Below are 111,495 nucleotides of genomic sequence, written 5' to 3'. Positions count from 1 at the left end.
CACCTTCGCCTCCGGCCAACTCGGCTGTGAAGTAGATGAGTTGACGATGGACGGCGACGCCTGGACCGTGCGCCGGGGCACGGAAGCACCCGTCCCGCTCGCCGGCCTCATCGCCCGCGAATTCGGGCCCACCGGTTACGAGTTCACCGGCGAGGGGAGCTTCAAGGTGCCGGTCTCGCACGAGGCGCCGCTGGAGGCGCCGTGCCTGTTCTGGGAGATCGGCTGGGCCGGTGCCGAGGTCGAGGTCGATCCCGACACCGGCCGGGTCACCCTCCTCCAGCTCGTGGCCAGCGGTGACGTCGGGCGTGCGGTCAACCCGCTGCTCTGCCGCGGCCAGGACGAGGGCGCCGCCGTCATGGGCATGGCGCAGGCGCTGTTCGAGGAGATGCGGTACGAGGACGGCGTACTGCTCAACGGCGAGGCGCTGGACTACCGCGTCCCGATGACCGAGGACCTCCCCCGCCGCTTCGTCTCGCTCACCCAGGAGCAGGGCCACGGCCCCGGCCCGTTCGGCGCGAAGGGCGCGGGCGAGGGCGCCATGGTCCCGGTCGCCGCGGCCATCGCCAACGCCGTCTAGGACGCCACGGGCGCCCGCGTGACCCGGCTGCCGCTCAGCCCGGAGCGGGTGTTCCTGGCGACGGCGGCCGCCCGCGAGGGCCGCGCGCAGTAAGCGCGGGGCGGGTCAGCCCGACGCGCGGACGACCAGCCGGGGAGCGAGCCGGATCGCGCGGCTCGGGGCCGCGCCACCGGACGGGATCCGGTCCTCCGACCGCTCGGCCAGCAACCGCGCGGCCTCCGCCGCCAGTTCGGTGACCGGCTGCCGGACCGTGGTGAGCGCCGGGTCGGCCAGGCCCGCGAACGGCACGTCGTCGAAGCCGGTGACCGCGACCTCGCCGGGCACGTCGGCGCCCAGCTGGCGGAGCCGCTGGAGGGCGCCGACGGCGATGAGGTCGTTGGCGCAGACGATGGCGTCCGGGCGGGACGGCCAGATGCGGTCGACGGCCGCGCGCCCCCAGGCCACGGAGAAGTCGCCCAGCTCGACCCGATCGGGGGCCGGCGGATCCAGCACCGCTGCGCCCGCCTCGTACGCGGCACGCCGCTCGGCAGCCGTCGTGGTCGTACCGGCCGCGCCCACGAACCACGGGCGGCGCCGGCCGGCGGCCGCCAGGTGGTCGAGCACCAGCGCCATCCCGGCGGCGTTGTCCACCGCGACCGAGTCGGCGACGCCCGGGCCGCAGCCGCGGTCCAGCAGCACCACCGGCACCCGCCGTGCCGCGTCCGCCACCGCGTCCCGGCTGCGCCGCTCGTCGACCGGTATCAGCAGCAGCGCGTCCACCTGCCGGTCCAGGAACTCCGCGATCCGGGCCGCCTCGGTCGCCGGGTCGTCGTCGCAGTCGGCCAGGAGCACGGCCCGCCCCTCGGCGTGCAGCGCGTGCTCCAGCTCCCGCACGAGCTCGGGGAAGAAGGGGTTGGTGATCTGCGGGAGGACCAGGCCGACGGTGCCGGTGGCGCGGCGGCGCAGCGCACGGGCGACGTGGTTGGGCCGGTAGCCGAGGCGGGCGGCGGCCTCGCGCACGGTGCGGGCGGTCTCGGCGCCGACGGGGCGGGTGCCGGCGAGCACACGGGAGACCGTGGCGATGGAGCAGCCCGAGGCACGGGCGACATCCTTGAGGGTGACTTCGGCCACGGTCGTGCCCTTCGCTCGGCTCGGCTGGGCCGCCCGCACCGGCGTACGCTGCGGAAACGGCGGGCAAACGTTATCACCGGGTCCCCGCCGGGATCTGTGGGATGAATCATTGACAACTGCCCCGGTATGCGGGTGAACTCTTCGCGGCACTTCGGAGAACGATTTCCCATCACCTCCTCCGAGGGTCACCGCACCACCGTTCAACAGGGCAAAGGGGCTCTTCCGTTGGCCAGAAAGATCATCCTCGACTGCGACCCGGGGCACGACGACGCGATCGCCATGCTCCTGGCCCACGGCAACCCCGACGTCGAGCTCGTCGCCGTGACGACCGTGGTCGGCAACCAGACGCTGGAGAAGGTCACCCGCAACGCGCTGTCCGTGGCGCGCATCGCGGGCATCACCGACGTACCGTTCGCCGCCGGCTGCCCGCGTCCCCTCGTACGGAACATCGAGACCGCGCCGGACATCCACGGCGAGACCGGCCTGGACGGGCCCGTGCTGCCCGACCCGACGTGCGTGCTGGACGAGCGGCACGCCGTCGACCTGATCATCGACACCGTGATGTCCCACGAGCCGGGCGAGATCACCATCGTGCCGACCGCGGGCCTCACCAACATCGCGCTGGCCGCCCGCAAGGAGCCGCGCATCGTCGAGCGGGTCCGTGAGGTCGTCCTGATGGGCGGCGGCTACCACGAGGGCAACTGGAGCGCGGTCGCCGAGTTCAACATCATCATCGACCCCGAGGCCGCGCACATCGTCTTCAACGCGGGCTGGCCGGTCACGATGGTGGGCCTGGACCTCACCCACCAGGCGCTCGCGACGCCCGAGGTCGCCGAGCGGATCACCGCGCTGGGCACCAAGCCCGCCAAGTTCGTCGAGGAGCTGCTGGAGTTCTTCGGCACCACCTACCGCGACCACCAGGGCTTCGAGTCGCCGCCGGTGCACGACCCGTGCGCCGTCGCGTACGTGATCGACCCGGACGTGATGACGGTGCGCCGGGCCCCGGTGGACATCGAGCTGACCGGCACCCTGACCAAGGGCATGACCGTGGCGGACTTCCGCGCCCCCGCGCCTGCCGACTGCAGGACCCAGGTCGCGGTGAAGCTGGACCACGGCCGCTTCTGGGACCTCGTCGTGGACGCGCTGGAGCGGATCGGCGATCCGGAGCTGATCGGCGAGAACCCGCAGCAGCCCGGGGACGTACTGGCATGAACGCGTCCACCACGGCGGCGCCGCCCCCCGGCGGCCTGACGGAGCGGCCCGGCGTCCGGGTCGGCGTCCTGGTCACCGCGCTGCTGGCGGCGTGCTTCGCCTTCCAGCTCAACGCGTCCATGCTCAGCCCCGCGCTGAAGAGCATCGAGGACAGCCTGCACGCCACCTCGGCGGAGATCGGCCTCACCCAGACCGCCTTCTTCACCTCGGCGGCGCTCTTCTCCCTCTTCCTGCCGCGGCTGGGCGACGTCATCGGCCGCCGCAAGGTACTGGCCGGGATGATGGCCCTGATGGTGCTCGGCTGCGTCATCGCGGCGCTCGCGACGAGCGTGCCGATGCTCTTCGTCGGCCGGATCATCCAGGGCGTGAGCGGCCCGACCGTGCCGCTGTGCCTGATCATGCTGCGGGTGGAGGTGACCGAGCCGAAGAAGTACGGCACCCTGCTCGGCGTGATCACCGCGGTCAACGGCGGCATCGCGGGCGTGGACTCGCTCGCCGGCGGCTACCTCGCCGACCACTACGGCTTCGGCGCGGTCTTCTGGGCCATGGCCGTCGTCGCGGCGGTCGCCGCCGCCCTGGTCGCCACCCTGACCCGGGAGTCCACCGCGCCCGTCAAGAGCCGGATGGACTGGCCCGGCGTCGTCCTCCTCGTCATCTCGGTCGGCACGCTGCTGACCGCGTTCAACGAGGCGGGCAAGCTGGCCGCCGCGAACTGGCCGCTGATCGGCGTGCTCGTCGTGATCGCGGCACTCGCCTTCGCGCTGTTCTGGCGTACGGAGAGCCGCAGCGGTCACCCGCTGGTCGCCACCCACCACCTCAAGCAGCGCTCGACCTGGGCCCTGCTGCTGACCACGGTCCTCACCATGACCGGCGTCTTCGCCGTCATGAACGGGCTGATCCCGGCCTTCGCGCAGGACGCCCGGGCGGGCCTGGGCATGTCGGCCGAGGCGTCGGCGTGGTGGACGCTGACCCCGTACGCGCTCGCCGGGCTGGCGATGGGCCCGGTGGCGGGCCGGCTCTCCGCCACCTTCGGGTACGGCCGCATCCTGCGCTTCGGGCTCGTCGGCACGGTGGCGACGATCGTGCTGCTCGTCGTCACCAGCGGCGGCCACTCGCGGGTGCTGCTCCTGGCGCTGTCCGTCATGGTCGGCATCGCCTACGCGGGCGTGGCCAACATCGTGCTCAACGGGCTCGGGATCGTCCTCTCCCCGCGCGAGAACCCGGGCTTCCTGCCGGGTCTGAACGCGGGCGCGTTCAACCTGGGCGCCGGCCTGAGCTTCGCGGTGCTGTACGCGGTCAAGACGGCCGTGGTGCCCTCGGATCCGGCGTCCACGTCGGGCTACACGGCCGCGATGATCGCGGGTGTCGTCATCATCGCGGCGGCGTTCCTGACGTCGTTCCTGATCCCCAAGCCGGTGTCCGCTGAAGCGGACGGGTAGCCGACGGACCGACGGTCGGGGTGCGTGACGGTTGTTCCCTCACGCACCCACCGTCGTGGCTGGTCGCGCAGTTCCCCGCGCCCCTAGGGGCGCAGGTAGGCGCCCAGGCGTTCGATTGCCGACGGGTTGCGGGGGCTTTCCACCAGATCCGCGTAGTCCAGCGTGATGATGCGCTTGTGCTTGATCGCGGAGACGTTCGCCAGCGGCTTGTACTGCAGCAGGAACTCCTTCTTCCGCTCGGCTGTCGTGTCCCCGTAGTCGTTGATGACGATCACGTCGGGGTTCCGCTCGACGACGGTCTCCCAGCCGACCGTCGTCCAGGAGTCCGCGAGGTCGTGGGTGATGCTGCGGCCGCCCGCCTTGTCGATGATCTGCTCCGGTGCCGCGTACCGCCCCGCCGTGAACGGCTTGTCCTGGCCGCTGTCGTACAGGAACACGCTCGGCCGCGCGTCCCCCTTCGGCGCCTTCTTCCGTACGTCCGCCACCCGCTCCTTGAAGTCCGCGATCAGCTTCCGCGCCCGGTCCTGAACGCCGAACAGCTTCCCCAGCTGGGTGAGGTCGGTGTAGAGGGCGTCCAGCGGCGGCATGACACCGCGTGCCGAGCCGTGGCCGTTCCGGCAGGACTCGGTGAGGACGTACGAGTCGATGCCGAGCTTCTTCAGGGACGCCGGGGTGATCCCGTTCTCGCCGAAGCCGTAGCCGTAGCCCGCGAACACCAGGTCGGCGTGGGCGTCGACGGCCATCTCCTTGGTGATCGCCTGCTTCGACAGCCACGTCGTCTTCTTGTACGCGCCCTTCCACGGCACGTGGTCCAGGTCGCCCTTGTCGTCCGGCATCACGTAGCCGGCCATCCGGTCCTCAAGGCCCAGCGCGAACATGATCTCGGTGATGCCCACGTCGTTGGTGACCACCCGCTCGGGCACCCTGTCGAAGGTGACCTTCTTCCCGCAGTTCTCGATGGTCACGGGCCGCTGCCCGGCGGCCTTGCCGTCCCCGGACGGGGACGCCACGCGCGCGCCGCATCCGGTGAGCGCGAGGGCGAGGCAGAGGGCGCCGGCGAGGGCCGCCGCCGGGCGGATACGGGTCACGGTCATGCGGGCTCCTGGTCGGGGAGTTCGGTGGGGTCGATACGGTCGAAGAGCAGCTGGAGGGCGCCGGTCACGGGGTGGGTGACGCGGTGCGCCCGTACGCCGAACACCTCGGCCAGCAGCTCCGGCCGGAGGACGTCGTACGGTGGGCCGGCCGCGACGACGCGGCCGCCGTCGAGCACGTACAGCAGGTCGCAGTGGGACGCGGCGAGGTTCAGGTCGTGCAGTGCGGCGAGCACCGTGAGGCCGCTGCGTCGCACCAGGGACAGCACGTCCAGCTGGTGGGAGATGTCCAGGTGGTTGGTGGGTTCGTCGAGGACCAGGACCCGCGGCTGCTGGGCGAGGGCGCGGGCGATCAGTACGCGCTGCTTCTCGCCGCCGGAGAGCGAGCGGAAGCCGCGCCCGGCGAGGTGGCCCGCGCCGACCCGGTCGAGTGCGGCACCGCACAGCGCGGCGTCATCGGCTGACCGCCCGCCGAACGGGGAACCCCGGTGGTGCGGGAGCCGGCCCATCGCCACCACCTCGGCCGCGGTGAAGTCGAATTCGGCGGCGGACTCCTGGGGCAGCGCGGCCAGCCGGCGCGCGCCTGCCCGCGCGTCCATCGCGTGCAGGTCGTCGCCGTCCAGCCGGACCGTGCCCGCGGCGGGCCGCAACGCCCGGTACACGCACCGCAGCAGTGTGGACTTGCCGCTGCCGTTCGGCCCGACCACCCCGACGACCTGCCCGGCGTCGGCGCGCACGGTGATGTCCTCGACGATGCGGCTGCCCGCGAGCTCGACCGTCACCCCTTCGACGTCGACGCGCATCAGCGGCCACCCCCGAACGCATAGCCGCCGCGCCGCATCAGCAGCAGGAAGCAGGGCACGCCGAGCACGGCGGTGACCACCCCGACCGGGATCTCGGCGGGCGCCAGCAGCAGCCGGGAGACGATGTCCGCCCAGACCAGCAGCACGGCCCCGGCGAGCGGCGCGAGGACCAGCACCCGCCGGTGGTCGGCGCCGACCAGCATCCGTACGACGTGCGGCACCATCAAGCCGACGAACCCGATGGCGCCGGACACGGCGACGACCGCCGCGGTGACGGCGGCGGTGACCACGAACAGCTCGGTGCGCAGCCGGCCCGCACGCACGCCGAGCGCCGCCGCGGTCTCGTCGCCCATGGCGAGTGCGTTCAGCTGCCCGGCGCGGGCGCCGAGGTACAGCGTCCCGGCGAGCACGGTGACGGCGGCGACCGGCACCGAGCCCCAGGTCGCGCCGCCCAGGCTGCCGAGCAGCCACATCATCGCGGACCTGGCCGCCTCGCCCCGCTCGGCCCGGAAGACCATCAGGGTGGTGAGCGCGGAGAAGCCGTACGACAGGGCGGTACCGGACAGGACGAGCCGCAGCGGCGTCAGCCCGTAGGCGGTACGCGCCGCCGCGTAGACGAGCGCCATCGCCGCGAGTGCGGACAGGAACGCGGACACCGACAGCGCCCACACGCCCAGCGCGGCGAACGCGCCCAGCAGGAGTACGGCGTTGGCGCCGACCGCGGCGCCGGAGGAGACGCCGAGCACGAAGGGGTCGGCGAGCGCGTTGCGCACCATGGCCTGCACGGCCACGCCGACCGACGCGAGCCCCGCGCCGACCACGGCCGCGAGCACGGCCCGGGGCAGCCGGATCTCCCAGACGATGGTGTACCCGCCGGTCTCGTCGGCCCCGATCGTCCCGCCGGTCAGCCCGGCCGTCAGAAAGTGCAGCGTCTCGCCCCACGACACCCCGGCCGAGCCGAGTCCGACGCCGCACACGAGGGAGACGAGCAGCAGGACGCCGAGCACGGCGGCCGAGGCGGGGACCGGCGGGCGCCGGAGCGCGGGCGGTCCGGCCGCGGCGGGTGCCGGGGCGGTGGATGTGGCGGGCACGGGCGGGCGTCCTTCGCCTCGGGCCGCGTCCGTACGCACAAGGGGCGGCGCACCCGGCACCGGCCGGTCGTCCGTGCGTCATCCCTCTCGCAGTCCGCGGCGAGCAGTCGGGAGATGTGCCACCCCGCGGGTCATCGGACTCACGCGAACACCACGTACGGATCCCGCCGACGGGTCCGTGCCACGCGCTCGCGCACACCGTTGCGGGTCAGCGCCGGACTCTCACCGGACTTCCCCCACGGGGCACCCCAGCAGCCTAACAGCGCCCCAAACCCCCAGATCACGGGCTCACCGGACACGGACCACAGCCCCGGTCACTCCCCCTACGGCGCGAAAGCCCGCGCCACCGCCATGCTGTCCTCGTACACGTGGTGCCGGGTGATGAGCCCGTTCTCGACGGTGAGGTGAAGGGCGAAGCGGGGTAGGGGCGGTGCGTCGCGCGGGCGGTCCGGCGGATCTCGCCGGTCACGACGGCGTCCGGGCCGTCGACGAGGATGCGCTCGATCTCCGTGCCGACGGCCTCGGGTACGTGGTGCTCGGCGAGTTCCCGGTAGTGCGCGGCGGCGTCGGCGCGGGTGGTGCGGTGGCGGATCCAGGGGGTGGCGGCGCGGCCGTGCTCGTCCTCGGGCCAGTCCAGCTTCCAGTCGGCGTTGTCCGCGTACAGCTCGGCGATGCGCTCGGGGTCCCCCTCGCCGATGCGGCGCAGCAGTTCCGTCACGACGTCGCGGGTGGTCCCGGTCATGGTGTCTCCCCCTCCGGTCGCCGTCCGCGCGGGCACGCGGGCGGGCCGCCCATCCTGGCAGGGTGGGCGGCCCGCTGCGATCTTTTATGGCGTCGGGCGGCGGGGCCGCCGGGGGTTACTTCATCGGCTTCAGTGCGCCGCCGTGGTAGCGCACCGCCGGGTTCCAGAGGAGGAAGGAGTGGATGCCGTCGTCCTCGGCGGCGCGGATCTGGGCGGCCACTTCGGCGTCGCCGTAGGAGACGCCGAGGGAGAAGTCCTGGAGCCAGGGGACGATCTGGGCGTCGGTGTGGCGGGTCTTCTTCACGAAGTCGGCGAGGGACTTCTTGGTGATGGGGTACGGGTGGGAGTTCGGGTCGGAGACGCCGTACTCCCCCTCGGCCCAGTGCGAGGGGTAGACCATCGGCGCGATGTAGTCGCACTGCTTGGCGAACTTGCCGATGTCCTGGGCGATCTCCTTCGGGCGGGTGACCGCGACGCCGAAGACCGAGACGCCGAGGAAGGCGCCGTGTTCGCGGGCGACCGCGCGGGTCCGCGCGACCAGGCCGGCGATGGAGTCCTCCGGCGAGGTCTTGCCGAGGCCGGGGAAGGACATGCTGCTGAGCTTGCCGTCGGGGCGGCGGATGTAGTCGTAGAGGATGTCGTCGAAGCCGAGCTTCGCGGCCTCGGCGGCGAGGTCGAGGTGGTACTGGCGGACGTCCTTGTTCGCGAAGTTGGTGAAGGAGAGGGAACCGTACTTGGAGCCGGCGCCGTACGGGCCGCCGTCGGGGGTGCGGACCACCCGGTCGCGGTGGCCGTCCTTCCAGGAGGCCGAGGCCAGGACCGGGTCGCGGAAGGCGACGATGCGGCCGACGACCGCGCCGCCCGCCGCGTGGATCTCCTTGATGGCCTTCTTCGCGTCGTAGTAGCCCTTGGCCGCGCCTATCTTCTTGGCGAGCGGCACCTTCGAGTCGTAGCTGATCTCGCCCAGTTCATCCTTGATGTCGAGCTGGACGGCGTTGATCCGGTGCTCCTTCAGCAGCTTCAGCACGGGCTTCCGCAGCTGGTCGGAGGCCCAGGCCTGGCCGCTGACGTGCACCGCGCGCAGGGTCGGCCGGCGAACGGTGATCACCGCGTCCTCCCGTGCGGTGTTCCCGGCCTTGTCGGTGGCGACCGCGGTGGCCTTGGCCGGCGGCCGCGGCAGGGTCACGGAGAACGCACCGTCCTTGCCCACGCGCGCCTTCCGGCCCGCGACGGTCACCTCGGCGGCGTCCTGCGCGCGGCCCTTGACCGTGACCGGCCCGCGCAGGCTGCGGCCTTCGGTGTCGGCGACCGCGAGCTTCGGCGGCGTGGTGTCGACCTTCAGCTCGCGGGTGAGTTCGGAGCCGCCGAGCATGGAACCCTCGGTGGCGACCTTCAGTTCGTGCGTGCCGTCCCGCAGGCCGTCCAGACCCACCGTCAGGTGACGCCCAGTCGTCCGCACCGGAACCCGCTTGCCGTCCACGGTGACCTCGGCGCCGTGCAGCCCCTCCCCCTCCGGGGCGGTCACCTCCACCCCGCCCTTGCCGACGGCGGAGGCGTTCACCACCCCGCCGGCGGACGCTCCCGCCAGCCGGAAATCGGCGCCGCTGTGCTGCCCTACGAGGAGCACGCCGCCGACGACCAGGGCCATGGCCAGTACCCCGGCCAGAAGAATGACCAGCGGTCTGCGCGGGGAACGGTTACTGGAGGAATCAGCAGCATCGGTCGAGGAGTCGGACGCACCTGAGGCGTCCGAGGTGTTGAGAAAGAGCTTCTTCCAGTCGAGCCGCACAGGCACGCCCCTTCCAGGAGGTTTCGTGCATCTCCGTCGCCGTCGTCCCGTTCCCCTGCGCCGTCAGGGTCTCGTCCTCCTGTCCCTGCTCACCCTGGCGGCCTCGGCCGTCTCCTGCGCCGAGTCCCGTGGCGGTGCGCCACCGCCGGAACCCTCGGCTCCGAAAACTACCGGTGGTCGGCAGGATTCCCCCTCGGCCCGGCCCGAACACCCGCCACGTGCGAAGTCCCCGGCATCGGTGCACGCAAATGAGCTAGGAGCGGTGCCGGTTCTGATGTACCACCAGATCGTCAAGGACCCGCGCAGCGACTACGACCGCAAGCCGGCGGAGTTCCGCGCCGAACTGGAACGGCTCGCGAAGGAGGACTACGTACCCGTCACCGCGGGCGCCTACAGCAAGGGGAAGATCGACATACCGGCCGGGAAGCACCCCGTCGTCCTCACCTTCGACGACTCCACCGACAGCCAGTTCGCGCTCGGCGACGACGGCCGGCCGGACCCGGACTCCGCGATCGGCATCCTGCTCGACGTGGCCGAGCGGCACCGGGGGTTCACCCCGGCGGCCACCCTCTTCGTGAACGGTGACGCCTTCCCCGGCACGGGCACGAAGAAGGCCCTGCGGTGGCTGCACGCGCACGACTTCGAGATCGGCAACCACACGCTGGACCACGCCAACCTGCGCGATGTCTCCGCCGGGGAGGCGCAGCACCAGATAGCCGCCGGCCAGCGGGTCATCACCAAGAGCGCGCCGGGCGCGAAGGTGACCTCGATGGCCCTGCCGTTCGGCGTCCAGCCGAACCCCGCGGAGCTGGACATCAAGGGCGCGGCGGACGGCGAGCGGTACGCGTACGAGGGCGCCTACCTCGTGGGCGCGGGGCCGGCCCCCTCGCCGTACGCCACCGCCTTCGACCCGGTCGGCATCCCGCGGATCAGGTCGGCGGGCGCGCACGACAAGGACGCCCAATTCGGTTCCGCGCACTGGCTGGACGAGCTGCGGGACGGCGGGGTGAAGCGGTACACCTCGGACGGCGACCCGGGCCGCGTCTCCTACCCGAAGTCGTCCTCGGACCGGCCCGCGAAGGAGTTCAAGGACCGGACCCGGCCGTACTGAGCCCGCGCCACTGGCGCATCGCCGCACATCGGGGCGCGCACGACATCGTGCGCGCCCCGAGTGGTGTCCTTACGCCTCGGCCGTGGACACCAGCGGAAACGGCTCCCGGCTCACCCGCTGCGCGTCCTCCAGCGCCCGCCGGGCCTGGGCGTTCCGCGGCGCGATGACGTGGAAGGCGGTGCCCAGCGCCCGGGCCCGCCGGAAGACCCGGACCAGCGCCGGCACCCCGCAGCAGGCACACACCAGGGAGCAGGCACCGAGATCCACCAGGAGGCTCGCCGCGCCCCGGTTGAGGAGGATGAGCATCTCCTCACGGGTCTGGGTGACGCGGGCGCAGTCGAACTCCGGCGGGCGGAGCACCACGGCGCCGCCACCCGACTGAGTGCACCAGGAAGACCGGGGAGGACTCGTCATCACTGCTCCTGAACGGCCGGGCCGGCGCGCCGCACCGGCAGGGAATGCATCTGCCCACACGTGGTCCGCAGCATTGACGTGCCGTTCGGAAATCCGGTCACTCGTGCTCGGGGGAATTCCACGGTAGGGCGGCGGGCCGATACCCCGCCACCGCAGGGCCCGCCGCCACACGGCATTCGACGCGGATTCGCCCCGCGGGTTTACTTCCCGGTGGTCTGCCGGTTCAGTCCTTCAGCTGCGGCAATACCTTTGTGCGATAGAAGTCGAAGAATCCGCGCTGGTCCTGCCCGATCTGGTTCACATGGACGGTGTCGAATCCGGCGTTCGCGTACTCACTGAGCGCCGCGACATGCGCGTCCACGTCGTCGCCGCAGGTCACGGCGGATGCCACCTGATCTCGGGTGACCAGTGTCGAGGCCTGCTCGAAATGGCGCGGGGTCGGCAGTACCTGTCCCAGTTCGCCCGGCAGTTGTTGGTTGGGCCACAGCCGGTGTGCGGTGCTGATGGCTTCTTCCTTGTCCGTTCCCCAGCAGACCTTGAGGCCGCCGTGCACCGGTTTGCCACCGCCGCCGCCCCGCCGGAACCGCTCGATGGCGTCCGCGTCCGGCGCGACGGTGATGAATCCGTCGCCGATCCGGGCGGCCAGTTCCGTGGCGGTCGGGCCGAAGCCGGAGACATCGATCCGTACCGGTTCCTCGGGCACGGTGTAGAGCCGCGCGTTCTGCACGGTGTAGTGCTTTCCGTGGTGGCTGACTTCCTTGCCCTCGAAGAGCGACCGCATCACCTGTATCGCTTCTTCCAGCATTTCCAGCCGGACGGAGGTCTGCGGCCATTCGCCGCCCACGACTTGTTCGTTGAGCGCTTCGCCGCTGCCCACGCCGAGCCGGAACCGACCGTCCAGCAGAACCGCGCTGGTGGCCGCGGCCTGGGCCGTGATCACCGGGTGCAGCCGCTTGGTCGGGCAGGTCACGGCGGTCTCGATCGGCAAGGACGTGGCCTCGGCGAGCGCGCCGATCACCGACCAGACGAAAGGCGACTGCCCTTGTTCGTCATTCCAGGGGTGGAAATGGTCCGAGATCCACAACGAGGTGAATCCGGCCTGCTCCGCCATACGCGCCTGTTCCACCAGATCGCGCGGGTCGTGCTCCTCGCAGGACAGGAAATAGCCGTATTCCGTCATCACAAGCTCCTCGGATTCCTGGTCCGCCAAGCGACCCCGGCGGCGGCCCGGTGGATCGGCGGGACCGGCTGCGGACGGCGCGGCAGCCGGGAGAGCGGCCAGGAGAACTGCTGGGTAGGGAGGGCGTGCAGCCGGACGCCCGTACTCCGTACGCGGAAGGCCCCGGCGAGGGCGCGGTCGGCCCGGGCATCGATGGACCCGTACTCCGTCCTCGCCGGGGCCGGCGCACGGGCGTCAGCCCGCCGGCCCGGACTCCTCGGGGGTGTGCGGGGGCGGCAGCGGGTCGGGGGCGGGCCCGGGCTGCGGGCCCGGCGTCGGGGGCGCCGGGTTCGGCGGTACCGGATCCGGCTCGGGGCCGGGGGACGGCGCCGGGGGCACCGGGTCGGGGCCGGGTGCGGGCACCGGCCCGGGGGCGGGGCCGGGCTCGGGTCCGGGCGATCCCGGTCCCGGGCCCGGCGTCGGAGGCACCGGGTCGGGCGTGGTGGGGCCGGGGCGTCCCGGCGGCTGTGGCGTGGTCACGGATCCTCCAGCGAGTGCGGGCGGCCGTCGCGCCAGGGCGGGGGCGGGGGCAGTACGCCTGCCCGCCGACCCGCCGGCGTCCCACGGGTGCCCGCGGGGCTCCGCCCCTAACGCCCGGCCGCGGAACCGGTTCGGTCAGTGCGTCACCGGAGTGGACCAGCGCAGCAGCGCGCCGAGCCCGCCGGGCGGCATCTCATCGGTGTGGTGCAGCATCACGGCCTGCGCGCCACCGGCCACGGCGGACCGCAGCAGCGCGTCGTCGGCACGGGCCGGGGCCGGATGCACCTCGCCCAGGTACTGCATCTCCGAGCCTCGCGCGGCCAGCTGGTCGGGGTCGGGGCCGACCCAGACCTGGCGGCCGGCGTCACCGCCGTCGGGGCTGATGAGCAGCGTGTCGATGCGGTGCTCGCGGGCGGCCTCGATCAGCTGGGGCACACCGGCGGTGACGTCGGACTCGCCGTTGCTGCGGCCGCTCCCGGCCTGGAAGCGCTGGATGACGTCCTCGGTGTGGTCGAGTTCGAGGCCGGCGCGGACATGGGCGATGTCGCGTTCCAGCCGGGTGCTGTCGGCGCCCCGGGCCCGGCCGCCGTGCTCGCTCTCGTACGCCACGGCGCGCAGTTGCTCGGGCAGCCGGTCGCGTACGGAGCGGCGCTCGCGGGCGTCCCCGGCCAGCAGGATCAGGTCGGCGCCGGAGTGCTCGAAGGCCTGGACCGCGGCGTCGGCGATGTCACCGGCGTTCTGTTCCCAGGTGTTCTCGACCTTGAGCTGGAAGTGGCGTTCGGACCAGTCACCGCTCGCGGTCCGGTGGATCGGGTAGTCGTCGCCGCTGACCTTTCCCGCGCTGTCCCGCGCCGTGTCGCTACACAGCTCGAAGTCGGCGCCGGTCCGGTCCACGTACACCACGAGGCACACCGGGTTCTCGCCCAGCGCGTCCACCAGCGGGGCCAGCCGGGGCACCGGCGACCAGGTGGCGCCGCGGGTGACGGGCGGCCCGGCCAGCGGGGTGTCCAGGACGACCTCGCCGCCGGTGGCGAAGACCGCGCGGCCCGAGTGGGCCAGCGACCGGCCGGGGCGGTCGAGTGTGGTCAGGCAGTCGTACACGGCACGGCAGGTGGGCTCGTCGGCGCCGAGCGCCGACAGCTGGTCGGCCGCGTTGCGCGCCGACAGCTCCTGCTGCTTGGCCGCGTCCTCCGTGCCATGGCTGACATCGGCGTAGACGGACGCCCACGGGCCGGGGCGTTCGACGATCGGTTGCAGGAGCGAGAGTCGCATGGCGCATCCTCCTCGGAATGGGGCGTTCACCAGGTACGGGTCCGCGAAGGCGGGCTTCGGGGGCCGTGGGCTTCCGCTCTCCGAAGGCATCGTCGCTGTGGTGAGTGCATCACTCTCCGGGGTGCCCTGTATGCCACTGTTCATGCAGTTCGTCTTCACTGCAGCTCTCCTGCGGTTCTGCTGTCTCACGAGCACCTCCGGTCACGCCAGGGGCCCGGAATCGCACAGGTTGCGGCGCTCCCCCTTCTGGTCCAGTGAGGTTTCTCCGCTTCGGATAACGGTTACCTGGCGAGCCGAGACACATGCCCAGAAGCCCTCGTCGGCGACTCCAGCACGGCGCGGAGCGGGAAGGAGCCTTCAGAGATGGCGGACAAGAAGCAGGAGCAACGGGAGCGGTACTACGCGCACGACCCGAGCGACGGCCCGCTGACCACCGACCAGGGCGTGCCCGTCGACCACACCGATGACTCCCTCCAGGCGGGCGAGCGCGGCCCCACGCTGATGGAGGACTTCCACTTCCGCGAGAAGATCACCCGCTTCGACCACGAACGGATCCCGGAGCGCGTGGTCCACGCGCGCGGCTCGGGCGCGTACGGCTACTTCCAGCCGTACGAGTCGTGCGCGGAGTTCACCAGTGCCGCGTTCCTGCAGGACCCGAGCGTCCGGACGCCGGTGTTCGTCCGCTTCTCCACCGTCCAGGGACCCCGCGGCTCCGCCGACACGGTGCGCGACGTCCGTGGCTTCGCGACCAAGTTCTACACCTCCGAAGGCAATTACGACCTGGTCGGCAACAACTTCCCGGTCTTCTTCATCCAGGACGGCATCAAGTTCCCCGACTTCGTGCACGCGGTGAAGATGGAGCCGCACAACGAGATCCCGACCGGCGCGTCGGCCCACGACACGCTGTGGGACTTCGTCTCGCTGCAGCCCGAGACGCTGCACACGATCATGTGGCTGATGTCGGACCGCGCGATCCCCCGCAGCTACCGCATGATGCAGGGCTTCGGCGTGCACACCTTCCGCTTCGTGGACGCGCAGGGCCGCGGCACCTTCGTGAAGTTCCACTGGAAACCCAAACTCGGCGTGCACTCCCTGGTGTGGGACGAGGCGCAGGAGACGATGGGCCGCGACCCGGACTTCAACCGCCGCGACCTGTGGGACTGCATCGAGGCCGGCGACTACCCGGAGTACGAGCTGGGCGTGCAGCTGGTCCCGGAGGAGGACGAGCACAACTTCGACTTCGACCTGCTCGACGCCACGAAGATCATTCCCGAGGAGCAGGTGCCGGTCCGGCCGATCGGGCGGATGGTCCTCGACCGCAACCCCGACAATTTCTTCGCCGAGACCGAGCAGGTCGCCTTCCACACGGCGAACGTGGTCCCCGGTATCGACTTCACCAACGACCCGCTGCTCCAGGCCCGTAACTTCTCCTACCTGGACACCCAGCTGCTCCGCCTCGGCGGCCCGAACTTCGCGCAGATCCCGGTCAACCGGCCGGTCTCGCCGGTCCGCAACAACCAGCGCGACGGGTTCCACCAGGGCGAGATCCACCGCGGTACCACCAGCTACACCAAGAACTCCCTGGCCGGCGGCTGCCCGGCGGTGGCCGGCGCCGACGAGTCCGCCTTCCGGCACCTGACCGAGAAGGTCGCCGGACACAAGATCCGCCGGCGCAGCGACAGCTTCCAGAACCACTACAGCCAGGCCGCGATGTTCTGGAAGTCCATGGCCGAGTGGGAGCAGCAGCACATCATCGAGGCGTTCCGCTTCGAGCTGGGCAAGGTGAACACCAAGGAGATCCGCGAGCGGACCGTCGCCCAGCTGGCCCGGGTCGACCACACGCTCGCCGTCGCGGTCGCCGAGGGGATCGGCGTGGCCCCGCCCGAGCGCCAGGAGACCCCGGACGTCACGCCGTCCCCCGCGCTCAGCTTCGAGAACAACCGTGGTGACGGCTCGATCGCGACCCGCCAGATCGCCGTGCTCGTCTCGGACGGCGTGGACGCCGACCAGGTCGACACGATCCGCTCCGCGCTCACCGCGCAGGGCGCCAACGTCGAGGTGCTCGCGCCGCACGACGGCGAGTTCACCGGCTCCGACGGCGTGACCCACCCGGTGGACCGCGCGCTGCCCACCGTCGCCTCGGTCCTCTACGACGCGGTGGTGCTCCCCGGTGACCCGTCCTCCGTGCCCCGTACGGCGCAGGACCCGGCGGTGCTGAAGTTCGTCCGGGACTCCTACCGGCACGGCAAGGCCATCGCCGCGCTGGGCACCGGCATCGACCTGCTGAAGATGCTGGAGCCGGCCCGGCTGCGGACCGCGGACGAGCACGAGCACACCGTGTCCGACGAGGGTGTCGTCACGCACCACCCGGTCGGCCCGGCCAGTGAGCAGTTCGCGCAGGCCTTCATCGAGGCGGTCGCCGCCCACCGGCACCGCAACCGCCCGCCGCTGGGCCGCTGAGCGCGCCACGGGGCATGAGAAAGGGCGGGCGGTCCGAGGACCGCCCGCCCTTCTCTCTTCTGTCGCTCGGACGGTCCGCTAGCCGTCGCGCTTGCGCCGCCGGTGGCTGGTGTCGCACCACGGGTACCGGCGGCTGCGGCGGCATCTGCACAGGGCCACGCAGAAGCGATCGGAGGCGACCACGCCGCCGCCCTCCAGCCGCACCTCGACCGGGCCCTCCACCAGCATCGGGCCGTCCTTCTCCAAGGTGACGCGGCGGACGTCCCCGGCCGCGGCCGGGCCGGGCGCCCGCACCCGGGAGGCGGGCGCTGCACTCCGTGCCCCGGAGTCAGGACCTTCGCTCGGCACGGATCACCACCAGCTCTTCCTTCTCCTCGTCCGGTGCCACCAGGCCCTGGCTGTGCAGCCAGGGCTGCCGGGACCGCAGGACGGGCCCGAAGGGCACGCAGCGGTGCTCGACCACCACGGCGTCCAGCCCCGCGGCGCGCAGCGTCCGCAGCGTCGGATCGGTGCCGCTGAGCGCCGAGTGCACCATGAGCAGCACTCCGCCCGGCGCGAGCAGGCCCGGCGCGTCCCGGCAGATCCGGTCCAGCAGCAGCCGGCCGTCGTGCCCGGCGTCCCAGGCCCGCGCGCTGCCGCGGCGGGGCAGCACCGCGGCGGGCGCCGGGACGTACGGCGGGTTGGTGAGGATCAGCCGGTAGGAGCGGCCCGCCACGGGGGCGAGGAGGTTGCCGCGCACCACGCGTACGGGCAGGCCCGCGAGGCGGGCGTTGAGGCGGGCCGCGAAGACCGCGCGCCGGGAGATGTCGACGGCGGTGACTTCACCGCCCCGCCGGGCGGCCGCGAGCGCCAGGGCGCCGGTGCCGGTGCCGATGTCCAGCACCCGCGCGCCCGGCTCCAGCGGCTCCTGGCGCAGGGCGTCGGCCAGCAGGGCCGTGTCGTCCTGCGGGGCATAGACCCCGGGAAGCGTTATCAAAGGCACAAATCAGGAGTACCCGGATAGTTCCCTTTCACCGGCTCGGACCGGGGCGGCGTCACGGTACGTGGACGAGGTCCGGTTCGATGGGCACCCGCAGTGACGACTCCCCCGCCCGCCAGGCGCTCAGGAGCCGCTCGCCGAAGCGGTCGTCCAGGAAGCCGGTGGCGTCGATGCCGAAGGCGATGTCCCGGTCCAGGTGCGGCTCGGCCGCCAGCAGGCCGTCGACGACCTCGTGCCGGACGACCTGCTCGTGGACGGCGTCGGCCTCGACGTGCTCGGTGTAGAAGAACTCGGCCGCCGGACCCGCGCCGGCCCGCCGCATCGCCCCGGCCAGCCGGCGGGAGGCAGGCGAGGAGGTCACCTCCACCGCGGCGAAGTGCCCGACCAGGGCCCCGCGCAGCGCCCGGTGCAGCCCGAAGAGGGACATCAGGTTGACCACGGCCAGCATCTCCGCGCCGGCCGCGTCGAGGTAGCGCCCGTACGCGGTGTCCAGGCCGAGGTCCGTCATCAGGTCGGCGAAGAGCCGGGCGTGCACCCGCTCGGGCCGCCCGCCGCCGAACTCGTCGAACTCCACCGCCGCCATGCCCGCCTTCGCCCGGCCCCACAGCCGCGGCAGCACCCAGGCGTGCGGGTCGGCCTCCTTGAGGTGGTACAGGCTCCGCTGGGCGGCGTATTCGCGCAGCTGGGAGCGGGTGCCGGAGCGCTCCAGCAGGTGGGGGACGCCGTCCCCGCCGACCGGTTCGACGAGCAGCTCGTCCAGGGCGTCCGCCGCGCTCGTGTGCTCGGTGGCGTCGGCCCGCAGCGCGTCGAGGAAGCGGCGCTCCAGCACGGCCCGGAACCGCAGCAGCTCCGGGTCCCATTCACGGTCGGGGTCGACGCCCGCGAAGCCGCGGTAGTGCAGCTCGTACGCCACGTACAGCGCCAGCTGCAGGTCGTCGCCGTACGGATCCGCCGCGGCGGCCGCGGCGGCCGCGCCCGGCGGGCCGCCGTCGCGCAGCGCGCCGGTCATGGCTGCCGAGACCGGCCCCCGCTCCTGCGGCAGTCCGGGCCCGGTCGGCTCGTCTCTCATCGCTGTTCTCCACCCCTGGACATGGCCGGTGACGCGCACCGCCGCCGAGTGCCCCTCAGGCGCGCGGTGTCACCTCGACCCGCACCAGACGGCAGCAGCGCTGGAGGATGCGGGAGACGTGCATCTGCGAGATACCGACCTCCTCGGCGATCTGGCTCTGTGTCATGTCACGGAAGAACCGCAGGTAGAGGATGATCCGCTCGCGCTGCGGCAGGGCCCGCAGGACGGGCGCGGCGCACAGCCGCTCCTCGACCAGCTCCAGCTCCGGGTCCTCGTCCCCCAGGAAGTCGGCGAGGTGGAAGGAGTGGCCCGCGTCCGTGCTCATGGGGCACTCCAGCGACAGCGCGGTGTACGCGCCCTGGGCCTCCAGCCCGAGCACCACGTCCTCCTTGGAGAGTCCGGTGTGCTCGGCCAGGTCGCCGATGGTGAGGGTGGCGGAACCGTTGCGGAATTCCAGCTGCTCGCGCGCCTGGTGGACGGTGGCCCGCAGCTCCTGGGTCCGGCGGGGCACGTGGACTGCCCACAGGTCGTCCCGGAAGTGCCGCCGCAGCTCACCGAGGATGGTGGGGATGGCGTACGCCGGGAAGGGCGTGCCCGAGGCGGCGTCGAACCGGTCGACGGCCTTGAGCAGGCCGACCGCGGCGACCTGCCGCAGGTCCTCCTCGGTCTCGCCGCGGCCGCTGTAGCGGCGGGCGAGCCGGTTGGCCATCGGCAGCCAGCCGCAGACGATCTCCTCGCGCAGCCGCTTCCTCACGGGGCCGTCCGGAAGCGTGGCCATTCGGGCGAATGCGGCGTCGGTGTCCGGGGTATCCGGATGGCGGCGGAGCGCGGTGGAGGCAGCCATGGCTCTTCCCTTCCGGTCGGGATTCCGGCACCGGCGGAATCGCCATGAACGAACGTGCATGACCGCCCGTGCCCCGACCGCCGGAGAGTTTTTACTTTCCGACTGAAACACTCGTTTCCGAAACCATCGGCCAGGTACCCGAACAGGCCGGGACCGCCCGGCGGCGAACCCTCGGTTCGCTGCCCACATTTTCTCACTTCGCCGCCCGGCGCACGCGGACACGGCTTTGCGCACCGCTCGTCCTACTGCCTCGACGGGGGTCACTCCGGTATCACCCGGCGTACCTCCGGTCCGGGCCCCGGAATTCCGCGCTGGTCCAAATGTGTGACACGTGTCGATTCCGGTTCCCGCGGGTACCCGGCGGACATGACCAGCTACGAGTCCTTGGCGGCTCCCAACCGAGACCTGCTCGTCGGCATCGGTCCGTTCGTTGTGGGCCTCGTCGTCGTGCTCCTGCTCATCGGCGCCGTGGGATACGGCCTGCGGCGCAAGCGCCGGCGTTCTCAGCCGGCCCCGAATCAGCCCGTCGCGCCTACGGCAGGCGGGTACGAAACGGGAATGCGTACGGGTGACGAAGTCACCGCCGACGGTCACCGTCGAATGCCGTACGAGTTCGACCAGACCCGCGGCACCCGCCCCTCCGACGGCGAACCGCCGAAATGGCAGGAAGGCCACAGCGGCTCCTTCGGTAACGGCTGACATCACGGGGCGCGGTGTCGCCACCCGCCCCTGAGCGGTCGCTCACGGAGAACGTGAGAGGCCGCTCTCGGCCATGCCCACTCATTCCGCCGGCCGGGTGAATACGGCGGTCGGCCCATTTCCCCGTGGGCACTCACCTGAATTTCCTCCTCCGGCAAAGCGTCGGTCCCGGGACGGCCCTCGCTCAGCGGCCGTCGTCCGCCGGCACATCCGGCCACGTGGCAGCGTCCGGCACCCGTCCGTCGCCCCCGGCGAGCACGGGCCGTTCGGCCCACGGTCAGGTCATCGGCATCTCTTCGTCACGCAATGATCGTGAGACGGGGTTTCGCTGCGTCCTCGTACGCCGCGAGAATTGCCCTGCGCACCATGCGCCTCGTCCACCCCCCACCGACGAAGAGGTCACCCGCCCATGCCGCATCTGGACCGCCGCCGCTTCCTGCAACTCGCCGGAGGCACCGCCGCCTTCACCGCGCTGTCCGGCTCCCTCGCCCGCGCCGCCGCGATCCCGGCCCAGCACCGCTCGGGCACCATCGAGGACGTCGAGCACATCGTCGTACTGATGCAGGAAAATCGGTCCTTCGACCACTACTTCGGCTCGCTCCGCGGCGTACGCGGCTTCGGCGACCCGCGCCCGGTGAACCTGCCCAGCGGCAAACCGGTGTGGCACCAGTCGGACGGCACGAAGGAGGTTCTGCCGTTCCGGCCGGAGGCCGACAACCTGGGCCTGCAGTTCATCCAGGACCTCAACCACGACTGGGCCGGCAGCCACAAGGCATGGAACAACGGCAAGTACGACCAGTGGATACCCGCCAAGTCGGCGACCACGATGGCGTACCTGACGCGCGAGGACATCCCGTTCCACTACGCGCTCGCCGACACCTTCACCGTCTGCGACGCCTACCACTGCTCGCTGATCGGCTCCACCGACCCCAACCGCTACTACCTGTGGAGCGGTTACACCGGCAACGACGGCACCGGCGGCGGCCCGGTCCTCGGCAACGAGGAGGCCGGGTACGGCTGGACCACCTACCCCGAGCGGCTGGAGAAGGCCGGCGTCTCCTGGAAGATCTACCAGGACATCGGCGACGGCCTCGACGCGGACGGCAAGTGGGGCTGGATCGACGACGCGTACCGGGGCACGTACGGCGACAACTCGCTGCTGTACTTCAACCAGTACCGCAACGCGAAGCCCGGCGACCCGCTGTACGACAAGGCCCGCACGGGTACGGACATCAAGCAGGGCGACGGCATGTTCGACCAGCTCAAGGCCGACGTCACGGGCGGAAAGCTGCCGAAGATCTCCTGGATCGTGGCGCCCGAGGCGTTCACCGAGCACCCCAACTGGCCCGCGAACTACGGCGCCTGGTACGTCTCCCAGGTCCTGGACGCGCTCACCTCCGACCCGGAGGTGTGGAGCAGGACGGCGCTGTTCCTCACCTACGACGAGAACGACGGCTTCTTCGACCACGTCGTGCCGCCGTACCCGCCGTCCTCCGCCTCCCAGGGCCTCTCCACCGTGGACGTCGGCCCCGACCTCTACAAGGGCGGCAAGGGCTACGCCGCGGGCCCGTACGGTCTGGGCCAGCGCGTGCCGATGCTGGTCCTCTCGCCCTGGAGCAAGGGCGGCTACGTCTGCTCGGAGACCTTCGACCACACCTCCGTCATCCGCTTCATGGAGCGCCGCTTCGGCGTCCACGAGCCCAACATCTCGCCCTGGCGGCGCGCCGTCTGCGGCGACCTGACCTCGGCCTTCGACTTCGCCAACCCCGACGCGCGGCCGGCCGAGCTGCCGGACACCGAGGGCTACCGCCCGCCGGACGGCGACCGGCACGACGACTACGTGCCCAAGCCGCCCGCCGACCCGTCCCTGCCCCGCCAGGAGAAGGGCTCCCGCCCGTCCCGGGCCCTGCCCTACGCCCCGTACGCCGACGGCAGGGCCGACGCCGCGGCCGGAAAGTACACCCTCACCCTCAGCGGGGGCGACAAGGCCGGCGCCGCCTTCTACGTCTCCGCCGCGAACCGCGGCGACGGCCCCTGGACGTACACCGCCGCCGCGGGCAAGCCGGTCTCCGACACCTGGAACACCGACTGGTCCAAGGACGTGTACGACCTCTCGGTCTTCGGCCCGAACGGGTTCCTGCGCGTCTTCAAGGGCCCGGGGAAGACCGCGGGCCCGGAGGTGACCGCACGCCACGACGCCACCACCGGCAACGTGACGCTGACGTTCACCAACCCGGGCCGCACCGACGCGGACCTCACCCTGGCCGACACGTACGGCAGCCCCGCGCAGACCTTCAAGGTCCGGGCGGGCGCCACCGTCACGCACACCGTCGACCTGCGCCCCTCCAAGCGCTGGTACGACCTGACGGTGACATCCGAGGCCGACACCGCCTTCCTCCGCCGGTTCGCCGGCCATGTGGAGACCGGCGAGGCGGGCGTGAGCGACCCGGCGATCCGCACCGTCTGACGGGCCCCTCCGACGCCCGGCCGGCCGCCCTCGGGGCGGGCGGCCGGGCCTCGGACGCTCCACCGGCCCGGCGCGATCTCGGCTTCGGTTCGGTAACGGTGGAGGATATGTGTTGGTTCGACTGTGCAAATGTTGCTTAAAGTAACTTTGGCGGCGGCCCCGGGTGATACCGATCCCCGCGGCCGCCCCCACGGGAGAGGACTGACGACCAGGAGCGGATGCGCGTGGAGCGAACTGCGGAGCGGAACGAGCGGTGAGCGGGCGCGTACATCCCGCCACGGCGGCCCTCGGCGCCCTCCCCTATGCGGTGATGGCCCTGGTCGCACTGGTGGACCTCACGGCCGGACCGGACGCCGGCTTCCTCCCGCTGGTCTCCCTGGGACCGGCCTTCGCCGGGCTGACCGGCAGCTGGCGGCGGACCGCCCTGATCGGCGTGGTCTCCTTCGTCCTCTGCCTCGTCCTCGGGGTGTACGACGGACTGTTCGCCGGGCAGCGCGGCTACACCGCGCTCCTCTCGGTCGCCGGGGTCACGGTCGCGGGCGTGGCGGCCGCGGTGATGCGGCGGCGCCGGGAGGCGGAGCTGGCGAACGTCCGCTCCATCGCCGAGGTCGCGCAGCGCGTCCTGCTGCGCCCCGTGCCGCGCGGCGCGGGACGGCTGAGCGTGGCCGTCTCCTACACCTCGGCGGTCGCCGAGGCCCGGATCGGCGGGGACCTCTACGAGGTCGTGGCCTCGCCGTACGGCGTGCGGGCGCTCATCGGGGACGTACAGGGCAAGGGCCTGGAGGCGGTGGAGACGGCCGCGGTGGTCGTCGGCGCCTTCCGCGAAGCCGCGTACGACGAGCCGGACCTCGCCGCCGTCGGCGCCCGGCTCGAACGCGCCCTGGAACGGGACCTGCCGGACGAGAAGTTCGTGACCGCCGTGCTCGCCGAGACGGGCGCGGGCCCCACGATGACGCTGCTGAACTATGGCCACCCCGCGCCCCTGGTCGCCCGCCCGGAGGGGACCGTGGCGTACCTGACGCCGCCGCGCCGGGCCCTCCCCCTCGGCCTCACCGCGCACGGGGAGGGCGGCCCGGAGCCGTACGACGTCGGCTTCGCCCCCGGCGACCAGGTGCTCTTCTACACCGACGGGGTCACCGAGGCGCGGGACGGCGACGGACACTTCTACCCGCTGGACGAGCGGGCCGGACTGCTCAAGGAGCCGGACCCGCAGGCCGCGGTGGACGCCATCCGCGCGGACCTGGTGGAACACACCGGCGGCCCGCTGCACGACGACGCCGCAATGCTCCTGGTCCGCTACCGCACCGCCTGACACGCCCGCCCCTCGATCGCGGGCGGGCCGCACCGCCCCTCCCTCGTGGTCATGAGCGCAGTCTGGCACCCGTCACTGACAACGCGGTCGGCGTGCGGTCCGGCCGGGGGCGGCAGCAGGCGGTCAGAGCTCCAGGCGGTCCTCTATCGCGCGCAGCCAGCCGCGGGCGACCTCGGGGTCCGTCAGGGAGCGGTCCAGTACCAGGTAGAGGAAGACGCCTTCGTACCGGCGGCGCACGAGCGGGCGGATGAGGTGGTACTCGCTGTCCAGGGTGACGAGGATGTCCTCTATGCGTTCCTGGCGGTAGCCGAGGAGTTCGAGGGTGAAGAGCTTGGCGCGTACGACGTCGGTGTCGCCCACCGCGGCCAGCTCCAGGTCGGGCCCCGCCTTGCCCACGGCGCCCAGCGTCAGCCTGCTGAAGTAGTCCACGACGGCGGCGCCCAGCACTCCGTCGATGCGCACGATGTCCCGCAGAGTCTCTTCAATGTCTGCCATTGGCCCACCCGCCCCGTACTGGTAACGGCATCCTGCCACGTGGTCGTCACACGCCGTGGCCGACCACGGAAAGGGGCATGTGCCGCTGCCGTACTCACCACGAACCGCCGGTGACCCGGCATCAAGAACGCATAAAGATTGCCGGGTTCCGGCAATGATTTGTTCGATGGACATCTGACAAGATGCAGCTGACCAGGGAGAGAGTGCGCAACGGGGGAGGTATTCCGATGGCCTGGTTTCTCGGTCTCGGCATCGCGGGGATTGTGGTGCTGGCCCTCTCGCTCGTCCTCGACGGCGTACTGGAAGGGCTCTTCGACGGCCTCGGCGTGCTCGACGGGGTGTTGTCGCTGCCGGTGATCGCCGGCTTCGTGTCCATGCTCGGCTTCGTGGGCGCGCTCGTCCTCGGCACCACCGGCCTCGGCGCCGGGGCCGCCGCGGCGGCCGGAACGCTCGCCGGACTCGCGGCCGGATGGCTCACCTGGCGGTTGTGCCGTGCGCTGACGCACGGACAGACCGCGGCGACCCCGCAGGGGGACGATCTGCTCGGCACGGCCGGCTCGGTGGTCACCGCCATCCCGGCCGACGGCTACGGCGAGGTGCTGCTGCGGCTCGCGGGCCAGCCCGTGAAGCTGGCGGCCAAGGGCGAAGTGCCCCTGGAACGCGGCACCGAGGTATGGGTGGCGGCCACGCTCTCCCCCACCTCGGTCGCGGTACGCCCCGTCGAGCGCTGACCCGCGCTCCCGCGCGCCGCCCTCGCTCCCACTTCACCAGTCTCTTTCACTTCACCAACCGAACCGATCTGCCGTCCGTCCCACGGGGGCAGGGGGGAATGCACATGAGTCCAGTCCTGACAGCGGTGGCCGGCATCGTCGTCCTGATCGTCCTCCTCGCGCTGGTCGTGATCACGCGCTACAAGGTCGCCGGGCCCAGCGAGGCGTTCATCGTCACCGGCCGGCGCGGCAAGAAGGCCACCGACCCCGAGACGGGCCGGGTGTTCACCGACAACAGCGGCCAGAAGGTCGTGGTCGGCGGCGGCGTATTCGTCGTGCCGTTCGTCCAGCAGAAGTTCACCCTGGCACTCTCCAGCCGGCAGATCCCCGTGGCCGTGCGCGGCGCGGTGACCCTGCGCGGTGTGAAGGCGAACCTCGAGGGCGTCGCGATCGTCAAGGTCGGCGGTACCGAGGACTGCATCCGGGCGGCGGCCCAACGCTTCCTGCAGCAGCAGGACGAGATCGTCGGGTTCACGCAGGAGGTGCTCTCCGGCGCGCTGCGGGCCATCGTCGGCCGGATGTCGGTCGAGGACGTGATCCGGGACCGGGCCGCGTTCGCCGGGCAGGTCGCCGAGGAGGCCGAAGCCAGCCTCTCGGGCCAGGGCCTGGTGCTGGACGCCTTCCAGATCCACGACATCACCACCGAGGGCTCGTACCTGGAGGACCTCGGCCGGCCCGAGGCCGCCCGCGCCAGGCAGGAGGCCGACATCGCCGAGGCCGTGGCCCGGCGCGCCGCCGAACAGGCCCGGCTGAAGGCCGAGGAGGAGATCGCCGTCGCCCAGCGGACGTTCGCGCTGCGGCAGGCGGAGATCAAGGCCGAGACGGACGAGGCCGCGGCGCGTGCCGGCGCGGCCGGGCCGCTGGCCGAGGCCGCGCGGCGGCAGGAAGTCCTCGCCGAGCAGGAGAAGGTGGCGCAGCGCCAGGCCGCGCTGACCGACCGCGAGCTGGACACGAAGGTGCGCAAGCCGGCCGACGCGGCCCGCTACCAGGCCGAGCAGGAGGCCGAGGCCCGGCGGATCGGGCTGGTCAAGGAGGCCGAGGCGGCGGCCGAGCGGGCGCGGCTCACCGGTGAGGGCGAGAAGGCGCAGCGTGCGGCGCTCGCCGAGGCGGTGCGCATCGAGGGCGAGGCGGAGGCCGCCGCGATCGGCGCGAAGGGTTCCGCCGAGGCCGAAGCGATGCGCAAGAAGGCGGACGCGTTCGCGCAGTACGGGGACGCCGCGGTGCTGCAGATGCTGGTGCAGGTGCTGCCGGACGTCGTCGGCAAGGCGTCCGAGCCGCTGAGCGCCGTGGACAAGCTGACCGTGATCTCCACGGACGGCGCGGGGCGGCTGCCGCGGGCGGTCGCCGACAATGTCGCGCAGGGCGTCGAACTGCTCGGCTCCACCACCGGCGTCGACCTCGCGGGTCTCCTGAGGGGGATCACGGAGCGGCAGGGTGCCCCGGTGCCCGCGCCGGCCGCCGCGGACCCCGCCGCCTCCAACGGGAAGATCGACATCACCGAGTGAGTCCCGCTTCCGAGGGGCGGCCGGCGGTCGCCCCTCGGAGGGCTATCCCCAGACGGCCCGGGCGACGGCCGCCCCCGCGAAGGCGGCGCCCAGTCCGGCCACCACGCTCCCCACCGCGTTGGCCGCGGCGAAGAGGCGGGCCCCGCCCTCGGTCAGCCGCAGCGTCTCGTACGAGAACGTCGAGTAGGTCGTCAGCGCACCGCACAGGCCGGTGCCGGCCAGCAGCTGCACCTGCGAGGAGGCGGCGCCCGCGGCGACCGCGCCGGTCAGCAGTCCCAGGAGCAGGGAGCCGACGGCGTTGACGGTGAAGGTGCCCCAGGGGAAGACGGTGTCGTGCCGGGCCTGGACCGCGCGGTCGGTGAGGTAGCGCAGCGGGGCCCCGACCATGGCCCCGGCGATCACGAGCAGCCAGTTCACCGCGTGCGGCCCCCTTCGTCGCCCCGGCCGCCCTCGGGAGCGTCGTCGGCCGTCCCCCGCGAGGTCCCCGGGAGCACGATCTCGCACGGGTCGACGACGACCAGCCCCTCGCTCACCAGCTCCGCCAGCTCCTCCAGGAACGCCCGGATCCGGTCCTCGGCGTCGATGATCACCACGGCCACCGGCAGGTCCTCGCTCAACGACAGCAGCCGGCTCGTGTGGATCACCGAGGAGGCACCGAACCCCTCGATGCCGCGGAAGACCGAGGCGCCGGCGAGGCCCGCGCGGTGGGCCCGGTGCACGACCTCGGAGTACAGCGGACGGTGGTGCCAGGTGTGGTTCTCGCCGACGAACACGGTGAGGCGGAGGGCGGAGCGGGTGGTGGTCACCGCTGCCTCCGGGACAGGACGCGCCGGGTGGCGACGGCCGCTGCCCACACCGCGGCCAGCGCCGTGAGCAGGGTCAGCGCCAGGTACGCGAGGCCGGTGCCGGTCTCGCCGTGCCCGGCCAGGCGCTGGATGTCCACGGCGTACGTGGAGAAGGTCGTGAAGCCGCCGAGGACGCCGGTGCCGAGGAACGGCCGGACGAGCCGGTGCGCCGACGGGGCCTCGGCGAGCACCGCCATGAGGGCGCCGATGGCGGCGCAGCCCAGCGCGTTGACGAGCAGCGTCGTCCAGGGAAAGGCGCCGGGCGGCGTGGGCCACAGGAGCGAGGCGCCGTAGCGTGCGACGGCCCCGGCGGCACCGCCGAGCGCGACGACGGCCACGACGGGGCCCTGCCGGTTCCCGCGTACGGCGGGCCGCGCCGGGGTGCGCGGGCCGGTGCCGGGACCGGCCGGTGCGTTCAGCGTGGTGGGGTGGGGCTCTGACACGTGCTGTCTCCTACTCGCCGGGGGCGTCGGCGGCCGCGCGTGCCACAGGCACGCGGCGCGCCGGCGCGCGTCGCAAGCAGGGACCGTTGGCGGCGTCGCTGCCGCGGTTCGGGTACGGCGGGCCCCACCGCCGCGCGGGATCCGGAGATCGCCGCTCCCCCAGCCTACCGGCTCCCGTCCGCCGTCTCGCGCGCCCGTCCGCGGCCGGCCGGCCCCGCTCACGCACGCGTCCGCCCTCCGCTGAAGGGAGGGCGGACGCGACCGCACGAGGTCACGACGTCCGTACGCGGGTCACTGCATCGGGAAGATGTCCCCGCTGCCCATGCTCGACTCCTGCTCCGCCTGGCTCTCCAGCTTGCGGGCCTTCTCCTGGAGCCGCTTGCGGTCCTGCGGATCGCCGGTCCGCTCCGCGGCCTCCGACAGCTCCTTCGCCTTGTCCCGCATCTGCCGGATCCGGCCGCCGACCTCACCGTCCATACCCATGATCACTCCTTGCCCGTCCGAGACACCACGTCCGAGACGCCCGCGCCCGGGAGGACGCGGGCCCTTTCAGCGAATCAGCTCCGCGGCCGCCCCGCATCCGGGAGGCCCGGCCGTCAGCCGGGCCAGGTGCCGGTCAGTCGGCGGGTGGCGGTGGCGCCGCTGCGGTCCATGGCGGCCTTGACCGTGGCGAAGATGGCCCCTTGCAGCGCGGCTGCCAGCAGCACTTCCTTCCAGGTCCGCTCCTCGTCTCTGGCGCTCGGGGTGTCCCCCTCGTGCCCGAGGCGCTTCCACGTCTGCTTGAACAGCGCGCCCGCGACCATGCCGCTGCAGGCTCCCAGTGCCACGCCGACCGGCGTGTACACGACCTTCGCTGCGTTCATCGGAACCTCCTGGTGCGGCTGCCGCAGCGGCGGGACCCGACGAGGCCGCGCGGGCGGCCGCTGCGGACGGCGACGGTCCGGGCGCGGGCGCCGGCCTTGTGGCCGCGGCCGTGCCGGCGGACCTGCAGCCAGATGAGGACGGCCGCGGCGGCGCTCATGGCCAGCGCCGGGACGGGGCCGCGCTCAGCGGCGTGGGCCGAGCCGTCCTGGGCCCGCGCGCGCGAATGGCCGACGGCTCCCCGGACCTTGGCCTTGGCGTCGCCGGCCCTGCCCCGCACCTTCGCCCTGGCTTCCCCGGCCTTCTCCTTCGCCCGCGTCTTCACGTCCGCCTTGGCGGCCAGCTCCTCCACGGTCCGGCCCAGCTCCTCGCGGGTGTGCTCCACGCGCTCCCGCAGCTGTTCCGGCGTGAGGGACGCGGACTCTTTCCTGCCCTGGGATTCGGTCATCGGTGCGCCTTCTCCTTCACCTCGGCGACATCGGCCTTGATGCCGGCGATCGCCTCCTGTGGCGTCGGCGGCGTCGCCCGGCCGATCTCCTTCTTGCCGACCAGCGCCAGGATCCCGGCCAGCACGAGGAGCGCGCCGGTGATGATCAGGGCCGACGCCCAGACCGGCAGTACCAGCGCGAGGGCCGCGATCGCGGTCACCACCAGCGCCTCCAGCGCGAGGAATCCGACCACGCCCGCGCCGCCGAACAGCCCGCCGCCGATGCCGAATCGTTTGCCCTTCCGCACCATCTCCGCCTGTGCCAACTGCATCTCCTCGCGCACCAGCTGGGAGAGCTGGTGCGAGGCGCGGGAGACCAGTTCGCCCACCGACTCCTCGGTGTGCTGTGGTCGCGGGGGCGTGTCCGGATACGTACCGGGACGTACCGCCCGGTCCTCAGAAGTACTCATCACCGATCAACTGCCTTTCCTGGCCGCGTCCTGTGCGGATCGGGCTTCGCCCGGGTTCTCGGCCCGTTCGCGTTCCTCCTCACTCCACGCGGTGGTGTCGCGCGGCTCGACGTACGGCTCGTCGCCGTCGGGATGGCCACCGGCGACGGCCCGCTCGCGTGCCATCTCGGCGTCGAATTCCAGGCCGAGCAGGATGGCCAGATTGGTGATCCACAGCCAGACGAGGAAGATGATGACGCCGGCGAGGGTCCCGTAGGTCTTGTTGTAGGAGGAGAAGTTCCCCACGTACACGGCGAATCCGCCGGAGGCCACCATCCAGATGACCAGGGCGAGGAAGCTGCCCGGGGTGACCCACCGCAGGCCGCGCCCCTTCACGTTGGGCGCGCCCCAGTAGAGGAACGCGATCATCGTCGTGACCAGTATCAGCAGCACCGGCCACTTGGCGATCGACCACACCGTCAGCGCGATGGCTCCCACGCCCAGCGCGTCGCCGACCTGCCGCGCGATTCCGCCGGTGAACACCACGATGAGCGCGCTGAGGAGGGCCAGCAACATCAGTACCACCGTAAGGCCCAGTCGCCCCAGCAGCACCTTCCACATCGGGCGGCCCTCGGCCATGTCGTACACGACATTGGAGCTGCGCATGAACGCCGCCACATAGCCGGAGGCCGTCCAGACACCGCCCAGCAGGCCGACCACCGCGATCAGCGAGCCGACCCCGGCGTTCCCCTGCAACTGCTGCACGGCGTCGCCGATGATCTGCCGCACGGAGTCGGGTGCCAGTTGCTGGAGCGTGGTCACCACCTTCCGGCTGGCCGACTCCCCCACCAGACCCAGCAGGGAGACCAGGACGAGCAGCGCGGGGAACAAGGACAGCACCCCGTAGTACGTCAGCGCCGCGGCCCGGTCGGTCAGCTCATCGCCCTTGACCTCTTTGACCGTGCCGCGCAGCACGGCCCACCAGGACTTCTTCGGCAGGGCGGTCAGCTCGTCCGGCTCCCTCCGCTTCACCAGCGGGTCGGGGCCCGGAGACGGGGCCGCGCCTGCCTCCTGCCGCGCCGCGGGCACCCGGGCCGTCGGCTCCCCGGGACCGTCGTCGGCGCGATGAGTGGGGCCCTCCCGGCCCCCCGGTCGCGATATCGGTGCCATACGTCGTGGGTTACCGCCCGCCCCGAACCGAAACGGGTCCGGTGCGTACGGCCTCGGCGATGCCCACTCGTTCGCGCAGGGAAACCCCGCTGCCGCGGCTCCACCGAACGGGTGACGGGAGGCCGGTACGCGGCCTTTGCGTGCTGTTTCGCGACGCCGGCCCTCGCCACGGGCGGACGGGCTGGTCAGGGCAGCCCTGTGGGCACCTCGCCGGCCACCTCGCCCCCGAAGATCACATGTCCGTCCGAGGCGGCTCCGGAGAGCGCCCACAGTCCGGCCGCGCAGGCGAGGACGGCGAGCAGCAGCACGACCGCGGCCAGGACGGCGCGGCGCCGCCACTCCCTGCGCCGCCAGTGCCGCCGGGCGTGGCGGTAGGCGTCGGGAGACTGCTGGACGGTCTCGGCGACGCCCAGGAGCGCGGAGCGCAGCCGCTCTTCGGCGGAGGGCGGGGTCCGGTTCATCCGGCGGCTCCCTTCATGATCCGGCTCATCCTCGCCATCCCCCTGGAGGCGTGGGCCTTCACCGCCCCCGTCGAGATGCCCAGGGTCCGGGCGATCTCCGCCTCTTTGAGGTTGAGCCAGTACCGCAGGACGAGCACCTGGTGCTGACGGCCCGGCAGGGACCGTAACGCCTCGTTCACCAGCCGGTGTTCGTCCCGCACGAGGACCTGGCTCTCGGCGGACGGCACCACCCTCTCGACGTGCCGCTGGGCGTACCGCCTGACGACGCGCAGATGCCGCAGCCGCATGCGGGAGAGGTTGCACACGGTCGATCTGAGGTAGCCGAGCGCGGCCTGCGGTGTCCGCAGCCGGTGCCAGCGGCGGTGCAGCTGGTAGTAGGCCTCGGCCACCACGTCCTCGGCCTCGGCCGCGGAGCCGAGCAGGACCGCCAGCCTGAGCAGGCCCTGGTAGTGCGCCTCGAAGAGGTGGGCGATGGCGGCGTCCCGGTCCGCTTCGGTCAGGTCGAGCGGTTCCGGGGAGGACGGCCGGTCCGGCTCCGGCGGCCCGTCGTCCACCGCGGTGCAGCCGTTCACAGGGGAGTTCCCGGCGGACGGGCCACCGTGCTTCTCATGGGTGAGGGAGTGCATCCTGTGCTCCTGTTCAGTCGACCCGTACGGCGAACCGGGAGCCCTTGCGTTGCCGGCCGCCGGGCTCGGTCAGGGCGTCGCTCCTGCGCGGCACACCGAACCGGTCGAACAGCACGGTCAGGGCCACGGCCACGAGCAGGTTCACCACGAGCGCCGTGACGGCGACGTACACGGGAAGGCCGACCGGGCCGATCCCGACGTAGGTCACGGACGCGAAGCCGCCGCGCACGGTCATCCCCGTCCCCACCGCCATGCCCACGGCCCAGCCCACGAGCAGCGCCCGGTGGTGGAACCAGCGGGTGAACGGCGCGAGGCCGACGGCGGGCGCGGTCTGGACGATCCAGACCCCGCCCAGCAGATGGAGGTTGATCGCGTCCTGCGGAGGGAGGGACAGCGCGAAGGCGAGCGCGCCGGCGGTGAGCACGGCGGCGGCGAACCGGGCCGCGCGCACCTCGTGCTTCGGGGTCGCCGTCGGATTGAAGAACTCGCTGTAGATGTTGCGCGCCACCAGGGTCGCCATGCCGATGGAGATCACCGCGGCCGGCACGAGGGCGGCGACGGCGAGGGCTCCCAGCAGGAGTCCGGCCGGCCAGTGCGGGACGAGCCGGGTGAGGAGCGCCGGCACCGCCAGCTCCGCATGGCCCGCCGGGGTCCTCACCCCCAGCGCGAGCGCCACGAAGCCGAGATAGGCGAAGAGGCCGAGCGAGCCGGTCCACAGCGGCAGCGCCAGGGTCGCGCGGCGGACGGTGTCGGCGCTGCGCGCGGCCAGCGCCACGGTGAGCAGGTGCGGGTACATCAGCTGCGCCAGGACGGAGCCGAGGGCGAGCGTGACGTACGCGGGGTACGAGCTCGGCGGCGTGACCAGGGAGAGGTGGTCGGCGGCCAGCCGCCGGGCGGACTCGGCGAACACCTGTCGCGGGCCGGCCGTGTGCCCGCCGACCAGGAACAGCGCCGCCGCCAGTGTTCCCAGGAGCAACGCGGCCTTGAAGCAGGCGAAGACGACGCCGGGCCGCAGTCCGCCGGGGAGCAGCACGGCGGAGAAGGCGGCGAACACCACCACGATGGACAGCACGCCGGTCGCGCCCGTGGGGCTGATGCCCATGGCGCGCAGCGCGGCTTCGAGGCCGACGGCCTGGAGGGCGAGGTAGGGCATCGCGGCCACCACTCCGGTGACCGCGACCGCCAGCGCGAGTGCGTGCGACCCGTGCCGCGCGAGCGCCAGGTCCGCGGTGGTGACCAGGCCGTGGCGGCTCGCCAGGTCGCGGAACCGGGGCAGCACGACCAGCGCCGCCGGCGTGAGGAGCAGCGTGTACGTCAGGGCGTAGAGCCCGAACCCGCCCGTGGTGTAGGTGAGTCCGGGCACGGCGACGACCGTGTAGGCCGTGTAGACGGTGCCGCCGAGCAGGACGGCGACGCGGCCGGTGCCCAGCTCGCGCCCGGCGAGGGCCCAGCCGGCGGGGTGCGGCAGTTCGGTGGGGGCCGACCGGTGGGCCAGCAGCCCCGCGGCTCCGGCGACACCTGCCACGAGCAGGGTGAAGGCGACGAACGCACTGTTCAAGGACATCCGCCACCTCTGCCGTCCGACCCGCCGCGCGGGCTCCCCGATGCAGGACGGTAGACGCACTGACCGGCCCGTGCAACACATTTCGGAATACAGATTCCGCAATGCAGAAGCTCCAGGCCGGTCCCCTGACCGGCGCGCGGTGCGCCCGCCCCGCGGCGGGGCGCGTCAGGCGGCGGGCTCGGCGGGGGTGCGGACGAACCGCCAGGTGAGCAGCGCGGAGAGGGCGTACGCGAGGCCGATGACGAGGAAGGAGGCGGCGGCACCGCGGTGGACCGAGTCGAGCCCGTCGAGCAGGACGGCCATGACGGCGATGCCCACGAGCGCGCCGATCTGCCGGTTGGCGTTGAGCGCGGCGCCCGCGATGTTGGCCTGCTGCGGCCCGGCCGCCTCCATCATCGACGCGGTCAGGGCCGGAACGATCATCCCGACGCAGAAGTTCGCGATCACCATGAGGCCGGCGAGCAGCCAGTACGGCGTGGCGGCGGAGACGGTGACCAGCGCGAACGCGCAGCCGGCCGCCACGGCGAAGCCGGCGATCAGCAGGCCCCTCGCGCTGTACTTCTGGGAGAGCCTGGAGAAGGTCAGGTTGCCCACCAGGATCACCGCCATGACCGGCAGCAGTTGCAGGCCCGCGGCGAACGGTGCCGCGCCGCGCCCCTGCTGGAGGTAGAGGCTCAGCATGAACGAGCCGCCGAACAGCCCGACGTTGAGCAGGAACCCGATGGCGTTGGCGGCCGAGAAGCGGCGGTCGCCGTAGAGCACGCGCGGGATGACGGGGGTGCCGGCGCGCCGTTCGTGCACGACGAAGAGCGCACCGCAGAGCACGGCCGCCGCGCCCGCCGCGAGGATGACCGCCGAAGTCCAGCCGTAGGACCCGCCCTCGATGAGCGCGAAGCACGCCGCGGCGAGGGTCGCGAAGCTGAGCAGATGGCCGGTGACGGCGGAGGTGCCCGGCGCCGGGTCCGGTGCGGGGACGAGGCGCGCGGTGAGGACGAGGCCGATCAGCCCGAGGGGCAGGTTGAGCAGGAAGATGCTGCGCCAGCCCAGGAGCTCCACCAGCACACCGCCCACCACCGGGCCGAGCCCCGTCGCGGTGGAGACGATCGCCGTCCAGATGCCGAGCATCCGGGCCCGTTCGGCCTTGTCCGGGAAGGAGAGCACGAGCAGCGTGAGGGAGCTGGGCATGAACAGCGCGGCTCCGACGCCCTGCACCAGCCGGGCCGCGATCAGCACCTCGGCGGAGGGGGCCAGGCCGCAGGCCAGCGAGGCCAGGACGAACAGCCCCATGCCCCACGAGTAGGCCTTCTTGGCGCCCACCCGGTTGGCCAGCGAACCGCCGAGGAGCAGGAAGGCGGCGAAGGTGAGGACGTAGCCGTCGACCACCCAGGCGAGCTGGGACAGGCTCGCGTCGAGCCGGTCCTTGATGCTCACGCCCGCCACGTTGACGACGGTGGCGTCCAGCGTGGCCATGACGAAGCCCATGGCCAGCGCCACGAGCCTGGCCGTTGCCGCGCCCGGACGGGCGGATGGTGCCTCGGCGGGCGAGCCGGTGCTCGCCGTCTGCGTCGTGGTCATGGCTCCTCACATCTCGTTGCCCCACGCGCGTGGGGGTAAGTACCCTGTCCAGAACCCGAATTCCGGATCCGATGAGAACTTACCCGAACCGGAGTTCCGGTTCCGTAGGTACGGATGGAAGTGAGGAGCGTCACATGTCGGCCGCAGAGGCGAAGGCGACCAAAGTGCTGCGCGCGGACGCCCGGCGCAACCAGGACCGGATCGTCGAGATCGCGGAGGAGCTGTTCACCCGGCACGGCAAGGACGTGCAGATGAAGCAGATCGCCGAGCGCGCCGGCGTCGGCGTGGCCACGGTCTACCGGGTCTTCGCCTCGAAGGACGCCATGGTCGGGGCCATCGCCGCACGCCGCTTCGAGCGGTGCCTCGCGGCTGCCGAGGAGGCCCTGGAGAAGGACGGCGCGGCGGCGGCACTCCGGGAGTTCCTCCGCCGTCTGGCCGCCGTGTTCCAGGGCAGCGGCGCCGAACTCCGCTCCCTGCTCTCCGAACTCCCCGCCGACCAGCGGCCCACCAAGCAGAGCGACCTGGTGCCGCGCCTCGTCGCCCTGCACGGCACCTGGATCACGGACGGGGCGCTGCGCCCGGCCCTCACCGTCGAGGACCTGCGCGCCGTCATCTGCGGGCTCACCACCTCCGTCGCCTGCGGCCTGGACGCGGACCTGGCGACCGACGTCTTCCGGGCTGGCATCAGCGCCTGACGCGCCTCACCCCGCGAGGAGTTGCACGGATTGCCCGCCGCTGAGTTCCGGATTCTGTCCCAGAATCTTGGTCTCCATGATGCGCAGCGGGAGTGAGGGCTCAATGCCGAGTTCGTCCGCGAAACGCCTCTTGAGTTCGCGGTACGCCTGGAGCGCCTCGACCTGCCGGCCCGCCCGGTAGAGCGCCAGCATCAAATGGGAATGCAGCTGCTCCCGGAATGGATGAGCGGCCGCGCAGGACATCAGTTCCGGAATGACCGGATGATGCCTGCCCAGCTGGATTTCCAGGTCGAAGTACCGTTCCAGCGCGGCCACGCGTTCTTCGTCGAGCTGTGCGGCGGCGGCCCGTACGGCCGGACTCTCCAGGCCGTCGGCGGCGGGCCCCCGCCACAGCGCCAGCCCCTCGCGCAGCAGCGCGGCGGCGTCCGCGCGACGCCCGCCCGACTCCGCGTCCGCGGCCTCGCGCAGCAGCCCGCCGAACCGCTGGACGTCCACGCACCCCTCGGGCACCTGCAGGCGATATCCGCCGGTCTCGGTGCTGATGGAGCCCGGAAGACCGCTCGCGGCGAGCAGCTTGCGCAACCGGGAGACGCAGATGCGCAGTTGCGCCGCCGCCGTCTCCGGCGGGCGTTCGCCCCAGATGCCGTCAATGAGCCGGGCGGCGGTCATGGTCCGGCCGGATTCGAGCAGCAGCAGGCACAGCAGCGCCCGCTGCCGGGCCCCCGGAACGGGCACCGGTCTGCCCGAAACGTGGAATTCAATAGGCCCGAGAATTCGAAAATCAAACACCTTCTCTTGCGCAGCTGAATGCACAGTATCCCCCGTTCTGGACAGCCGAGTTCGGCAGCCGAAAGCGTACTGCTTACCGGCAGGTAACTCTCGTGACGAGGGTCACAGAAAGATCTTTACCGCCCAGGTAAACCCTTTTACGGGGTCGCGCAACAATACGAAACAAGGGCGCCGGAAAAGGCTTTCAGGAAGGCCCCGGAGACCGCCCTGACCACCCCTGCGGCAGCCGCGGTACGCCCGTGATGCACGGCGGATACAGCCCGGATAGGCGGCTTCCGCACAGTGGTTCCGCCACGAGGGCTGCTCGCTCCCGGGGCCTTCCGATTTCGTCCGCCCTTTTCCGAAAGGCATTCGTCATGCGTGCCCTGATGCCCGCCCCCGACGCCCCCGCCGGCCTGGCCCTCGCCACCGTCGACGCGCCCGAGCCCCGGCCCGACCAGGTGCTCGTCGAGGTCCGCCACCTCTCCCTCAACTACGGCGAGCTGCACTTCCTCTCGCGCTTCCCCGCGGGTGCCGTCCCGGGCTGGGACGCGGCCGGCGTCGTGGTCGCCGCGGCGGCGAACGGGACGGGCCCCGCCGTGGGCACCCGGGTGCTCACCTACGGGATGGGCGGCGCGTGGGCCGAGCTGCGCGCGGTGGATCTGGACGAACTCGCCGTGGTCCCGGACTCCGTCGACCTCGCCCGCGCCGTGACCCTGCCCGTGGCGGGCGTGACCGCGCTGCGGGCGCTGCGCGCCGCCGGACCGCTGCTGGGCCGCCGGGTACTGATCACCGGCGCTTCGGGCGGTGTCGGCCGGTTCGCGGTACAGCTCGCGGCACTGTCCGGAGCGCACGTCATCGCGAGTGTCGGTGCCGAACAGCGCGGGCGCGGGCTCGTGGTGCTGGGCGCCGACCGGGTGACCGTCGGCCTCGACGGCATCACCGAGCCCGTCGACGTGGTGCTCGACACCGTGGGCGGCCCGCAGCTGGTCGCGGCGTACGGACTCCTCGCCCCCGAGGGCACGGTGCTGAGCATCGGCTGCGCGTCCGGCGAGGCCGCCGTCTTCCCGCCGTACTCGACCGTCGGCCCCGGCCGGTCCCTGGTCTCCTTCCGCATCGGCGACCGGCTCGGCGCCGACATGGCGGTCCTGCTCCACCTCCTCGAACAGGGCCGGCTGAGCCCGGAGGTGGCCCACCACGCGCCGTGGGAGAAGGCGGCCGACGCGGTGGACGCCCTGTTCGGCAGGCAGCTGCGCGGCAAGGCCGTGCTCGACGTGAGCGCGGCCTGAGCGCCGGTGCGCAGCCACCGGACCTCCGTCCGCCCCCGGCGGACCCCCGTTCGTCCGCAGGAACTCAGCTGTTCAGGAAAGGAATCACCGCGACATGTCCGTGCAGGCGCAGACACGGCCCCGAGGGGTGGACGACCTTCTCGGGCCGGGTGAGAGCCGGTTCTTCGGCGCGGGCTTCCGCCGCATCCGGCACACGCTCACCGCTCTCACGGCCGACGTGCCGGCCCCCGGTACCGGCACGCTGCGGGCCACGGTCGGCCTCCACTACCCGGGCGACTGGTCCTCGAAGCCGGGCCAGGAAGCGCTCCGCCCGCATCTGAGCAGCGTCGACGCGTTGGTGATCGGCGTCCAGCTCTGCGAGGTGCTGCTCGGGCACGCCTACGGCCTCACCGCCGAGGAGCGCCGGGCGACCTGGCTGCGCGGCTTCGAGATGCGCTCCGGGGCCAACCCGCAGGAGGAGCTGGCCGACTTCGCCGTCTCGGCCGAGCTGGTCACCACGGAACCGGTCACCGATCCGCTGTCCCGGGCCGCCGTCTCGACGCTTCGGTGCCGGGTCGGTTCGATCAAGGTGCGGTACGAGATCGCGCACCCGCCCGGGGACCACCGGACGGGCCCGGCGACGTACGCCGATGCCGCAGAGGCGCTCGGGCCGGCGGAACACCGCTTCTACGGGGAGCGGTACAAGCGGCGCCTGCACCGGATCGAGGACATCGCGACGGCCGGCGGCATGCCCGCGCTGACCGCGCTGGTCGCCGTGCGCGACGAGGACGCGGGGACGGTGGCCGACCCGGGCCTGGGCGGCGCCTTCCCGCAGGCGGTGTCCATGGTGGACAGCACCATCGTGCTGGCGCAGATGGCGCAGGTGCTGCTCTACGAACTGGACGGCATCGGCCGCGCGGAGAGCGACACGCTCTGGATGCGCCGCATCCACATGACGGCCCGGAGCCCCCTGCAGCCCATGCTCCACCCCTTCGTCGCGGCGACCTCCATCGTGCGGCACAAGACGCTGCCGATGGGCGGTGACACCTGGCGCACCGCGGACTTCGCCGGTGACGTGCAGGGCATCCACGCCGAGTACGCCCTCGCGCACCGCCTGCCCCGGTCCGCCGCGCGACCCCACTGACCACGGCCGGCCCGCCGCCGGTCCCCCGCCCGGCGGCGCCATGCCCGCCGCCGCCCACCGAATCCGAGGCACACATGAAGATCGCCGTATCCGGCACGTACTCGTCCGGGAAGACGACCACGTCGCTCGCCCTGGCACACCTCACCGGCATCCCCAGGACGCACGCCAAGACGATGCGGGAGATCCTGCCGGAGGCCCTGCCCGGCAAGCGCCTGGAGGACTGCACGGCGCCCGAGCTCTTCCAGCTGGGCATCCGCCGGTACGCGGAACGCGCCGTCCACGAGAGCCACTTGACGGACGGCTTCATCTCCGACGGCTCCTCGATACACGAATGGGTCTACGGAAAGGTCCGCGTGCTCGTCGGGATCCACCCCGACGACTCCGTCGAGGCGCCCGGCGAACGCACGGCGGAGACGGCCTTCTACGAGGAGGTCATCGACAACATGGGCGCGGTGATGAAGCAGCACGCCCGGCGCACGTACGACGTGTTCGTGCATCTCCCCGTGGAGTTCCCGCTGGTGGCCGACGGGCACCGGCCGGTCTCCGAGCGGTTCCGGAAGCTCTCCGAGGAGCTGCTGCTCCACACCCTCGACGAGTACGCCATTCCGTACCACGTCGTGGGCGGCAGCATCCCCGCACGCCTCGAAAAGATCGTCGAGCTGCTCCGGCTGCCCGTCCGCATGCCCGTCGAGGACGCGGTGCTGCGCGCCGAGAAGGAGATGGCCCTGATGGACACCGCGCCGGAGACCGAGCGCGCGCCGGCCGCCGCCTCCTGACCCCGCCGGGCGACCGGCCGCGTCCCGGCCTCTCCGCGCGGCCGGTCCCACGCCCCGCCCTCGCACCCCCTTCTCCCCTCCACCGATCGGAAGCATCACCATGACCTCCGCCCCCGCCCGCGACGTCCACCCCTCCGTACAGCCGCTCTTCGAGCCGCTCGCCCTGGGCGGCATCACCCTCGACAACCGCTTCGTGATGGCCCCCATGACCCGCAGCGCCTCGCCGGGCGGCGTACCCGGGGAGGACGTGGCCGCGTACTACGCCCGGCGCGCGGCCGGGGGTGTCGGCCTCGTCATCACCGAAGGCGTCACCGTCGACCACCCCGCCGCCTCCAACGGCACCGCCGTCCCCCGCTTCCACGGCGAGGACGCGCTCAGCGGCTGGTCGCACGTGGTCGAGGAGGTGCACCGGGCCGGCGGGAAGATCTTTCCGCAGCTGTGGCACGTCGGAGCCGACCGGCACGGCGCCGACCTGCCGCACCCCGACGCCACCCCGGTCAGCCCGTCCGGGCTGCTCAACCTGCAGACGCCCAACGGCGAGCCGCTGACGCAGCGGGGCATCGACGAGCTGGTCGCGGCGTTCGCGCGGGCCGCCGCCGACGCGCGCCGTACCGGTTTCGACGGCATCGAACTGCACGGCGCGCACGGCTACTTGATCGACCAGTTCCTCTGGCAGGGCACCAACCGGCGCTCCGACCTCTACGGCGGCAGCCTCCGGAAGCGGGCCCGCTTCGCCGCCGAGGTGGTGGCGGCCTGCCGGGACGCGGTGGGCAGCGGCTTCCCGATCGTCTTCCGGCTTTCGCAGTGGAAGATCACCGACTTCTCCGCGCAGCTGGCGGCCACCCCGCAGGAGCTCGAAGAGCTGCTCGCGCCGCTGGCCGAGGCCGGTGTCGACGCGTTCCACTGCTCCACCCGCCGGTTCTGGGTCCCGGAGTTCGGTGACTCCGGCCCGGGTCTCGCCGGCTGGGTGAAGAAGGTCAGCGGCCTGCCGACCATCACGGTGGGCTCGGTGGGGCTGGACAACAGTGAGTTCCAGACCGCGCTCCTGGAGGGCAGGGGCGCGGCGAACGCGCCGCTCGACCCGCTGGTCGAGCGCTTCCTGGCGGGCGAGTTCGACCTGGTGGCCGTGGGCCGCGCGCTGCTCGGCGACCCGGAGTGGGTGGCCAAGGTCCGCGAGGCCCGTACGGACGAGCTGAAGCCGTTCGACGCCACTGCGCTGCAGGGCCTGCACTGAACCCGAGGGGCGGGGCCCCGCCCCGCCCCGAGCACGTGAGCGATCTGGAGACCGACACACATGGCAGCCGCGACACCCGCCCCCGGGGCGGGGCATCGGCCCACCCCGCCCACCGTCCTGTGCGCGGGAGTTCTGATCATCTTCGAGGGCGCCGCCCGGATCCGCTGGGCGGTCGACGGGACGGGCGACTGGACACCCGTGGCGCTCTGGCCCGGCGCGCGGGAGGCCGACGAGGTCGCGGAGCGCCTGGAACGGCGGCAGCCGCTCCTCGTGGTCCTGGACGAACTCGACACGCCTGACGGGACCGGCGCGCGTGCCGGGGACGACGGGCTCGGTGCCACCGTGCCCGTGTGGCGCGCCGAGCTGGACCGGGCGCCGGCGGATCTCGCTGCCCTGGCCACCGGCGACGGTGACCTCCTCGACCTGCGGGTGCCGGCGCTGACCTGGCTGCCGCCGGAACTGCGGCAGCGCGGTACGGAGTTCTGGCGGGCGGCCGGGGCCCGTAGGGCCGACGTGCCCCCGGCCCTCCTGCCGCCGCTGCTGCTCGACGGGGCCGGCGAGGCCGCCGACGGCCCCCGCGGCGGCCACCCGCACGTGCGGTTCGCCCGCCGCTCCCGTACCTCCGCCCTCACCCCGCGGCACCTCGCGGCCGCGGCCGCCCACGCCTTCCCGCACCAGGAGACCCCCTGTGTCTGATCCGCTCTCCCTCGACGGCCGGGTCGTCGCCCTCACCGGCGCCGGCCGCGGCCTGGGCCTCCGCACGACGCGGACGCTCCTCGAACGCGGCGCCCACGTCATCGCCAACGTACGGACGCCCACCGACGAGCTGACGATGCTCGGCGACGCGCACGCGGGCCGGCTGCACGTCTGCCGGGGCGACATCGGCGAGGAGTCCACGGCCGAGGAGATCGTGCGGTGTGCCGCCGGGCTCGGCCGGCTCGACGCCCTCGTCCACAACGCCGGCATCGCCAAGGACCAGCCGCTGGTGCGGATGCCGGCCGAGGACTGGGACGCGGTGCAGCGCGTCAATCTGCGCGGCGCCTTCCTCGCCACGAAGCACGCGCTGCGGCCGATGATGCGGGCCCGCTCGGGGCGCCTCGTCTACGTCTCTTCGGTCGTCGCGCAGACCGGCAACGCGGGCCAGGCGAGCTACGCGGCGAGCAAGGCCGCACTGCACGGCCTGTCGCTCAGCGTCGCCCAGGAGTACGCCCGGTACGGCATCCGCAGCGTGGTCGTCTCCCCCGGCCTGCTCGACACGGGGCTGGCCGGGGCGCTGCCGGAGAAGGTCTTCGAGCAGAAGGCGGCGCGCTCGCTGACCGGCGTGGTCCCGGCGGAGCGGGTCGCGGCCGCCATCGCGTACCTGCTGCACCCGGACTCCGCCGACATCAACGCCACGGTCCTCCGCATCGACGGCGGCATCGCGTACTGACGTACGCCGCGACACACCACGACAGAAACGGAGCACGGCCCCATGCCTTTGGACCCCGAGGTGCGGCGCGTCGTCGGCACCCTGCCGGCGGTGGACTGGGAGTCGGGCCCCGACCCGGCGGCACTGCGCGCCGCGCGCCGCCGCCTGCCGGGCCCCGTCCCGCCCGGCCTGGAGATGCACACGGTCGAGGACCGCACGGTACGGGCGGAGCCCGGCAGCGGCGACGGGCACGCGGTACGGGTGCGCTGCTACCGGCCGTCGGCCCGGCGCGGCCTGCCCCTGGTGCTGTTCTTCCACGGCGGCGGCTTCGTCCTCGGCGATCTGGACACCCAGGACGCCCTGGCGCGCCGTATCGCCCGGGAGGCCGAGGCCGTCGTCGTCTCGGTCGACTACCGGCTGGCGCCCGAACACCCGTGCCCCGCGGCCCCCGACGACGCGTTCACCGCCTACCGCTGGGCGTTGCGCCGTGCCGCCGCGGAGCTGGGCGCCGATCCCGGCCGGATCGCCGTCTGCGGGGAGAGCGCGGGCGGGAACCTGGCGGCGGGCCTGTGCCTACGGGCCCGGGACGCGGGCCTGGCGCTGCCGGTCCTGCAACTGCTGTGGTACCCGAGCACCGACTTCCGTGACACGCCCTCCCGGCACGAGAACGCGCACGCCCCGCTGCTCACCCGGGCGGCCCTGCGCTGGCTGGACGCCCAGTACCTGCCGCCGGCGCTGCGGGACGGACCGCCCGCGTGGGCCGCGCCGGCCCGCGCCGCCTCCCTGCACGGCCTGCCCGCCGCGTACGTCCTCGTCGCGGAGTACGACCCGCTGCGCGACGAAGGAGCCGTCTACGCCCGGAGGCTGCGGGACGCCGGGGTCCCCGTCCGGTTCGACCCGTGCCCCACGATGCCGCACGGCTTCCTGAGCCTGATCGGCTCGGTGCCGTCCTGCGCCGCGGCGGCCGCGGACTCCTTCGCCGCGCTGCGGCAGGCGCTGTGGCCGCACACCCCCGCGGCCGGCGACCTGCCGCCCGCCCCGCCCACCGCCCGACGGAGCCAGTCGTGACCCATAGCGCCCTTCCCGCCCCGGCCAGGACCGCCCACCCCGGCATCCTGGGCGTCGGCGGCTACCGACCGCACCGCGTCGTCCCCAACGAGGAGATCTGCCGGCACATCGACTCATCCGACGAGTGGATCAGGACCCGCAGCGGCATCCGCACCCGGCACTGGGCGTCCGCCGAGGAGACGCTCGTCGCGATGGGCGCCCACGCCGCCGGCAAGGCGCTCGCCCAGGCCGGCGTCCGGGCCGACCAGGTCGACTGCGTGATCGTCGCCACCTTCACGCACATGCAGCAGACCCCGGCCGCGGCTCCCCGGATCGCCGACCGCGTCCAGATACGCGGCGCCGCCGCCTTCGACGTGTCGGCGGGCTGCGCTGGCTTCGTCCACGCCCTCGCCCTCGCCGCCGACGCGATCCGGGCGGGCACCTCGCGGTACGTCCTGGTCGTCGGCGCGGAACGGATGACCGACCTGCTGGACGTGACGGACCGGTCCACCGCTTTCCTCTTCGGCGACGGCGCCGGAGCCGTCGTCCTGGGCCCCGTGAACGCCAACGCCGTCGGCCCCGTCGTCTGGGGCGCGGACGGCGCCCAGGCCGACGCCATCGCCCAGACCACGCCCTGGAACGAGTGGCACGGGACGACCGGGGAGCACGCCGCCCGCCGTCCCGCGCTGCGCCAGGACGGCCAGCGCGTCTACCGCTGGGCCGCCTTCGAGATGGCGCGGGTGGCCCGGCAGGCCCTCGACGCGGCCGGCCTGGCACCCGCCCACCTCGACGCGTTCGTCCCGCACCAGGCCAACGTCCGCATCATCGACCACCTCGCCGACCGGCTGCGCCTGCCCTCCCACGTCGCGGTGGCCCGGGACGTCGAGACCACGGGCAACACCTCCGGCGCCTCCATCCCCCTGGCCCTCGACCGCCTCCTCCAGGAGGGCACCCTCGTCCCCGGCGCCCGCGCCCTCCTCCTCGGCTACGGCGCGGGCCTCTCGTACGCGGCGACGGTGGTCACGTTGCCGTGAGGCCGTCGGCGGACCGGACGGGTCACGTCTCGCAGGAATGCGGGGAGCGGGCGGCGGCGCCGGACCGGCTCGGCAAGGACGCCGCAAAGGCACGGACGGCCGGCGACCGGTAGGCCTCCGCGACCCGGAGCAGGTGACTGGCCTCGTCGGCGAGATCGTTGGTGCCGGGGCTCACCAGAGTGGACAGCTGGGCCTGCGGGTGCTGGCCGTCGTGCTTGGCGTGCAGGGCTGTGGCGAGCCAGTAGGCGGTGGTGTGCGCGCTGATCAGGTGCTCGGGAACGTGTTGCGCGGCGACCTGGCGGCGGACCGCTTCGATGGCCGTCGGAGCAACATAGTTGCGCAGCACGATCATGGAATCCCGGATCTCGATGATCCTCCGGTACCGCCGCAGTTGCAATGGGACGGCCACCGAGCTGAGCCGGCCGCCCGGGTCGAGGATCACGTCGGGCGTGGCGGCGGTGAGGTCGTGCCAGAGCGGGGCGAGCGCCCGGTACGTCCTGCGGCAGCGCCGTCGCTCGCGGAGCGGGCCGAGCAGCGGGAGTCCGATCCCTCCCGCGATGCACAGGGCCTCGATGCCGGTGACCGGCGAGAACCACGGCGCGATGGCCGGCGAATGAGTGCAGAGGTAGGCGACCTTGAGCAGCCACAACAGCGACGCGAGAAGGATGCCGGTACCGAACAGGCGCAGTGCGTAGCGCAGCAGCGACGGCGTACCGCGCCGGCCGTACCGCCAGCACACGAGCCCGCAGGCCGTGTCCGCCAGCAGGTGGAAGGAGAGGAAGACCCACCAGTACGCCTCGGACACCCGTGGCACGTCCGGGGAGGCGGCGATCTCGTTGCGAAGGCGCGGGGGGCCGCTGATGTCCATGACGACCATGGCGGTCATGACGGCCAGCGCGGCGCCGGAGACCAGGAAGGTGGGCCGTTGCCGCCCCGCCGCCTGGCAGACGAACCACAGGACGGCCGCGGCGTCGACGACGGCGAAGAGATGGGTGGCCAGGTCGACGCGGTGGGTGTGGGCCCCGAGGTACGACAGCGCCGACGTGACGGGTTCAAGGTTCATCGACATGGCGAGCGCGATCATGATGACGGCGAACATCAAGGGCCGTTGATCGCTGCTGCGGATGCTCTGGGGAAGTCGCGCGATGACCGTCGCCCACAGGAGGACGATCCCCACGGGCTCTAACCACGCGAACACGAGGCCCCCCGGCGTCCGGTGTCCCGCAGGCCCATGGCGGACTCCAGCCTGCCGAGCAGCCCGGAGAGCAGCCTGGGGGCGGGCACGTGGCCCGCGGCCTCCAGGATGAGGCTGGCGATCATCTCCGCCTCCTGCTCCTGTTCGTCGGAGTACCGGATGCGGGCGAGCACCTGTCCCACGTCATCGGGGTTCCCGAGGTCGACGTGCCGGTACAGCCGCCGGTCGTCGACCGCCGACCGGTGGTCGCACAGCATGTGGCCGATCTCGTGGACGATGATGTGTTCCTGGTGGACCAGGCTGGTCTGCGAATCGTAGAAGATGTAGTCACCGCGTTCGGTGGTGAGCCACATGCCCGTCGGCGTGCCGGGCACCGTGGGTGTCGGCAACGGCAGTAACTGCAAGGGACGTTCCCGCTCCGCCTTGAGCTGGTCGCACAGTTCCCGGGCCGAGAAGGGCTCGGGCAGGGTGATCCCGGCGATGACACTCTCGCATCTGCGGCGCAGACGTCTCCACTGCATGACGGTCGGTCTCCAGCGTTCTTCGGGTCGGAGGGGACGGGGGGCACGTCTGACGCGGGGGCCGGCTCACTTCTCCGGTGGCTGCCGGGTCTGGTCCTCGCCCTGTTCCAGGGTCCTGAGCCGGTGCACCATGTCCGCGACCATCCGCTTCCCTTCCGGCGAGAGGGCGGCGAGATCGCCTCGCAGGTACAGCGCGCTCACGCCTGCCTCGGTCATGGACCGGTCCAGCTCGCGGCGCGCCAGGTCCTCCTCGTCGAGCACCTTCCGCGTCACGTCGTCGTCCGTGAAGTACGACACCGGGACGTCGAAGTAAGCTGCGAGCGCCTGGAGGTGACGGAGCGTCGGGTTGGTGCGTTCGCCCCGGTGGAGCTGCCACAGGTACGCGCCGGAGAAGGACTCCCCCGACTGCGCGGCGATCTCGGCGGCCAGCGCCTTGTAGGAGGACTTGCCGTTCTCCCGCAACTCGGCGCGGAGTTTGAGCAGATGATCGAGCTTCTGTGCCACCGTCAGCCGGTCGTCGGCCGAACGGCTCGTCCCACTGTCCATCGGTCGCCCCACCCCTTCCTGCGCATGGCGTCCGGGGCGCCGCGGAGCAGCGGGCACCGACACGGACGTGTCCCCCACTCCGACCCCCGTCGGTCGTTCACCTTAGTTGACGACTTGGCACCTTGTCTGTGCGGACGAGCAGACGCCCGGCAGCCCCTCCCCGCCCGGTCACCACCTGGGCCGCTCAGGAGACGGTTGTACTGCCCTGCCTCTCCGGCTAGCATCCACTGCCATACGTCGTTAACTGTGGTGAACAGACGGACGGGGAGGCGTTCACGGTAGTTCGCGAGCGAGACGTTGCACCGCATCACCTCATTGCACGGACCACTGCAGGAGGAACCGGTACGTCATGAACGAATTCCGAACTTCCGGGAAACCCCCGGCCCGCACCCGGCCGACGGGTGCGGAGCAATACCACGGTCACCGCCGGCGGGGCCGCTTTCTCGCACATGCCTGGCAGACAGAATGCGCGGCATCCTGCCCGGCCCCGTGAACCCGAGCGGTTTTCATGGCATTCAATCATGGATTGAAATGGGGGAATCATGCAGGTGCTCGTGGTCGAAGACGAAGCAGTCATGGCTGAATCTCTGACCCAGGAATTGGTGCGGCACGGGCACGAACCCGTCAGCGTGGGTACGGGCGCCGAGGCCCTCGCGGCCTACGACGCCGCTGAGCTGGTGCTGCTCGACCTCGAGCTGCCGGACCTCGACGGACTCGAAGTGTGCCGCCGCATGCGGTCCGCCGGCGACACACCCATCATCGCCTTCACCGACCGCGTCACGGGTCTCGACCGGGCCCTCGGACTGCAGGCGGGCTCGGACGACTGCCTGATGAAGCCGTACGACTTCCGGGAACTGCGGGCCCGCATCGACGCGGTGATGCGCAGGGTCCGCCCGCAGCCGAAGGACGTACCGCAGGCCCCCTCTCTCACCCAGGGGCCGCTGTGCATCGACGCGGCCTCACGGGAGGTGCACCTCGACGGGAAGCTGATCGAGGTGACCCGGAAGGAGTTCGACCTCCTGCACTACCTCGTGAGCCACCCCGGGACGGTGATCTCCCGCCAGCGTCTCATGGCGGAGATCTGGGACAACCCGGTTCCGCACAGCATGAGTTCACGCGTGAGCAGGACCATCGACACCCACATCAGCGCGCTGCGCGGCAAGCTCGGCCGCAACAACGGGATACGGACCGTCCGCGGCGTCGGCTTCTGTTTCCGGAGGCCGTGACGCCGTCGCACGACGGTGACGAACGGCGGCACCGGCCCGGCCCCGTGGGCCCGCGCCGCCCGTTCGGGCCCGCGCCCGGTCAGCCCCGGGACCGCCGCCCCCGCATCGTGCGCACGACGTCGGCCTCGTGATAGAAGGTCCGCCCCCGGCTGCTGTGCCGCCGCCAGCTTCCTTCACCGGCGAGCCGGTAGACGCTCCCGGTGGGGGTGGACCACATGCGGGAGATGTCGGCCGCCGTGAGCCACACCGTCGCGGCGCTGCCGGGCTCGGCCGGGCGGGCTTCCTGCAGACGGTGCCGGAGCCGCAGCCACTCGTGCCCGGCCCACTCGTGCGCGGAGTCCGCCCGGCAGCGTATCGCCGTGGGGCGCTCCGGAGCGTCGGACCGGATCAGCGCGGTCAGCTGCCCCGGGCAGGCCGGTTCCGGACAGGCCCCGACGGGAACCGCGCGGGTCCTGGCCGACTCGACGGCGGAGCGGGCCTTCCGTACCAGGCGGCCGGCCTCGGCCGAGGCGTCGTGCGCCGCGCCGTGGGCGGTGAGCCGGCCGAGGTGCCGCAGCAGGAAGGCGGCCAGTTCCGGTACGGCACGCGCCGGCGGGGGCACCCGGTACGTCTCGGCGATCAGGCCGGCCCAGGAGCCGAGCACCGTGAGGATCGCGGAACGCGCCTCGGCGGCCGCGGTGTTGAACGGCATGCCGGGCAGCGGCCCGCCCGAGACCCGTTCCCCGGCCCCGCCCCGCCCGCCCGGGCCGCCCAGGATCTCCTCGCAGGCCCGGTAGAGGCCGGGCAGCCCCCGTATGTCATCGGCCAGGCGCCTCTGGCACACCGGGCAGAGGGGCGAACCCGTCGCCGGCCGCCGCCGGTTCGCCGTGCCGCCCCCGTCCGAGCGGCATTGCGCGCCGCGGCAGGGGCGGGCCGCAGTACGTCGTGCCGATTCCGTACGGCCCGGCTGCGTACCGGTCGTCTCACAGGTCATGTTCCGCGCTCTCCTCGTGGTTCCGCGCTCTGCACCACCGGCTCCGTAACGTAGAAGCGAATGGGAAGAGGCGGCAACAGCGCGCTGAATTCATCACAGTTACCTGTGCGGCAGCTGACGGAACCCTGACGGCTTGACACACGCTTCACACATTCTTGCCGGTGCCTTGTAAGTCTTTCCTTGACGCCCGAAGACCCATCGAAGAAGCTTTCAAGTAGCTTCCCCAAAGCTGTCTTCGGGGCATGGAAATTCCCTTCGGATTTCCCTGCGCGCCCTCTCGCGAGGCCCGGTTTCCATTTCCTGCAGAGCGCCTCTGGATTACCGGACCGCGCCGCGCCGTCACCTACAGCGGGGAATTCTCGTCACCCCGTCCCGGGGCATTGCCGGAGTCAAAGACAGGGAGAGCAACATGGAGAGCGAAGTGATCGTCGTCGGTGCCGGTCCGGCCGGGCTGATGCTCGCCGCCGAACTCCGGCTGGCGGGCGCCCGGGTCACCGTCCTCGAACGGCTCGAAGGACCGAGTGGCGAATCACGCGGGATGGGCTTCACCGCGCGCACCATGGAGGTCTTCGACCAGCGCGGCCTGCTGCCGCGCCTCGGCGAGGTCGGTAAGGCCCACGCCGGACACTTCGGCAGCGTGCCGATCGACATGGGCGTGGGCGACGGGAGCCACGCCGGCGTCAGCGGGGTCCCGCAGTCGCGTACCGAGGCGATGCTCGCGGGCTGGGCCGCCGAACTCGGTGCGGACGTCCGGCACGGTCACGAAGTCGTCGGCCTGGCGGCGGACGACGAAGGTGTCGAGGTCGAGGTACGCGGCCCCGACGGCGCCTACCGGCTTCGGGCGGCCTATCTCGCCGGGTGCGACGGCGGCCGCAGCACCGTACGGCAGCTGGCCGGTTTCGACTTCCCCGGTACGGACTCGACGGCGGAGATGCTCCTCGCCGACGTACGGGACCTCGACCTCGGCCGCCACCACACGGGCGGGCGGCTGCCGGGCGGCGTGATCCTGGTGGCGCCGCTCGAGAACGGTGCCCACCGCATCGTCGTCTCCGAGCACGGCCGGCGCCCCCGGCCGCGCACCGGGCCGCCGCGCTTCGACGAGGTGGTCGAGGGGTGGCGCCGGCTGACGGGCGAGGACATCTCCGGTGTCACCCCGTTGTGGGTGAGTGCCTTCGGCGACGGCGCGCGGCAGGCGGCGGAGTACCGCCGCGGCCGGGTACTGCTGGCGGGGGACGCCGCGCACATCCATCTCCCCGCCGGCGGTCAGGGCATGAACGTCAGCATCCAGGACTCGGTGAACCTCGGCTGGAAGCTGGGGGCGGTGGCCCGGGGCCGGGCCCCGGAGACGCTGCTGGACACCTACCACGGCGAACGCCACCCGGTCGGCGCGCAATTGCTGACGAACACCCGCGCCCAGGGCGTGCTGTTCCTCGGCGGCGAGGAGATGCAGCCCCTGCGGGACGTGCTCGCCCGGGTGTTCCGGTTCGAGGAGGCCGGCCGCTTCCTGGCCGGCATGGTCAGCGGCCTGGACATCCGGTACGACGTCGGGCCGGACGGGCACCCGCTGCTCGGCCGCCGGATGCCGCACCAGGAACTCCTCCTGCCGGAAGGCAAGACCAGCAGCACCGCGCTGCTCCACCGGGCCCGGGGAGTGCTGCTCGACTTCACGGCCGGCGGCCGGCTGCGGGGCGTCGCACGCGGTTGGGCGGACCGGGTGGACCACGTGGCCGCGGAGCCGCACGGCATGTCCGCCGACAGCCCGCTGCAGGGCACCGACGCCGTGCTGGTGCGTCCCGACGGGTACGTCGCGTGGACGGCGCCCTGCTCCGGCTCCGCGACGGACGCCCTGACCCGCTGGTTCGGCCCCGCCTCCGGTGGCTGACGCCCTCCCGCACAGCTGTGTCCTGCCCCTTCACCCAAGGAGACGACGTGCCCTCGCTGGCCGCTTCACCCGTCATGCCGGACATCCGCCGTACCGACGCGAGCGCTGTCTTCATCAGCCACTGGTACGTGCCCGATCGCGCACACGGCCTCCGCGACCTGGACGACGTCCTCGCCCAGTGGGAGGGCGCCGCGTGGCCGGCGGGATTCGTCTCGTTCAGCTGCTTCCTGAGTACCGATGACGACACCGTGCTGACGTACGCCCAGTGCGCCGACGCCGGCTCCTACCGCCCGTTCGTCCGCGCTCTCCGGGGGCCGGCCGGCGCCGAACCTGTCGAGTACCGGCTGCACCGCAGCGTGGTCCTCGGCGGCGCCGCACAGCCGCCCGGCTGTATGGTCACCGCCTTGTTCGACATCGACGGCCCCGAACGCCAGCGCCGGATCGTCGCCTCCGTGGCCGACTCCCTGGAGGACGCGCGTGGCCGGCTCCCCGGCATGGTGTCCGCGAACTTCCATCTCAGTACGGACGGCACCCGCGTGCTCAACTACGCGGAGTGGACCTCCGACCGGGCCCACATCGCCTTCCTCGAAGGCGCCGCACGCGCACAGGCGCTGCGCATCACCACCGACATGCCCGGGGTACGGCCCATCGGCTACAAGCGGTACCACCTCCACCGGAGCGTGAGCGCGTAGCGCCGTCCCCACTCCGCCACCGTCCGGAGCGCCACCGCACGACGAACCCGTTGGGGAGAACTGAATGATCAACGTATTCCAGCCCAGTCTGGGACAGGAAGAACTCGACGCGCTGGCCGAGGTGTTCGACAGCAACTGGCTGGGCCGGGGGCCGAGGACCCAGGCGTTCGAAGCCGAGTTCGCGGCGCACCTCGGCGTCCCGGCCACGAACGTGCTCTTCATCAACAACGCCACCGCGGGCCTGTTCCTGGCGGCCGAGCTGCTGGAACTGGGGCCGGGCGACGACGTGGTCCTGCCCTCCGTCAGCTTCGTTGCGGCCGCCAACGCCATCGCCGCGACCGGAGCACGACCGGTGTTCTGCGATGTCGCGCAGCGCACGCTCAACCCCACCGTCGCCGACGTCGAACGGGCCCTGACCCCGCGGACCAAGGCCGTGCTGGCGCTCCACTTCGGCGGTGCGCCCGGCGAGATCGGCCGACTGGCCGAGCTGTGCCGGGAGCGGAACGTCGTCCTGGTCGAGGACGCCGCCTGTGCGGTGGCCTCCAGGGCGGACGGCCGGACGTGCGGGACGTTCGGGGACATCGGGGTGTGGAGCTTCGATGCCATGAAGACGCTCGTCACCGGTGACGGCGGCATGCTCTACGTACGCGACGACGCCCTGATGGCAGCGGCTCGCCGGCTGGCCTATCACGGCATGGGACAGGCCAGCGGATTCTCCTCCGCCCGGGCGTCCGCCCGGTGGTGGGAGCTGGACGTCCAGGGGTTCGGCCGCCGGATCATCGGCAACGACCTCACCGCGGCGCTCGGCAGTGTGCAGCTGCGCAGGCTGCCGCAGTTCATCGAGGCGCGGCGCCGGACCGCCGAGCTGTACGACCGGCTGCTCTCCGGCGTCGAGGGCGTCACCCTCCCGCCGCGGCAGCCGGCCGGCCACCTCTCGTCCCACTACTTCTACTGGGTCCAGCTCGACCCGGGCATCCGCGACCAGGTCGCCGCCGACCTGCTGGCGGCCGGCATCTACACCACCTTCCGCTATCCGCCCCTGCACAAGGTGGCGGCGTACGGTGCGAGCACCGATCTGCCGGCCACGGACCTGGCGGCGGAGGTGACGCTGCTGCTGCCGCTGCACCAGGGGCTGAGCTCCGAGGACGTCCGGAAGGTGGCCGACGAGCTGCGCAAGTCGGTCGAGAACCGCCGGCCCGCCACCGGAGGCTGAGTCGTGCGCGTCGCAGAAACCTCCGTTCCGGGAGCGTTCGTCCTCACTCCCGAGCAGCTGCCCGACGAGCGCGGCGTCTTCTACGAGTCCTTCCGCACCGACGTCCTGGAGGAGGCCGCCGGGCGGACCTTCACCACCCGGCAGATCAATTACTCCAGCTCCCGGCGCAATACGCTGCGCGGACTGCACAGCGTGACCAGCCCGCCGGGGCAGGCCAAGTACGTCACCTGCGTACGCGGAGCCGTGCGGGACATCATCGTCGACCTCCGCATCGGCTCCCCCTCCTTCGGACGGTACGACGTCAACGTGCTCGACGCCGGCTCGGCCCGGTCGGTGTTCATCCCCGAGGGCGTCGGGCACGGGTTCCTGGCCCTCACCGACGACGCCTGCGTGTGCTACGTGCTGTCCACCGCCTACGTCCCCGGCACGCAGATCGACATCCATCCGCTCGACCCGGATCTCGCCCTCCCCTGGGACTTCACCGAACCACCGCTGATGTCCCCCAAGGACTCCCGGGCCCCCGGCCTGGCCGCCGTCCGGTCCGCCGGGCTGCTCTCCCGCTGGGCGCAAAAGATCCCTTGACCTCAACTCGTGTTCAGGTCATACCGTCCTGAACATCACCGGCCCCGGGACGCCGACCGCTCTGTCGCCCGAAGAGAGAAGACCCTGCTCATGAACGTGACCGCCCCACCGCGGGCCACCAAACGCGAGTGGCTCGGCCTGGCCGTACTGGCCCTGCCGTCCATGCTCGTGACCATGGACCTGACGCTGCTGCACCTGGCGGTGCCGCACCTCAGCGCGGACCTCGACCCCAGCAGCTCACAACTCCTGTGGATCACGGACATCTACGGGTTCCTGATCGCCGGATTCCTCGTCACCATGGGCACCGTCGGCGACCGTGTCGGACGCCGGCGGCTGCTGCTGGGCGGCGCCACCGTCTTCGGGATCGCCTCGGTGCTGACGGCGTACGCGCAGACTCCCGAGATGCTCATCGTCACCCGGGCCCTGCTCGGCATCGCCGGGGCCTGCCTCGCCCCCTCGACCCTCTCGCTGATCCGCAACATGTTCCCGTCGCCGCAGCAGCGCACCACGGCCGTCACGGTGTGGTCCACCAGCTTCATGCTCGGCGGCGCCCTCGGGCCGGTGGTCGGCGGTGTGCTGCTCGAACACTTCTGGTGGGGCTCGGTCTTCCTGCTCGCCGTGCCCATCATGGTGCTGCTGCTCGCCGTCGGCCCGGTGCTGCTGCCGGAATACCGCAATCCCGAAGCCGACAGGGTGGACCTGGCCAGCGCCGCGCTGTCGATGGTCTCCGTCCTGTCACTGATCTACGGGCTGAAGGAGGTCGCCAAGCACGGCCTCCAGCCGGTGCCCGCGGTGATGATCGTGGTCGGGCTGGCCGTCGGGGTCGTCTTCGTACGGCGCCAGCGCGGCCTCGCGCACCCGCTGCTCGACATGGCGCTCTTCCGCAACCGTGCCTTCAGCGCCTCGCTGACCACGCTGCTGCTCACCGTCATGTTCCTCATGGGTGTCCAGTTCGTCGTCGCCCAGTTCCTGCAGAGTGTGCTGGGACTGTCCCCGATGCAGGCGGGCCTGTGGATGCTGCCCGCGGTGCTGGCGGGCATGGTCGCGGCCCTGGCCGCGTCGGGCATCGTCAGCAAGGTGCGCTCCGCCTACGTCTTCGGGGCCGGCATGGTCGTCGCCGCCGTGGGCTTCGGCCTGCTCACCCAGGTCGAGGCCGGGTCCGGCCCGGGTGTCGTGGTGGCCGCTTCGATCCTGATGTTCGCCGGCCTCGCGCCGGTGTCGGCCCTGGGCATCGACATGATCGTCGGCGCCGCTCCGCCCGACCGGGCAGGACCGGCCGCCGCCATCTCCGAAACCGCCAACGAGTTCGGCGGCGCGCTCGGCATCGCCGTCGTCGGCAGCATCGTCAACGCCGTCTACCAGAGCCGGATGACCGGCGAGGTGCCCGCGTCGGCGCCCGCCTCCGCCGGTGACACCCTCGCCGGGGCCCTGCAGGCGGCCGCGCGGCTCCCGGGGCAGGCCGGCGACGCGCTCGCGGAGGCCGCCCGGTCGGCGTTCGCCCACGGGCTGCAGATGAACGCACTGGTCGCCACCCCCCTGATCCTGATCACCGCTGCCGTCGTGACGGTGGTGCTCCGCAACGTGAACCCCGCCGAACAGGCGGAGGACGACGCCGTGGACCACGCGGACGGCGGGAAGGACGTGGCCCCCAGCAGCCTGTAGCACCACGCACCGACCGCAGCAGGGGTGCGGCCGCCCGGAAACGGGTGGCCGCACCCCTGCTGCGCTGTGCGCGGCCACCCGGCCGTCGCACGATCCCGTACCAACGCCATGAGGAGACGACCCCGATGAAAGCCCTGGTGCTGTCGGGCGGGGCGGGAACCCGCCTGCGCCCCTTCAGTTACTCCATGCCCAAACAGCTGATACCGGTGGCCAACAAGCCGGTCCTGGAGCACGTGCTCAACAACGTGCGCGAGCTGAACGTGACCGACGTCGCCGTCATCGTCGGTGACTGGGGAGCGGAGATCGCCTCCGTGATCGGCGACGGCTCCCGGCTCGGCCTGCGGATCACCTACATCCCGCAGGACGCACCGCTGGGCCTGGCCCACTGCGTCACGCTGGCACGCGACTTCCTCGGGGACGACGACTTCGTCATGTACCTCGGGGACAACATGCTCCCGGACGGCATCGGCGCCATCGCCCGGGACTTCGCCGCCCACCGGCCGGACGCCCAGGTGGTCGTGCACCAGGTGGACGACCCCCGCGCCTTCGGCGTCGCCGAGCTCGGCGCGGACGGATCGGTACTGCGGCTGGTCGAGAAGCCCCGGGAGCCGCGGAGCAACCTGGCGCTCATCGGCGTCTACTTCTTCACCTCCGCCGTCCACCGGGCGGTCGCCGCGATCGAGCCCAGCGCCCGGGGCGAGCTGGAGATCACCGACGCGATCCAGTGGCTGGTCAGCCATGGCGGGCACGTAAAGGCCAGCGAGTACACGGGCTACTGGCGCGACACCGGCCGGGTCGAGGACGTCCTGGAATGCAACCGGGACCTCCTCGCCGGGCTGCGCACCTCCATCGAGGGGGAGGTCGACGACGCGAGCCTGCTGATGGGGCCCGTGGTCATCCACCCGGGCGCGCGCGTGACCCGCTCCTGCATCGAGGGGCCGGCCGTCATCGGTGCCGGTGCCGTCATCGAGGACAGCCACGTGGGCGCGCACACCTCGATCGGCAGGGACTGCGTCCTGCGCGACATGCACCTGGGCTACTCCATCGTCCTCGACGGCGCGCAGATCTCCCAGGTACGGGGGCTGCACGGTTCGCTGATCGGCCGCGGGGCGACGGTGCGCTCCTCCACTCCCCTCGACACGCCCCGCCACCGCCTCGTGGTGGGGGACCACACCCAGATCGAGGTGGCGGCGTGAACCTGCTCGTGACCGGAGGCGCCGGCTTCATCGGCTCCCACTACGTGCGCACCCTGTTGTCCGGCGGCTACCCGGGGTTCGAAGACGCCCGGGTGACCGTCCTGGACAAGCTCAGCTACGCCGGGAACCGCGCCAATCTGCCCACCGCCCACCCCCGGCTGCGCTTCGTGCGGGGGGACATCTGCGACCTCCCCCTCCTCCTGGACCTGTTTCCCGGCCATGACGCCGTGGTGCACTTCGCCGCCGAGTCGCACGTCGACCGTTCCCTGGAGTCCGCGGCGGAGTTCGTCCGCACCAACGTCGGAGGGACCCAGACCGTGCTCGACGCCTGCCTGGAAACGGGCATCGAGCGCATCGTCCACATCTCCACCGACGAGGTCTACGGGTCCATCGCGCGGGGTTCCTGGACCGAGGAGCAGCCGCTGCTGCCCAACTCGCCGTACGCCGCCAGCAAGGCCGGCTCCGACCTGATCGCCCGGTCCTACTGGCGGACCCACGGCCTGAACCTGTCCATCACGCGGTGCTCCAACAACTACGGCCCGCGTCAGCACCCCGAGAAGCTGATCCCCTTCTTCGTGACCAACCTGCTGGAGGGCCGCCCGCTCCCCCTGTACGGCGACGGCGGCAACGTCCGCGAATGGCTGCACGTCGACGATCACTGCAGAGCCGTTCACCAGGTCCTCACGGCCGGCCGGGCCGGCGAGGTCTACAACGTCGGCGGCGGTGACGAACGGACCAACCTCGCCCTCACCGAACGCCTGCTGGAGCTGTGCGGTGCGGACGACTCCATGATCCGTTACGTGGCGGACCGCAAGGGCCACGACCTGCGGTACGCCTTGGACGACACCAAGATCCGCGAAGAGCTGGGGTACGCGCCGCAGGTGCCCTTCGACCGGGGCCTGGCCGACACCGTGGCCTGGTACCGGGACAACCCCGACTGGTGGCGGGCCGCCAAGGCCGGCACCGCTGCCGAGGTGCCGGCCGCTGTCCCCGCGGCCGGGCAGGAGGTCCTGGCGTGACGGCGCTGCGCGCACGGACGGACAGCGCCTCGTCCGCCCGCTTCGCCCACTCCGCGAGCGTGTCCGACGGCGCCATGATGCGCACCGAGGACATCCCGCGCTGGCTGGCCGAGCGCCGGCGCGCGCACGCCTTCGAGGTGCGGCGCATTCCCTTCGCCGACCTCGACGGCTGGTCCTTCGAACGGGCCACGGGGAATCTCGTGCACCGCAGCGGCCGCTTCTTCACGGTCGGAGGGCTGCACGTGCGCACCGGTACGCAGCCCTTCCCCGAATGGCAGCAGCCCATCATCAGCCAGCCCGAGATCGGCATCCTCGGCATCCTCGCCAAGCGCTTCGACGGAGTGCTGCACCTGCTGATGCAGGCCAAGATGGAGCCGGGCAACCCCGGACTGCTGCAGCTCTCACCGACCGTCCAGGCGACGCGCAGCAATTACACGAAGGTGCACCGAGGGGCGGACGTTCAGTACATCGAGTACTTCATCCGGCCCGAGCGCGGCAGGGTGGTGGCCGACGTACTGCAGTCCGAGCACGGCTCGTGGTTCCACCACAAGCGCAACCGCAACATGATCGTCGAAACGGACGAGGACCCGCCGCTGCACGAGGACTTCTGCTGGCTCACCCTCGGGCAGATCGGCGAACTGCTCCGGCGGGACAACGTCGTGAACATGGACGCCCGGACGGTGCTGGCCGGTGCCCCGACCGGCGGGGACGAGCCGCGGGCGCTGCACTCCGACGCGGAGCTGATGTCCTGGTTCACCGCCGAACGCGCACGCCACGAGGTCCGGGCCGATCCGCTGCCCCTGAACGAGACCCGGGGGTGGGTGCGGGGCGAGTCGTCGATCGACCATGAGGAAGGGCGCTACTTCAAGGTCGTGGCGGTCGACGTGGCGGCCGGGAGCCGTGAGGTGTCCCGCTGGACGCAGCCGCTCATCGAACCCGTCGGACTCGGCGTGACCGCGTTCCTCGTCCGCCGCATCGGCGGTGTGCCCCACGTGCTGGTCCACGCGCGGGTGGAGGGCGGCTTCCGGGACACCGTCGAACTGGGCCCCACCGTCCAGTACACCCCCGGCAACTACGCCCACCTGCCGCACGGGCAACGACCGCCCTTCCTCGACCTCGTCCTGTCGGCGGACCCGGCGCGCATCCGTTACGAGGCGGTGCTCTCCGAGGAGGGCGGTCGCTTCCTGAACGCCGAGAGCCGCTACCTGCTGATCGAGGCCGACGAGGCCGAGGCGCCGGACGTGCCGCCTCCCGGCTACCGCTGGGTGACCCAAGGCCAGCTGGCCGCCCTGGTGCGCCACGGCCACTACGTCAACGTACAGGCCCGCACGTTGCTCGCCTGTCTCCGCACCCTTCCGCTCCGATGGGGAGAACCGCAGTGAACGTGACAACCGGCAAGCAGACCATGGAATACAGCCAGGAACACGCCGAGATCTACGACGCCATCCACGCCTCGCGGGGCAGGGACTGGGCCGCCGAGGCGTCCGGCATGACGGAGCTGGTGCGGCAGCGCTTCCCCGCGGCGGACTCGCTGCTCGATGTGGCCTGCGGTACCGGGGAGCACCTGCGTCACTTCGCCCGGCACTTCGGGGCGGTGGCGGGCCTGGAACTGTCGGAAGGCATGCGGGAGATCGCCGCAGCGAAGCTGCCGGGCGTCCCCGTCCACCCCGGCGACATGCGCGACTTCGACCTCGGGCGCACCTTCGACGCGGTCACGTGCATGTGTTTCTCGCTGGGCTACATGGACTCCGTCGGCGACCTGCACGACGCCATCGGGAGCCTGGCCCGGCACACGGTTCCCGGCGGTGTGGTGATCACCGAACCGTGGTGGTTCCCGGAGAAGTTCCTCGACGGCTTCGTGTCCGGAGCGGTGACCCACGAGGAGCACCGCGTCATCAGCCGCGTCTCGCACTCCGTACGGGACGGCCGGACGAGCCGTATGACGGTCCGCTACACGGTGGCCGAGCCCGGCGGCATCCGGGACTTCACCGAGACCGAGGTGCACTCCCTGTTCACCCTGGACGAGTACCTGTCCGGCTTCGCCGCGGCAGGCATCGAGGCGCAGTACACCGAGGGCGGCCCCAACGGCCGCGGCCTCTTCGTCGGTGTCCGCAAGTGAGGAACACCCGGCATCCGCAAACGATCAGCAGCCCCGCAACGAAAGGAGCACGACCGTGCGAGTGATGTTCGCGGTCTTCCCGTCCACCTCACACCTCTACCCCGTCATTCCGCTGGCGTGGGCACTGCAGAACGCCGGGCACGAGGTCTGCGTCGTCGGCCACCCCGGGATGGGCGCGGCCGACATGGCCCCTACGGCGACCCGGGCGGGCCTCACCGCCGTCACCCTCGGCGATACGGTCGTCCCCACCGGCGAGGATGACGGCACGGCCGCGACGGAGGCCGGCTCCGCACCCGCCGACTCGCCGGACGACGGGGGCGCCCGGCTGGACATCCCGGCGGACGCCTTCTCGCTCGACGTCACCCACAGCACCGAGTGGGAGCAGCTCAGGGACTACCTGGTCGCCATCGTCGGACAGTGCTACCCGCTGGAGGAGCCGGGCTCGGGACGTCCCGGCATGGTCGACGAACTCGTCGGCTTCGCCCGCTCCTGGCAGCCCGACCTCGTCCTGTGGGACCCGCTGTGCCTGCCCGCGCCGGTCGCGGCACGCAGCGTCGGTGCGGCTCATGCCCGCATCCTGTGGGGCCAGGACAAGATCGCCTGGGTGCGCGCGCAGGCCCGGGAGCGGGGCGACCGTACGGACCCCCTGGTGGAGCTGGTCCGGCCGATGCTGAGCCGGTACGGGCTCGACTTCACCGAGGAGACGCTGCTGGGGCAGTGGAGCGTCGACCTGGTGCCCCAGACCGCACGGCTGCCCCTGGACACCCGCACCCTTCCGCTGCGCTGGGTCCCGTACAACGAGGCGTCCGTCCTGCCCGACTGGCTCCGCGAGTCACCGGAGCGGCCCCGGGTGTGCCTGACGCTGGGTGTCAGCTCGCGCAACCTCTTCGGCAAGGACACCGGCTTCCCGCTGGCCGAGGTGCTCGACATGGTGGCCGAGCTCGACATCGAGCTGGTCGCCACGCTCAACAGTACGCAGCTGACCGGCATCGGACCGCTGCCCGACAACGTCCGCGCGGTCGACTTCGTACCGCTCAGCCAGCTGCTGCCCACCTGCTCGGCGATCGTCCACCACGGCGGGTGGGGAACCTTCTCCGCGGCCGTGGCCCAGCGGGTACCGCAGCTCATCATTCCCGTCCCCACCTGGGACGAACGGGTGGCGGCGCGGTACGTCGAGCGGCGGGGCGGCGGCATCGCCCTCGACTCCGCCGAGTTCAGCGTGGACCTGCTGCGCAAACAGCTCGTCCGGCTCCTGGAGGAGCCTTCCTTCCAGGAGGGCGCCGCGCGGCTGTACGCCGACCGCCTCGCCGCCCCGTCCCCCGGTGAGATCGTGCCGGCCCTGGAGCGGCTGACCGCTCACCACCGCGTCGACGTGCGCGGATGACCGGGACCACACGCCGTTGCGGCGAGCCCGCCGGACAGCACTGAGGAAGGACGCATGGAATACACACGCCTGGGGCGCACCGCACTGCAGGTGAGCAGACTGTGCCTGGGAACGGTCAACTTCGGCGGCCGGGTGTCCGAGGAGGACGGCCATCGCATCATGGACCAGGCCCTGGAACACGGCCTGAACTTCCTCGACACCGCCGACATGTACGGGTGGCGGGTGCACAAGGGGTACACCGAGGAGTCGATCGGCCGGTGGTTCGCCGGGAACCCGGCGAACCGGGACCGGACCGTGCTGGCCACCAAGGTCGGCAACCCGATGTCCGACGCGCCCAACGACAGCGGCCTGTCGGCCCGGCACATCATCGCTTCCTGCGAGGCGTCGCTGCGCCGCCTCCGGACCGACCGGATCGATCTGTATCAGCTGCACCACGTGGACCGCACCGCGCCGTGGGACGAGATCTGGCAGGCCCTGGACCTGCTGGTCTCCCAGGGGAAGGTGCTCTACGTGGGGTCCTCCAACTTCGCGGGCTGGCACGTGGCCATGGCCCAGGAAGCGGCCGCCCGCCGGCACTTCCTGGGCCTGGTGTCCGAGCAGTGTGCGTACAACCTCGTCACCCGCCTGGTGGAGCTGGAGCTGATCCCCGCGGCGGAGGCGTACGGCATGGCCGTCCTGCCGTGGTCGCCGCTGCACGGCGGGCTGCTGGCGGGGGTGCTGGAGAAGCTGCGCGACGGAACCGCGGTCAAGTCGGCCCAGGGGCGTGCGGTACCGGCGCTGAAGGAGCACTTCGACCGCGTCGAGGAGTACGAGCGTCTCTGCCGTGATCTCGGTGAGCCGCCGGCCCGCGTCGGGCTGGCCTGGGTGCTGTCCCGGCCGGGGGTCACCGCCCCCGTGATCGGCCCGCGCAGTGGCGGTCAACTGGACGACGCGGTCGCGGCGTTGGATCTCCGCCTGCCGGCCGAGGTTCTGTCACGGCTCGATGCGCTGTTCCCGGGGCCGGGCTCGGCGGCCCCGGAGGCGTGGATCACCGGCTGACCACCGCGCCGGGCCGGCCGAAGCCGGTTCCCGCGGGGCGCACCTCAGCCCTTGGCACCGGGCTTGCACGCGTACGTACCGAGCAGCTGCGGCCCGGTGCCATGGACCGAGAGGTCGTCGTCCGGATTGGCCATCCTGCAGCGTTCCAGCGAGAGGCAGCCGCAGCCGATGCAGTCAGCGAACCGGTCGCGGATCTGCTGGAGCTGGAGGATGCGCAGGTCGAGTTCGTCCTGCCAGCGCTCGGACAGCTTCAGCCAGTCGCTGCGCGTGGGCGTGCGGTTGTCCGGCAGGGTCGCGAGCACCTCGGCGACCTCCGACAGCGGGATGCCGAGCCGTTGCGCGAGACGGATGAGCGCGACCCGCCTCAGCGTCTCACGCTTGAAACGCCGCTGGTTGCCGCTGGTGCGCCGACTGGTGATCAGCTTCTGGCGCTCGTAGAAGTGGAGCGCCGAGACGGCTACTCCGCTGCGGGCCGCCAGCTCACCGACGGTGAGTTCGCCGTGCTCGGAGCCGGTTCCTCTCGTGGCCACCGCATTCCCCCCATTCTCCCCGATGTCCCGCCCGCACCGGTATCGCCGTGGCAACCGGCCGGGCGGGATTGACCTCAACACGTGTTGAGGTTGCAGGATTTGATCGTAACAACCCGAAACCGGAACGCACTTGAGGAGGGCCCGTGGCCCGGACCGTCAGCCCGCTGCCCGACATAGCCCGGCCGGACGCCGGATTGGCCTTGGTGAGCCCGCTCTACGTGGGGTCGCCCGCCCGGCAACTCGTGGCGAGCGAAGCGGCCACGGCCCCGTGGCGCGAGCGCCCCGCACCGGAGGGCTTTCTTTCGTTCAACACGTTCGTGAGCACCGATGGCGAGAACGTCCTGACGTACGCCCAGTGGACGGGCCAGGACGCCTACGACGCCTTCGTGCGTGCCGAACGGGGCAGGAAGGACGGGGTGGACGGAACGGGCGACGTGCGGCGCGCCGACCCCATCCGCTACCGGCTGCACCGCAGCAACGTGACCGACCCCGGAACCGTTCCCGGCTGCATCGTCGCGCCGGTCTTCGACGTCGACGGCCCCGAGCGCCAGCGCCTGGTCGCCGACGCCCTGCTCGACGGCCCGCTGGCCCCGCCGTACCCCGGCCTGGTGGCCCTGCACTTCCATGTCAGCACCGACGGGTCCCGGGTGCTCAACTACGCGGAGTGGGTCGACGAGGAGTCCCACGAGAACTTCATGAAGAGCGAGATGCCCACCAAGGCGTTCGAAGCCATCCAGGACATGCCCGGCGTCCGCGGCCTCGGAGGCAAGCGCTACGTACTCCACGAGAGCGTCACCGCCCCGCGGTGACACCGGCCCGCGGTGGCCCGCGGTGGGCCCGCCCTTCCCGGCGGGAGGGGCGGCCCGGCCCCGGCCGGGCCGCCGTCGCGGTACTCGCCCGCCTACGCCGCCGGCACGCCCTCGAACCAGGTGGGGGCCTCCTCCGTGGCCAGCTTGATGCGATGGAGGGCGAAGGAGTCCAGGGGCGGCAGGGAGTCGAGTGCGAACCAGCCGACCTCCAGCGACTCGTCGTCGTTCACGCGGCACTCGCTGCTCTCCGCACGGCAGAGGAAGCAGATGTCCATGAACTGGCAGCGGTCGCCGTTGGGGTACGTGACCGGCTCCAGGGCCTGTACCAGGAGGACGCGCTCCGGGACGCAGTGGACGGCGGTCTCCTCCAGGACCTCGCGCGCGGCGCAGACCGCGGGCTGTTCGCCCGGGTCGGGAATGCCGCCGATGATCGACCAGCGGCCGCTGTCCGCGCGTCGTCCCAGCAGCACCCGGCCCTCGTCGTCGAGGACGATGGCGCTGACACCTGGCATCCAGAGCAGCTGGTGGCCGGCGGTCGCGCGGATTTCGCGGATGAAGTCGGGTGTCGCCATGCCCGCACCCTAGCGAGCGCCCGGCGGCGGAACGAAATGCTTCCGGCGCGTTACCTGGGGCGTTCCGCCGTCCGCGCGACCGGGCGGTGCCGGGGGCCGTCGCTGGGCGGCGTCCTGGGCGGGAGCCGCAGGCTAGGCGGTGTCCGGGGCGGGGTGCGGCCGCAGGCCGAGGCGGGAGCGGATGCAGCGGACGGCGGCCTCCGCGTCGTCCACGGTGACGGTGAAGGTACGGCCGTCGCCGAGCCGGAGGATCACCGCCTCGCCGCGCCGCACGATCACGGCCGTGCCCTGCTCGGGACGCCAGCGGTAGCCCCAGCCACCCCAGTGGCAGGGCGTGACGCGGGGCGCGAAGTCGACGTCGACCACGTGTGAGAGCGGGATGCGGCGGCGCGGCAGCCCGATGTGGCCGCAGCGCACTTCGAGGCAGTCCTTGTCGACCCGTACGGCCACGTGGACGAAGGCGAGCGTGCCGAAGAGGACGAGCAGTCCGGCGGCGACGCAGCCGACGACGGCCATCAGCAGCGGGGTCGCGCCCGACGTCCAGGCGTTGTCGACCGCCAGCTCGATGCCCAGTGCCATGCACGCCGCTCCGGCGGCGGCCAGCAGCCACTGGAAGCGGTTGGTCGCGCGGCCGTGCCAGACCTCGGGGACGGCGGCGCAGGGCGAGTCCTGCGCGCCGTTGCTGTGGGGGGCAGCTGCCCCCTCCTGGGGGTGGTCCCTCATGGTTCGCAGCGTACGCGTCTTCCCGTCGTGCGGCAGCGGGCGGCACAACGCGCTGTGACGCATGAGACGCCGAGCCATGAGTGTGCCGAAGGAGGCGGAGCCGATCCTTCAGTTGACGCTCCCCGTAACGGGTCGGCTCCGTTGCGTGCCCGGCCGTCAGGGGGGCGCCGCACTGAGGAGCGCCCTGCGCCGTACCGGAGGAGCGCGCCTGCGCCGTGCCCGAGGGCGGCCCGGCTACCGGGCCGGTTCCGCCGTGGGTTCTCCGGGTGCGGGGACCGCGGCGCCTCGAAGAGCGGTGGAACCGGCGTCCGTACCGGCGAGCAGCCTGCCCTCTTCGTAAGCCAGCGCCGTCTCCGGGAGCGAGCCGGCACGCCCGCTGAGGATGACGGTCAGCTCGCGGCTCGGAGTGGCCGCGGGAGCCGGCTCGGCACCGATGCGGCGCAGCGCCTGCGCGGCGACCGCCTCCGCCGAGCCGTACAGGGTGAGCGCGGGCCCCTCCGGGCTCTGGAGCGCGTCCCTGATGCGCCCGGCGACCAGCTCGTAGTGGGTGCAGCCGAGAACGACGCCGCGTACGCCCGGTGGAGTGAGGGCCGCCGCCGCGGTGACCGCGGCGGCGATCGCCGCGTCGTCGGCGGCCTCGACCGCGTCGGCGAGCCCGGGGCACGGCACCTCGGCGACCTCGGTGTCCGCCGCGAACGACCGGATCAGGCCCCGCTGGTACGGGCTGCCGGTGGTGGCGGGCGTGGCCCAGATGGCCACCGGGCCGCCGGCGGCCGCCGCGGGCTTGATCGCGGGGACGGTCCCGATCACCGGGAGGCCCGGCTCCAGCTCGGCGCGGAGCGTGGGCAGCGCGTGGACGGAGGCCGTGTTGCAGGCGACGATCAGGGCGTCCGGACGGTGCGCTGCGGCGTTCCTGGCGACGGCGAGCGCGCGCTCCGTGAGGTCGGCCGCGGTACGCGGGCCCCACGGCATGCCGTCGGGGTCGGAGGAGATGACGAGACCGGCGTCGGGCCGCAGCCGCCGCACGGCCGCGGCGGCCGCGAGCAGGCCGGAGCCGGAGTCCATGAGCGCGATCTTCACCCGGACACTTTACTCAGCCGGACCCGGTACGGGCCGCACCGGGCCGGTTCCACGGCGGACGGTGCGCCGTGCGGCACACTGCCGGGGTGGCTGTGATGGCGTGGATCGCTGGGGCGTCGCTGGTGGCGTGGGGCTGGCTGCTGGCGGGCCAGGGCTTCTTCTGGCGGACGGACGTACGGCTGCCGCCCGGGACGGACGCGAGGCTGCCGCCCGGCACGGAGGCGACGCTGCCGCCCGGCACCACCCGCCGGCCGCCGGACGGCCGCGCAGGGCCCGTACGGGGGGTTCCCGAGCCGCCCGCCGAGTGGCCCTCCGTGGCCGTCGTCGTCCCCGCGCGGGACGAGGCGGAGGTGCTGCCGGTCAGCCTGCCGTCGCTGCTGGCGCAGGCGTATCCGGGTCGCGCCGGGATCGTCCTCGTCGACGACGGCAGCACGGACGGCACCGGCGGGCTGGCCCGGGCGCTGGCGGACGGAGCCGGCGGGTTGCCGCTCACCGTGACCTCGCCCGGCGAGCCGGCCCCGGGGTGGACGGGCAAGCTGTGGGCGGTGCGGCACGGCATGGCGCTCGCCCGGGAGCGGACGGACGCGGAGTACGTGCTGCTGACCGACGCGGACATCGCGCACGGGCCGGACAGCCTGCGCGCCCTCGTGTCCGCGGCCCGCGCGGCCGACCTGGACCTGGTGTCGCAGATGGCACGGCTGCGGGTGGCGGACTTCTGGGAGCGGCTGATCGTCCCCGCCTTCGTGTACTTCTTCGGCCAGCTGTACCCGTTCCGCTGGGTGAACCGGCCGGGCGCGCGTACCGCGGCGGCGGCCGGCGGCTGCGTCCTGCTGCGCCGGGACGCGGCCGAGCGGGCCGGCATTCCGGAGCGCATCCGGCACGCGGTGATCGACGACGTGACACTGGCCCGCGCCGTGAAGCGCTCCGGGGGCCGGCACGGGCCGGATTCGGGGCGGATCTGGCTGGGACTCGCGGACCACGTGGACAGCGTGCGGCCGTACCCGCGCCTGGCCGACCTCTGGCGGATGGTGGCGCGCAGCGCGTACGCACAACTGCTGCACAGCCCGCTGCTCCTGGTGGGCACGGTCCTGGGCCTGGCGCTGGTCTACCTGGCGCCGCCGGTCGCGCTGGTCGCGGGCCTGGTGGGCGGCAGCTTGCCGGCCGCGCTCCTCGGGGGCCTCGCCTGGGCGGTGATGACGGGCACCTACCTGCCGATGCTGCGCTACTACCGTCAGCCGCCGTGGACGGCGCCCCTGTTGCCCTTCACGGCGCTGCTGTACCTCCTGATGACGGTCGACTCGGCCGTGCGGCACTACCGGGGGCGCGGCGCCGCCTGGAAGGGACGGACGTACGGGGCGCCGCCCTCGGGAGCGGGGACCGCCGCCCCCGGAGAGGCGTCGGAGGGCGCCTGAGGGCGTGACGTGTGCGCGCCCGGACGGGCACGCGGGCCGCGCGCTTCACTTCCGGCCCGGCGCCCACCGCATCCCCCAGCCGTACGCCTGGTCCACCGTGCGCTGCGGGCTGACGCCCCGCTCGGGGACGAGGTAGCGGGCCTCCCGCTGGACGACCAGTTCGCTGCCCGTATTGAGGAGCAGCGCCAGTGCGCACACGTTGGACGGCACGGTGCACTCGTCGAGGGAGAAGTCGACGGGCGCGCCGCGCTGCGGGGTGAGGGTGACCGTGGCGTTGAGGTCCCCAAAGCTGCGCGCGCCTTCGTAGATGGTGACGAAGAAGAGGATCCGCTTGATGAGGTGCTGGTGGTCGAGGTTGACCGTGAGGTTCTCGCCGGCGGCCACGGCGCCGGTGCGGTCGTCGCCGTCGAGGTGGAGGTAGGGCGGGGCGTGCAAGGAGCCGAAGGCGTTGCCCAGGGCCTGTACGACGCCCTTGCTGCCGTCGGTCAGTTCGTACAGCGCGCCCAGGTCGAGGTCGAGCGCTGCGGGGCCGGCGAGCGCGCGGCTGAGCTTGCGGCCCCAGCCCGTCCCCTGGGGCGCCGGGCGCATCTGCCAGTTGAGGTTCACCCGCAGCGCGCCCGACGTGCCGCCCTGCTTCGTCAGCGAGACGGCGGGGGCGTCCTTCGTGAGGGTGACTTTCGACAGACGTACGGGGGTGAGGGCGGACGGGCTTGCGGCATGCGCCGGGGGCGCGGGGGTTGACGCATCGGGTTGACCCGGCGTCACCGAGTGCGCCGGTGCGGCCGCGGGCGCCTCGGGGACGGCAGCTGGCGCCGGGGCGGTCGGCTGCAAGGGCGCCGGGGCAGGCTGCCGCAAGGGCGCCGGACCCGGATCGTCCACGCTGATCCCGTAGTCCGTGGCCAGTCCGGCCAGCCCGCGGTCGTAGCCCTGGCCGACCGCGCGGAACTTCCAGCCGCCCTGCCTGCGGTAGAGCTCGCCGAGCACGAAGGCGGTCTCCACGGTGGCGTCCTGGCTGTCGAACCGCACGAGTTCGGCACCACCGGAGGCCGCGGCCCCGGCCCCCGGAGAGCCGGCGCCGCCCGCCTTCGTGCCCGTCGCGTCGAGGACCCGCACGCTCAGCCCCGGTACCTGCCCGAACGTTCCGCCGTCCGCGGAGGCCGCGAGCACCACCCGCTCGATCGCCGGTTCCACGGCGGTGAGGTCGACGGCGAGGACGTCGGCGGCGGTGCCGTCCGCGGTCCGCTTGCCCTCGTGGCGCACGGCGCCCGAGGCGTGCGCCGGCTGGTTGTAGAACACGAAGTCGCCGTCGTCCCGCACCTTGCCGCCGTCCAGCAGCAGCGCGGACGCGTCCACGTCCGGGACGCCCGGGCCGGTCCGCCAGCTCAGCTCGATCCGTACCGCGCCGGCCTCCACCGGAGCGTTGCCCCCCTTGGGCATCGACATGGCCGCCTCCTTCGGTTTCGCGCGCCCGCTTCGCGGCACGCCGCCTCCCAACCTAGGGGGTCTCCGACATGCTCCGGACCTGGCGACGAAGGCAAGATTTCACCTTCCGGTGAGCGGCTCTTTACACGTTTCAAACGGGTGCTGGCGACCGATTTTCCCAGGTTCACCCACATTAGTGATCCGCCACCACTACCGACACGTAAAACAACCCTCTTTTCAGGCTCCCCAACCAGCACATCGTGGGCTTAACTTAAGAGGCATGACCTCCCCCCGCTCTACCTACGGCGGCGGCTACTACGCTTCGCCCTCCTTCCCGGACACCCCGATCTACGACAGCCTCGTCGCCGAACGCGGCACACCCCAGATCGCGCCGATCAGGGTCCAGCCCCCGTACGACATCGGGTCATCGTCCTCGTACTCCGCACCGGCCCTGCCGGCGCTGCCCGCGCTCCCCTCCGGCCCGTCCCACACGCCCGCCCAGCAGGGGTATCCCGGCCAGGCGCCGATGCAGCCGGCCCCCGCGCCGTACATCCCGCAGCAGTCCGCGGGACAGGGCTATCCGAGCCAGCACCAGCAGCCCCGGCGCCCGATGAGCACCGGCTACGAGGCGATGCGCCCGGCGGCCCCGGTCGCGCCGCGCCCCGCTCCGTACGAGGACCCGTACGGCCGCCCGCAGCATCCGCGCGGCTACTGACGCCGACGTCCGGACAACTGTCCTGCCGCCCGGCCAATTGTCCGACCCGGCTGGCAGGATGGGCACATGCCGAACTCGCGCCTCCGTGCCCTCCAGCTGTACCCGGTGAAGTCGCTCGCGGGGACCGCCCCCGGCTCCGCCGACGTGGAGCCGTGGGGCCTGGCGGGAGACCGGCGCTGGCTCGTCGTCGACGAGCAGCGGCGGCTCGTCACGCAGCGGTCCCGGCCGCAGCTGGCGCTGGCCGTGGCGGAGGCAGGGCCTGACGGGGGAATCAGGCTCAGCGCGCCGGGGATGACGGAGCTGTCCGTGACGGTCCCGGACCCCGGTGCGACCGTGCCGGTGCAGGTCTTCCGCGACAAGGTGGAGGCCGTGCCCGCGGCCGCCGAGGCCGCGGACTGGTTCAGCACGTATCTGGAAACCGAGGTCACGCTCGTTCACATGGACGACCCGGCCGTCCGCCGGCCTGTGCGCCAGGACTACGGACGGCCGGGCGACACGGTGAGCTTCGCCGACGCGTTCCCGCTGCTGCTCACCACCGTGTCTTCACTGGACGCGCTCAACTCCCTCATCGCCCAGGGCGACCACGCCGACGAGGGACCGCTGCCGATGGACCGCTTCCGGCCGAACGTCGTCGTCGAGGGCACGGCGCCATGGGCCGAGGACGACTGGCGGCGGGTGCGGATCGGCGAGGTGACCTTCCGCGCCGTCAAGCCCTCCGACCGCTGCGTGGTGACCACCACCGACCAGCGCACCGCCGAGCGGGGCAAGGAGCCGCTGCGCACGCTCGCCCGGCACCGCCGCATCGGCGACGACCTCGTGTTCGGGCAGAACCTCATACCCGAGTCGCGCGGCACCCTCCGCGTCGGCGATCCCTTCGAGGTCCTGAGCTGACGTCAGCACGTGTTCTCACGCCGTCGCCACCACGCCTTCGCGAGTCGTCGTGTCCGCACCGCAGCGCCCTTCCGTGCGCACGCCACGGAGTGCGGCGCAGCGGGGCTACGCCCGTTGTTGTGCGCACGGCGCACCCCTCGTCGGCCGCGTTGCGGGGCCCCGTGCCGCCTGCCTAGAGTGAACGCACTGCGGTTGCGACAGGGAGATTCACGTGCGGAGGACCGCCGGGGACGCGACGGGAGATCGCCTCATCCCCGTGCACCACATGCGCCCGGGCGACCACGCCTTCGTCAGTTACGACAACGACGAGGTCCGCTGGGAGGTCCTGACCGCCTTCACCCGTCTCGGCCTGGCCCGGGGCGAGCGGGTCATCGTCTTTCCGCGCCCCGGCATCCCCCAGGAAGAGGTCCTGGCGCGGCTGGACTTCCCGAACCGCACCACGGCCACGGCCCGCATCAGAGGACAGTTGGTGCTCAGCAGCATGCGCCGGCTCATCAGCCCCGATCCCGCCTTCACGGCGGACCGGCAGTGGAGCCGGCTGCGCGAGGAGACCGCGCAGGCGGTAGCGGACGGATACACGGGCCTGCGGACGTTCATCGACATGCACTGGGTGCCGGCCCTCGGCGCGGACGTGCGCACGATGATGCACCGCGAGTCGAACGCCCACGACCTGTTCACGGGGCGCCCGTACAGCGAGATCTGCGCGTACGACCGGCGCTGGTTCACGCCGGAGGTGCTCACCGCCATGGCTGAGGCGCACCCTCGCAACCTCCTCGAAAGGCTCGGTGCGCTGCATACGGAGCGCGCTCCGGACGGTGCGCTGCGCTTCGTGGGCGAGGCCGACGCCGCCATGAAGCAACGCTTCCTCACCGACCTGGAACTCGCCCTCCTGCAGAGCGCGGACGCCGGCAGGCTCGTTCTGGACCTGACCCGGCTGCACTTCCTGTCGGTCGGCTGTGCCGCCGGCCTCCTCTCGCTCGTCCAGGAGGCGGGTGGTCACCACCGGGTCGGGATCCGGTGCGGGCCCGTGCACATCGGCCTGCTGCGAAGGCTGGGAGCGGAGTCGATCCCGCGGCTGACCCTGTCGGAGGTGGCGCGCCCGTGCTGATCCCCGAGTCCGCCCGTCCCCAGGGCACGGGCAACGAAGCGAGCGTCAGATACCTGCTCCAGCGGCGGTTCACGGCCCGGCTGCTCCCCCAGGTGCGCCTGCTCGTCGAGGAGTGCGCGGCCCGTGAGGGGCTGGCCGAGCCGCGGCGCGGGGAGTTCGTGCTGGCGGTGGACGAGGTGGCGAGCAACGCCGTGGAGCACGCGGGCGGCAGCGGCCGGCTGGTGCTGCGCCGGACCGAGCACGAGCTGGAGTGCCTGGTCATCGACTCGGGTCCGGGCTTCACCGAGGCCGTCATCCCCGAGCTGCTGCCGGGGCTGGACGGCGCGCCAACCGGTCGCGGGCTGTGGATGGCCCGGCTGGTCGCCGACCGGCTGTCGATCACGCCGGGGCCGGCGGACGGCGCGATGGTCACGCTGGCCGTCCGGCTGCCCTGATCACCCCGGGAAGGCCGCTGGACGGCCGCTGAGCGCCCTGCCGCCGCCTCCCGCGCCAAGACCCCCACCGTCCACGTTCCGGGGCCTTCTCGTGGCCGTTTCGCGATCTCCCCACCGCCTTCACCGCATCCGGCGGCGATAGGATGGAGCCCCGTACCGGGTGGGCGTCGGATGCCTCGCGCCCCGAAGCACCTTGCCCCTCCCGCGCCACGCGCCCTGTCGCAGCGGCTGCCGCGGAGCACGGTCATGTCCCGTGATTTTGCTCTCCACTTCGCGAAAACCGTGCATGAAGGGCCCGGATTGAGGTAGTTACGCACACGGAAGGGGGGTGCCGGACGGTGCGAGCGATGAGCGGGGTGTGGCGTTGGCGGCGGAATCCGCTGCGGCGCAGGACTGATCTTGCAGAGGCATGGCTGGCGCTCGCCGCCGCCGTACTGATCGCCCTCGGGGGCACGGCGGTCGGCTGGGCGACCGCCCGGACCGCCGACGAGGCGCTCCAGCAGGGCGTGCGGACCCAGCAGTCCCAACGGCACCTGGTGTGGGTGCAGGTGGACCGGCTGCTGCCGCATCCCCCCGTGGACCCCGATCCCGAGACGGCCACCCGCCGCGACGCGCACCGCAGGGTGCTCGCCAACTGGCGCGGCGTGGACGGCAGCCGGCACCTCGGGCCGGTCGCGGCCCCGCGCCCGGTGGAGCCCGGCGACCGCTTCCGCATCTGGACCGACGACCGCGGCCGGCCCATGGCCCGCCCCATGGACGCGTCGACCGCGAGCTCCCACGCGGTACTCGCCGGGCTGGGCGCCGGCGCGCTCGCCGGAGCCGCCGTCGAGGGCGGCCGCCGACTGGTCCTGTGGCAGCTGATGCGCCGCCGGTACCGGCACTGGGACGAGGCGTGGGAGCGCGCCGGCCAGGACTGGGGACGCGCCGGCGCCGGCAGCTGAGCCGCCCGCCGCCCCTCGTGCGGCAACCCTCACCCCCTCGTGCGGCAAGCCGGCGACCACGTCAACTGCCTTGCCCGGAGCGCGCTACGGTGGTGCAGCCAGCCGCTCGGCTGGGGCCTGCGAAGCCCGTACGCGGACATACACGCGCGTACCACCGCGGGCCGGAAACAGCCGCACGAGGTGGGGGCACGACATCGCCATGGCACAGGGCTCGGTCCAGGTCACGCACTCCGGGACGTCGCGCTGGCGGCGTCGCACAGGGGAGTACAGCTCCCTGGCCGCCGCCCTCGAAGCCGCCGGGGACGGCGACGTACTGACCGTCGCGGCCGGCACCTACCGGGAGAACCTCGTACTGCGCCGTGCGGTGACGCTGCGCGGACCCGACGGGGCGCGCGGTTCGGTGCGGATCGCCCCCGCCGACGGCGTGGCGCTGACCGTACGGGCCTCGGCGACCGTGCAGGACCTGCACGTCGAGGCGCAGGACTCGGCAGCGCCCGCGCTGCTGGTGGAGGACGGTGCACCGGAGCTGGCAGGGCTGCGCGTGGTGACGCGGTCGGCGGCCGGCATCGAGGTGCGCGGTGGCGCCCGTCCCACGGTGCGGCGGTGCACGGTCGACAACCCGGGCGGCGTGGGCATCAGCGTGCTGGACGAGGCGGGCGGCGTCTTCGAGGAGTGCGAGGTGCTGGCGGCCGGGCAGGCGGGCGTAGCGGTGCGCGGCGGGGCGCATCCGCGGCTGGAGCGCTGCCGGGTGCACCACGCGAGCGGGGCCGGTCTCTCGGTGAACGGCGAGGGCAGCGCGGTAGAGGCGATCGGCTGCGAGCTGTACGAGATCAAGGGCGCGGGCGTGCAGGTCGCCTCGCGCGCGACCGGGCACCTCACCGACTGCACGGTGCACCGCACCTCGGCGGACGGCGTCACGCTCGACACGGACGCGGTGCTCACGGTCGCCGACTGCGACATCCACGACATACCCGAGAACGCGCTGGACCTGCGGTCGCGTTCGGTGCTGACGCTGACCCGCAGCCGGGTGCGGCACTTCGGACGCAACGGCCTGTCCGTGTGGGACCCGGGCACCCGGGTGGACGCCAACCAGTGCGAGATCCACGACAGCACGGGCGACTATCCGGCGGTGTGGGTGAGCGACGGCGCGACGGCCGTCCTGGACTCGACCCGGGTGCACGACGTGCCGGACGCGCTCTTCGTGCTGGACCGCGGCTCGCGCGCCGATGTGGTCGATTCCGATCTGTCCCAGGTACGGAACACCGCGGTCTCGGTCAGCGACGGCGCGACCGTGCAGCTGGACGACTGCCGCATCCGGGAAGCCGCGACCGGCGCGTGGTTCAGGGACCACGGCAGCGGCGGCACGCTCTCGGGGTGCACGTTCGAGGACACCCAGACCGGCGTGATCGTCACCAAGGGCGCCGACCCGACCATCGAGCGGTGCACGGTGAGCGCACCGGCCGAGGCGGGCTTCTACGTGTCGGCGGAAGGCCGCGGCACGTTCCACGGCTGCCGCGTCACGGGCAGCTCCGGGTACGGCTTCCACGTGATCGACGGCTGCCGTACGACGCTGACGCGGTGCCGTACGGAGCGGTGCGCGCGCGGCGGGTACGAGTTCGCCGAGGACGGGCCCACGGCGGTGGACTGCACGAGCGACGAGAGCCGGATGACGGAGTCGGCGGCCGCCGCGGCGCCGTCCGTCCCGCCCATGCCGGCCACCGCCCCGGCGATCGCTCCCACCGCACAGCCCGCGGTCACCGCGGGCCTGCTGGGCGGTGCCCCCACGGCCCCTGGAGCGGCCGCGGCGGCCGTCGCCGCGCCGGTGACGGACACCCGGCCCTCCGAGGAGGTCCTCGGCGAGCTGGACACGCTCGTCGGCCTGGAGAGCGTCAAGCGCGAGGTGCGCAGCCTGATCAACATGATCGAGGTGGGCCGGCGCCGGCAGCAGGCGGGCCTGAAGGCCGCCTCGGTCCGCCGCCACCTGGTCTTCACCGGCTCCCCCGGTACGGGCAAGACCACCGTCGCCCGGCTGTACGGCGAGATCCTGGCGTCCCTCGGGGTGCTGGAGCGGGGCCACCTCGTGGAGGTCTCCCGGGTGGACCTCGTGGGCGAGCACATCGGCTCGACGGCGATCCGTACCCAGGAGGCGTTCGACCGGGCGCGCGGCGGGGTGCTCTTCATCGACGAGGCGTACGCGCTGTCCCCGGAGGACTCCGGACGGGACTTCGGGCGCGAGGCCATCGACACCCTGGTGAAGCTGATGGAGGACCACCGGGAAGCGGTGGTGGTCATCGTGGCGGGCTACACCTCCGAGATGGAGCGCTTCCTCGCGGTCAACCCCGGCGTCGCGTCGCGTTTCTCGCGGACCATCAGGTTCGGCGACTACGACCCCGAGGAACTGCTGCGGATCGTCGGTCAGCAGGCCGAGGAGCAGGAGTACCACCTCGCGGAGGGCACCTCCGAAGCGCTGCTGAAGTACTTCACCGCGCTCCCGAAGGGACCGTCGTTCGGCAACGGGCGCACCGCCCGGCAGACGTTCGAAGCGATGGTCGAACGGCACGCGGGCCGGGTCGCCCAGCTCCCCGACCCCAGCACCGACGACCTCACCCACCTCTACGCCGAGGACCTGCCGACGCTTCCCTGAGGCTCTGCGGGCGGCACCCCGGGACCGGCCTCCCGCTCGGCAACGGGCCCGCCGGGCTGTGGCGGCACCCCGGGTGCCAGGTGGGCGAGGAGTTCGGCGCGGGCCGCTTCGAACTCCGGGTCCGCCTGGTAGTCGCCGTGGCCGAGGATCTGGGCGGGCAGCGGGTGCTGGAGGGTGCGTCCGAAGACGAGCGGGTCGCGGAGCGGCCCGCGGTCGATCTCGGCGCCGTCCTCACAGGTGAGGCGGACCGGGCCGCCGATGGGGTCGGTGAAGCGCCACAGGTTGCGCCAGGCGTCCATCTCGCGGTGCAGACCGGTGAGCGCGGACGGCCCGAAGAAGGCGGGGAACCAGCGCCCGTAGAGGCGCTCCAGCGGTGAGCCGTAGGTGAGGAGCGCGACCCGGCTGCGCGTCACCGGGTCCAGCTGCCAGACGGCGGCGGCCGCGAGGACGCTGCCCTGGGAGTGCCCGGAGAGGACCAGGCGGCCGTCGTGCGTCTCAGTCCAGGTCGCCATCCGCCAGGTCAGGTCCGGCACGGCGCGCTCGGCGTAGCAGGGCGGCGCGAAGGGGTGCGCGGCGCGTGGCCAGAAGGTGCCGACGTCCCAGAGGATGCCGATGGTGCGGCGGGCCGACTGGTCCTTGTAGGCCCGGCGTCCCATGGCGAGCAGCAGGACGACGCCGGCGCCCATCAGCCAGGAGCCGAGCGCCTGGGCGGTCTCGGCAATGGCGTCCACGAAGACGGGCGCGCCGTCCAGGGCGCGGCCCGGCGGCAGCCCCGTGAGGCGGGCGCCGAGCACCGCTCCCGTGCCCAGCACGAAGGTGGCCGCGGTGATCACGCCGATCAGCAGCGGCGCCCGGTCGGTGAGCCCGGCGCGGGCGATGGTGCCCGCGATGCGCCGTGCTCGCTGCGCATCGGGCTTCTCCTCGTCCTCGTACAGGCCGGGAATGTCCGGAAGGACCCTGCGGCGAACGGCGCGCACCTCGAAGGCGGCCACCACGACCAGTACCAGGACGACGATCAGCAGCACCGGGATGACCGAGGCCTGCCACGAGAGCAGCACGGGCGGGCCCGCCATCGGGGCGTGCCGGTCCCCCGGGGTGGCGCCGCGGTCCAGCCAGTCGGCGGCGCGCTGTGCCACTCCCCCGGTGAGGACGCCGCCCAGCGCGCAGGCCAGCAGTGCGACGGAGGCCCCGGCCAGGCCCCCGGCGGCGGTGCGCTCCGTGCCGCGCGCTGCCCGCTGGAGCACCGCGGCGGTCAGCAGCAGTCCGACGACCAGGACGCCCTGGAGGACGGCGATGACGGCGAAGGCGCCGGCACCCGGGAGGTGCCCGGAGGAGGTCCAGCCGGGGCGCGCCCAGGCGGTGTGCAGGGCGATCAGGCCCAGTGCGCCGAGCGAGGCCCACGGCAGCCACCGCACGATGGGCCGGTCGGTCTCCACGTCGGGCTCCGCCTCGCTGCGCGCGGTGCGGCAGACGATGACGGCGCTGAGCACCGCGAGCACGGCGACCAGCGCGGCCAGGCCGTACCCGGTCCAGCGCAGCGCCGCGTCGGCGCCGGGCCTGCCATCGGCGTCGTGCGCGGTCAGCAGCAGGGCGGTGGCGATGGTGAGCAGCCCCGCCGCGGCGTGCGCGGAGCGCAGCCGGGCGACGACCCGGCGGCCGTACCAGAAGCCGTCCAGGCAGAGCGTGGGGCGCTCCGAGGGCGGGGTGTCGCGCGAGGTACCGGGGCGGCGCGGCGGCGGGGAGGCCGATTCGTACGCGCTCCACGTGCGGTGCGAGAGCCACCAGAGCAGGCCCACGAGGAACAGCGGCAGCACGCCGGCGACCACGAGGCGGCGGCCCGGCAGGCTCCACCAGCCGTCGTGCGCGGTGTTGAGGAAGCCGAGCCAGGAGCGGTCGCTGGAGCAGGCGTGGCTGCCGGCGCACTGCCAGGCGATCAGGTCCAGAGCCACCTCGCAGGCTCCAGCGGCGAGCAGCACGGTGAGGGTGAGCGCGAGGATCCGTACGAGGACGTCGTAGATCCGCTGGGCGGGATGGCCTCTGGGCGCTGCGGGACGCATCCAGTGGGCGAGGTTGGCGACCATGAAGGGCAGCAGGATCAGCCAGAGGGCACGGCTGCCGTTGCCCGAGGTGAGATTGCACCAGACGTACGCCTCGCGGACCGGCTCTTCGGGGTCGCCCTCGCGCGGGTCCACGGGGCGCTCCTCGGCGTCCGCGTCGGCGGCGCGGCGGTAGATGGCGGCGGTGTCGTCACCGGTGATGCGCACGACCCGGGGGTCGTCGAGCATCTCGGCCGGTGTGGTGCCGCCGACGCCGTGCACCCGGAGTTCCAGGGCGATCCGGCGTGGTCCGTGCGCGGCGGCGGTGTCCCCGTCGTCGTCCGGGTCCGTCGTGGCCGCGGGCGCGGACCGGTGCGTAGTGTCCACAGTGCTTCCCCCGTTGTCCGTACTTCGATGTGCGCTCCGGATTCTTTCTTGCCCGCCCCGGGAGCGCATTCACCTCATCCGGCTCCGGGAGTCCGTGTCGGTGCCTCGTGCGAGGATGTCTCCGGACAGCGGCGCTGGTGCGGCATGGCGCGCGGCGCACCGGGGACGAAGGGACAGGCCGGGTGAGTGACAACCAGAATCTCCTCGCCGAGCAGCGGCGTGCCCTGATCCTGGACGAGGTGAGGCGGCGCGGCGGTGTCCGCGTCAACGAGCTGACCCGCAAGCTGAGCGTCTCGGACATGACGGTCCGTCGGGACCTGGACGCGCTGGCCCGTCAGGGCGTCGTGGAGAAGGTGCACGGCGGCGCGGTCCCGGTGAGCGAGCCGAGCGCGCACGAACCGGGGTTCGAGGCCAAGTCCGCGCTGGAGCTGTCGGCCAAGGAGGCCATCGCCGAGGCGGCGGCGCAGATGGCGGCACCGGGCAGCGCGATCGCGCTGGCGGGCGGTACGACGGCCTTCACGCTGGCCCATCAGCTGCTGGACGTGCCGGACCTGACGGTGGTGACGAATTCCGTCCGGGTGGCGGACGTCTTCTACGCCGCGCAGCGGGCGGCGGCCGGTTCCGGGAGCCCGCGCCCCGGTGCGGCCACTGTCGTGCTGACAGGCGGCGTGCGGACGCCGTCGGACACCCTGGTGGGCCCGGTCGCCGACGCCGCGATCCGCTCGCTCCACTTCGATGTGCTCTTCCTCGGTGTGCACGGCATATCGGTCGAGGCCGGGCTGTCGACGCCGAACCTCGCCGAGGCGGAGACCAACCGGCACTTCGTGCGGTCGGCGCGCCGGGTCGTGGTGGTGGCGGACCACACCAAGTGGGGCACGGTCGGCCTGAGTTCGTTCGCCTCCCTGGACCAGGTGGACGTGCTGGTCACCGATCCCGGGCTGCCGGCGCGGGCGCGCGCCGAGTTCGCCGAGTTGCCGCCGCGCCTGGTGGTGGCCGGCGAGCCGGAGGACGACGCAGACATGTGACGAGACGCCAGCTATGGTGTGCGTCGCCGGTATGTTCGACTGCGGGTACCGGAATCGTCACTGTGTGCAGGGGGTGCTCGTACCGATGACGCGCCGACTGAGCCCCGTGGGGCTCGACTTCGCCGAGTCAGCGCCGCTGCGGATGGTCTTCGCGGCCGGGCTGTCCGCGCCTCCGGAGGCGGTGTACGCCGCGCTCGCCGACGATGTCGGCTCCTGGTGCGCCTGGTTCACCGGCGTCTCCCGGATCGCGCCCATCGACGGCGGCAAGGGCCGTGCGGTGCGGCTGACGGGCGGCACCCGCTTCCGCGAGAGCGTCATGGCCGCCGAGCGCCCCGAGCACTACGCCTACCGCGTCGACGAGACCAACGCTCCGGGCCTGCGGGCCCTGCTGGAGGACTGGCGGCTCGCCCCGGGCCCCGGCGGCGGCACGCTTGTACGCTGGACGTTCGCCGCCGACGGCCCCGCGCCGTTCCGCACGGTGATGCAGCTCAGCCGTCCGATGCTGGGCCGCGCGTTCCGCGATTCGATGCGGCAGCTGGACCGGCGGCTGATCACGGTCTGAGCGGCCGGCCCGTCACTCCGGCCAGGTCCCCTCGGCGAGGAAGGTCTGCAGGGTCCTGGCGTACGGCGTGATGTCCAGCCCCTGCTCGGCCAGCCAGCCGTCGGAGTAGTACTTGTCGAGGTAGCGGTCGCCGGGGTCGCACAGCAGGGTGACCACCGAGCCCGTACGGCCCGCCGCGACCATCTCGGAGACGATCTTCAGGGCGCTCCACAGCCCCGTGCCCGTCGAACCGCCCGCCTTGCGGCCGATGGCCGCCTCCAGGGCCCGTACGGCCGCCACGCTCGCCGCGTCCGGGACCTTCATCATCCGGTCGATGGCGCCGGGCACGAAGCTGGGCTCCATCCGGGGGCGGCCGATGCCCTCGATGCGGGAGGCGGTGCGGCAGTCGGTCTCGGCGTCGCCGTTCAGCCAGCCGTCGAAGAAGCAGCTGTTCTCGGGGTCGGCGACGCAGACCCGGGTGTCGTGCTGCATGTAGTGCACGTAGCGGGCGATGGTCGCCGACGTACCGCCGGTGCCCGCGGTGGCCACGATCCAGGTGGGGTCGGGATACCGCTCCAGGCGCAGCTGCTGGAAGATCGACTCGGCGATGTTGTTGTTGCCGCGCCAGTCCGTGGCCCGCTCGGCGTAGGTGAACTGGTCCATGTAGTGGCCGCCGGTCTCGGCCGCGAGCCGGGCGGAGACGTCGTAGACGGTCCGCGGGTCGGCGACCAGGTGGCAGGTGCCGCCGTGGAATTCGATCAGACGGGTCTTCTCCCGGCTGGTCGTCGCGGGCATCACCGCGATGAACGGCACCCCGATGAGCTTGGCGAAGTACGCCTCGGAGACGGCCGTGGAACCGCTGGACGCCTCGATGACGGGCTTGCCGGGGCGGATCCAGCCGTTGCACAGCCCATAGAGGAACAGGGAGCGGGCGAGGCGGTGCTTGAGGCTGCCGGTGGGGTGCGTCGACTCGTCCTTGAGGTAGAGGTCGATGCCCCACTGCTCGGGCAGCGGGAAGTACAGCAGGTGGGTGTCGGCGCTGCGGTTGGCGTCCGCCTGGACCTTGCGCACTGCGTCCTTCAGCCAGTCGCGGTAGCCGGCGTCGGTGCGGTCGACATCGATGGTCGACAGCGGCGCGCCTTCGGGTGCGTCAGGAGCGGCGCAGGAGCCATCGTCGTCGCCCGTGAGGTCGCCGTCCCGCCCGTCCAGGTGCTGTGCGGTACTCATGGGCGTGCTCCTCGCGGTCGTTCCGGCCCGCCGCGTCCGCCGGGCTTCCCTCGATCATAACCATCCGCCACACGTTTCTCACCTGCATAAACAAGGCTTTGAGCATCTCCAAGGAGCAGCCTGGGTACCGGTGTTCGACAGGCCCGCGACCAGGGGAACTGGTGCCCGGGCCGCGATCCGGGCAGACTTCTTGATGGGCGGGGGCCTCACCCCGAGCCATGTGTGTCGAGGAGGCGGTGCTCCATGAGGGAGCCGGAGTTCAACGCGACCGGTGTGCGCATCGAGCGCTGGCTGCGTTCGCTGACCCGTGCGGGTCAGGTCATCATCCGTGACGGCAGGCTGGCGCTGCTGACGAGCTACGGCACGGAGATCGACAGCGCCCCGCTGACATCGGTACAGGCGCACCGCCCACGACTGCTGTCCCGGGACCGCGCCTACGCCACGCTCAACGGTCACCGGTATTCACTCACCATGGGAGCCCCTGAGCGCTTCATGGACGCCGTGCGGGCCGCCGGAGCGGCGCACACCTGACGCCGCGGAGCGGCGGACGGACACGGCACGGCGACGGGGCCTGCGGGCCGCGTGCGGACGAGGACGGGACCATACGGGTCCGCATGCGGGGGAACGCCGACTGCATTCGAGTGAAGTCCGGTGGGACGCGCTGGGGTTGCGCGTGGCCTGCGGTTGCGGGAGTGGGTGAGCGGGCCGACCCTGGTACTCGTATCACCGAGGGTTCACCAGCGGTGACTCTCCGGTGAACGGGACATCGCCGGACCCGGTCCTCGCGTTCCGTAGCGGCGGGCGCGCCCGGCCTCATCAGGGGAGTCGTGGTCGTGATCAGGCAACCCAGCAGGCACTGCGCGGTGGAGCTCCAAGCCCTGCCGGCACGCATCGGACAGATGCGCAGAATCGTATCGGCACAGCTGCGTTACTGGCGCCTCGACGCCTTGATCGACGCCGCGACCCTCGGGGTGACGGAGCTGCTCGCCAACGTCCATCAGCACGCCGTTCCCAGCAAGCAGTGCACCGTCGAACTGTCGGTCCTGCTGGACCAGTTGACGGTCTCGGTGCGCGACTTCGACCCCCGGCTGCCCCAGCCCGCCATGGCCGGCCCGCTGGACGTCGGCGGCCGGGGCCTGATCCTCATCGCCGAGCTGAGCGAGAGCTGGGGCGCCCGTCCGGAGGACAGCGGCAAGGTCGTCTGGTTCACGCTCCCCGCCCTCGGCCCCGCCCGCCAGGAGCCGGGCCACGCGCTCGCCGGCCTGCCGTCGGCATCGCCCGAGGCGGCGCACACAGAAGCGAGCGGCGGAGTACGCGCAGCCGCACGCGGCGCACACGTGGGCTGAGCGCCCGGTCCCCGAGGGGGCCGGGCGCTCAGCCGTTCGTGGGGCGACTGCGCTTCATGGGGCGAGCGATCTCGCCCCCTACGACGGGCGCGGTCACTCCGCGCCTCTCTTGCGCTTGCCTCGGACCCCGAACTGCTCTTCGAGGACCGAGAGCCGCCGCCAGTATTCGTCCTCGTCGATCTCACCGGAGGCGAACCGCCGGCCGAGCACCGAGAGGGGCGAGGGACCGGCGTGCGCGGCGTCGGCGGCCCCGCCGGGCCCCTGCCAGGGCCCGCGCCCGCGCCACACGGTGCGCTGCAGCAGGGTGATCACACCGATCACCACGACCGCCCAGAACAGCGGGAAGAACAGGATCCAGGCTCCGGGGCCACCGTCGGACCAGGGGGTGGCGAGCACATCCATCATGATCAGCTCCTCGGAAGGTCGCGCCGTTTCGCTTCTCCTCCGAGCCTGACCCACAGGCCGCCCCACGTCGTCGTACGTACAGCGGCACCACGGCTACCCCTCGGGGAGTACGCCACCGGAGGCCGCCCATCGAGGCAATGTAACTACTGGTATGTACATTACCTCCATGGCCATACCTCGACGCCTTGCAGAGCCCCCGTCCGCCGCGCTTCGTACCGTCCTGGGCGACCTGTCTCCTACTGCGCTGGAGGGCCGCTGCGACGCCCACGACCATCTCTTCCTGACCAGCCCGCAGCTGCCCGGACAGGAGCTGGACGATCCCGCCGCCGCGGCAGCCGAGCTGCGCGCCTTCAAGGAGGCGGGCGGCGGCACGGTGATGCAGTGGACGCCCCACGGGATGGGGCGCCGCGCAGCCGAACTGGTGCGCCTCTCACGAGCGACGGGCGTACGGATCGTCGCCGCCACCGGGCTGCATCAGGCGGCGCACTACGCACCGGACCTCCTCGACCGGGTGCGGGGCGACCTGGCGGCCCTGTTCGTCGCGGAGCTCACGGAGGGCATCGGCGGACCCGAAGGGCCGCGGGCCGGCCTCATCAAGGTGGCCGGCGGCTTCCACGGCCTGGACGCGCACGCCCGGCACACGTTCGCCGCGGCCGCCGAGGCGCACCACGCCACGGGCGCAGCGATCGCCGTCCATCTGGAGCTGGGCACCGGCGCGCTCGACGTGCTGGACCTGTTGTGCGGCACGGCGGGCGTGGCGCCGCAGCACGTGGTGCTCGGGCACCTGAACCGCTCCCCCGAAGCGGCCGTCCACCGCACGGCCGCGGAAGCGGGGGCCTATCTCGCCTTCGACGGCCCGTCGCGCGCCCACCACGCGACGGACTGGCGGCTGCCGGACGCGCTGGCGGCGCTGGTCGACGCCGGGTTCGGCGACCGGCTCCTGCTGGGCGGGGACACGACCACGGCGGCGGCCCGGTCGGCCGACGGCGGCCCGGGGCTGCCGTACGTCGTGAGCGGGCTGGCGCGTCGCCTCTCGCTCACGCTGGAGACGGCGGCCGTCGAGCGCATGCTGACGGACAACCCGGCACGTGCCTTCGCCACGGAGTGGCGGGCCTGAGGCGGCGATGGCGGACGCGGGGCCGGCCGCCCCGCCGCGTCAAGCGGTCGCGTCGGCTCCGAGGACGATCAGCGGGTCGTCCAGCACCGGCTGCCAGGCCAGTTCGGCCGCGCCGACCAGCCCGTTGTGGTCCAGGGTGCAAGGCAGTATCGGCACGCTGCCGCTGCGCCCCCAGAGGCTGCGGTCCGCCACGACGGCGCGCAGCCGCTCGGGGTCGGCCTCCAGGAGCGCGCGGTGCAGCCCGCCCAGGATGATGCGGTCGGGGTTGAGGATGTTGACCAGTCCCGCGATGCCCAGGCCGAGCCGGTCGATCAGCAGTTCCCCGGCCGCTCTGATCGACGGGTCCGCGTACTCCTCGCGCAGCAGATCGGTCGCCTGCTTGAGGAGCGAGCCCTCGGGCCCCGGAGTGCGTCGGGCCGCGCCCAGGAAGGCGAGCGGGTCGGCCTCGACGTCCAGGCAGCCGCGGCTGCCGCAGTGGCAGGGGGCGCCCTCGGGGTTGACGGTGAGGTGGCCGACCTCCAGGGCCAGCCCGGAACTGCCGCTGTGCAGCCGCCCGTCCAGGACCAGCGCACCGCCGACGCCGCGGTGACCGGACGCCACGCAGAGCAGGTCGCGGGCGCCGCGGCCGGCCCCGTGGCGGTGTTCGGCGAGGGCTGTGAGGTTGACGTCGTTGCCGCTGAAGCCCACGTCCGGGGTGACGCCCGGTACGCCGGCGTCGATCAGCGCCTGAAGGAACAGCCGCCGCACGGGGGCGCCGGCGGGCCAGGCGAGGTGCAGCGGGTTGAGCGCCTCACCGTCCGGCTCGGCGACCGCGGACGGTACGGCGAGGCCCGCCCCCAGGCAGCGCCGCCCGCTGTCGCGCAGCAGCCCGGAGCCGGCCTGCACGGCCTCGGACAGGATGCGCGCGGGGTCCGCGGGGATCGTGCCGCAGCCGGACGTGGTGGCCACGATCCGGCCACCGAGACCCACCAGCGCGACCCGGAAGCCGTCCGCGTGGATCTGAACGGCCAGGACGACGGGCCCCCGCTCCGCGATGAACAGCCGGTGCGAGGGGCGCCCCTGGGTGCCCGCTGCGGCGGTCGGGTGCGCGTCGACGGTGATGAAGCCGAGCGCTTCGAGCTCCGCGGCCACCGCACCGGCCGTCGCACGCGTCACACCGAGTTCGGAGGTCAGCACGGCACGCGTGGGCGCGCGTCCGGTGTGTACGAGCTCCAGCGCGGGTCCGAGCGCGCCGCGGCCCCGCTCCAGCCTGGTCGTCCGAGTGTGGGTCACGCCGTCCATTCTGGCTTTGTATCCGACATGAACAAAACACGGCCCGCCGCCTCACGGAAATCGCCCCGTCGCGCACCGCACACCGAGACGCTACCTCCCGTCCTCCCGTGCGGACGCATCCGTCCGATCGGTACGTCCGCTGCGGGTCCGGCGCGCACGCGGCCGGAACCGAGCACTGACATCCGCCGGAGCCGCCTCGATACTTGAGTACGGACACCGCCGCGTGAGTACGAGAGCGGATGTCCGTCCCGCCCGGAGCACGTACGACTGGACGCGTACCGCTGTATCCGCACTTGGACCGCCCCTGGGGGGACACATGAACGCGACGCCCCGGCTCCGCGACCCCGAAACACCCCGCCCGCACGCGCACCCGAAGCCGTGGCTGCGCGACGTGGGACGGCTGACCTTCGGCAACCCCGTCTCGCGTGTCTATCTGGCCCTGTTCGCCGCGGCGGTGGTCTTCGCCGTCGTCGACTCGCTCTTCGTCGGCCGGCCCGACGCCTCCATGTCCGGCGTCTGGGCCGCGCTGCTGACCTCCCCGACCCTCTTCCCGCTGTGGTTCGCGGGCGACGCGCTGTGGCCCGACGCGGGGGCGCCCGCCTGGTACACGGTCACCACCCTCGGCGTCGCCGCGCTGCTCAACGCGCTGCTGCTCGGCCTGGTCCACCGTGGTCTGCGCGGCCGGCCCGCCACGCCGGGGGCCGTTGTCAGTGGCGGCTGGCACACTCAACGGCATGGAGATCACTGACTTCGTCGAAACGCTCCGCAGGGAAGGCCGGTTGCTGGCGGACGCCGCGGACCGGGCGGGCCCGGACGCCTCCGTCCCCGCCTGCCCTGACTGGCAGGTCCGCGACCTGCTCGCGCACATCGGCAGTGTCCACCGCTGGGCGACGGGTTACGTCACGGGCGCGTCGGAGGGCCGTACGCGCCCGCCGGCGGCGCCCGACCTGGACGGCACGGAGCTGGTGGACTGGGTGCGGGACGGCCATCGCGCGCTGGTCGACGCGCTGGATGCGGCGCCCGCCGGCCTGGCCTGCTGGACCTTCCTGTCCGCTCCCTCACCGTTGGCTTTCTGGGCCCGCCGGCAGGCGCACGAGACCGCGATGCACCGCATCGACGCCGAGACGGCCCTCGGCGCGGGCTTCTCCGCGCTGGACCCGGCCTTTGCCGCGGACGGCATCGACGAGCTGCTGACCGGCTTCCTCGCGCGCGACCGCGGCCGCGCGCGCACGGCGCCCGCGAAGGAGTTGTATATACGCACCACGGACGCGCCCGGCCCCGAGGGTTCGGGCAACGCCGCCTGGCGTGTACGGCTTTCGGACGCGCCGCCGCACACGGAGCGGGTGACGGCGACCGGCGAGGGTGCCGGCCCGGCCGACGGGACGCCCGAGGCCGTCGGCCCGGCCCCGGACTGCGTGCTGGAAGGCCCCGCAGCGGATCTCTACGCAATGCTGTGGAACCGCCTGCCGTGGCAGAGTTCGGCCGCCGTGACGGTGAAGCCGGACGACGACGGCTCGTCCTACCGGCTCTGGCAGCAGCTCTTCACCGTCTGACGGTCACCTCGGCAGGGGCCCTGCGGAAGGCTGTCGTACGAGGGGAGCGGGCCGCTTCCGCCGTCGTGCGGCTCCGCTCCTCAGCCCGCGAAGGCCGGCTGCTCCAGCCCCCGGCCCGCGCCGGGAACGACGAGCACCGAGCCCTCCAGCGGGTGTCCCGGGGTGTCCTCCTGCGCCGTGGTGATGAAGAGGTCGGTGAGGTCGCTGCCGCCGAAGGCGCAGGCGGTCGGGCGACGTACGGGGAGGTCGACCGTACGGTCGAGGGTGCCCTCGGGCGTGTAGCGGCGTACCTGTCCACCGTCCCACAGCGCCACCCACACACCGCCCTCCGCGTCCACGCACAGCCCGTCCGGGAAGCCCGCGCCCTCCTCGATCTCGACGAAGGGACGCCGGGTCGGTACGACCTTCGCGGCCGCGCCCACCGCGTCACCCGCGTCGAAGACGTCGATCCGCCGGGTCGGGGAGTCGACGTAGTACATCAGCCGGCCGTCCGGGCTCCAGCCGATGCCGTTGCTGACCGCGACGTCCGACAGCGCCGGCTCCGTGCCGCCGTCCGGGGCGATCCGCGCCAGCGTCCCGCCGCCCGCCGCCTCGTCGTACCGCATGGTTCCGGCCCACAGCGCCCCGTCGGGGGCCACGGCCGCGTCGTTGCCGCGCCGCCCCGGCACGACCTCGTGCACCAGCCAGGAGAAGGCCCCGTCGGCGTCGTAAACACCCACGCCGTCCCGGAGGTTGACGACCAGGCCGCCGCCCGTGCGCGGCTTCGCGGCACCGACGTGCTGTTCGGTGACCATCACGGTCCGGCGGCCGGTGGCGGGGTCGTAGGTGTGCACCCGGCAGGTGAGGATGTCGACCCAGATCAGCCGCGCCTTCGCGGTGTCCCACGTCGGCCCCTCGCCCAGCCGCGCACTGGACCGTACGGCAACATCCCAATGCCTCATGACCGCTCGCCTTCCTCCGGCGCCGGTTCGTCCGGCGCGCGTACCTGCGGCACGAGGCGTGCGCCACCGCCGTGCATGCGCTGGTCCCGGCCGGTGACCGGCCGGGCACGCTCAGCCTATGAGCGGCCGGAGGGGAGCGGCAATCCCGTGCGCATGACAGACTCCCGCCGTGTCTCCGACCCGCTCACAGGCCCAACGGGACGCGGTCACCGTCGAGATCGCGTTCGCGGTGGTGACCGGCGCGCTCGCGGGCGGCCTCGTCTTCCTGCTCTGCGCGGCGCCCGCCCTCTGGGGCCCGGTGGCCGCCTCCTGGCGCGGCTCCTGGCTCATGGCATCAGCCGTACTGGGCGGCGCCGTCTGTGTCCTCCGCGTGGTGCGGGTCCTGTGGCGCTGGAGTCACCCCAGCCACCCGGGGCGCACCAGCCCGGATTCGTAGGCCAGCACGACCAGTTGCGCCCGGTCGCGGGCGCCGAGCTTCACCATCGTGCGGCTGACGTGCGTCTTTGCCGTGAGCGGACTGACGACGAGGCGGCGCGCGATCTCCTCGTTGGAGAGCCCGATGCCGACCAGCGCCATCACCTCCCGCTCCCGTTCGGTGAGCCGCTCCAGCCCCTCCCCCGCGGCCGGTTCCTTCGACCGGGCGGCGAACTCCGCGATCAGACGCCGGGTGACGCCCGGGGACAGCAGCGCGTCACCGGCCACCACCGCGTGTACGGCGCGCAGCAGTTCATCGGGCTCGGTGTCCTTGACGAGGAAGCCGGAGGCTCCCGAACGGATCGCCTCAAACACGTACTCGTCCAGCTCGAAGGTGGTCAGCATGACCACCTTCACCGCGGCCAGCCGTTCGTCCGCGGTGATCCGCCGGGTGGCGGCGAGCCCGTCCACGGCCGGCATCCGGATGTCCATGAGCACGACGTCCGGCCGCAGTTCCCGCACGGCCGTCAGCGCCTCGTCGCCGTCGGCGGCCTCACCGACCACCTCGATGTCGGGCTGCGCGGCCAGCAACGCCCGGAAGCCGGCCCGTACGAGCACCTGGTCGTCGGCGAGCAGTACCCGGATCACGCGCCCTCCTCCTCGTTCCCGGCCGCCGTCCGGCCGCCGGCCGCACCGTTGCCGCCCCGCAGGGGGATGGTGGCACGTACGGTGAAGCCGCCGTCGTCACGCGGCCCCGCCCGGACCTCGCCGCCGAGCGCGGCGGCCCGCTCCCGCATGCCGACCAGGCCGTTCCCACCGCCGGCCGCCCCGCCCTCACCACCGGCCGGCCCGCTCCCGGTGGCCGGGCCGTCGTCGTCGATGCGGAGGCGCAGGACACCGGACGCCCGCGCCACATGGACCCGTGCCGTGCGCGCACCGGAGTGCCGCACGATGTTCGTCAACGCCTCCTGGACGATACGGAACGCCGCGAGGTCGGCCCCCGGCGGCAGCCCTGCCACCCCGCCCTCGGCCGTCACCGCCACGTCCAGTCCGGCGCTCCGCGCCTGCTCGGTCAGTTCGGGCAGCCGGGCCAGCCCTGGCGCCGGCGACCTGGGGGCCCGCCCCTGCGCCCGCAGCGTGTCGAGCACCTGGCGCACCTCGCCGAGCGCCTCCTTGCTGGCGCCCTTGATCGTCGTCAGCGCCGTACGCGCCTGCTCGGGGTCGTCGTCGAGCAGGGCGAGCCCGACGCCGGCCTGGACGTTGATGACGGAGAGGCTGTGCGCGAGGACGTCGTGCAGCTCGCGCGCGATCCGCAGCCGCTCCTCGTCGGCCCGCCGCCGCTCCGCCGCGGCCCGCCCGGCGCGCGCGTGGGCGAGCTGTTCGCGGCGTACGCGGCCGAGTTCGGACGCGGCGACGATCGCCACCACCCAGGCGGTGACGACCAGCTCCTGCCCCCAGGGCGCCGCGTCGTCGGTGCCGGGCGGCAGCCACCGGTACAGCCAGTGCGCGACGAGGAGGTGCCCGGCCCAGACCAGACCCACGGCGCTCCAGGCGGCGATCCGCCGCCCCGCCACGACAGCGGCGAAACAGCCGACCGCCACGAGCAGGAAGACCGGACCGTACGGATAGCCGCCCCCGAGGTAGAGCGTCGCCGCGACCGCCGTACCGAACGCGACGACGCGCGGGAAGCGGTGCCGCAGGAGCAACAGGAGGGAGCCCGCGAGCAGCAGCACTTCGGCCGCACCGTCCAGGGCCACCCGCTCCGGCTGCCCGTGCGCGGCGAACCGCGTACCGACCTGCACGAAGAGGGCGATGACCAGCGTCGACCGCCAGGGCAGGCGGGCGGACGACGCGCGGGCTTCGGTCTCGGGGAGGGCACTGTCGGAGAGGGCCGTGTCAGGGAGGGCGCTGTCGGGAGGGGCGCTGTCGGTGGTGGCCGAGGCATGGGTGTCGGTCGAAACCCGGGGGCCTGTGGGATCCGGAGAGCCGGTGGTGGCGGAGGTCGACGGCATGCCCGCGTGCGGGTGGTGCCGGTGCCCGCGCACGACATCGAGGCAGTGCCGCAGCCGCACCCACGACGGCCGTCCCTTGTCCATACCGCCACGCTAGCCCGCTGCCGCCTCCCACGACGTCCGCCGAACGCGGTGCCCGGGCGTACTCCCGGAGGAGTACGCCCGGCACGTCGTGGGCTCCGGGTTCAATGGCTCGCCGGCCGGCGGTTCACCGGCCCGTGGGATGCCGGTTCAGCGCTTGGTGGGCACGGGCAGTCCTACCGAGCGGGCGAGCTGCAGGACGGCGTGCTCGAAGAACTCCTCCCGCGCGTCGACCACCCGGTTGAACTGCCCGAAGACCTCGAAGCCCACCAGCCCGAACAGCTGCGCCCAGGCACCGACCAGCCGTGCCGTCACCACGGCGGGCAGCTCCTCGCCCAGTTCCGCGGACAACGCGAGCATGTTGCCGACCACGGCGTCCGGCAGCGGATCGGCGGGCTCCCGCAGCACGCCCGCCACGTAGGCGTCCCGTACGACCGCGAGCAGCGCGCGGGCCACCCGTCCCGCGGGCTCGGCGGTGGCGTCCGGCGCGTGGTAACCGGGCACGGGCGACCCGTAGAGCAGCGCGTACTCGTGCGGGTGCGCCAGGGCCCACTCCCGTGCTGCCCGGCACACGGCGGTCCACCGGGCAGCGGGCGGCGCGCCGGCACCGACGCGGGCGCGGGCGGCGTCACTCGTCCCGCTTGTCGTGTCCACCGCTGCGAGCGCCGTCTCCGCGGCCTCCCCCAAGGCGTTGTACGCGTCGAGGATCAGGGCCGTGAGCAGGTCGTCGCGGCTGGGGAAGTAGCGGTAGAGGGCCGAGGAGACCATGCCGAGCTCGCGGGCGACGGCGCGCAGCGACAGTTTCGCGGCCCCCTCGGCCGCGAGCTGCTGCCGGGCCTCGTCCTTGATCGCGGTGGTGACCTCCCCGCGGGCCCGCTCCCTTGCTCCCTTGATCGCAGTCATGCGGAGCAGTGTGTCACGTTGCGGAGCACCGGCCAATAATGAGAGCGGGGGAGCGAAATGAGAGCAGTGCTCTTGTTTTAGTGCGACGATCCGTGCACACTGGCGTACACGGAAACGAGAGCACTGATCTCGCGGCGCATCACCGATCTCGTAGCGCATTACCACCCTGGCAGGTCTCTGGCAGAGCGGTGACTCCGGCAGGTCCGGCAGGTCCCGGCGGCTCCGGCAGGTCCGGCGGCGCTGCCAGGTCCGGCGACTCGGCAGGTCGGGTCAGCCGCCGGGTCCGGGTCCGGCCGCTTCCGCCGCTTCGCCACCGAATGAAGGGAAGGCTCCCCATGACCGGCAACCGACTCCCGCAGGCCGAACCCCACCAGTCGTCGCACCCTCGACCGGCATCGAGGCCCCAACAGTCTCTTCAATCACAAAAGACCCAACAGGCTCAACAGGCACAGAAAGATCGACAGAGCCAGAAGGCACGGAAGACTCAGCAGTCCTTGCAATCCGAACGAGCTCAGCGGTATCTCAAGCCCGGGCGGTTCGGGGCTCGGCTCAATGGGGTGGTCGGGTGGCTGGCGCGGCGCGGTGTCAGCCTGGCCGGCAGTGCGGATCTCGCGGTGCGGGGGCGGAAGAGCGGCGAGTGGCGGCGGGTTCCGGTGAACCCGCTGACCTTCGAGGGTGCTCAGTACCTCGTCTCGGCGCGCGGGCATTCCGAGTGGGTACGCAATATGCGGGCGGCCGGGGGAGGGCAGCTGCGGGTGGGGCGCAGGACCCGCGCGTTCACGGCCGTGGAGCTGGCACCGGCCGAGACTCCCGCGATCCTGCGGGCGTATCTGGAGCGTTGGGGCTGGGAGGTGAAGCAGTACTTCGGCGAGGTGACGGCCCGTTCGGCCGACGATGTCCTCCTCGCGGCCGCCCCCAACCACCCGGTCTTCCGCATCACCACGACCGAATGATCAACACCCGCAGCCCGATCCCGGACCCTGACGGGGCACAGGGAGCACCGACACCCCGGCCGAGCGATCGCCGCGCCGAGGGCCCCTGACCGAGGAGCGGTCCCCCGTGCCGAGCGGTCGCCTCGCCAGAGCGGTCCCCACCCGGCCAAGCGGTCGCCTCGCCGGAGCGGTTGGCTCGGCCGAGCGAACGCCGCAACCGACCCAACGGCCGCCCCGGCAACCCCGGCAACCGCCCCGGCCACAACGACGTGGCGACGCCCCGCACCGGCCCCACACCGGCCCGGGACCGGCGGGCAGGCCCAGCCCGCAGCGGCCCAGGACCGCACGCCCCGGCCGGCAGAGGCCCCAGCGCTCACGCCAACCCAAGCACTCACGCCAGCCCCAGCACCCACGCCGGCCCCGTGGCGGGTGCCTCGGTGCGGCCCACACCCCACCGGACGCCCCGGCCATCCCTCTCCGTACGGCCCTCGGCCCGCCCTATCGGTTATCGGTCCATTGCCGACAGGGCTCGGTGGGCCAGGGGGTGGGTGCGGACGATTTCGGCGAGGGTGGTGGTGCCTCGGGTGATCTTCGCGAAGGCGTTCCACGCCGGGCGGAAGCCAGTGATCGCGGCGTGCAGGACGCCGGGGCGGCGGGAGAAGACCGCGAGCATCCGCCGGCCCACGCTCATCTCGACGCCCAGCCCGGCCTTGATCGCGAAGGCGTAGTTCAGCGCCTGGCGCCGCGCGTCGACCGCGTCGTGCGCCTCGGCGACCCGTACCGCCCACTCCCCCGCCAGCCGGCCCGACCGCAGCGCGAAGGAGATGCCCTCCCGCGTCCACGGCTCCAGCAGCCCGGCCGCGTCCCCGCAGACCAGCACCCGCCCGCGCGACAGCGGCGAGTCCTCGTCCCGGCACCGCGTCAGGTGCCCGGACGAAATGCTCGGCTCGAAGCCGGCGAGTCCCAGCCGCCCGATGAAGTCCTCCAGGTACCGCTTGGTGGCGGCGCCCTCGCCGCGTGCGGAGATGACGCCGACGGTCAGCGTGTCCCCCTTGGGGAAGACCCAGCCGTAACTGCCCGGGATGGGGCCCCAGTCGATGAGCACCCGCCCCGCCCAGTCCTCGGCGACGGTCGGCGGTACCGGGATCTCCGCCTCCAGCCCCAGGTCGACCTGGTCGAGCTTCACCCCGACGTGCGCGCCTATCCGGCTCGCGCTCCCGTCGGCGCCGACCACCGCCCGCGCGAGCACCGTCTCGCCGCCGCTCAGCACGACGGCGACCGTACGGCGGTCGGGGACGGCGCTGCCGTGCTGCTCGACGCGGCTGACCGTGACGCCCGTACGCAGCTCGGCGCCCGCCTTCTCCGCGGCCTCGACGAGCTGGGCGTCGAACTCGGGGCGGTTGATGAGGCCGAAGAGCATCTGCCGGGAGCGGCGCGTTCGCGTGAGCCTGCCGTTCAGGGAGAACGTCACGGCGTGCACACGGTCCCGCAGGGGCAGCTCGAAGCCGGGTGGGAGCGCGTCGCGCGAGGGGCCGATGATGCCGCCTCCGCAGGTCTTGTACCGGGGAAGTTCGGCCTTCTCCAGGATGAGGACGCGGCGTCCCGTACAGGCCGCGGCGTAGGCCGCCGAGGCGCCTGCTGGCCCCGCGCCGACCACCACCACGTCCCACACCGTCCGGCCGTCCCGGTCTGCGCTCTCGCTGCTCACCTGTGCTGCTACTCCCGATCGATCCCTGGCACGGATACCTGGCACTCCTCCACGGCACGAGCCCGGTCCCGGAGCGAATCCGGGACCGGTACAAGTCCCATCCCGGTACGAGTCCGGTCCCGGCACGAGTCCGGTCCCGGCACGAGTCCGGCAGCCGCGCGTACCGCCACGGCGCCGCACGCGTCACCATCGCGACACGCATCGCCCTCGCGACGCGCACACCACCGCGACACGCACACCACCGCGACCGCCTCAGCGCACCTTTGCGCCTGACCGCCCGGACGCCGCGCGTACTCCTCGCACCGCGCGTACTCCTCGCACCACTCGCGCCACTCGCACCGTTGGACTTGCACCACTCGCACCATTGCGCGTACTGCCCGCACCTTGCGCGTACCGCCCGCATCCTACGGCTCGCTGATCGCGGAGGTGCCTGTGGGAAGATCGGAGGCACCATCCCCTACGTACGGACGCGTAACGTACGGGCGCACCGATGCGTTCCGTACGGACACTCACGGACGGGATCCGCGCCGCTCCGGGCGCCTGGCGCCACCCCTCGACCACGGCCCGGGCGGGCCGCGCGGGCACCGTCCATCAGGACAACGTCGCGCCCAGAAGGAGCGTTCCATGCCTGACAGCCCGCTCGCCACGACCGTCGCCGCACTGCAGTCCCGCGCCAGGGCCGAACTGACCGAGCTGGTGGCCTTCAAATCGGTCGCCGATCCCGCGCAGTTCCCGAAGAGCGAGTGCGAGGCGGCGGCCCGGTGGATAACGGGCGCGCTGCGGGCGGAGGGCTTCGAGGACATCGCGATCCTGGAGACACCGGACGGCACCGAGTCCGTGTACGGCTTCCTGCCCGGCCCGGCCGGCGCCCCCACCGTCCTGCTGTACGCGCACTACGACGTGCAGCCGCCGCTGGACGAGAGCGCCTGGCTGAGCCCGCCGTTCGAGCTGACCGAGCGCGACGGCCGCTGGTACGGCCGCGGTACCGCCGACTGCAAGGGCGGCCTGATCATGCACTTGACGGCGCTGCGCGCGCTCGAGGAGCACGGCGGCGTACCGGTCAACGTCAAGGTGATCGTCGAGGGTTCGGAGGAGCAGGGCACCGGCGGCCTGGAGCGGTACGCCGAGGCCCACCCCGACCTCCTGACCGCGGACGCCATCGTCATCGGCGACACCGGCAACTTCCGCGTCGGCCTGCCGACCGTCACCGCGTCGCTGCGCGGCATGGCCATGCTCCGCGTCCAGGTGGACACGCTGGCGGGCAATCTGCACTCCGGGCAGTTCGGCGGCGCCGCGCCCGACGCGCTCGCCGCGCTGATCCGCATCCTGGACTCGCTGCGTGCCGAGGACGGCTCGACGACGGTCGAGGGGCTGGCGGCGGAGGGCGCCTGGGAAGGGCTCCAGTACGACGAGGCGGAGTTCCGCAACGACGCCAAGGTGCTGGACGGCGTGGAGCTGATCGGTTCCGGCACCGTCGCCGACCGCATCTGGGCCCGGCCGGCCGTCACCGTCATCGGCATCGACTGCCCGCCGGTCGTCGGCGCCACCCCGTCCGTGCAGGCGAGCGCGCGGGCGCAGGTGAGCCTTCGGGTTCCGCCGGGCCAGGATGCCGCCGAGGCCGCGAAGCTGCTGACCGCGCACCTGGAGTCGGCGGCGCCGTGGGGTGCCCGCGTGACGGTGGAGCAGGTCGGCCAGGGCCAGCCGTTCAGCGCGGACCTCAGCAGCCCGGCGTACGAGTCGATGGCCGCGGCGCTGCGCGAGGCGTACGACGGCACCGAGATGCAGTCGGCCGGCATGGGCGGCTCGATCCCGCTGTGCAACACCCTCGGCGCGCTCTACCCGGCGGCGGAGATCCTGCTGATCGGCCTCAGCGAGCCGGAGGCGCAGATCCACGCGGTGAACGAGAGTGTGTCGCCGGAGGAGCTGGAGCGGCTGTCGCTGGCGGAGGCGCTGTTCCTCCAGAAGTACGCGGGCAGCATGGCGCAGGCGTAACGGAACGGGCGCTCGGCCCGGGGAGCACGGGCGCTCCGCCCAAGGGGCGGGGGCAGCCTCGGCCCAAGAGGCGGGGGCAACCTCGCCCCTCGGGCCGGCCTGCAGCCGGCGGGCGCGGTACCCCGCCCCAGCGCCCTCGGGCCCGCTCCTCACCCCACCGGAACTCCCGCCTCCAGGTTGAGCGTCCGGCCCTGCGCCCGGGCGCGGAGGGCCCATCGCAGACGGTTCCAGCGCACCGGCGGCAGCATCGACTCGGCCTCCTCCTCCGTGACGAAGCGCCATGCGCGCAGCTCCGACCCCGGCAGCAGCAGGTCCCGTATCTGCTCGTCGGGCAGCCGCCCGCCGTCGAACAGCAGCCGCAGGCCGCCGAACCCGGGCGGCACCGGCGCCTCCCAGTCCAGCACCAGCAGGCGCGGCATGGTGGGGAGCCGGATGCCCAGTTCCTCGGCCACTTCCCGTACGCCGGCCCGGGCCGGCGGCTCGCCCGCTTCCACGACCCCGCCGGGAAACTCCCAGCCGGGTTTGTACGTCGGGTCCACCAGCAGGACCCGGTCCTCCTCGTCGAAGAGCAGTACGCCGGCGGCCAGGGTCTCGGCGGTCGGTTCCGGCGTCTGCACGATGTCGCACGCGCCGCCGCCGTTCCGTACGGCCTCGGCGATGCGCTCGGCCGTCTGCCGCGGCCCGATCCCCGACGTGTCGATGACGTGCGCGTCCGTACGCAGCCAGTCCAGCGCCTGCCGGTACGGCTCCAGATGCGCCAGCCGCCACGTACGCGTACGGGCCGCCGCGGCGATCCCGGCCTTGGATTCGACGATCCCGGCCTTCGTTTCGACGATCCCGGTCCCGGCCCCTCCGCTCGGCGCAGGGTGCTCATCCACATCGCCGTACTCGTGCGCACCGTCCGAAGCGACCGCTCCGCTCGCATCGGCCGGCCCGCCGACCGGCCCGCCATCCGAGTCGGCCGGCCCACCCGCATCGGCCGGCCCGTTCGGCGTGGTTTCTTCCCGCAGGGCTATCCGCTCCCGAAGGATCGTTTCCTCCGCATGCAGCAGAACATGCCGTACCGGAATGCGACGGGAGGCCAGGCCGCCGAAGATCTCGTCGCGGTACTCCTGGCGGAGCAGAGTCATGGGCGCGATGAGCGGACCCGGTACCTCCGTGAGCAGCGCGGCGGCAGCATCGACGACGAGTCTGCGCCAGGACGGCAGGTCCTGGTAGTCGTCGACGTCGTCCAGCCGCTTGGCCGGCAGCATCTCCTTCAGCCCATGGCCGACCAGCTCGGGGTCGAAGAGCGTGCTCCCGGGGAGCAGGTCCAAGAGTTCCTGTGCCGCGGTGGTCTTGCCCGCACCGAACGCGCCGTTCAGCCAGACGATCACGGTTCCCCCTCATCCCTAGACCCCTGTGAGTTGCCCGCAACACCCTGCCACGGAAACGCGCCACATACGGGCGCTCCCGACCGCTCGCCTCCGTCCGTCGTCAGCCCCTCGCGTCCGCGGACGCCGCCTGGTACCGGCCGGACCGCCGCCGGCCCCGCCCCACCTCGGGCGTACGGCGGCCGGGGGTGCGAGGCGGTGCAGCGGTCGATGGCCGCAGGTCGCGCCGTGGACGTGGGGCCGCTCAGGCCCGTGGGGCGGGTGAGGTGAGGCGTTCGACGGTGGGGGACATTCCGGTGGGCTTGAAGATGCCCTTGTAGGCGCTGATGGCGGACACGGAAGCGATGAGGACGTTGGTGACGAGGTCCTTTCCGGCGAAGTCCCCCGCGGAGGCGGCCGTACCGAGGCCGACGAGGACCGAGACGGCCACTTGTACGGAGGCGCGGGCGGCGCTGGACCAGTGGGGCCGGTTGACGACGGAGATCAGGAGGGGCGAGAGGAATCCGACGATCAGGGCCCACATTTGCGCGTTCGTCATGGGGGCAGCGTCGGGGCGGGCGCGGGCAGCGGCAAGAGGGCCGGGGAAGCGACAGAAACAAACGGCGTAGTACACGGCGCAGTACGGGGACGCCGCCGCCGACGGCCGGCCGGCCCGCCGGCGCCCGCCGTCAGCAGGTGGGGAGGCCCGGCACCGGCTGGTCGTTGGCGCCGCCCTTGAGGTAGACGACGCTGATGTAGACGCCGGTGTTGCCGCTGTCGTCGTCCGTCTTGGCCCACCAGACGTTGGTCCACCGGCCGTACGTCTCGCGGCGGTCCAGATCGGCCTGGCAGTAGAAGTAGTTGGTGCCGGCCTTGAGGGTGCCCACCCGCTCGTAGTTCCCGGTGTAGGAGTCGGCGGCGCGCCAGACCTCGCAGTGGTACTTGCCGCCGCCGGCGGAGGTACAGGAGGGGGCGGCGGAGGAGGAAGCGGTGGGAGCCGAGGACGCGGACGGGCCCGGGTTACCCGAATCCCCGGGCTTGTCCGAGTCCCCCGGCTTGGCGGACGGGGTCGCGGAGGCGGAGGGCCCGGGGTTCCCGGGGGCGGGCGCGGACGGGTCCGGGGGCGACGCGGTGTCCTGTGTCGGCACCGAGGTGTCCCGTGTCGGTGCCGGGGAGCCGTCGGCGGCCGGGGTCCGGTGATCCCGCTCCCCCTGGCCGAGCAGCGCGTACGCCGCTCCCCCGGCGGCCAGCACCAGCACGGCCGCGGCAGCCGCGAGCCACACCCGCCGTCCCCCGCGGCCGCCCGCCGGATCCGGTACGGGAGCGGAGGCGGAACCCGGTACGGGAGCGGAGGCAGCGGGCGCGGGAGAGGCGGGAGGCGCGGGACCGGCGGCGGGCGGCTCGTGGTCCGGGGGCGGGCCGAAACCCGGGGGCGGGGCCTCGCCGGCCGGCCGTACGTCGCGCTCCGTCGGGGAGCGGAGTACGACGGTGATCTCCGGGGAGCGGCCCTCGGCGACCGCCCGCAGCATGTCGCGGGCCTGCGCGGCCGACGGGCGGGCGGCCGGGTCCTTCGCCATCAGGGCCTGGAGCACCGGCGCCAGGGGGCCGGCGCGCCGCGGCTCCGGGAGTGGTTCGGAGACGATCGCGGTGAGCGTCGACCACACCGACGTACGGCGGAAGGGGGCGGCGCCCTCCACCGCGGCGTACAGGGTCATCCCGAGCGACCAGATGTCGGAGGCGGGTCCCGGCGCCCGGTCCTGGGCGCGCTCGGGGGGCAAGTAGTCGAGCGAGCCGACGAGTTCACCACTTCGAGTGAGGTGGGTACGCGCCCCGTCGTCCGGCGCGTGGATGCTGGCGATGCCGAAGTCGGTGATCACCACGCGGCCGTCGCGGTCGAGCAGGACGTTGCCGGGCTTGACGTCGCGGTGCAGGACGCCGGCCCGGTGCGCCGCGTCGAGCGCGTCCATGACCTGCGCGCCGATGCGGGCGGTCGCCCTCGGGTCCAGCGGGCCGCGGCTCTCCATCTCGTCGTCCAGGGAGGTGCCCTCGACCAGTTCCATGACGATGACGGGCCGGCCGGCCTCGTCGATCACGTCGTGGACGGTGACCACGCCGGAGTGCCGGATCCGGGCGGCGGCGCGCGCCTCGCGCCGCATCCGCGTGCGCAGATCGGCCAGTTCGGCGGCCGAGGCGTCCGTGAAGGCGCGCAGCACCTTGACCGCGACCTCACGGCCGAGCACCTCGTCGACGGCGCGGCAGACCACGCCCATGCCGCCGCGGCCGAGCATGCCGGTGACGCGGTACCGGCCGCCCAGCACCCGCCCGGTCAGGTCCGCGCCGGGCGCCCCGTCCCGGCGGTCCCCCGAGGGCTCGTGCCCTCCCGGTGGTCCGTACTCCCCCGTAGACACCTTGTCCGTTCCCCTCGTCCGTCCCGCGCGAGCGTGGTGACGGAAGACAGCCTAGGGGCGGAGCGGTACATGGGGCAGCACGCCACCCGGGCGCCGAGCACCGCGACAACGGGCCGTGCAGGGACCTCTCCCCGGGCGCAGAGCCACGCGACAACGGGCCGTACGGGGTCTCTCCCCGGCCACCGTCCCCGCGACGGCGGCGGACCGTGCGGAGACCGCCCCGGCGCCTCAGCCACCGCCCTCCTGACCGCTCCCTCAGGCCGAGCTCGCCGCCAGCGCGTCCTCCCGGTACTGCTGTGCCGCGGCGGCCGCGCCCACCACGCCCGCGTCGGTGCCCATCTGGGCCGGTACGACCGTGATGTCGCGGGCGAAGGAGAGGGTGGCGTACTCGCGCAGGGCGCGGCGGAGCGGGGCGAAGAGGACGTCGCCGGCGCCTGCCACGCCGCCGCCGATCACCGCGATCTCGATCTCGACCAGGGTCGCGGTGGCGGCGATGCCGGCCGCCAGGGCCTGTGCCGCGCGGGCGAAGGAGCGGAGCGCGACGGCGTCCCCGGCGCGCGCCGCGGCGGCCACGGCGGCGGCGGTGGCGTCACCGTCCGGGCCGGGCCGCCAGCCCTCGGCGAGCGCGCGGCGGGCGATGTTCGGGCCGCTGGCGATGCGTTCGACGCAGCCGCGCCCGCCACAGGGGCAGGGGTCGCCGTCGAGGTCGACGCTGATGTGACCGATATGGCCCGCGTTGCCCGTGGGGCCGGGGTGCGGGCGGCCGTTCAGAACGAGGCCGCCGCCCACACCGGTCGAGACGACCATGCACAGGGCGTTGCGGTGGCCGCGGGCCGCGCCCTGCCAGTGCTCGGCGGCGGTCATGGCCACGCCGTCGCCGACCAGCACCACCGGCAGGTCGCCGGTCCGCTCGCGTACGCCCGCGACCAGCGGGAAGTCGCGCCAGCCGGGGATGTTGACCGGGCTCACGGTGCCCGCCTGGGCGTCCACGGGGCCCGCGCTGCCGATGCCGACGACCGACGTGCGGGACCACTCGGGCGCCGCGGTCAGCTCGTCGAGCACCGCCGCCACCGCGCGCATCACGGCCGCGCCGTCCTCCTGGGCGGGGGTGGGGCGGGTGGCACGTACGAGCAGCCGGCCCCGGTCGTCCACCAGCGCCCCGGCGATCTTCGTACCGCCGATGTCCAGGGCTGCGTTGAGGTCGGTCTGCATCGGCGTGGAATCTCCTGGTCGGCGGGTGACCCGGGGCGGAGCGCCCCGGCGGGCAGGAGGCCAGTGTCGTCACTCTTGACAACGTTGTCCAGACGGCGTTGTGCAGACGTTATGCTCTTGGCCACACCGCCGCACCCGACAGGACGAGGATCTCCGCACCGTGACCGACACCGCCCGGAGCACCACCCGCTACGGCACCCGGCCCACGATGAAGGACGTCGCGGCCCGTGCCGGCGTCGGCCTCAAGACGGTCTCCCGCGTGGTGAACGGCGAGCCGGGGGTCACCCCGGACACCGAGCGGCGCGTACAGGAGGCCATCACCGCGCTGGGCTTCCGCCGCAACGACTCGGCGCGGGTGCTGCGCAAGGGCCGCACCGCCAGCATCGGGCTGGTGCTGGAGGACCTCGCCGACCCCTTCTACGGACCGCTGAACCGTGCCGTGGAGGAGGTGGCGCGCGACCACGGCGCGCTGCTGATCAACGGCTCCAGCGCCGAGGACCCGGCGCGCGAGCAGGAGCTGGTACTGGCGCTGTGCGCCCGCCGGGTGGACGGGCTGGTGATCATCCCGGCCGGGGACGACCACCGCTACCTCCAGCCGGAGATAGCGGCCGGGGTCGCCACGGTCTTCGTGGACCGGCCGGCCGGGGAGATCGACGCGGACGTCGTCCTCTCCGACAGCTTCGGGGGCGCGCGGGACGCGGTCGCCCACCTGATCGCCCACGGCCACCGCCGGATCGGCTTCATCGGCGACCAGCCGCGCATCCACACCGCCATAGAGCGGCTGCGCGGCTACCGTACGGCGATGGCGGAGGCGGGGCTGCCGGTCGACGAGTCGTGGGTGGCACTGGGGTCGACGGAGCCGGAGCGGGTACGGACCGCCGCCGAGGCGATGCTCGGCGGGCCGGAGCCGGTCACCGCGCTCTTCTCGGGCAACAACCGCGTGACGGTCACCGTCGTACGCGTACTGGCGGGCCACGCGCGCCCGGTCGCCCTCGTCGGCTTCGACGACTTCGAACTGGCCGACCTGATCACGCCCGGCATCACCGTCGTCGCCCAGGACGCCGCCCGCCTGGGCCGCACCGCGGCGACCCTGCTCTTCCGCCGCCTGGAGGGCACCGAAGAGCCGCCCCAGCAGCGCGTCATCCCGACCCGGCTGATCCCCCGCGGCTCGGGCGAACTCCCGCCCGCCTGACCCCGCTCCCCGCACCGCCGCCACCTCCTTCACAAGCCGAAAATTGCCCGTTGAAATACCCCCGGGGGTACCCCTGTTATGGTGGGTACTCATACCCCCGGGGGTACAGGAGCATGGGGTACCGGTTTCTCCATCGGAGGGAAGGGGCGCACTGTCGTGTTCTTCGTCGACACCCTGGAGTTCGAAGGTCTGGGCAACCGCAGTTACCTGGCCGGCGGCCGGGCGGCCGCGGTCGCGATCGACCCGCCGCGCGACGTCGACCGCGTCGTCGCCGCCGCCGCGCGGCGCGGGGTGCGGATCGCGTATGTCGTGGAGACCCACGTCCACAACGACTACGTCACCGGCGGACCGGAGCTGGCCCGAATAACCGGCGCCCGCTACCTGGTCCCGGCCGAAGCGGCGGTCGCGTTCGCGCGCACGCCGGTCGCCGACGGCGACACGGTGCCGGTCGACGAGGACCTGGTCCTGCGGGCGGTGGCGACCCCGGGGCACACCCCGCACCACACCTCGTACGTCCTGGCCGAGTCGGGCCGCGACGTCGCCGCCTTCACGGGCGGATCGCTGCTGATCGGGACGGTCGGCCGGCCGGACCTCGTCGAGCCGCGGCTGACCGAGCGGCTGGCCCGCGCCCAGCACGCCTCGGCGCACCGGCTCGCGGCGGAGCTGGCCGACGAGGTGCCCGTGCTGCCGACGCACGGCTTCGGCAGCTTCTGTTCGTCCGCGCAGGCCGCGGGCGACGCCACCACGATCGGCGCGGAGCGGCGGTCCAACGACGCGCTGACCAAGGACGTGGACACCTTCGTCGCGGAGCTGCTGGCCGGCCTGGAGGACGTGCCGGCGTACTACGCGCACATGGGGCCGACCAACGCGGCGGGGCCCGCTCCGGTGGACCTCACGCCGCCGCGGCCCGCCGACGCCGAAGAGCTCGCGCGGCGGCTGGCGGCCGGCGAGTGGGTGGTGGACCTGCGCAACCGGGTCGCGTTCGCCGCCGGTCACCTCGCCGGATCGTTCAACTTCGAGGGCGAGGGCAAGCTCGCCACGTACCTGGCCTGGCTGATCCCCTGGGGGAAGCCGGTCACGCTGCTGGCGGAGACGCCCGAGCAGGTCGCCGACGCGCAGCGGGAGCTGGTCCGGGTGGGCATCGACCGCCCGGCCGCCGCGGCGACCGGGGCGCCGGAGCACTGGGTGCGCGACGGCGAGAAGCCGCGCTCCTTTCCGCGCGCCACCTTCGCCGACCTCGCGGCCGTCCCCGAGGAGGAGCGGCGGGACCTGGTCGTGCTGGACGTACGCCGGGACTCGGAGCGCGCCGAGGCCTACGTCGAGGGCTCCGTGCACCTACCGATCCACGAGCTGCACGGCCGCGTCGGGGACGTGCCGCCGGGCGTGGTGTGGGTGCACTGCGCGGGCGGGATGCGGGCGGCGATCGCGGCGTCCCTGCTGGACGCGGCGGGGCGGGACGTCGTCGCCGTCGACGACCGCTTCGACGCCGCCGCGCCGGCCGGCCTCCCCCTGATCCACCCGGAGTCGGCCGCCCGGCAGCGGGACAGCGATGACCGCGCCCTGTGAGTACGGTGATTCTCGCGCTGGTCGCCGGGGCCGTGGTCGGCCTGGCGCTGGGCGCGCTGGGCGGCGGGGGCAGCGTGCTCGCCGTCCCCGCGCTGATCTACCTCCTCGGCTTCACGCCGGCCGCGGCGACCACCGCGAGCCTGCTGATCGTCACGGCCACCTCGCTCACCGCCCTGTACGCCCACTCCCGGGCGGGCAATGTCCGGTGGCGGGCGGGGGCGCTGTTCGCGGCGGCCGGGCTCGTCCCGGCGGCGCTGGCGGGCGCGGTGGCGGCACGGCTGCCGCATGCGGTGCTGACCCTGGCCTTCGCCGCCGTGGCGGCGCTGGCGGCCGTCCGGATGCTGCGCTGCGCCCGGCCGGACGCCGACGGGCAGCGGCAGCCGTCCTCGGCGCGGCCGGCCCGGGCCGCGGGCTGCGGAGCCGGGCTGGGCGCGCTGACCGGGCTGCTGGGCGTCGGCGGCGGCTTCCTGGCCGTGCCGGCCCTGGTCACCGTGCTGGCCTTCGAGATGCAGGCGGCGGTCGGCACCAGCCTGCTGGTCATCTCGGCCAACTCGCTGGCCTCGCTGGCCACTCGGGGCGCGACCATGGGCCACCTCGACTGGGGCGTCATCGCGCCCTTCACCGCCACCGCGGTCCTGGGCGCGTGGGACGGCAAGCGGCTGGCCGCCAGGGCTTCGGGCCCCCTGCTGCAACGCGCCTTCGCGGTCGCGCTCCTGGCGGTGGCCGGGTTCATGGCCGTGGACGCGGTGACCTGACCCGCGGGCGGTTACCCGTACCGCTCCGATGCGTCGTACGCGCGCGGCAAGGAACCCGCGGCGTCACGGGCCCGTCGAAGGACTCCTCACGTCACGGGCCCGGCAAGGAACAGCACCACGAAAGGCACCTTCCATGACCTCCACCCCCACCGCTCTCACCGTCGAGCAGGCCGGCGCGCGGCTCGGCGAACTGACCGTCATCGACGTGCGGACGCCCGGGGAGTACGCGGCGGGCCACCTGCCCGGCGCGTACAACGTCCCGCTGGACCGGATCGACGAGGCCGTGCCCGCGCTGCGGAGCGCGGCGTCGCGGGCCGGCCTGCTGATGGTGTGCGCCTCCGGCAACCGGTCGGCGCGGGCCTGCGCCGCCCTCGCCGAGCGGGACGTACCGGCCGCCACCCTGGCCGGCGGCACCGAGGACTGGCTGCGGCACGGCCTGGAGGTGCGGCGCCCGGCGGACGCGCGCACCGGCTGGGCCATGGAACGCCAGGTCCGGCTGGCCGCCGGCGGGCTGGTCCTGAGCGGCCTGCTCGCCGGGCGGCGGTGGCCCGCCGCCCGGCTGCTGTCGGCCGGCATCGCCGGCGGACTGGTCTTCTCGGCCGTCACCGACACCTGCGGCATGGCCCGGCTGCTGGCGAAGCTGCCGCACAATCGGGCACCGCGGGCCGAACTGTCCGCCACCCTGGCCGAGCTGGGCGGCTGACGCCCCGTACGGGGACCGGGGTCACCCGGCCTGCGTCGGCCGGCCCGCCAGACCGTCCAGGTCCGCGCGGGTCAGGCCGGTCAGCCGGGCGACCTCGGCGGTGTCGACCGCGCCGCAGTCCAGGCCGCGCAGCAGGTAGCCGCTGAGCGCCTTGGCCGTGGCGGGCTCGTCCATCACCGCGCCGCCGGTCTTCGCGACGTACGCGGCGAGGCGCGCGGCGGCCTGCTCCAGGCCCTCGCGGTAGAAGGCGTACACGGCCGCGTACCGGGTCGGCAGGTGGGCCGGGTGCATGTCCCAGCCCTGGTAGTAGGCGCGGGCCAGCGAGCGGCGGACGAGGCCGTGGTGGAGCCGCCAGGCGTCGTGGACCTGGGCGGTGGCGCCGACCGGCAGGACGTTCGTGGAGCCGTCGGACAGCCGGACCCCCGTACCGGCTGCCGCCACCTGCATGACGGCCTTGGCGTGGTCGGCCACCGGGTGGTCCAGCGACTGGTACGCCGCGCTGACGCCGCACGAGGCGCTGTAGTCGAAGGTGCCGTAGTGCAGCGAGGTGGCGCGGCCCTCGGCGGCCTCGATCATGCGGGCGACGGTGGCCCGGCCGTCGGCGCCCAGGATCGACTGGGTGGTCTCGATCTGGATCTCGAAGCCGATCCGGCCCGCTTCCAGGCCGTGTGCCTTCTCGAAGGCCTCCAGCAGCCGGACCATGGCGGTGACCTGCTCGGCGTAGGTGACCTTGGGGAGGGTGAGCACGAGGCCCTCGGGGAGGCCGCCGGCCTTCATGAGGCCGGTGAGGAAGATGTCCAGGGTGCGGATGCCGCGGTCGCGGACGGCGGCCTCCATGCACTTCATGCGGATGCCCATGTACGGGGCCGCGGTGCCGTCCTGGTACGCGGCGGCGATGGTGGCGGCGGCGCGGGCCGCGGCCTCGTCCTCCTCCGCGTCCGGGCGGGCGCCGTAGCCGTCCTCGAAGTCGACGCGCAGGTCCTCGATGGGCTCGCGCTCCAGCTTGGCCCGTACGCGGTCGTGCACGGGCCCGGCGAGCTCGTCGGAGATGCCGAGGACCGAGGCGAGCGCGGCGGCGTCCGGGGCGTGCTCGTCCAGCGCGGTGCGCGCGGCCTCGCCCCAGGAGCGGATGGTGTCGGCGGCGAAGATGTCACCGGGGACGTAGACCGTGTGGACGGGCTGGCGGGTGCCCGGGTCGCCCGGGTAACGCCGCGCGAGGTCCGCGTCGACCGCTGCCAGGGCGGTTCCGATCTCCTCGCGTACGGTGCTCGCAAGGCTCGTGGCCACGGGCTCCTGCTGCGGCATTCGACACCCTCCCGATAAGGGGACGTTTCCGTCCCGAGGTTCGCTTAAGAGTCGCGTAAGTTCCGCTTCATGGAAGCAAAACTCCGCATAGCGAAGCTATCCGCGCCGTCTGTCCAGGTCAACACCCATCTTGTCGCCGCGCGTGCTTCGCGCCCCTCGCACACACCGGGCCCCGTACGCGGCGTACGCGTACGGGGCCCGGTGACGTGCCGTGGGACGGGTCAGCCCTTGCGGGCCTTGACCTCGTCGGTCAGGGCGGGGACGACCTGGAAGAGGTCGCCGACGACGCCGTAGTCGACCAGCTCGAAGATCGGGGCCTCTTCGTCCTTGTTGATGGCCACGATGGTCTTCGAGGTCTGCATGCCCGCGCGGTGCTGGATCGCGCCGGAGATGCCCGCGGCGATGTACAGCTGCGGCGACACACTCTTACCCGTCTGGCCGACCTGGTTGGTGTGCGGGTACCAGCCCGCGTCCACCGCGGCGCGCGAGGCGCCCACGGCCGCACCGAGGGAGTCGGCGAGGGCCTCGATGACGGGGAAGTTCTCCTTGCCGTTGACGCCGCGGCCACCGGAGACCACGATCGCGGCCTCGGTCAGGTCCGGACGGCCGGTCGACTCGCGCGGGGTGCGGGAGACGACCTTGGTGCCCTTGGAGGAGTCGGCCACGGTCACCGCGAGGGCCTCGACAGCGCCGGCGGCCGGGGCGGCCTCCACGGCGGCGGAGTTGGGCTTGACGGTGATGACCGGGGTGCCCTTGGTGATGCGGGACTTGGTGGTGAAGGAGGCGGCGAACACCGACTGGGTGGCCACCGGGCCCTCGTCGCCGGCCTCCAGGTCGACGGCGTCGGTGATGATGCCGGAGCCGATGCGGATCGCCAGGCGGGCACCGATCTCCTTGCCCTCGGCGGAGGAGGGCAGCAGCACCGCGGCCGGGGAGACGGCCTCGACGGCGGCCTGGAGCGCGTCCACCTTGGGCGCGACCAGGTAGTCGGCGAACTCGGCGTTGTCGGCGGTCAGGACCTTGACCGCGCCGTGCTCGGCGAGCGCGGCGGCGGTGTCGGCCGCACCGTTGCCGAGGGAGACGGCTACGGGGTCGCCGATGCGGCGGGCGAGGGTGAGCAGTTCGAGGGTCGGCTTGCGGACGGCACCGTCCACGTGGTCGACGTAGACAAGGACTTCAGCCATGGGATTGCACTCCTGCGAAAAGACGATGCGGTTGAGGGGCGACCGAGCCGGGGGGACACCCCGGCCGCAGGGGCCTTCAGATGAACTTCTGGCCCGCGAGGAACTCGGCGAGCTGCTTGGCGCCCTCGCCCTCGTCCTTGACGATCGTGCCGGCGGTGCGCGCCGGGCGCTCGGTGGCGTCCTCGACCTTGGTCCAGGCGCCGTCCAGGCCGACCTCGTCCGCGTCGATGTCCAGGTCGTCGAGCTCCAGCTCCTCGACCGGCTTCTTCTTCGCGGCCATGATGCCCTTGAAGGAGGGGTAACGCGCCTCGCCGGACTGGTCGGTGACCGACACGACGGCCGGGAGGGCGGCCTCCAGCTGCTCGGTGGCGGTGTCGCCGTCCCGGCGGCCCTTGACCGTGCCGTCGGCGACGGAGACCTCGGAGAGCTGGGTGACCTGCGGTACGCCCAGGCGCTCGGCCAGCATCGCCGGCAGCACACCCATCGTGCCGTCGGTGGAGGCCATACCGCACACGACCAGGTCGTAACCGGTCTTCTCGATGGCCTTGGCCAGCACCAGCGACGTGCCCACCGCGTCGGTGCCGTGCAGGTCCTCGTCCTCGACGTGCACGCCCTTGTCGGCGCCCATCGACAGCGCCTTGCGGATCGCGTCGTTGGCGTCCTCGGGGCCGACGGTGAGCACGGTGATCTCCGCGTCGTCGGCCGCTTCCTTGATCTGGAGAGCCTGCTCGACGGCGTACTCATCCAGCTCCGAGAGCAGACCGTCCACGTCGTCGCGGTCGACGGTCAGGTCCTCGGCGAAGTGCCGGTCGCCGGTGGCGTCGGGCACGTACTTCACACAGACAACGATCCTCAGGCTCACGCCGGCTCTCCTACCTGCTTCGTCGCTTCACAACTGCCTTGTGCTGGCAGCATAGGCGCCTGTTGGGGCGGCTCCCGGTCGGGTGCGCGTCCCCGCGCCGACCGAAATATTACTCGCCAGTACACCTATGCGTATCCCCGATATCAAGCTCGTCGAACTGTGACCTTGACAACGGCCCCGACCTGGCGTGTCGGGGCCGCCGGACGGGGCGTCAATCACGTAGGGCGGCGAACCGTCCCTGGTGGTACAGCAAGGGCTTGCCGTGGCCCGTCGGGTCCCCGACGACGACCTCGGCGAGCACGATCCGGTGGTCCCCCGCCGGCACCCGCGCCACGACCCGGCCGACCATCCAGGCGAGCACACCGTCGAGCACCGGCACGCCCTGCGGGCCGGTGCGCCAGGAGGTGGGCGCGGCGAAGCGGTCGGCGCCGCTGCGCGCGAAGGTGGCGGCCAGCTCCTGCTGGTCCTCGCCGAGTATGTGGACGCCGACGTACTCCGCCTCCGAGACGACGGGCCAGCTGGAGCTGCCGGTGCCCACCCCGAAGGAGATCAGGGGGGGCTCGGCGGCGACGGAGGTGAGGGAGGTGGCGGTGAAGCCGACGGGTGCGCTGCTTCCCTGTGCGGTGATCACGGCGACTCCCGCCGCGTGCTGCCGGAAGACCGAGCGCAGCAGTTCGGGAGAGGCCAGCTGTGGTGCGGCGAGGTCGGGCGAGACGGTCATGAACGTGTCCTTCTGCCGTGGCGTACGTGCCGGAGCGGTGCTGTCGTCGCTGCTCACTCGCCTGGACAGCACGCGCTCGCAGTGCGCAGGAGGTCCACGTGGGCGCGTCCGTACAGAAGGGGGTCAGGCCGCATGACGTCAGCCTGGCGATGCGTGAGTGATGCAGTCAAGTGCTCACCGGCAGGTGCGACAACAATCACGCAGCGTGCAAAGGAGCACGTCGCGGGCGTCACGAGTCGACGGCGGCGCCCAGTGCCGCGATGACGTCCGCCTTGCGCGGCTGCCCGGCGGCCCGGCGGACGATCGCGCCGGCCGCGTCCAGGACCAGGACGGTGGGGGTGCGGTCGATGCGCAGCTCGCGTACGAGGTCGAGGTGGGCCTCGGCGTCGACCTCGACGTGTGCCACGCCGGGCACCATACCGGCGACGTCCTCCAGGGTGCGGCGGGTGGCGCGGCACGGCTGGCAGAACGCGCTGGAGAACTGCACGAGCGTGGCCCGCTCCCCCAGCGCCGCACCGATCCGCTCCGCGGTCAGCCGCTCCGGTCCCTGCTGTGCTGCTGCCTGCCCTGCCACCTTCGGCCTTCCGTCGCCGCGCCGGCGCGCGTCCCTCACGTACCTCTGGACCAGCGTAGGCAGGCCGGCGGGCATTCCCGGCCGCCCGATCCCACGGTGCCGGGGGCCCGGTACGAAGGGGCCGGGTGCCGTGACGCCGGGCCGCCCGGGGTAGGTGTGCGGTGACCCCCGCACCATGACGTGACGAGGATCTCCCGTCCCGAAGCGGCGCGGCGGTGGCCAGTGCGGCCTTCTTCGGGCACGATCTCCCGAAAGCCGCAAGGCTACGGCCGCGTAACTTCCCGCCGGGAGAACCCCTCCCCAGGCACACAGAAGGGGAACCCCCGACATGGCAGAGCTCGTCTATCCGCCCGTCATCGGCTTCGCCCGGACGGCGTTCAAGGCGCTCGACCTCAAGTTCGACATCGCGGGCACGGAGAACATCCCGCGGCGCGGTGGCGCGGTCCTCGTCAGCAACCACATCGGCTACCTGGACTTCGTCTTCTGCGGCCTGTCGGCCCGCCCCGCGAAGCGGCTGGTGCGCTTCATGGCGAAGGACTCCGTCTTCCGGCACAAGGTCTCGGGCCCGCTGATGCGCGCCATGAAGCACATACCGGTCGACCGTTCCCAGGGCGTGCACGCCTACCGCCACGCGCTGAGCGCGCTGCGCGGGGGCGAGATCATCGGGGTCTTCCCCGAGGCCACCATCTCGGAGTCCTTCACGCTGAAGAACTTCAAGTCCGGCGCGGCCCGGCTGGCCCAGGAGGCCGGCGTGCCGCTGCTCCCGATGGCGCTGTGGGGCACCCAGCGGCTGTGGACCAAGGGCCACAAGCGCGACCTGGGCCGTAACCACTTCCCGATCACGATCCGGGTCGGCGAGCCGATCGAAGCGCCCGCCGATGAGCAGCCGGAGAAGATCACCGACCGGCTGCGCACCCGGGTGCAGGACCTGCTGGAGGCGGCCCAGCGCGCCTACCCCGTACGCCCCAGGGGCCCGGAGGACACCTGGTGGGTACCGGCCCACCTGGGCGGCACGGCACCCGCACCGGGTGCGGTGAGCTGACCTCAGCGGCGGATCTCGCCGAGCTGGATGCGCGCGCCCGGGGAGAACTTCTCCAGCGTCTCGACGAGTTCGGCACCCGCCTCCTCCAGCGCGTCGAGGGACATCGGCGCCATGCGCTCCAGGAGGAACAGCGCGCGGGTGGAGTCCTCGGTCAGGCGGGTGCGGACGCCCTGCCGCCAGTTCCAGCGGCGGCAGGTGACGCCGGCGGCGTCCCGCCAGACGACCTCGCCCGGCTCGGGGTGCTCGACGGCCTGTTCGCCGCCCGCCGCGGTTTCGAAGGGCTCATCCCCGGTGGCGCGTACGAGCCGCATGTCGCCCTCGATGCGGTCCAGGTCCTCGCCGCCGACCGGGATGGCGTGCGCGACGCTGATCGCGTTGTAGACGTCGACGAGACGGTTCACGCGGGGCAGGCCGCCCTCGGTCAGCGCGCGCCGGGCCAGCGCCTCGGCGGAGTTGCGGGTGCGCGAGGGCTTGGCGCCGAAGGCGGTGTACGCGGCGCGCCAGGCGGCGATGTGCGGTTCGTCCTGCGGGGGCGCACCGCCCAGCCGTACCGCGAGCCGGGCGGCGGCTTCGTCGAGGAGCGCCGAACTGGCCTCGTCGCTGGGCCCGTTGACCAGGTCGCGGGCCTCGACCACGAGGTGCGCGAAGCCGGGGGCCAACGCCCGGACGTCGTCGGAGACGGTGACGGAAATGCTCATGCCAGGCATTCCAGCACGCGCGGACACGGTTCAGCAAACTGACCTTTGCAGTGCAGTTCACTGAACCGCGCCAGGGGGTGATCCTCAGGCCGTACGGGTCACGGCTTGCCCATTTCCTCGCGGAGCGCGGCGACGAACCCGTCCACGTCGTCCTCCGTGGTGTCGAAGGAGCACATCCACCGGACGTCGCCGGCCGCCTCGTCCCAGAAGTAGAAGCGGTAGCGCTTCATCAGCCGCTCGCTCACGTCGTGCGGCAGCCGCGCGAAGACGGCGTTGGCCTGCACCGGGTAGAGGATCTCCACGCCGTCGACGGCACGCACCCCGGCGGCCAGCCGCTGCGCCATCGTGTTGGCGTGCCGGGCGTTGCGCAGCCACAGGTCCTTGGCGAGCAGCGCCTCCAGCTGCACCGACACGAAGCGCATCTTGGAGGCAAGCTGCATCGACAGCTTGCGCAGGTGCTTCATGGCGCGCACGGCGTCGGGGTTGATGACGACCACGGCCTCGCCGAAGATCGCCCCGTTCTTCGTGCCGCCGAGCGAGAGGATGTCCACGCCCACGGCGTTGGTGAACGCCCGCATGGGCACGTCCAGCGACGCCGAGGCGTTGGCTATCCGGGAGCCGTCGAGATGGACGACCATGCCGCGCTCGTGTGCGTGCTCACAGATGGCCCGGATCTCGTCGGGGGTGTAGAGCGTGCCCAGTTCGGTGTTCTGCGTGATCGAGACGGCCTGCGGCATGGCCCGGTGCTCGTCGTC

General features: G+C 72.8%; 109 protein-coding genes, 1 pseudogene and 1 riboswitch (2 of these 111 running past the window's edge). Of the genes and pseudogenes, 54 read left to right on the top strand and 56 right to left on the bottom strand.

Annotated features, from left to right (window positions below; translation table 11 throughout):
- Positions 1-577: the 3' end of a xanthine dehydrogenase family protein molybdopterin-binding subunit gene (locus ACZ6WH_RS08515; RefSeq protein WP_469726958.1), read on the top strand. The gene continues 1,643 nt to the left of window position 1, outside the view; the window shows 577 of its 2,220 coding nt (coding positions 1,644-2,220); its start codon lies off the left edge, out of view; the stop codon is at positions 575-577.
- A gap of 105 nt (positions 578-682) precedes the next feature.
- Here ACZ6WH_RS08515 and ACZ6WH_RS08510 read toward each other — a convergent pair whose 3' ends face one another.
- Complete coding sequence (locus ACZ6WH_RS08510; protein ID WP_469726956.1) at positions 683-1,687, bottom strand: LacI family DNA-binding transcriptional regulator; 1,005 nt, start codon at positions 1,685-1,687, stop codon at positions 683-685.
- Positions 1,688-1,912: 225 nt separating this feature from the next.
- Here ACZ6WH_RS08510 and uriH point away from each other — a divergent pair, with 225 nt between their 5' ends.
- Together uriH and uriT are read left to right on the top strand one after the other, a co-directional pair.
- The gene (gene uriH / locus ACZ6WH_RS08505) at positions 1,913-2,899 is read left to right on the top strand and encodes a uridine-preferring nucleoside hydrolase UriH (protein ID WP_469726954.1); all 987 of its coding nucleotides are present in this window, start codon (positions 1,913-1,915) and stop codon (positions 2,897-2,899) included.
- The gene (gene uriT / locus ACZ6WH_RS08500) at positions 2,896-4,338 is read left to right on the top strand and encodes a uridine transporter UriT (protein WP_469726953.1); all 1,443 of its coding nucleotides are present in this window, start codon (positions 2,896-2,898) and stop codon (positions 4,336-4,338) included. The genes uriH and uriT overlap by 4 nt, the downstream gene beginning before the upstream one ends.
- 83 nt (positions 4,339-4,421) lie before the next feature.
- Here uriT and ACZ6WH_RS08495 read toward each other — a convergent pair whose 3' ends face one another.
- From ACZ6WH_RS08495 to ACZ6WH_RS08475, 5 genes and pseudogenes are all read right to left on the bottom strand, one after another.
- Positions 4,422-5,432 carry an ABC transporter substrate-binding protein gene (locus ACZ6WH_RS08495; protein WP_469726952.1) on the bottom strand — a complete coding sequence of 337 codons (1,011 nt, stop codon included), beginning with the start codon at positions 5,430-5,432 and terminating at the stop codon, positions 4,422-4,424.
- Positions 5,429-6,232, bottom strand: coding sequence for an ABC transporter ATP-binding protein (locus ACZ6WH_RS08490; RefSeq protein ID WP_469726951.1), 804 nt, complete (start codon positions 6,230-6,232; stop codon positions 5,429-5,431). Before ACZ6WH_RS08490 ends, ACZ6WH_RS08495 begins: the two co-directional genes overlap by 4 nt.
- Positions 6,232-7,323: a FecCD family ABC transporter permease gene (locus ACZ6WH_RS08485; protein ID WP_469726949.1), complete on the bottom strand. Its 1,092-nt coding sequence runs from the start codon at positions 7,321-7,323 to the stop codon at positions 6,232-6,234. The genes ACZ6WH_RS08490 and ACZ6WH_RS08485 overlap by 1 nt, the downstream gene beginning before the upstream one ends.
- A 108-nt stretch (positions 7,324-7,431) precedes the next feature.
- A riboswitch (cobalamin riboswitch) is annotated at positions 7,432-7,582 on the bottom strand.
- Positions 7,583-7,646: 64 nt separating this feature from the next.
- Positions 7,647-8,065 (bottom strand): annotated as a pseudogene (locus tag ACZ6WH_RS08480) (nuclear transport factor 2 family protein).
- 115 nt (positions 8,066-8,180) lie between these two features.
- Positions 8,181-9,860 carry a putative glycoside hydrolase gene (locus tag ACZ6WH_RS08475; protein ID WP_469726947.1) on the bottom strand — a complete coding sequence of 560 codons (1,680 nt, stop codon included), beginning with the start codon at positions 9,858-9,860 and terminating at the stop codon, positions 8,181-8,183.
- 256 nt (positions 9,861-10,116) lie between these two features.
- Between ACZ6WH_RS08475 and ACZ6WH_RS08470 the strand changes: the two genes are divergently transcribed.
- Positions 10,117-10,965: a polysaccharide deacetylase family protein gene (locus ACZ6WH_RS08470; RefSeq protein WP_469726946.1), complete on the top strand. Its 849-nt coding sequence runs from the start codon at positions 10,117-10,119 to the stop codon at positions 10,963-10,965.
- 69 nt (positions 10,966-11,034) lie between these two features.
- Here ACZ6WH_RS08470 and ACZ6WH_RS08465 read toward each other — a convergent pair whose 3' ends face one another.
- The 3 genes from ACZ6WH_RS08465 to ACZ6WH_RS08455 all read right to left on the bottom strand — a co-directional run bounded on the left by ACZ6WH_RS08465 (position 11,035) and on the right by ACZ6WH_RS08455 (position 14,350).
- Positions 11,035-11,379, bottom strand: a complete 345-nt coding sequence (locus ACZ6WH_RS08465) for an STAS domain-containing protein (RefSeq protein ID WP_469726944.1) — start codon at positions 11,377-11,379, stop codon at positions 11,035-11,037.
- A 223-nt stretch (positions 11,380-11,602) separates the two neighbouring features.
- Complete coding sequence (locus tag ACZ6WH_RS08460; RefSeq protein WP_469726943.1) at positions 11,603-12,559, bottom strand: LLM class F420-dependent oxidoreductase; 957 nt, start codon at positions 12,557-12,559, stop codon at positions 11,603-11,605.
- A gap of 654 nt (positions 12,560-13,213) precedes the next feature.
- Positions 13,214-14,350, bottom strand: a complete 1,137-nt coding sequence (locus ACZ6WH_RS08455) for a baeRF2 domain-containing protein (RefSeq protein WP_469726941.1) — start codon at positions 14,348-14,350, stop codon at positions 13,214-13,216.
- Between the two features lie 363 nt (positions 14,351-14,713).
- Between ACZ6WH_RS08455 and ACZ6WH_RS08450 the strand changes: the two genes are divergently transcribed.
- Entirely contained in the window at positions 14,714-16,810 is a 2,097-nt protein-coding gene (locus ACZ6WH_RS08450; RefSeq protein WP_469726940.1) for a catalase, read from the top strand.
- A 78-nt stretch (positions 16,811-16,888) separates the two neighbouring features.
- On the opposite strand, the gene ACZ6WH_RS08445 is transcribed toward ACZ6WH_RS08450, so the two are convergent.
- The 4 genes from ACZ6WH_RS08445 to ACZ6WH_RS08430 are packed head-to-tail and all read right to left on the bottom strand — an operon-like array spanning position 16,889 to position 19,702.
- Positions 16,889-17,104 carry a CDGSH iron-sulfur domain-containing protein gene (locus ACZ6WH_RS08445; RefSeq protein WP_469727214.1) on the bottom strand — a complete coding sequence of 72 codons (216 nt, stop codon included), beginning with the start codon at positions 17,102-17,104 and terminating at the stop codon, positions 16,889-16,891.
- Positions 17,105-17,138: 34 nt separating this feature from the next.
- A complete protein-coding gene (locus ACZ6WH_RS08440; RefSeq protein ID WP_469726938.1) occupies positions 17,139-17,792 on the bottom strand; it encodes a HemK2/MTQ2 family protein methyltransferase in 654 nt (217 codons plus the stop codon).
- Positions 17,793-17,844: 52 nt separating this feature from the next.
- On the bottom strand, positions 17,845-18,858 hold the full coding sequence (locus tag ACZ6WH_RS08435) for an iron-containing redox enzyme family protein (protein ID WP_469726937.1): 1,014 nt from the start codon (positions 18,856-18,858) through the stop codon (positions 17,845-17,847).
- Positions 18,859-18,913: 55 nt separating this feature from the next.
- The gene (locus tag ACZ6WH_RS08430) at positions 18,914-19,702 is read right to left on the bottom strand and encodes a SigB/SigF/SigG family RNA polymerase sigma factor (protein WP_432851449.1); all 789 of its coding nucleotides are present in this window, start codon (positions 19,700-19,702) and stop codon (positions 18,914-18,916) included.
- Between the two features lie 366 nt (positions 19,703-20,068).
- Between ACZ6WH_RS08430 and ACZ6WH_RS08425 the strand changes: the two genes are divergently transcribed.
- The 3 genes from ACZ6WH_RS08425 to ACZ6WH_RS08415 all read left to right on the top strand — a co-directional run bounded on the left by ACZ6WH_RS08425 (position 20,069) and on the right by ACZ6WH_RS08415 (position 24,180).
- On the top strand, positions 20,069-20,401 hold the full coding sequence (locus tag ACZ6WH_RS08425) for a DUF6479 family protein (protein WP_432851451.1): 333 nt from the start codon (positions 20,069-20,071) through the stop codon (positions 20,399-20,401).
- Positions 20,402-20,810: 409 nt separating this feature from the next.
- The gene (locus tag ACZ6WH_RS08420; protein ID WP_469726935.1) at positions 20,811-22,868 is read left to right on the top strand and encodes a phosphocholine-specific phospholipase C; all 2,058 of its coding nucleotides are present in this window, start codon (positions 20,811-20,813) and stop codon (positions 22,866-22,868) included.
- Positions 22,869-23,178: 310 nt separating this feature from the next.
- On the top strand, positions 23,179-24,180 hold the full coding sequence (locus ACZ6WH_RS08415; RefSeq protein WP_432864141.1) for a PP2C family protein-serine/threonine phosphatase: 1,002 nt from the start codon (positions 23,179-23,181) through the stop codon (positions 24,178-24,180).
- Between the two features lie 123 nt (positions 24,181-24,303).
- Here the strand turns inward: ACZ6WH_RS08415 and ACZ6WH_RS08410 are convergent, their stop codons facing one another.
- A complete protein-coding gene (locus tag ACZ6WH_RS08410; RefSeq protein ID WP_469726934.1) occupies positions 24,304-24,675 on the bottom strand; it encodes a hypothetical protein in 372 nt (123 codons plus the stop codon).
- 227 nt (positions 24,676-24,902) lie between these two features.
- Here ACZ6WH_RS08410 and ACZ6WH_RS08405 point away from each other — a divergent pair, with 227 nt between their 5' ends.
- Both ACZ6WH_RS08405 and ACZ6WH_RS08400 read left to right on the top strand, forming a co-directional pair.
- On the top strand, positions 24,903-25,406 hold the full coding sequence (locus tag ACZ6WH_RS08405; protein ID WP_469726933.1) for a hypothetical protein: 504 nt from the start codon (positions 24,903-24,905) through the stop codon (positions 25,404-25,406).
- A 104-nt stretch (positions 25,407-25,510) separates the two neighbouring features.
- The gene (locus tag ACZ6WH_RS08400) at positions 25,511-26,950 is read left to right on the top strand and encodes a flotillin family protein (protein WP_469726932.1); all 1,440 of its coding nucleotides are present in this window, start codon (positions 25,511-25,513) and stop codon (positions 26,948-26,950) included.
- A 42-nt stretch (positions 26,951-26,992) separates the two neighbouring features.
- On the opposite strand, the gene crcB is transcribed toward ACZ6WH_RS08400, so the two are convergent.
- From crcB to ACZ6WH_RS08340, 12 genes are all read right to left on the bottom strand, one after another.
- The gene (gene crcB / locus ACZ6WH_RS08395) at positions 26,993-27,367 is read right to left on the bottom strand and encodes a fluoride efflux transporter CrcB (protein WP_469726930.1); all 375 of its coding nucleotides are present in this window, start codon (positions 27,365-27,367) and stop codon (positions 26,993-26,995) included.
- Positions 27,364-27,756, bottom strand: coding sequence for a DUF190 domain-containing protein (locus tag ACZ6WH_RS08390; RefSeq protein ID WP_469726928.1), 393 nt, complete (start codon positions 27,754-27,756; stop codon positions 27,364-27,366). Before ACZ6WH_RS08390 ends, crcB begins: the two co-directional genes overlap by 4 nt.
- Positions 27,753-28,238, bottom strand: coding sequence for a fluoride efflux transporter FluC (locus ACZ6WH_RS08385; RefSeq protein WP_469726926.1), 486 nt, complete (start codon positions 28,236-28,238; stop codon positions 27,753-27,755). The genes ACZ6WH_RS08390 and ACZ6WH_RS08385 overlap by 4 nt, the downstream gene beginning before the upstream one ends.
- A gap of 291 nt (positions 28,239-28,529) precedes the next feature.
- Positions 28,530-28,721 carry a DUF6381 family protein gene (locus ACZ6WH_RS08380; RefSeq protein WP_399705236.1) on the bottom strand — a complete coding sequence of 64 codons (192 nt, stop codon included), beginning with the start codon at positions 28,719-28,721 and terminating at the stop codon, positions 28,530-28,532.
- 113 nt (positions 28,722-28,834) lie between these two features.
- On the bottom strand, positions 28,835-29,101 hold the full coding sequence (locus ACZ6WH_RS08375) for a DUF4235 domain-containing protein (RefSeq protein ID WP_469726925.1): 267 nt from the start codon (positions 29,099-29,101) through the stop codon (positions 28,835-28,837).
- Positions 29,098-29,547, bottom strand: a complete 450-nt coding sequence (locus ACZ6WH_RS08370) for a DUF3618 domain-containing protein (RefSeq protein ID WP_469726924.1) — start codon at positions 29,545-29,547, stop codon at positions 29,098-29,100. The genes ACZ6WH_RS08375 and ACZ6WH_RS08370 overlap by 4 nt, the downstream gene beginning before the upstream one ends.
- Entirely contained in the window at positions 29,544-29,996 is a 453-nt protein-coding gene (locus ACZ6WH_RS08365; protein ID WP_432851469.1) for a phage holin family protein, read from the bottom strand. The genes ACZ6WH_RS08370 and ACZ6WH_RS08365 overlap by 4 nt, the downstream gene beginning before the upstream one ends.
- 6 nt (positions 29,997-30,002) lie before the next feature.
- Complete coding sequence (locus ACZ6WH_RS08360) at positions 30,003-31,145, bottom strand: YihY/virulence factor BrkB family protein (protein ID WP_469726923.1); 1,143 nt, start codon at positions 31,143-31,145, stop codon at positions 30,003-30,005.
- A 185-nt stretch (positions 31,146-31,330) separates the two neighbouring features.
- Positions 31,331-31,606: a hypothetical protein gene (locus ACZ6WH_RS08355; RefSeq protein ID WP_432851472.1), complete on the bottom strand. Its 276-nt coding sequence runs from the start codon at positions 31,604-31,606 to the stop codon at positions 31,331-31,333.
- Complete coding sequence (locus ACZ6WH_RS08350) at positions 31,603-32,232, bottom strand: RNA polymerase sigma factor (protein ID WP_432851474.1); 630 nt, start codon at positions 32,230-32,232, stop codon at positions 31,603-31,605. The genes ACZ6WH_RS08355 and ACZ6WH_RS08350 overlap by 4 nt, the downstream gene beginning before the upstream one ends.
- 13 nt (positions 32,233-32,245) lie before the next feature.
- On the bottom strand, positions 32,246-33,796 hold the full coding sequence (locus ACZ6WH_RS08345) for a sodium:solute symporter family transporter (RefSeq protein ID WP_469726921.1): 1,551 nt from the start codon (positions 33,794-33,796) through the stop codon (positions 32,246-32,248).
- A gap of 165 nt (positions 33,797-33,961) precedes the next feature.
- A complete protein-coding gene (locus ACZ6WH_RS08340) occupies positions 33,962-35,371 on the bottom strand; it encodes an MFS transporter (protein ID WP_469726919.1) in 1,410 nt (469 codons plus the stop codon).
- A gap of 134 nt (positions 35,372-35,505) precedes the next feature.
- On the opposite strand from ACZ6WH_RS08340, the gene ACZ6WH_RS08335 reads away from it, so the two are divergent.
- Positions 35,506-36,066 carry a TetR/AcrR family transcriptional regulator gene (locus tag ACZ6WH_RS08335; RefSeq protein WP_469726917.1) on the top strand — a complete coding sequence of 187 codons (561 nt, stop codon included), beginning with the start codon at positions 35,506-35,508 and terminating at the stop codon, positions 36,064-36,066.
- A 6-nt stretch (positions 36,067-36,072) separates the two neighbouring features.
- Here the strand turns inward: ACZ6WH_RS08335 and ACZ6WH_RS08330 are convergent, their stop codons facing one another.
- Positions 36,073-36,879 carry an AfsR/SARP family transcriptional regulator gene (locus ACZ6WH_RS08330; protein WP_469726916.1) on the bottom strand — a complete coding sequence of 269 codons (807 nt, stop codon included), beginning with the start codon at positions 36,877-36,879 and terminating at the stop codon, positions 36,073-36,075.
- Positions 36,880-37,211: 332 nt separating this feature from the next.
- Between ACZ6WH_RS08330 and ACZ6WH_RS08325 the strand changes: the two genes are divergently transcribed.
- From ACZ6WH_RS08325 to ACZ6WH_RS08290, 8 genes are all read left to right on the top strand, one after another.
- A complete protein-coding gene (locus ACZ6WH_RS08325) occupies positions 37,212-38,123 on the top strand; it encodes a zinc-binding dehydrogenase (protein ID WP_469726914.1) in 912 nt (303 codons plus the stop codon).
- A 94-nt stretch (positions 38,124-38,217) separates the two neighbouring features.
- Positions 38,218-39,246 (top strand): AvrD family protein, encoded by a 1,029-nt coding sequence (locus ACZ6WH_RS08320; RefSeq protein ID WP_469726913.1) that lies wholly within the window; start codon positions 38,218-38,220, stop codon positions 39,244-39,246.
- Between the two features lie 74 nt (positions 39,247-39,320).
- Complete coding sequence (locus tag ACZ6WH_RS08315) at positions 39,321-40,022, top strand: ATP/GTP-binding protein (protein WP_469726912.1); 702 nt, start codon at positions 39,321-39,323, stop codon at positions 40,020-40,022.
- Positions 40,023-40,122: 100 nt separating this feature from the next.
- Positions 40,123-41,256, top strand: coding sequence for an NADH:flavin oxidoreductase (locus tag ACZ6WH_RS08310; protein ID WP_469726910.1), 1,134 nt, complete (start codon positions 40,123-40,125; stop codon positions 41,254-41,256).
- Between the two features lie 60 nt (positions 41,257-41,316).
- On the top strand, positions 41,317-41,952 hold the full coding sequence (locus tag ACZ6WH_RS08305; protein WP_469726909.1) for a hypothetical protein: 636 nt from the start codon (positions 41,317-41,319) through the stop codon (positions 41,950-41,952).
- The gene (locus ACZ6WH_RS08300) at positions 41,945-42,685 is read left to right on the top strand and encodes an SDR family NAD(P)-dependent oxidoreductase (protein WP_469726907.1); all 741 of its coding nucleotides are present in this window, start codon (positions 41,945-41,947) and stop codon (positions 42,683-42,685) included. Before ACZ6WH_RS08305 ends, ACZ6WH_RS08300 begins: the two co-directional genes overlap by 8 nt.
- 42 nt (positions 42,686-42,727) lie before the next feature.
- Positions 42,728-43,732 carry an alpha/beta hydrolase gene (locus ACZ6WH_RS08295; RefSeq protein WP_469726906.1) on the top strand — a complete coding sequence of 335 codons (1,005 nt, stop codon included), beginning with the start codon at positions 42,728-42,730 and terminating at the stop codon, positions 43,730-43,732.
- Entirely contained in the window at positions 43,729-44,745 is a 1,017-nt protein-coding gene (locus ACZ6WH_RS08290) for a beta-ketoacyl-ACP synthase III (RefSeq protein ID WP_469726904.1), read from the top strand. Before ACZ6WH_RS08295 ends, ACZ6WH_RS08290 begins: the two co-directional genes overlap by 4 nt.
- 22 nt (positions 44,746-44,767) lie before the next feature.
- On the opposite strand, the gene ACZ6WH_RS08285 is transcribed toward ACZ6WH_RS08290, so the two are convergent.
- The 3 genes from ACZ6WH_RS08285 to ACZ6WH_RS08275 all read right to left on the bottom strand — a co-directional run bounded on the left by ACZ6WH_RS08285 (position 44,768) and on the right by ACZ6WH_RS08275 (position 47,007).
- Positions 44,768-45,922 carry an MAB_1171c family putative transporter gene (locus tag ACZ6WH_RS08285; RefSeq protein ID WP_469726903.1) on the bottom strand — a complete coding sequence of 385 codons (1,155 nt, stop codon included), beginning with the start codon at positions 45,920-45,922 and terminating at the stop codon, positions 44,768-44,770.
- Between the two features lie 5 nt (positions 45,923-45,927).
- Entirely contained in the window at positions 45,928-46,461 is a 534-nt protein-coding gene (locus tag ACZ6WH_RS08280) for a hypothetical protein (RefSeq protein WP_432851502.1), read from the bottom strand.
- 66 nt (positions 46,462-46,527) lie between these two features.
- Positions 46,528-47,007, bottom strand: a complete 480-nt coding sequence (locus ACZ6WH_RS08275) for a helix-turn-helix domain-containing protein (RefSeq protein ID WP_469726902.1) — start codon at positions 47,005-47,007, stop codon at positions 46,528-46,530.
- Between the two features lie 542 nt (positions 47,008-47,549).
- On the opposite strand from ACZ6WH_RS08275, the gene ACZ6WH_RS08270 reads away from it, so the two are divergent.
- Positions 47,550-48,233: a response regulator transcription factor gene (locus tag ACZ6WH_RS08270; protein ID WP_432851505.1), complete on the top strand. Its 684-nt coding sequence runs from the start codon at positions 47,550-47,552 to the stop codon at positions 48,231-48,233.
- A 79-nt stretch (positions 48,234-48,312) separates the two neighbouring features.
- On the opposite strand, the gene ACZ6WH_RS08265 is transcribed toward ACZ6WH_RS08270, so the two are convergent.
- On the bottom strand, positions 48,313-49,056 hold the full coding sequence (locus ACZ6WH_RS08265; protein ID WP_469726900.1) for a hypothetical protein: 744 nt from the start codon (positions 49,054-49,056) through the stop codon (positions 48,313-48,315).
- A 559-nt stretch (positions 49,057-49,615) separates the two neighbouring features.
- Between ACZ6WH_RS08265 and ACZ6WH_RS08260 the strand changes: the two genes are divergently transcribed.
- The 11 genes from ACZ6WH_RS08260 to ACZ6WH_RS08210 all read left to right on the top strand — a co-directional run bounded on the left by ACZ6WH_RS08260 (position 49,616) and on the right by ACZ6WH_RS08210 (position 61,993).
- Complete coding sequence (locus ACZ6WH_RS08260; protein WP_469726898.1) at positions 49,616-51,088, top strand: FAD-dependent monooxygenase; 1,473 nt, start codon at positions 49,616-49,618, stop codon at positions 51,086-51,088.
- A gap of 47 nt (positions 51,089-51,135) precedes the next feature.
- A complete protein-coding gene (locus ACZ6WH_RS08255; RefSeq protein ID WP_469726897.1) occupies positions 51,136-51,780 on the top strand; it encodes a hypothetical protein in 645 nt (214 codons plus the stop codon).
- 64 nt (positions 51,781-51,844) lie between these two features.
- Positions 51,845-52,993, top strand: a complete 1,149-nt coding sequence (locus tag ACZ6WH_RS08250; protein WP_469726895.1) for a DegT/DnrJ/EryC1/StrS aminotransferase family protein — start codon at positions 51,845-51,847, stop codon at positions 52,991-52,993.
- 3 nt (positions 52,994-52,996) lie between these two features.
- On the top strand, positions 52,997-53,575 hold the full coding sequence (locus tag ACZ6WH_RS08245; protein WP_469726893.1) for a dTDP-4-dehydrorhamnose 3,5-epimerase family protein: 579 nt from the start codon (positions 52,997-52,999) through the stop codon (positions 53,573-53,575).
- 90 nt (positions 53,576-53,665) lie between these two features.
- Positions 53,666-55,237, top strand: coding sequence for an MFS transporter (locus ACZ6WH_RS08240; protein ID WP_469726892.1), 1,572 nt, complete (start codon positions 53,666-53,668; stop codon positions 55,235-55,237).
- A 125-nt stretch (positions 55,238-55,362) separates the two neighbouring features.
- The gene (locus ACZ6WH_RS08235) at positions 55,363-56,433 is read left to right on the top strand and encodes a glucose-1-phosphate thymidylyltransferase (protein ID WP_469726891.1); all 1,071 of its coding nucleotides are present in this window, start codon (positions 55,363-55,365) and stop codon (positions 56,431-56,433) included.
- The gene (rfbB, locus tag ACZ6WH_RS08230) at positions 56,430-57,452 is read left to right on the top strand and encodes a dTDP-glucose 4,6-dehydratase (protein WP_469726889.1); all 1,023 of its coding nucleotides are present in this window, start codon (positions 56,430-56,432) and stop codon (positions 57,450-57,452) included. Before ACZ6WH_RS08235 ends, rfbB begins: the two co-directional genes overlap by 4 nt.
- Positions 57,449-58,834 (top strand): NDP-hexose 2,3-dehydratase family protein, encoded by a 1,386-nt coding sequence (locus tag ACZ6WH_RS08225; RefSeq protein WP_469726887.1) that lies wholly within the window; start codon positions 57,449-57,451, stop codon positions 58,832-58,834. Before rfbB ends, ACZ6WH_RS08225 begins: the two co-directional genes overlap by 4 nt.
- Positions 58,831-59,571, top strand: coding sequence for a class I SAM-dependent DNA methyltransferase (locus ACZ6WH_RS08220; RefSeq protein ID WP_469726886.1), 741 nt, complete (start codon positions 58,831-58,833; stop codon positions 59,569-59,571). Before ACZ6WH_RS08225 ends, ACZ6WH_RS08220 begins: the two co-directional genes overlap by 4 nt.
- Before the next feature lie 64 nt (positions 59,572-59,635).
- Positions 59,636-60,955 (top strand): activator-dependent family glycosyltransferase, encoded by a 1,320-nt coding sequence (locus ACZ6WH_RS08215; protein ID WP_469727213.1) that lies wholly within the window; start codon positions 59,636-59,638, stop codon positions 60,953-60,955.
- A gap of 54 nt (positions 60,956-61,009) precedes the next feature.
- Positions 61,010-61,993 (top strand): aldo/keto reductase, encoded by a 984-nt coding sequence (locus ACZ6WH_RS08210; RefSeq protein WP_469726884.1) that lies wholly within the window; start codon positions 61,010-61,012, stop codon positions 61,991-61,993.
- A gap of 44 nt (positions 61,994-62,037) precedes the next feature.
- Here ACZ6WH_RS08210 and soxR read toward each other — a convergent pair whose 3' ends face one another.
- Positions 62,038-62,523, bottom strand: a complete 486-nt coding sequence (soxR, locus tag ACZ6WH_RS08205) for a redox-sensitive transcriptional activator SoxR (protein WP_432851519.1) — start codon at positions 62,521-62,523, stop codon at positions 62,038-62,040.
- A 143-nt stretch (positions 62,524-62,666) separates the two neighbouring features.
- Between soxR and ACZ6WH_RS08200 the strand changes: the two genes are divergently transcribed.
- Positions 62,667-63,332, top strand: coding sequence for an antibiotic biosynthesis monooxygenase (locus ACZ6WH_RS08200; protein ID WP_469726883.1), 666 nt, complete (start codon positions 62,667-62,669; stop codon positions 63,330-63,332).
- 92 nt (positions 63,333-63,424) lie between these two features.
- On the opposite strand, the gene ACZ6WH_RS08195 is transcribed toward ACZ6WH_RS08200, so the two are convergent.
- The 3 genes from ACZ6WH_RS08195 to ACZ6WH_RS08185 all read right to left on the bottom strand — a co-directional run bounded on the left by ACZ6WH_RS08195 (position 63,425) and on the right by ACZ6WH_RS08185 (position 65,707).
- Positions 63,425-63,904: an NUDIX hydrolase gene (locus ACZ6WH_RS08195; protein WP_469726881.1), complete on the bottom strand. Its 480-nt coding sequence runs from the start codon at positions 63,902-63,904 to the stop codon at positions 63,425-63,427.
- Positions 63,905-64,036: 132 nt separating this feature from the next.
- Complete coding sequence (locus ACZ6WH_RS08190) at positions 64,037-64,627, bottom strand: hypothetical protein (RefSeq protein ID WP_469726879.1); 591 nt, start codon at positions 64,625-64,627, stop codon at positions 64,037-64,039.
- Between the two features lie 234 nt (positions 64,628-64,861).
- Complete coding sequence (locus ACZ6WH_RS08185; RefSeq protein WP_469726878.1) at positions 64,862-65,707, bottom strand: glutamate racemase; 846 nt, start codon at positions 65,705-65,707, stop codon at positions 64,862-64,864.
- Positions 65,708-65,802: 95 nt separating this feature from the next.
- Between ACZ6WH_RS08185 and ACZ6WH_RS08180 the strand changes: the two genes are divergently transcribed.
- Positions 65,803-67,119: a glycosyltransferase gene (locus ACZ6WH_RS08180; protein WP_469726876.1), complete on the top strand. Its 1,317-nt coding sequence runs from the start codon at positions 65,803-65,805 to the stop codon at positions 67,117-67,119.
- A gap of 45 nt (positions 67,120-67,164) precedes the next feature.
- On the opposite strand, the gene ACZ6WH_RS08175 is transcribed toward ACZ6WH_RS08180, so the two are convergent.
- On the bottom strand, positions 67,165-68,562 hold the full coding sequence (locus tag ACZ6WH_RS08175; RefSeq protein ID WP_469726874.1) for a TerD family protein: 1,398 nt from the start codon (positions 68,560-68,562) through the stop codon (positions 67,165-67,167).
- A 259-nt stretch (positions 68,563-68,821) separates the two neighbouring features.
- On the opposite strand from ACZ6WH_RS08175, the gene ACZ6WH_RS08170 reads away from it, so the two are divergent.
- The 6 genes from ACZ6WH_RS08170 to ACZ6WH_RS08145 all read left to right on the top strand — a co-directional run bounded on the left by ACZ6WH_RS08170 (position 68,822) and on the right by ACZ6WH_RS08145 (position 75,274).
- Positions 68,822-69,256 (top strand): DUF6643 family protein, encoded by a 435-nt coding sequence (locus ACZ6WH_RS08170; RefSeq protein ID WP_361562396.1) that lies wholly within the window; start codon positions 68,822-68,824, stop codon positions 69,254-69,256.
- Positions 69,257-69,322: 66 nt separating this feature from the next.
- Entirely contained in the window at positions 69,323-70,147 is an 825-nt protein-coding gene (locus tag ACZ6WH_RS08165) for an MOSC domain-containing protein (RefSeq protein ID WP_469726872.1), read from the top strand.
- Positions 70,148-70,358: 211 nt separating this feature from the next.
- Complete coding sequence (locus tag ACZ6WH_RS08160) at positions 70,359-71,255, top strand: MEDS domain-containing protein (RefSeq protein WP_469726870.1); 897 nt, start codon at positions 70,359-70,361, stop codon at positions 71,253-71,255.
- Positions 71,249-71,689, top strand: a complete 441-nt coding sequence (locus tag ACZ6WH_RS08155) for an ATP-binding protein (RefSeq protein ID WP_469726868.1) — start codon at positions 71,249-71,251, stop codon at positions 71,687-71,689. The genes ACZ6WH_RS08160 and ACZ6WH_RS08155 overlap by 7 nt, the downstream gene beginning before the upstream one ends.
- A gap of 347 nt (positions 71,690-72,036) precedes the next feature.
- Positions 72,037-72,630 (top strand): Rv1733c family protein, encoded by a 594-nt coding sequence (locus ACZ6WH_RS08150; protein ID WP_432851536.1) that lies wholly within the window; start codon positions 72,037-72,039, stop codon positions 72,628-72,630.
- A 199-nt stretch (positions 72,631-72,829) separates the two neighbouring features.
- Entirely contained in the window at positions 72,830-75,274 is a 2,445-nt protein-coding gene (locus ACZ6WH_RS08145; RefSeq protein ID WP_469726866.1) for a right-handed parallel beta-helix repeat-containing protein, read from the top strand.
- On the opposite strand, the gene ACZ6WH_RS08140 is transcribed toward ACZ6WH_RS08145, so the two are convergent.
- Entirely contained in the window at positions 75,244-77,697 is a 2,454-nt protein-coding gene (locus tag ACZ6WH_RS08140) for a hypothetical protein (RefSeq protein ID WP_469726864.1), read from the bottom strand. The genes ACZ6WH_RS08145 and ACZ6WH_RS08140 overlap by 31 nt on opposite strands.
- Before the next feature lie 182 nt (positions 77,698-77,879).
- Here ACZ6WH_RS08140 and ACZ6WH_RS08135 point away from each other — a divergent pair, with 182 nt between their 5' ends.
- A complete protein-coding gene (locus tag ACZ6WH_RS08135; protein WP_399705327.1) occupies positions 77,880-78,722 on the top strand; it encodes a DeoR/GlpR family DNA-binding transcription regulator in 843 nt (280 codons plus the stop codon).
- Between the two features lie 85 nt (positions 78,723-78,807).
- On the top strand, positions 78,808-79,284 hold the full coding sequence (locus ACZ6WH_RS08130) for an SRPBCC family protein (protein WP_469726863.1): 477 nt from the start codon (positions 78,808-78,810) through the stop codon (positions 79,282-79,284).
- A gap of 12 nt (positions 79,285-79,296) precedes the next feature.
- Here ACZ6WH_RS08130 and ACZ6WH_RS08125 read toward each other — a convergent pair whose 3' ends face one another.
- The gene (locus ACZ6WH_RS08125) at positions 79,297-80,490 is read right to left on the bottom strand and encodes a PLP-dependent cysteine synthase family protein (protein WP_469726861.1); all 1,194 of its coding nucleotides are present in this window, start codon (positions 80,488-80,490) and stop codon (positions 79,297-79,299) included.
- Between the two features lie 243 nt (positions 80,491-80,733).
- Between ACZ6WH_RS08125 and ACZ6WH_RS08120 the strand changes: the two genes are divergently transcribed.
- A complete protein-coding gene (locus tag ACZ6WH_RS08120) occupies positions 80,734-81,021 on the top strand; it encodes a hypothetical protein (protein ID WP_361562380.1) in 288 nt (95 codons plus the stop codon).
- Between the two features lie 302 nt (positions 81,022-81,323).
- Positions 81,324-81,836 (top strand): ATP-binding protein, encoded by a 513-nt coding sequence (locus tag ACZ6WH_RS08115; RefSeq protein ID WP_469726860.1) that lies wholly within the window; start codon positions 81,324-81,326, stop codon positions 81,834-81,836.
- 93 nt (positions 81,837-81,929) lie between these two features.
- Here the strand turns inward: ACZ6WH_RS08115 and ACZ6WH_RS08110 are convergent, their stop codons facing one another.
- Positions 81,930-82,238 (bottom strand): SHOCT domain-containing protein, encoded by a 309-nt coding sequence (locus tag ACZ6WH_RS08110; protein WP_469727212.1) that lies wholly within the window; start codon positions 82,236-82,238, stop codon positions 81,930-81,932.
- A gap of 169 nt (positions 82,239-82,407) precedes the next feature.
- On the opposite strand from ACZ6WH_RS08110, the gene ACZ6WH_RS08105 reads away from it, so the two are divergent.
- Positions 82,408-83,358 carry a phosphotriesterase family protein gene (locus ACZ6WH_RS08105; RefSeq protein WP_469726859.1) on the top strand — a complete coding sequence of 317 codons (951 nt, stop codon included), beginning with the start codon at positions 82,408-82,410 and terminating at the stop codon, positions 83,356-83,358.
- 39 nt (positions 83,359-83,397) lie between these two features.
- Here ACZ6WH_RS08105 and ACZ6WH_RS08100 read toward each other — a convergent pair whose 3' ends face one another.
- The gene (locus ACZ6WH_RS08100; protein ID WP_469726857.1) at positions 83,398-84,630 is read right to left on the bottom strand and encodes an ROK family protein; all 1,233 of its coding nucleotides are present in this window, start codon (positions 84,628-84,630) and stop codon (positions 83,398-83,400) included.
- 316 nt (positions 84,631-84,946) lie between these two features.
- Between ACZ6WH_RS08100 and ACZ6WH_RS08095 the strand changes: the two genes are divergently transcribed.
- Together ACZ6WH_RS08095 and ACZ6WH_RS08090 are read left to right on the top strand one after the other, a co-directional pair.
- Positions 84,947-85,378: an SCO4225 family membrane protein gene (locus ACZ6WH_RS08095; protein ID WP_469726855.1), complete on the top strand. Its 432-nt coding sequence runs from the start codon at positions 84,947-84,949 to the stop codon at positions 85,376-85,378.
- The gene (locus ACZ6WH_RS08090) at positions 85,365-86,183 is read left to right on the top strand and encodes a maleylpyruvate isomerase family mycothiol-dependent enzyme (RefSeq protein WP_469726853.1); all 819 of its coding nucleotides are present in this window, start codon (positions 85,365-85,367) and stop codon (positions 86,181-86,183) included. The genes ACZ6WH_RS08095 and ACZ6WH_RS08090 overlap by 14 nt, the downstream gene beginning before the upstream one ends.
- A gap of 80 nt (positions 86,184-86,263) precedes the next feature.
- Here ACZ6WH_RS08090 and ACZ6WH_RS08085 read toward each other — a convergent pair whose 3' ends face one another.
- Complete coding sequence (locus ACZ6WH_RS08085; protein ID WP_469726852.1) at positions 86,264-87,124, bottom strand: SMP-30/gluconolactonase/LRE family protein; 861 nt, start codon at positions 87,122-87,124, stop codon at positions 86,264-86,266.
- A gap of 169 nt (positions 87,125-87,293) precedes the next feature.
- Here ACZ6WH_RS08085 and ACZ6WH_RS08080 point away from each other — a divergent pair, with 169 nt between their 5' ends.
- Positions 87,294-87,560, top strand: coding sequence for a DUF6332 family protein (locus ACZ6WH_RS08080; protein WP_432851553.1), 267 nt, complete (start codon positions 87,294-87,296; stop codon positions 87,558-87,560).
- On the opposite strand, the gene ACZ6WH_RS08075 is transcribed toward ACZ6WH_RS08080, so the two are convergent.
- The 3 genes from ACZ6WH_RS08075 to ACZ6WH_RS08065 all read right to left on the bottom strand — a co-directional run bounded on the left by ACZ6WH_RS08075 (position 87,521) and on the right by ACZ6WH_RS08065 (position 90,534).
- The gene (locus ACZ6WH_RS08075; protein WP_469726850.1) at positions 87,521-88,186 is read right to left on the bottom strand and encodes a response regulator; all 666 of its coding nucleotides are present in this window, start codon (positions 88,184-88,186) and stop codon (positions 87,521-87,523) included. The two genes, ACZ6WH_RS08080 and ACZ6WH_RS08075, sit on opposite strands and share 40 nt — an antisense overlap.
- Complete coding sequence (locus ACZ6WH_RS08070; RefSeq protein WP_469726848.1) at positions 88,183-89,634, bottom strand: sensor histidine kinase; 1,452 nt, start codon at positions 89,632-89,634, stop codon at positions 88,183-88,185. The genes ACZ6WH_RS08075 and ACZ6WH_RS08070 overlap by 4 nt, the downstream gene beginning before the upstream one ends.
- Before the next feature lie 147 nt (positions 89,635-89,781).
- Positions 89,782-90,534, bottom strand: coding sequence for a TetR/AcrR family transcriptional regulator (locus ACZ6WH_RS08065; protein ID WP_469726847.1), 753 nt, complete (start codon positions 90,532-90,534; stop codon positions 89,782-89,784).
- A gap of 494 nt (positions 90,535-91,028) precedes the next feature.
- On the opposite strand from ACZ6WH_RS08065, the gene ACZ6WH_RS08060 reads away from it, so the two are divergent.
- Positions 91,029-91,487 carry a nitroreductase family deazaflavin-dependent oxidoreductase gene (locus tag ACZ6WH_RS08060; protein WP_469726846.1) on the top strand — a complete coding sequence of 153 codons (459 nt, stop codon included), beginning with the start codon at positions 91,029-91,031 and terminating at the stop codon, positions 91,485-91,487.
- 484 nt (positions 91,488-91,971) lie between these two features.
- Here the strand turns inward: ACZ6WH_RS08060 and ACZ6WH_RS08055 are convergent, their stop codons facing one another.
- Positions 91,972-93,174 (bottom strand): geranylgeranyl reductase family protein, encoded by a 1,203-nt coding sequence (locus ACZ6WH_RS08055; RefSeq protein ID WP_469726844.1) that lies wholly within the window; start codon positions 93,172-93,174, stop codon positions 91,972-91,974.
- Positions 93,175-93,798: 624 nt separating this feature from the next.
- Between ACZ6WH_RS08055 and ACZ6WH_RS08050 the strand changes: the two genes are divergently transcribed.
- The gene (locus tag ACZ6WH_RS08050; RefSeq protein WP_469726842.1) at positions 93,799-95,166 is read left to right on the top strand and encodes a M20/M25/M40 family metallo-hydrolase; all 1,368 of its coding nucleotides are present in this window, start codon (positions 93,799-93,801) and stop codon (positions 95,164-95,166) included.
- 149 nt (positions 95,167-95,315) lie between these two features.
- On the opposite strand, the gene ACZ6WH_RS08045 is transcribed toward ACZ6WH_RS08050, so the two are convergent.
- The 4 genes from ACZ6WH_RS08045 to ACZ6WH_RS08030 all read right to left on the bottom strand — a co-directional run bounded on the left by ACZ6WH_RS08045 (position 95,316) and on the right by ACZ6WH_RS08030 (position 100,138).
- Positions 95,316-96,542, bottom strand: coding sequence for an NUDIX hydrolase (locus ACZ6WH_RS08045; protein ID WP_469726841.1), 1,227 nt, complete (start codon positions 96,540-96,542; stop codon positions 95,316-95,318).
- Between the two features lie 241 nt (positions 96,543-96,783).
- Positions 96,784-97,077, bottom strand: coding sequence for a hypothetical protein (locus ACZ6WH_RS08040; protein WP_432851563.1), 294 nt, complete (start codon positions 97,075-97,077; stop codon positions 96,784-96,786).
- Between the two features lie 130 nt (positions 97,078-97,207).
- On the bottom strand, positions 97,208-98,926 hold the full coding sequence (locus ACZ6WH_RS08035) for a serine/threonine-protein kinase (protein ID WP_469726840.1): 1,719 nt from the start codon (positions 98,924-98,926) through the stop codon (positions 97,208-97,210).
- Between the two features lie 255 nt (positions 98,927-99,181).
- Positions 99,182-100,138 carry an ROK family protein gene (locus ACZ6WH_RS08030; protein ID WP_362213567.1) on the bottom strand — a complete coding sequence of 319 codons (957 nt, stop codon included), beginning with the start codon at positions 100,136-100,138 and terminating at the stop codon, positions 99,182-99,184.
- 160 nt (positions 100,139-100,298) lie between these two features.
- On the opposite strand from ACZ6WH_RS08030, the gene ACZ6WH_RS08025 reads away from it, so the two are divergent.
- The 4 genes from ACZ6WH_RS08025 to ACZ6WH_RS08010 all read left to right on the top strand — a co-directional run bounded on the left by ACZ6WH_RS08025 (position 100,299) and on the right by ACZ6WH_RS08010 (position 104,354).
- A complete protein-coding gene (locus ACZ6WH_RS08025; RefSeq protein ID WP_469726838.1) occupies positions 100,299-101,330 on the top strand; it encodes a LacI family DNA-binding transcriptional regulator in 1,032 nt (343 codons plus the stop codon).
- 156 nt (positions 101,331-101,486) lie between these two features.
- The gene (locus ACZ6WH_RS08020) at positions 101,487-102,896 is read left to right on the top strand and encodes a rhodanese-like domain-containing protein (RefSeq protein ID WP_469726837.1); all 1,410 of its coding nucleotides are present in this window, start codon (positions 101,487-101,489) and stop codon (positions 102,894-102,896) included.
- Positions 102,893-103,651, top strand: a complete 759-nt coding sequence (locus ACZ6WH_RS08015) for a sulfite exporter TauE/SafE family protein (protein WP_469726836.1) — start codon at positions 102,893-102,895, stop codon at positions 103,649-103,651. The genes ACZ6WH_RS08020 and ACZ6WH_RS08015 overlap by 4 nt, the downstream gene beginning before the upstream one ends.
- A 133-nt stretch (positions 103,652-103,784) precedes the next feature.
- Positions 103,785-104,354, top strand: a complete 570-nt coding sequence (locus ACZ6WH_RS08010) for a rhodanese-like domain-containing protein (protein WP_469726834.1) — start codon at positions 103,785-103,787, stop codon at positions 104,352-104,354.
- A gap of 21 nt (positions 104,355-104,375) precedes the next feature.
- On the opposite strand, the gene ACZ6WH_RS08005 is transcribed toward ACZ6WH_RS08010, so the two are convergent.
- The 5 genes from ACZ6WH_RS08005 to ACZ6WH_RS07985 all read right to left on the bottom strand — a co-directional run bounded on the left by ACZ6WH_RS08005 (position 104,376) and on the right by ACZ6WH_RS07985 (position 109,075).
- A complete protein-coding gene (locus ACZ6WH_RS08005; protein ID WP_469726833.1) occupies positions 104,376-105,659 on the bottom strand; it encodes a DUF6986 family protein in 1,284 nt (427 codons plus the stop codon).
- Between the two features lie 221 nt (positions 105,660-105,880).
- Positions 105,881-106,843: an electron transfer flavoprotein subunit alpha/FixB family protein gene (locus tag ACZ6WH_RS08000; protein WP_469726832.1), complete on the bottom strand. Its 963-nt coding sequence runs from the start codon at positions 106,841-106,843 to the stop codon at positions 105,881-105,883.
- 76 nt (positions 106,844-106,919) lie between these two features.
- Complete coding sequence (locus tag ACZ6WH_RS07995) at positions 106,920-107,705, bottom strand: electron transfer flavoprotein subunit beta/FixA family protein (RefSeq protein ID WP_432851580.1); 786 nt, start codon at positions 107,703-107,705, stop codon at positions 106,920-106,922.
- A gap of 211 nt (positions 107,706-107,916) precedes the next feature.
- Complete coding sequence (locus tag ACZ6WH_RS07990; protein ID WP_469726830.1) at positions 107,917-108,426, bottom strand: flavin reductase family protein; 510 nt, start codon at positions 108,424-108,426, stop codon at positions 107,917-107,919.
- 229 nt (positions 108,427-108,655) lie between these two features.
- Entirely contained in the window at positions 108,656-109,075 is a 420-nt protein-coding gene (locus ACZ6WH_RS07985; RefSeq protein WP_469726828.1) for a thioredoxin family protein, read from the bottom strand.
- Between the two features lie 253 nt (positions 109,076-109,328).
- Here ACZ6WH_RS07985 and ACZ6WH_RS07980 point away from each other — a divergent pair, with 253 nt between their 5' ends.
- Complete coding sequence (locus tag ACZ6WH_RS07980; protein WP_469726827.1) at positions 109,329-110,042, top strand: lysophospholipid acyltransferase family protein; 714 nt, start codon at positions 109,329-109,331, stop codon at positions 110,040-110,042.
- Positions 110,043-110,044: 2 nt separating this feature from the next.
- On the opposite strand, the gene ACZ6WH_RS07975 is transcribed toward ACZ6WH_RS07980, so the two are convergent.
- Positions 110,045-110,740, bottom strand: a complete 696-nt coding sequence (locus tag ACZ6WH_RS07975; RefSeq protein ID WP_469726825.1) for a B3/B4 domain-containing protein — start codon at positions 110,738-110,740, stop codon at positions 110,045-110,047.
- A gap of 98 nt (positions 110,741-110,838) precedes the next feature.
- Positions 110,839-111,495, bottom strand: the 3' portion of a protein-coding gene (locus ACZ6WH_RS07970; protein ID WP_469727211.1) for a threonine aldolase family protein. It continues 450 nt past the right edge of the window; the window shows 657 of its 1,107 coding nt (coding positions 451-1,107); the start codon falls outside the window, past its right edge; its stop codon occupies positions 110,839-110,841.

It is taken from the genome of Streptomyces sp. NPDC050806, from assembly GCF_055586425.1.
The sequence above is the reverse complement of the archived record's forward strand: the minus strand, read 5'-3'. Positions and strand labels throughout refer to the sequence as shown.

Bases quoted from the DNA above. Each gene is read 5' to 3' on its own strand.
- ACZ6WH_RS08335 (WP_469726917.1), top strand. From the start codon at position 35,506: ATGTCGGCCGCAGAGGCGAAGGCGACCAAAGTGCTGCGCGCGGACGCC.
- ACZ6WH_RS08110 (WP_469727212.1), bottom strand. From the start codon at position 82,238: ATGGATGTGCTCGCCACCCCCTGGTCCGACGGTGGCCCCGGAGCCTGG.
- ACZ6WH_RS08210 (WP_469726884.1), top strand. From the start codon at position 61,010: ATGGAATACACACGCCTGGGGCGCACCGCACTGCAGGTGAGCAGACTG.
- ACZ6WH_RS08460 (WP_469726943.1), bottom strand. From the start codon at position 12,559: ATGACGGAATACGGCTATTTCCTGTCCTGCGAGGAGCACGACCCGCGC.
- ACZ6WH_RS08145 (WP_469726866.1), top strand. From the start codon at position 72,830: ATGGCACAGGGCTCGGTCCAGGTCACGCACTCCGGGACGTCGCGCTGG.
- ACZ6WH_RS08260 (WP_469726898.1), top strand. From the start codon at position 49,616: ATGGAGAGCGAAGTGATCGTCGTCGGTGCCGGTCCGGCCGGGCTGATG.
- ACZ6WH_RS08040 (WP_432851563.1), bottom strand. From the start codon at position 97,077: ATGACGAACGCGCAAATGTGGGCCCTGATCGTCGGATTCCTCTCGCCC.
- ACZ6WH_RS08370 (WP_469726924.1), bottom strand. From the start codon at position 29,547: ATGACCGAATCCCAGGGCAGGAAAGAGTCCGCGTCCCTCACGCCGGAA.
- ACZ6WH_RS08125 (WP_469726861.1), bottom strand. From the start codon at position 80,490: ATGAGTACCGCACAGCACCTGGACGGGCGGGACGGCGACCTCACGGGC.
- ACZ6WH_RS08005 (WP_469726833.1), bottom strand. From the start codon at position 105,659: ATGCCGCAGCAGGAGCCCGTGGCCACGAGCCTTGCGAGCACCGTACGC.
- ACZ6WH_RS08000 (WP_469726832.1), bottom strand. From the start codon at position 106,843: ATGGCTGAAGTCCTTGTCTACGTCGACCACGTGGACGGTGCCGTCCGC.
- ACZ6WH_RS08315 (WP_469726912.1), top strand. From the start codon at position 39,321: ATGAAGATCGCCGTATCCGGCACGTACTCGTCCGGGAAGACGACCACG.
- uriT (WP_469726953.1), top strand. From the start codon at position 2,896: ATGAACGCGTCCACCACGGCGGCGCCGCCCCCCGGCGGCCTGACGGAG.
- ACZ6WH_RS08320 (WP_469726913.1), top strand. From the start codon at position 38,218: ATGTCCGTGCAGGCGCAGACACGGCCCCGAGGGGTGGACGACCTTCTC.
- ACZ6WH_RS08095 (WP_469726855.1), top strand. From the start codon at position 84,947: ATGAACGCGACGCCCCGGCTCCGCGACCCCGAAACACCCCGCCCGCAC.
- ACZ6WH_RS08190 (WP_469726879.1), bottom strand. From the start codon at position 64,627: ATGAGGGACCACCCCCAGGAGGGGGCAGCTGCCCCCCACAGCAACGGC.
- ACZ6WH_RS08375 (WP_469726925.1), bottom strand. From the start codon at position 29,101: ATGAACGCAGCGAAGGTCGTGTACACGCCGGTCGGCGTGGCACTGGGA.
- ACZ6WH_RS08010 (WP_469726834.1), top strand. From the start codon at position 103,785: ATGACCTCCACCCCCACCGCTCTCACCGTCGAGCAGGCCGGCGCGCGG.
- ACZ6WH_RS07990 (WP_469726830.1), bottom strand. From the start codon at position 108,426: ATGACCGTCTCGCCCGACCTCGCCGCACCACAGCTGGCCTCTCCCGAA.
- ACZ6WH_RS08250 (WP_469726895.1), top strand. From the start codon at position 51,845: ATGATCAACGTATTCCAGCCCAGTCTGGGACAGGAAGAACTCGACGCG.
- ACZ6WH_RS08415 (WP_432864141.1), top strand. From the start codon at position 23,179: ATGGCCCTGGTCGCACTGGTGGACCTCACGGCCGGACCGGACGCCGGC.
- ACZ6WH_RS08345 (WP_469726921.1), bottom strand. From the start codon at position 33,796: ATGTCCTTGAACAGTGCGTTCGTCGCCTTCACCCTGCTCGTGGCAGGT.
- ACZ6WH_RS08420 (WP_469726935.1), top strand. From the start codon at position 20,811: ATGCCGCATCTGGACCGCCGCCGCTTCCTGCAACTCGCCGGAGGCACC.
- ACZ6WH_RS08450 (WP_469726940.1), top strand. From the start codon at position 14,714: ATGGCGGACAAGAAGCAGGAGCAACGGGAGCGGTACTACGCGCACGAC.
- ACZ6WH_RS08090 (WP_469726853.1), top strand. From the start codon at position 85,365: ATGGAGATCACTGACTTCGTCGAAACGCTCCGCAGGGAAGGCCGGTTG.
- ACZ6WH_RS08400 (WP_469726932.1), top strand. From the start codon at position 25,511: ATGAGTCCAGTCCTGACAGCGGTGGCCGGCATCGTCGTCCTGATCGTC.
- ACZ6WH_RS08180 (WP_469726876.1), top strand. From the start codon at position 65,803: ATGGCGTGGATCGCTGGGGCGTCGCTGGTGGCGTGGGGCTGGCTGCTG.
- ACZ6WH_RS08050 (WP_469726842.1), top strand. From the start codon at position 93,799: ATGCCTGACAGCCCGCTCGCCACGACCGTCGCCGCACTGCAGTCCCGC.
- ACZ6WH_RS08490 (WP_469726951.1), bottom strand. From the start codon at position 6,232: ATGCGCGTCGACGTCGAAGGGGTGACGGTCGAGCTCGCGGGCAGCCGC.
- ACZ6WH_RS08070 (WP_469726848.1), bottom strand. From the start codon at position 89,634: ATGGACAAGGGACGGCCGTCGTGGGTGCGGCTGCGGCACTGCCTCGAT.
- ACZ6WH_RS08350 (WP_432851474.1), bottom strand. From the start codon at position 32,232: ATGCACTCCCTCACCCATGAGAAGCACGGTGGCCCGTCCGCCGGGAAC.
- ACZ6WH_RS08310 (WP_469726910.1), top strand. From the start codon at position 40,123: ATGACCTCCGCCCCCGCCCGCGACGTCCACCCCTCCGTACAGCCGCTC.
- ACZ6WH_RS08340 (WP_469726919.1), bottom strand. From the start codon at position 35,371: ATGACCACGACGCAGACGGCGAGCACCGGCTCGCCCGCCGAGGCACCA.
- ACZ6WH_RS08455 (WP_469726941.1), bottom strand. From the start codon at position 14,350: ATGCGACTCTCGCTCCTGCAACCGATCGTCGAACGCCCCGGCCCGTGG.
- ACZ6WH_RS08325 (WP_469726914.1), top strand. From the start codon at position 37,212: ATGCGTGCCCTGATGCCCGCCCCCGACGCCCCCGCCGGCCTGGCCCTC.
- ACZ6WH_RS08175 (WP_469726874.1), bottom strand. From the start codon at position 68,562: ATGTCGATGCCCAAGGGGGGCAACGCTCCGGTGGAGGCCGGCGCGGTA.
- ACZ6WH_RS08410 (WP_469726934.1), bottom strand. From the start codon at position 24,675: ATGGCAGACATTGAAGAGACTCTGCGGGACATCGTGCGCATCGACGGA.
- ACZ6WH_RS08030 (WP_362213567.1), bottom strand. From the start codon at position 100,138: ATGCAGACCGACCTCAACGCAGCCCTGGACATCGGCGGTACGAAGATC.
- ACZ6WH_RS08365 (WP_432851469.1), bottom strand. From the start codon at position 29,996: ATGAGTACTTCTGAGGACCGGGCGGTACGTCCCGGTACGTATCCGGAC.
- ACZ6WH_RS08165 (WP_469726872.1), top strand. From the start codon at position 69,323: ATGCCGAACTCGCGCCTCCGTGCCCTCCAGCTGTACCCGGTGAAGTCG.
- ACZ6WH_RS08065 (WP_469726847.1), bottom strand. From the start codon at position 90,534: ATGACTGCGATCAAGGGAGCAAGGGAGCGGGCCCGCGGGGAGGTCACC.
- ACZ6WH_RS08085 (WP_469726852.1), bottom strand. From the start codon at position 87,124: ATGAGGCATTGGGATGTTGCCGTACGGTCCAGTGCGCGGCTGGGCGAG.
- ACZ6WH_RS08360 (WP_469726923.1), bottom strand. From the start codon at position 31,145: ATGGCACCGATATCGCGACCGGGGGGCCGGGAGGGCCCCACTCATCGC.
- ACZ6WH_RS08355 (WP_432851472.1), bottom strand. From the start codon at position 31,606: ATGAACCGGACCCCGCCCTCCGCCGAAGAGCGGCTGCGCTCCGCGCTC.
- ACZ6WH_RS08270 (WP_432851505.1), top strand. From the start codon at position 47,550: ATGCAGGTGCTCGTGGTCGAAGACGAAGCAGTCATGGCTGAATCTCTG.
- ACZ6WH_RS08465 (WP_469726944.1), bottom strand. From the start codon at position 11,379: ATGACGAGTCCTCCCCGGTCTTCCTGGTGCACTCAGTCGGGTGGCGGC.
- ACZ6WH_RS08170 (WP_361562396.1), top strand. From the start codon at position 68,822: ATGACCTCCCCCCGCTCTACCTACGGCGGCGGCTACTACGCTTCGCCC.
- ACZ6WH_RS08105 (WP_469726859.1), top strand. From the start codon at position 82,408: ATGGCCATACCTCGACGCCTTGCAGAGCCCCCGTCCGCCGCGCTTCGT.
- ACZ6WH_RS08280 (WP_432851502.1), bottom strand. From the start codon at position 46,461: ATGCAGTGGAGACGTCTGCGCCGCAGATGCGAGAGTGTCATCGCCGGG.
- ACZ6WH_RS08275 (WP_469726902.1), bottom strand. From the start codon at position 47,007: ATGGACAGTGGGACGAGCCGTTCGGCCGACGACCGGCTGACGGTGGCA.
- ACZ6WH_RS08430 (WP_432851449.1), bottom strand. From the start codon at position 19,702: ATGGCTGCCTCCACCGCGCTCCGCCGCCATCCGGATACCCCGGACACC.
- ACZ6WH_RS08195 (WP_469726881.1), bottom strand. From the start codon at position 63,904: ATGGCGACACCCGACTTCATCCGCGAAATCCGCGCGACCGCCGGCCAC.
- ACZ6WH_RS08425 (WP_432851451.1), top strand. From the start codon at position 20,069: ATGACCAGCTACGAGTCCTTGGCGGCTCCCAACCGAGACCTGCTCGTC.
- ACZ6WH_RS07980 (WP_469726827.1), top strand. From the start codon at position 109,329: ATGGCAGAGCTCGTCTATCCGCCCGTCATCGGCTTCGCCCGGACGGCG.
- ACZ6WH_RS08240 (WP_469726892.1), top strand. From the start codon at position 53,666: ATGAACGTGACCGCCCCACCGCGGGCCACCAAACGCGAGTGGCTCGGC.
- ACZ6WH_RS08305 (WP_469726909.1), top strand. From the start codon at position 41,317: ATGGCAGCCGCGACACCCGCCCCCGGGGCGGGGCATCGGCCCACCCCG.
- ACZ6WH_RS08150 (WP_432851536.1), top strand. From the start codon at position 72,037: ATGAGCGGGGTGTGGCGTTGGCGGCGGAATCCGCTGCGGCGCAGGACT.
- ACZ6WH_RS08120 (WP_361562380.1), top strand. From the start codon at position 80,734: ATGAGGGAGCCGGAGTTCAACGCGACCGGTGTGCGCATCGAGCGCTGG.
- ACZ6WH_RS08495 (WP_469726952.1), bottom strand. From the start codon at position 5,432: ATGACCGTGACCCGTATCCGCCCGGCGGCGGCCCTCGCCGGCGCCCTC.
- ACZ6WH_RS08435 (WP_469726937.1), bottom strand. From the start codon at position 18,858: ATGAGAGACGAGCCGACCGGGCCCGGACTGCCGCAGGAGCGGGGGCCG.
- ACZ6WH_RS08295 (WP_469726906.1), top strand. From the start codon at position 42,728: ATGCCTTTGGACCCCGAGGTGCGGCGCGTCGTCGGCACCCTGCCGGCG.
- ACZ6WH_RS07975 (WP_469726825.1), bottom strand. From the start codon at position 110,740: ATGAGCATTTCCGTCACCGTCTCCGACGACGTCCGGGCGTTGGCCCCC.
- ACZ6WH_RS08405 (WP_469726933.1), top strand. From the start codon at position 24,903: ATGGCCTGGTTTCTCGGTCTCGGCATCGCGGGGATTGTGGTGCTGGCC.
- ACZ6WH_RS08130 (WP_469726863.1), top strand. From the start codon at position 78,808: ATGACGCGCCGACTGAGCCCCGTGGGGCTCGACTTCGCCGAGTCAGCG.
- ACZ6WH_RS08235 (WP_469726891.1), top strand. From the start codon at position 55,363: ATGAAAGCCCTGGTGCTGTCGGGCGGGGCGGGAACCCGCCTGCGCCCC.
- ACZ6WH_RS08215 (WP_469727213.1), top strand. From the start codon at position 59,636: ATGTTCGCGGTCTTCCCGTCCACCTCACACCTCTACCCCGTCATTCCG.
- ACZ6WH_RS08380 (WP_399705236.1), bottom strand. From the start codon at position 28,721: ATGGGTATGGACGGTGAGGTCGGCGGCCGGATCCGGCAGATGCGGGAC.
- ACZ6WH_RS07985 (WP_469726828.1), bottom strand. From the start codon at position 109,075: ATGCCCGCCGGCCTGCCTACGCTGGTCCAGAGGTACGTGAGGGACGCG.